This window comes from Mucilaginibacter roseus (assembly GCF_021215455.1).
Lineage (GTDB): Bacteria > Bacteroidota > Bacteroidia > Sphingobacteriales > Sphingobacteriaceae > Mucilaginibacter > Mucilaginibacter roseus.
In genome coordinates this window covers 288,358-403,700 of sequence record NZ_JAJPWV010000003.1, presented here as the reverse complement: position 1 = coordinate 403,700, position 115,343 = coordinate 288,358, and the positions used below count along the sequence as shown (strand labels likewise).

At 44.9% G+C, this 115,343-nt stretch carries 98 protein-coding genes, 2 tRNA genes and 1 riboswitch (2 of these 101 only partly in view); of the genes, 39 read left to right on the top strand and 61 right to left on the bottom strand.

From position 1 onward, the window contains the following. Positions 1-738: the 5' portion of a DUF4407 domain-containing protein gene (locus LT679_RS10860; RefSeq protein WP_232177613.1), read on the bottom strand. Its footprint begins 381 nt before the window's first position; the window shows 738 of its 1,119 coding nt (coding positions 1-738); its start codon is at positions 736-738; its stop codon lies beyond the left edge, outside the window. Between the two features lie 250 nt (positions 739-988). Between LT679_RS10860 and LT679_RS10855 the strand changes: the two genes are divergently transcribed. Together LT679_RS10855 and LT679_RS10850 are read left to right on the top strand one after the other, a co-directional pair. Beyond that, on the top strand, positions 989-1,303 hold the full coding sequence (locus tag LT679_RS10855; protein ID WP_232177612.1) for a rhodanese-like domain-containing protein: 315 nt from the start codon (positions 989-991) through the stop codon (positions 1,301-1,303). Between the two features lie 2 nt (positions 1,304-1,305). Then, on the top strand, positions 1,306-1,494 hold the full coding sequence (locus LT679_RS10850) for a DUF6358 family protein (protein WP_232177611.1): 189 nt from the start codon (positions 1,306-1,308) through the stop codon (positions 1,492-1,494). On the opposite strand, the gene LT679_RS10845 is transcribed toward LT679_RS10850, so the two are convergent. After that, complete coding sequence (locus LT679_RS10845) at positions 1,491-2,504, bottom strand: dipeptide epimerase (protein ID WP_232177610.1); 1,014 nt, start codon at positions 2,502-2,504, stop codon at positions 1,491-1,493. The two genes, LT679_RS10850 and LT679_RS10845, sit on opposite strands and share 4 nt — an antisense overlap. A 55-nt stretch (positions 2,505-2,559) precedes the next feature. On the opposite strand from LT679_RS10845, the gene LT679_RS10840 reads away from it, so the two are divergent. After that, positions 2,560-3,549, top strand: coding sequence for a hypothetical protein (locus LT679_RS10840; protein ID WP_232177609.1), 990 nt, complete (start codon positions 2,560-2,562; stop codon positions 3,547-3,549). Here the strand turns inward: LT679_RS10840 and LT679_RS10835 are convergent. Next, on the bottom strand, positions 3,546-4,163 hold the full coding sequence (locus tag LT679_RS10835; protein WP_232177608.1) for a rhomboid family intramembrane serine protease: 618 nt from the start codon (positions 4,161-4,163) through the stop codon (positions 3,546-3,548). The two genes, LT679_RS10840 and LT679_RS10835, sit on opposite strands and share 4 nt — an antisense overlap. A 74-nt stretch (positions 4,164-4,237) precedes the next feature. Between LT679_RS10835 and crtD the strand changes: the two genes are divergently transcribed. Beyond that, positions 4,238-5,719 carry a 1-hydroxycarotenoid 3,4-desaturase CrtD gene (crtD, locus tag LT679_RS10830; protein ID WP_232177607.1) on the top strand — a complete coding sequence of 494 codons (1,482 nt, stop codon included), beginning with the start codon at positions 4,238-4,240 and terminating at the stop codon, positions 5,717-5,719. 126 nt (positions 5,720-5,845) lie between these two features. Beyond that, positions 5,846-6,286, top strand: coding sequence for a carboxymuconolactone decarboxylase family protein (locus LT679_RS10825; RefSeq protein ID WP_232177606.1), 441 nt, complete (start codon positions 5,846-5,848; stop codon positions 6,284-6,286). A 61-nt stretch (positions 6,287-6,347) separates the two neighbouring features. Here the strand turns inward: LT679_RS10825 and LT679_RS10820 are convergent, their stop codons facing one another. The 4 genes from LT679_RS10820 to pth all read right to left on the bottom strand — a co-directional run bounded on the left by LT679_RS10820 (position 6,348) and on the right by pth (position 11,925). Continuing rightward, on the bottom strand, positions 6,348-8,315 hold the full coding sequence (locus tag LT679_RS10820; protein ID WP_232177605.1) for a M1 family metallopeptidase: 1,968 nt from the start codon (positions 8,313-8,315) through the stop codon (positions 6,348-6,350). Positions 8,316-8,443: 128 nt separating this feature from the next. Further along, entirely contained in the window at positions 8,444-8,791 is a 348-nt protein-coding gene (locus LT679_RS10815) for a Spx/MgsR family RNA polymerase-binding regulatory protein (RefSeq protein ID WP_232177604.1), read from the bottom strand. 9 nt (positions 8,792-8,800) lie between these two features. Continuing rightward, positions 8,801-11,245, bottom strand: a complete 2,445-nt coding sequence (locus LT679_RS10810) for an outer membrane beta-barrel family protein (RefSeq protein ID WP_232177603.1) — start codon at positions 11,243-11,245, stop codon at positions 8,801-8,803. A 119-nt stretch (positions 11,246-11,364) separates the two neighbouring features. After that, a complete protein-coding gene (gene pth, locus LT679_RS10805; RefSeq protein WP_232177602.1) occupies positions 11,365-11,925 on the bottom strand; it encodes an aminoacyl-tRNA hydrolase in 561 nt (186 codons plus the stop codon). Positions 11,926-12,153: 228 nt separating this feature from the next. Between pth and LT679_RS10800 the strand changes: the two genes are divergently transcribed. Further along, positions 12,154-14,874, top strand: coding sequence for an outer membrane beta-barrel protein (locus LT679_RS10800; RefSeq protein ID WP_232177601.1), 2,721 nt, complete (start codon positions 12,154-12,156; stop codon positions 14,872-14,874). 79 nt (positions 14,875-14,953) lie between these two features. Here LT679_RS10800 and LT679_RS10795 read toward each other — a convergent pair whose 3' ends face one another. The 3 genes from LT679_RS10795 to LT679_RS10785 form a co-directional block, all read right to left on the bottom strand. Continuing rightward, positions 14,954-15,535 (bottom strand): 50S ribosomal protein L25/general stress protein Ctc, encoded by a 582-nt coding sequence (locus tag LT679_RS10795; protein ID WP_232177600.1) that lies wholly within the window; start codon positions 15,533-15,535, stop codon positions 14,954-14,956. 99 nt (positions 15,536-15,634) lie between these two features. Next, positions 15,635-16,579 (bottom strand): ribose-phosphate pyrophosphokinase, encoded by a 945-nt coding sequence (locus LT679_RS10790; RefSeq protein ID WP_232177599.1) that lies wholly within the window; start codon positions 16,577-16,579, stop codon positions 15,635-15,637. A gap of 143 nt (positions 16,580-16,722) precedes the next feature. Further along, a tRNA-Gln gene (locus LT679_RS10785) sits at positions 16,723-16,793 on the bottom strand. 215 nt (positions 16,794-17,008) lie between these two features. On the opposite strand from LT679_RS10785, the gene LT679_RS10780 reads away from it, so the two are divergent. After that, complete coding sequence (locus LT679_RS10780) at positions 17,009-20,140, top strand: glycosyltransferase family 117 protein (RefSeq protein ID WP_232177598.1); 3,132 nt, start codon at positions 17,009-17,011, stop codon at positions 20,138-20,140. 67 nt (positions 20,141-20,207) lie between these two features. Here the strand turns inward: LT679_RS10780 and LT679_RS10775 are convergent, their stop codons facing one another. The 9 genes from LT679_RS10775 to LT679_RS10735 form a co-directional block, all read right to left on the bottom strand. Continuing rightward, a complete protein-coding gene (locus tag LT679_RS10775) occupies positions 20,208-21,203 on the bottom strand; it encodes an acetyl-CoA carboxylase carboxyltransferase subunit alpha (protein WP_232177597.1) in 996 nt (331 codons plus the stop codon). A gap of 50 nt (positions 21,204-21,253) precedes the next feature. After that, a complete protein-coding gene (locus LT679_RS10770; protein ID WP_232177596.1) occupies positions 21,254-21,754 on the bottom strand; it encodes a hypothetical protein in 501 nt (166 codons plus the stop codon). Between the two features lie 45 nt (positions 21,755-21,799). After that, on the bottom strand, positions 21,800-22,501 hold the full coding sequence (locus tag LT679_RS10765; RefSeq protein ID WP_232177595.1) for a fatty acid desaturase: 702 nt from the start codon (positions 22,499-22,501) through the stop codon (positions 21,800-21,802). A 53-nt stretch (positions 22,502-22,554) separates the two neighbouring features. Beyond that, positions 22,555-23,331, bottom strand: a complete 777-nt coding sequence (locus tag LT679_RS10760; RefSeq protein WP_232177594.1) for a M90 family metallopeptidase — start codon at positions 23,329-23,331, stop codon at positions 22,555-22,557. 17 nt (positions 23,332-23,348) lie between these two features. Beyond that, complete coding sequence (locus LT679_RS10755; RefSeq protein ID WP_232177593.1) at positions 23,349-24,074, bottom strand: hypothetical protein; 726 nt, start codon at positions 24,072-24,074, stop codon at positions 23,349-23,351. 103 nt (positions 24,075-24,177) lie between these two features. Beyond that, entirely contained in the window at positions 24,178-25,836 is a 1,659-nt protein-coding gene (locus tag LT679_RS10750) for a pyruvate dehydrogenase complex dihydrolipoamide acetyltransferase (RefSeq protein WP_232177592.1), read from the bottom strand. Positions 25,837-25,858: 22 nt separating this feature from the next. Continuing rightward, positions 25,859-26,854: a pyruvate dehydrogenase (acetyl-transferring) E1 component subunit alpha gene (pdhA, locus tag LT679_RS10745; protein ID WP_232177591.1), complete on the bottom strand. Its 996-nt coding sequence runs from the start codon at positions 26,852-26,854 to the stop codon at positions 25,859-25,861. Between the two features lie 220 nt (positions 26,855-27,074). After that, complete coding sequence (ettA, locus tag LT679_RS10740) at positions 27,075-28,754, bottom strand: energy-dependent translational throttle protein EttA (protein ID WP_232177590.1); 1,680 nt, start codon at positions 28,752-28,754, stop codon at positions 27,075-27,077. 69 nt (positions 28,755-28,823) lie between these two features. Beyond that, positions 28,824-29,345, bottom strand: coding sequence for a hypothetical protein (locus LT679_RS10735; protein ID WP_232177589.1), 522 nt, complete (start codon positions 29,343-29,345; stop codon positions 28,824-28,826). 397 nt (positions 29,346-29,742) lie between these two features. Between LT679_RS10735 and LT679_RS10730 the strand changes: the two genes are divergently transcribed. Continuing rightward, a complete protein-coding gene (locus tag LT679_RS10730; RefSeq protein ID WP_232177588.1) occupies positions 29,743-32,274 on the top strand; it encodes an ATP-dependent Clp protease ATP-binding subunit in 2,532 nt (843 codons plus the stop codon). Between the two features lie 68 nt (positions 32,275-32,342). Here LT679_RS10730 and LT679_RS10725 read toward each other — a convergent pair whose 3' ends face one another. From LT679_RS10725 to LT679_RS10670, 12 genes are all read right to left on the bottom strand, one after another. Beyond that, on the bottom strand, positions 32,343-32,729 hold the full coding sequence (locus tag LT679_RS10725; protein WP_232177587.1) for a DoxX family protein: 387 nt from the start codon (positions 32,727-32,729) through the stop codon (positions 32,343-32,345). Beyond that, positions 32,726-33,616 carry an SRPBCC family protein gene (locus LT679_RS10720; RefSeq protein ID WP_232177586.1) on the bottom strand — a complete coding sequence of 297 codons (891 nt, stop codon included), beginning with the start codon at positions 33,614-33,616 and terminating at the stop codon, positions 32,726-32,728. The genes LT679_RS10725 and LT679_RS10720 overlap by 4 nt, the downstream gene beginning before the upstream one ends. A 3-nt stretch (positions 33,617-33,619) precedes the next feature. Continuing rightward, positions 33,620-34,117 (bottom strand): SRPBCC family protein, encoded by a 498-nt coding sequence (locus LT679_RS10715; protein ID WP_232177585.1) that lies wholly within the window; start codon positions 34,115-34,117, stop codon positions 33,620-33,622. Next, positions 34,114-34,446 carry an ArsR/SmtB family transcription factor gene (locus LT679_RS10710; RefSeq protein WP_228954465.1) on the bottom strand — a complete coding sequence of 111 codons (333 nt, stop codon included), beginning with the start codon at positions 34,444-34,446 and terminating at the stop codon, positions 34,114-34,116. The genes LT679_RS10715 and LT679_RS10710 overlap by 4 nt, the downstream gene beginning before the upstream one ends. 144 nt (positions 34,447-34,590) lie before the next feature. Next, positions 34,591-35,514, bottom strand: coding sequence for an RraA family protein (locus LT679_RS10705; RefSeq protein WP_232177584.1), 924 nt, complete (start codon positions 35,512-35,514; stop codon positions 34,591-34,593). Positions 35,515-35,537: 23 nt separating this feature from the next. Beyond that, a complete protein-coding gene (locus LT679_RS10700) occupies positions 35,538-36,776 on the bottom strand; it encodes an amidohydrolase/deacetylase family metallohydrolase (protein ID WP_232177583.1) in 1,239 nt (412 codons plus the stop codon). 41 nt (positions 36,777-36,817) lie between these two features. After that, positions 36,818-38,029 carry an aminotransferase class V-fold PLP-dependent enzyme gene (locus LT679_RS10695; RefSeq protein ID WP_232177582.1) on the bottom strand — a complete coding sequence of 404 codons (1,212 nt, stop codon included), beginning with the start codon at positions 38,027-38,029 and terminating at the stop codon, positions 36,818-36,820. 29 nt (positions 38,030-38,058) lie between these two features. After that, entirely contained in the window at positions 38,059-38,517 is a 459-nt protein-coding gene (locus LT679_RS10690; protein WP_228954458.1) for a RidA family protein, read from the bottom strand. 123 nt (positions 38,518-38,640) lie between these two features. Further along, the gene (locus LT679_RS10685) at positions 38,641-40,170 is read right to left on the bottom strand and encodes a SusD/RagB family nutrient-binding outer membrane lipoprotein (RefSeq protein ID WP_232177581.1); all 1,530 of its coding nucleotides are present in this window, start codon (positions 40,168-40,170) and stop codon (positions 38,641-38,643) included. A 41-nt stretch (positions 40,171-40,211) separates the two neighbouring features. Next, positions 40,212-43,586: a SusC/RagA family TonB-linked outer membrane protein gene (locus LT679_RS10680; RefSeq protein WP_232177580.1), complete on the bottom strand. Its 3,375-nt coding sequence runs from the start codon at positions 43,584-43,586 to the stop codon at positions 40,212-40,214. A gap of 214 nt (positions 43,587-43,800) precedes the next feature. Then, a complete protein-coding gene (locus LT679_RS10675; protein WP_232177579.1) occupies positions 43,801-44,781 on the bottom strand; it encodes a FecR family protein in 981 nt (326 codons plus the stop codon). A 96-nt stretch (positions 44,782-44,877) separates the two neighbouring features. Beyond that, complete coding sequence (locus tag LT679_RS10670; protein WP_232177578.1) at positions 44,878-45,444, bottom strand: RNA polymerase sigma factor; 567 nt, start codon at positions 45,442-45,444, stop codon at positions 44,878-44,880. A 250-nt stretch (positions 45,445-45,694) separates the two neighbouring features. Continuing rightward, positions 45,695-45,879: riboswitch (cobalamin riboswitch) on the top strand. A gap of 178 nt (positions 45,880-46,057) precedes the next feature. On the opposite strand from LT679_RS10670, the gene metE reads away from it, so the two are divergent. From metE to LT679_RS10640, 6 genes are all read left to right on the top strand, one after another. Continuing rightward, the gene (gene metE, locus LT679_RS10665) at positions 46,058-48,349 is read left to right on the top strand and encodes a 5-methyltetrahydropteroyltriglutamate--homocysteine S-methyltransferase (RefSeq protein ID WP_232177577.1); all 2,292 of its coding nucleotides are present in this window, start codon (positions 46,058-46,060) and stop codon (positions 48,347-48,349) included. A gap of 392 nt (positions 48,350-48,741) precedes the next feature. Next, positions 48,742-50,052 carry an acetylxylan esterase gene (locus LT679_RS10660; RefSeq protein WP_232177575.1) on the top strand — a complete coding sequence of 437 codons (1,311 nt, stop codon included), beginning with the start codon at positions 48,742-48,744 and terminating at the stop codon, positions 50,050-50,052. Positions 50,053-50,066: 14 nt separating this feature from the next. Then, complete coding sequence (locus LT679_RS10655) at positions 50,067-50,918, top strand: hypothetical protein (RefSeq protein WP_232177573.1); 852 nt, start codon at positions 50,067-50,069, stop codon at positions 50,916-50,918. Between the two features lie 12 nt (positions 50,919-50,930). Next, positions 50,931-51,752 carry a hypothetical protein gene (locus tag LT679_RS10650; protein WP_232177571.1) on the top strand — a complete coding sequence of 274 codons (822 nt, stop codon included), beginning with the start codon at positions 50,931-50,933 and terminating at the stop codon, positions 51,750-51,752. Between the two features lie 68 nt (positions 51,753-51,820). After that, a complete protein-coding gene (locus tag LT679_RS10645) occupies positions 51,821-53,098 on the top strand; it encodes an acetylxylan esterase (RefSeq protein ID WP_232177569.1) in 1,278 nt (425 codons plus the stop codon). Positions 53,099-53,134: 36 nt separating this feature from the next. After that, positions 53,135-55,468 (top strand): tetratricopeptide repeat protein, encoded by a 2,334-nt coding sequence (locus LT679_RS10640; RefSeq protein ID WP_232177567.1) that lies wholly within the window; start codon positions 53,135-53,137, stop codon positions 55,466-55,468. Positions 55,469-55,500: 32 nt separating this feature from the next. Here LT679_RS10640 and LT679_RS10635 read toward each other — a convergent pair whose 3' ends face one another. Beyond that, positions 55,501-55,719 carry a hypothetical protein gene (locus LT679_RS10635; RefSeq protein WP_232177565.1) on the bottom strand — a complete coding sequence of 73 codons (219 nt, stop codon included), beginning with the start codon at positions 55,717-55,719 and terminating at the stop codon, positions 55,501-55,503. Positions 55,720-55,802: 83 nt separating this feature from the next. Then, positions 55,803-56,897 carry a carboxypeptidase-like regulatory domain-containing protein gene (locus LT679_RS10630; RefSeq protein ID WP_232177563.1) on the bottom strand — a complete coding sequence of 365 codons (1,095 nt, stop codon included), beginning with the start codon at positions 56,895-56,897 and terminating at the stop codon, positions 55,803-55,805. Positions 56,898-57,014: 117 nt separating this feature from the next. On the opposite strand from LT679_RS10630, the gene LT679_RS10625 reads away from it, so the two are divergent. Beyond that, positions 57,015-57,431 (top strand): hypothetical protein, encoded by a 417-nt coding sequence (locus LT679_RS10625; RefSeq protein WP_232177561.1) that lies wholly within the window; start codon positions 57,015-57,017, stop codon positions 57,429-57,431. A gap of 47 nt (positions 57,432-57,478) precedes the next feature. Here LT679_RS10625 and LT679_RS10620 read toward each other — a convergent pair whose 3' ends face one another. After that, entirely contained in the window at positions 57,479-58,531 is a 1,053-nt protein-coding gene (locus LT679_RS10620; RefSeq protein ID WP_232177558.1) for a TerC/Alx family metal homeostasis membrane protein, read from the bottom strand. After that, positions 58,531-59,502, bottom strand: a complete 972-nt coding sequence (locus LT679_RS10615) for a polyprenyl synthetase family protein (RefSeq protein ID WP_232177556.1) — start codon at positions 59,500-59,502, stop codon at positions 58,531-58,533. The genes LT679_RS10620 and LT679_RS10615 overlap by 1 nt, the downstream gene beginning before the upstream one ends. Before the next feature lie 283 nt (positions 59,503-59,785). Between LT679_RS10615 and LT679_RS10610 the strand changes: the two genes are divergently transcribed. Beyond that, positions 59,786-59,873 (top strand) — tRNA-Ser (locus LT679_RS10610). A gap of 208 nt (positions 59,874-60,081) precedes the next feature. On the opposite strand, the gene LT679_RS10605 is transcribed toward LT679_RS10610, so the two are convergent. Both LT679_RS10605 and LT679_RS10600 read right to left on the bottom strand, forming a co-directional pair. Beyond that, positions 60,082-60,711 (bottom strand): response regulator, encoded by a 630-nt coding sequence (locus LT679_RS10605; RefSeq protein WP_232177553.1) that lies wholly within the window; start codon positions 60,709-60,711, stop codon positions 60,082-60,084. Next, entirely contained in the window at positions 60,704-62,701 is a 1,998-nt protein-coding gene (locus LT679_RS10600; RefSeq protein ID WP_232177551.1) for a sensor histidine kinase, read from the bottom strand. The genes LT679_RS10605 and LT679_RS10600 overlap by 8 nt, the downstream gene beginning before the upstream one ends. 195 nt (positions 62,702-62,896) lie before the next feature. Between LT679_RS10600 and LT679_RS10595 the strand changes: the two genes are divergently transcribed. From LT679_RS10595 to LT679_RS10570, 6 genes are all read left to right on the top strand, one after another. Then, complete coding sequence (locus tag LT679_RS10595) at positions 62,897-63,376, top strand: hypothetical protein (RefSeq protein WP_232177548.1); 480 nt, start codon at positions 62,897-62,899, stop codon at positions 63,374-63,376. A 62-nt stretch (positions 63,377-63,438) separates the two neighbouring features. Then, a complete protein-coding gene (locus LT679_RS10590; protein WP_232177545.1) occupies positions 63,439-63,885 on the top strand; it encodes a hypothetical protein in 447 nt (148 codons plus the stop codon). A 71-nt stretch (positions 63,886-63,956) separates the two neighbouring features. After that, a complete protein-coding gene (locus LT679_RS10585) occupies positions 63,957-64,496 on the top strand; it encodes a hypothetical protein (protein ID WP_232177543.1) in 540 nt (179 codons plus the stop codon). Positions 64,497-64,525: 29 nt separating this feature from the next. Continuing rightward, complete coding sequence (locus tag LT679_RS10580; RefSeq protein ID WP_232177541.1) at positions 64,526-65,185, top strand: hypothetical protein; 660 nt, start codon at positions 64,526-64,528, stop codon at positions 65,183-65,185. Positions 65,186-65,235: 50 nt separating this feature from the next. Continuing rightward, on the top strand, positions 65,236-65,898 hold the full coding sequence (locus tag LT679_RS10575; protein WP_232177539.1) for a DUF6624 domain-containing protein: 663 nt from the start codon (positions 65,236-65,238) through the stop codon (positions 65,896-65,898). A gap of 21 nt (positions 65,899-65,919) precedes the next feature. Further along, positions 65,920-66,405, top strand: a complete 486-nt coding sequence (locus LT679_RS10570) for a RidA family protein (protein WP_232177536.1) — start codon at positions 65,920-65,922, stop codon at positions 66,403-66,405. Positions 66,406-66,645: 240 nt separating this feature from the next. On the opposite strand, the gene LT679_RS10565 is transcribed toward LT679_RS10570, so the two are convergent. The 8 genes from LT679_RS10565 to LT679_RS10530 form a co-directional block, all read right to left on the bottom strand. Continuing rightward, positions 66,646-67,452, bottom strand: a complete 807-nt coding sequence (locus LT679_RS10565; RefSeq protein ID WP_232177533.1) for a helix-turn-helix domain-containing protein — start codon at positions 67,450-67,452, stop codon at positions 66,646-66,648. 33 nt (positions 67,453-67,485) lie between these two features. After that, on the bottom strand, positions 67,486-68,457 hold the full coding sequence (locus LT679_RS10560; protein WP_232177530.1) for an aldo/keto reductase: 972 nt from the start codon (positions 68,455-68,457) through the stop codon (positions 67,486-67,488). Positions 68,458-68,589: 132 nt separating this feature from the next. Next, on the bottom strand, positions 68,590-69,084 hold the full coding sequence (locus LT679_RS10555; protein WP_232177529.1) for a hypothetical protein: 495 nt from the start codon (positions 69,082-69,084) through the stop codon (positions 68,590-68,592). A gap of 19 nt (positions 69,085-69,103) precedes the next feature. Next, complete coding sequence (locus LT679_RS10550; protein WP_232177527.1) at positions 69,104-70,024, bottom strand: transporter; 921 nt, start codon at positions 70,022-70,024, stop codon at positions 69,104-69,106. 10 nt (positions 70,025-70,034) lie between these two features. Beyond that, entirely contained in the window at positions 70,035-71,087 is a 1,053-nt protein-coding gene (locus LT679_RS10545; RefSeq protein WP_232177525.1) for a cytochrome-c peroxidase, read from the bottom strand. An 11-nt stretch (positions 71,088-71,098) separates the two neighbouring features. After that, a complete protein-coding gene (locus LT679_RS10540) occupies positions 71,099-71,929 on the bottom strand; it encodes an MbnP family protein (RefSeq protein ID WP_232177523.1) in 831 nt (276 codons plus the stop codon). A gap of 159 nt (positions 71,930-72,088) precedes the next feature. Continuing rightward, positions 72,089-72,463, bottom strand: coding sequence for a hypothetical protein (locus tag LT679_RS10535; protein ID WP_232177521.1), 375 nt, complete (start codon positions 72,461-72,463; stop codon positions 72,089-72,091). 102 nt (positions 72,464-72,565) lie between these two features. After that, the gene (locus LT679_RS10530; protein ID WP_232177519.1) at positions 72,566-73,912 is read right to left on the bottom strand and encodes a carbohydrate porin; all 1,347 of its coding nucleotides are present in this window, start codon (positions 73,910-73,912) and stop codon (positions 72,566-72,568) included. Between the two features lie 185 nt (positions 73,913-74,097). Here LT679_RS10530 and LT679_RS10525 point away from each other — a divergent pair, with 185 nt between their 5' ends. Further along, positions 74,098-75,387 (top strand): tetratricopeptide repeat-containing sensor histidine kinase, encoded by a 1,290-nt coding sequence (locus tag LT679_RS10525; RefSeq protein WP_232177517.1) that lies wholly within the window; start codon positions 74,098-74,100, stop codon positions 75,385-75,387. Here LT679_RS10525 and LT679_RS10520 read toward each other — a convergent pair. Beyond that, the gene (locus tag LT679_RS10520) at positions 75,360-76,898 is read right to left on the bottom strand and encodes a hypothetical protein (protein ID WP_232177516.1); all 1,539 of its coding nucleotides are present in this window, start codon (positions 76,896-76,898) and stop codon (positions 75,360-75,362) included. The two genes, LT679_RS10525 and LT679_RS10520, sit on opposite strands and share 28 nt — an antisense overlap. 122 nt (positions 76,899-77,020) lie before the next feature. Here LT679_RS10520 and yiaA point away from each other — a divergent pair, with 122 nt between their 5' ends. Then, complete coding sequence (yiaA, locus tag LT679_RS10515) at positions 77,021-77,488, top strand: inner membrane protein YiaA (protein WP_232177514.1); 468 nt, start codon at positions 77,021-77,023, stop codon at positions 77,486-77,488. 162 nt (positions 77,489-77,650) lie between these two features. Here the strand turns inward: yiaA and LT679_RS10510 are convergent, their stop codons facing one another. The 6 genes from LT679_RS10510 to LT679_RS10485 form a co-directional block, all read right to left on the bottom strand. Beyond that, complete coding sequence (locus tag LT679_RS10510) at positions 77,651-78,745, bottom strand: RICIN domain-containing protein (protein WP_232177512.1); 1,095 nt, start codon at positions 78,743-78,745, stop codon at positions 77,651-77,653. Positions 78,746-78,801: 56 nt separating this feature from the next. Next, positions 78,802-80,046, bottom strand: a complete 1,245-nt coding sequence (locus tag LT679_RS10505) for a hypothetical protein (protein ID WP_232177511.1) — start codon at positions 80,044-80,046, stop codon at positions 78,802-78,804. A gap of 102 nt (positions 80,047-80,148) precedes the next feature. Beyond that, on the bottom strand, positions 80,149-81,354 hold the full coding sequence (locus LT679_RS10500) for a DUF4998 domain-containing protein (RefSeq protein ID WP_232177510.1): 1,206 nt from the start codon (positions 81,352-81,354) through the stop codon (positions 80,149-80,151). A 25-nt stretch (positions 81,355-81,379) separates the two neighbouring features. Further along, the gene (locus LT679_RS10495; RefSeq protein ID WP_232177509.1) at positions 81,380-82,579 is read right to left on the bottom strand and encodes a DUF5000 domain-containing lipoprotein; all 1,200 of its coding nucleotides are present in this window, start codon (positions 82,577-82,579) and stop codon (positions 81,380-81,382) included. A gap of 19 nt (positions 82,580-82,598) precedes the next feature. After that, positions 82,599-84,569 carry a RagB/SusD family nutrient uptake outer membrane protein gene (locus LT679_RS10490; protein ID WP_232177508.1) on the bottom strand — a complete coding sequence of 657 codons (1,971 nt, stop codon included), beginning with the start codon at positions 84,567-84,569 and terminating at the stop codon, positions 82,599-82,601. A 19-nt stretch (positions 84,570-84,588) separates the two neighbouring features. Beyond that, positions 84,589-87,828 carry a SusC/RagA family TonB-linked outer membrane protein gene (locus tag LT679_RS10485; protein WP_232177506.1) on the bottom strand — a complete coding sequence of 1,080 codons (3,240 nt, stop codon included), beginning with the start codon at positions 87,826-87,828 and terminating at the stop codon, positions 84,589-84,591. Positions 87,829-88,594: 766 nt separating this feature from the next. Between LT679_RS10485 and LT679_RS10480 the strand changes: the two genes are divergently transcribed. The 5 genes from LT679_RS10480 to LT679_RS10460 all read left to right on the top strand — a co-directional run bounded on the left by LT679_RS10480 (position 88,595) and on the right by LT679_RS10460 (position 95,943). After that, complete coding sequence (locus LT679_RS10480) at positions 88,595-89,149, top strand: RNA polymerase sigma-70 factor (protein ID WP_232177503.1); 555 nt, start codon at positions 88,595-88,597, stop codon at positions 89,147-89,149. 40 nt (positions 89,150-89,189) lie between these two features. Next, on the top strand, positions 89,190-90,251 hold the full coding sequence (locus LT679_RS10475) for a FecR family protein (protein ID WP_232177501.1): 1,062 nt from the start codon (positions 89,190-89,192) through the stop codon (positions 90,249-90,251). 26 nt (positions 90,252-90,277) lie between these two features. Further along, positions 90,278-93,289 carry a SusC/RagA family TonB-linked outer membrane protein gene (locus LT679_RS10470; protein WP_232177500.1) on the top strand — a complete coding sequence of 1,004 codons (3,012 nt, stop codon included), beginning with the start codon at positions 90,278-90,280 and terminating at the stop codon, positions 93,287-93,289. Positions 93,290-93,300: 11 nt separating this feature from the next. Further along, entirely contained in the window at positions 93,301-94,896 is a 1,596-nt protein-coding gene (locus LT679_RS10465) for a RagB/SusD family nutrient uptake outer membrane protein (protein ID WP_232177499.1), read from the top strand. Between the two features lie 66 nt (positions 94,897-94,962). Continuing rightward, positions 94,963-95,943, top strand: a complete 981-nt coding sequence (locus LT679_RS10460; RefSeq protein WP_232177498.1) for a metallophosphoesterase — start codon at positions 94,963-94,965, stop codon at positions 95,941-95,943. 92 nt (positions 95,944-96,035) lie between these two features. Here the strand turns inward: LT679_RS10460 and LT679_RS10455 are convergent, their stop codons facing one another. From LT679_RS10455 to LT679_RS10445, 3 genes are all read right to left on the bottom strand, one after another. Beyond that, positions 96,036-96,575: a lipocalin family protein gene (locus tag LT679_RS10455; RefSeq protein WP_232177496.1), complete on the bottom strand. Its 540-nt coding sequence runs from the start codon at positions 96,573-96,575 to the stop codon at positions 96,036-96,038. Positions 96,576-96,666: 91 nt separating this feature from the next. Further along, complete coding sequence (locus tag LT679_RS10450; protein ID WP_232177494.1) at positions 96,667-98,013, bottom strand: putative sensor domain DACNV-containing protein; 1,347 nt, start codon at positions 98,011-98,013, stop codon at positions 96,667-96,669. 66 nt (positions 98,014-98,079) lie between these two features. Next, positions 98,080-99,324, bottom strand: coding sequence for a cation:proton antiporter (locus LT679_RS10445; protein ID WP_232177492.1), 1,245 nt, complete (start codon positions 99,322-99,324; stop codon positions 98,080-98,082). Positions 99,325-99,562: 238 nt separating this feature from the next. Between LT679_RS10445 and LT679_RS10440 the strand changes: the two genes are divergently transcribed. The 4 genes from LT679_RS10440 to LT679_RS10425 all read left to right on the top strand — a co-directional run bounded on the left by LT679_RS10440 (position 99,563) and on the right by LT679_RS10425 (position 103,719). Further along, positions 99,563-100,486, top strand: coding sequence for an AraC family transcriptional regulator (locus LT679_RS10440; protein ID WP_232177489.1), 924 nt, complete (start codon positions 99,563-99,565; stop codon positions 100,484-100,486). Continuing rightward, positions 100,476-101,699 carry an FAD-dependent monooxygenase gene (locus LT679_RS10435; RefSeq protein ID WP_232177487.1) on the top strand — a complete coding sequence of 408 codons (1,224 nt, stop codon included), beginning with the start codon at positions 100,476-100,478 and terminating at the stop codon, positions 101,697-101,699. Before LT679_RS10440 ends, LT679_RS10435 begins: the two co-directional genes overlap by 11 nt. A 105-nt stretch (positions 101,700-101,804) precedes the next feature. Further along, positions 101,805-103,340: a PAS domain-containing sensor histidine kinase gene (locus LT679_RS10430; protein WP_232177486.1), complete on the top strand. Its 1,536-nt coding sequence runs from the start codon at positions 101,805-101,807 to the stop codon at positions 103,338-103,340. Between the two features lie 7 nt (positions 103,341-103,347). Then, positions 103,348-103,719 (top strand): response regulator, encoded by a 372-nt coding sequence (locus tag LT679_RS10425; RefSeq protein ID WP_232177484.1) that lies wholly within the window; start codon positions 103,348-103,350, stop codon positions 103,717-103,719. A gap of 3 nt (positions 103,720-103,722) precedes the next feature. On the opposite strand, the gene LT679_RS10420 is transcribed toward LT679_RS10425, so the two are convergent. From LT679_RS10420 to LT679_RS10410, 3 genes are read right to left on the bottom strand one after another with little or no spacing between them, the layout of a single operon-like run. Then, complete coding sequence (locus LT679_RS10420; protein ID WP_232177481.1) at positions 103,723-104,970, bottom strand: arsenic transporter; 1,248 nt, start codon at positions 104,968-104,970, stop codon at positions 103,723-103,725. Positions 104,971-104,973: 3 nt separating this feature from the next. Beyond that, positions 104,974-106,218, bottom strand: coding sequence for an MFS transporter (locus tag LT679_RS10415; protein WP_232177479.1), 1,245 nt, complete (start codon positions 106,216-106,218; stop codon positions 104,974-104,976). Between the two features lie 57 nt (positions 106,219-106,275). After that, entirely contained in the window at positions 106,276-106,923 is a 648-nt protein-coding gene (locus tag LT679_RS10410; protein WP_232177477.1) for a flavin reductase family protein, read from the bottom strand. Between the two features lie 168 nt (positions 106,924-107,091). On the opposite strand from LT679_RS10410, the gene LT679_RS10405 reads away from it, so the two are divergent. Beyond that, positions 107,092-108,165 (top strand): GNAT family N-acetyltransferase, encoded by a 1,074-nt coding sequence (locus LT679_RS10405; protein ID WP_232177476.1) that lies wholly within the window; start codon positions 107,092-107,094, stop codon positions 108,163-108,165. Positions 108,166-108,211: 46 nt separating this feature from the next. Continuing rightward, the gene (locus tag LT679_RS10400) at positions 108,212-108,928 is read left to right on the top strand and encodes a hypothetical protein (protein ID WP_232177475.1); all 717 of its coding nucleotides are present in this window, start codon (positions 108,212-108,214) and stop codon (positions 108,926-108,928) included. 15 nt (positions 108,929-108,943) lie between these two features. Here the strand turns inward: LT679_RS10400 and LT679_RS10395 are convergent, their stop codons facing one another. From LT679_RS10395 to LT679_RS10385, 3 genes are all read right to left on the bottom strand, one after another. Continuing rightward, positions 108,944-109,555 (bottom strand): DinB family protein, encoded by a 612-nt coding sequence (locus LT679_RS10395; protein ID WP_232177474.1) that lies wholly within the window; start codon positions 109,553-109,555, stop codon positions 108,944-108,946. A 98-nt stretch (positions 109,556-109,653) separates the two neighbouring features. Beyond that, positions 109,654-110,568 carry a helix-turn-helix domain-containing protein gene (locus tag LT679_RS10390; protein WP_232177472.1) on the bottom strand — a complete coding sequence of 305 codons (915 nt, stop codon included), beginning with the start codon at positions 110,566-110,568 and terminating at the stop codon, positions 109,654-109,656. Positions 110,569-110,630: 62 nt separating this feature from the next. Beyond that, positions 110,631-111,632 (bottom strand): aldo/keto reductase, encoded by a 1,002-nt coding sequence (locus LT679_RS10385; RefSeq protein ID WP_232177470.1) that lies wholly within the window; start codon positions 111,630-111,632, stop codon positions 110,631-110,633. A 200-nt stretch (positions 111,633-111,832) separates the two neighbouring features. Between LT679_RS10385 and LT679_RS10380 the strand changes: the two genes are divergently transcribed. The 4 genes from LT679_RS10380 to LT679_RS10365 form a co-directional block, all read left to right on the top strand. After that, entirely contained in the window at positions 111,833-112,855 is a 1,023-nt protein-coding gene (locus LT679_RS10380; RefSeq protein ID WP_232177468.1) for a sensor histidine kinase, read from the top strand. Continuing rightward, positions 112,852-113,613 (top strand): LytR/AlgR family response regulator transcription factor, encoded by a 762-nt coding sequence (locus tag LT679_RS10375; protein WP_232177467.1) that lies wholly within the window; start codon positions 112,852-112,854, stop codon positions 113,611-113,613. Before LT679_RS10380 ends, LT679_RS10375 begins: the two co-directional genes overlap by 4 nt. Positions 113,614-113,808: 195 nt before the next feature. Then, entirely contained in the window at positions 113,809-115,146 is a 1,338-nt protein-coding gene (locus LT679_RS10370; RefSeq protein ID WP_232177465.1) for a TolC family protein, read from the top strand. Between the two features lie 5 nt (positions 115,147-115,151). Beyond that, positions 115,152-115,343, top strand: partial view of an efflux RND transporter periplasmic adaptor subunit gene (locus LT679_RS10365; protein ID WP_232177463.1) — the start only. 867 nt of this gene lie beyond the right edge of the window; only the first 192 of its 1,059 coding nucleotides appear in the window; the start codon lies at positions 115,152-115,154; the stop codon falls past the right edge of the window.

Sequence of the window (115,343 nt, the reverse complement as noted above, 5' to 3'; positions counted from 1 at the left end):
TAGCTTGGTGCTGTTAAGCCCTTCGTAGTTCTTCCGGGCACTCAGGTACAGCTCCATATTGGCCATGTCGTTGGTAACTGTTTTTAGCCTGTCCTGCTTTTCCTTCAGTACAGCTTCCTTTTGCTTGGCATAGGTGCCATAGCCTACCACGCCTGATGTTTGGTTGGTTTTATCGCCAAAAACTTCCTGGTTAAGTTGAAAGCGAGAGCGGTTAATGTCGCGCTCTAACGAATCTTTTTCCTTTTTCAACTCTGCATTTTTACCAAGTTCCATGGCGTATTTGCCCTGATAGGTTTTTTGCAGCGTATCAATTTTACGTTGCTGGCCTTTAAGGTATGAGGTTTTGAGCTTGCCGCGGATTTCCTTATCAAAAATCTTTAGTTCCAGCGGGCGCGAGATAACGATGCCTATCATAATCGCCAGTAAAATACGTGGCGATGCCTGCAATATCTGCTGGTTGGTGGTGCCTTCTTTATTAATGCTTGATACAATGTAACGGTCCATATTAAAAATGGCCGTGCCCCACAGCAAACCAAACAAAATAGCGAAGCCAACGGCAAATGCGCTGCCGCTAAATACAAAGTACATGGCATAACCACCGGACAAGGCGGCAAATAAAGCGGTAAAAAATATGGTTGCCCCTATGCCCACATATTTGTTATGCTCGATAGGGTATTTTTTAAGCGTTTCTATATGCGCTCCTGAGCAGAACCAAAAGAAGCGGGTAATTTTTTTCATCAATCCGTTGTCTACGTAAACTTTATATAAAACGCTCGCGCTTAGCTATTGTTACAGTTAGCGGTTAAACATTTTTTTGTTTGAGGATAATCTGTTGCGGCGTTTATTTTTCAGATGCTTTTAAGCATCAATGGTTTAGCTAAGTTAAGACGAATAATGACAGCATAATGTAAAGAATTGCAGGCGCATCAGTGGCCTAAAGATCGCCGTTTACTAAAAAATCATACATTTGAAAATATATTTAAATACCATGAACGAGATAACCGTACAGGAGCTAAAAGAGAAACTTGACCGCGGCGAGGATTTTCAACTGATTGACGTTAGAGAAGATTTTGAGTACCAAACTTCTAACATCGGCGGTCAGCACATTCCGCTGGGCGGCATTTTGATAGAAACGGATAAGCTTTATAAAGATAAACCGGTTGTTGTAATGTGCCGCAGTGGTAAACGCAGTGCCGCCGCTATTATGCAACTGGAGCAGCAGGGTTTTACCAACCTGTACAACCTTAAAGGCGGTATACTGGCATGGCAGGCTGAAATTGACCCAAGCATACAGGTATATTAATTATGGGCAAAAAGGTAGCGCTTAATGTGCTGTACAACGTGGGCATTATTGTATGCCTGTTTATAGCCTACGAAGGTTTTCTACAAAAACACTGGAGCTGGTTATTAGGGGCGGCATTTGTAGCCGTAATGCTTATTATTTTAAAGGTACGCCTGATAAAAGAGGTGCGCCAGCTCACCAAAAAATGTTAACGCTGAATAAGTCCTAACCCCGGTTGGCTGCTTAATTGCCAGCGGCCGTTTGCAAAGCCAGGCATTGTGTAAGGGTTATTGGTGGTCAACAATGGCCCATCCAGATCTGCCCAGTCACATTGCGGGGCAAGGGCGGCAGCCGCCAGCGTGGCACAGCTTGTTTCGCTCATACTGCCTATCAAAACTTTTAGCCCGAGCGATCGGGCTTTTTTTATGATCTGTAAACCTTCATACATCCCCGCCGATTTCATCAGTTTGATATTGATGCCATGATAAACACCAGCGGCCTTTTCCACATCAGGCAGGCGTTGCACCGCTTCATCGCCAATAACGGGGATCGGACTATGCGCTGTAAGCCAGGTGTTGCCGTCGACATCCAACTTGTTCATGGGTTGCTCAATCAGTTGCACGCGTTTTTCGTGCAGCCAGTTTATCATGTCTAATGCGTGCTGCTTGTCCGTCCAACCCTGGTTAGCATCAGCGTACAATGGCAAATCGGTTACCGAGCGGATGGTTTCTATCAATTGCTTATCGTTCTCTCGCCCCAGCTTAACCTTTAACACTTTTACTTCAGGCGCGGTAAGTACTTTTTGGCGCACCATTTCCGGCGTGTCAATACCAATGGTATAGCTGGTTGGTGGCATCAACGCCGGATCACTGCTAAGCAACTGCCAGCATGGCGTTTTGCGCAGTTTACCGTCCAGGTCGTGCAGGGCAATGTCAATAGCTGATTTAATAGCCGGGTTACCGGGTGCAAGTTCATCAAGGTAATTGATAACCGATTCGTAATCGAACGGATAACTGAAGCGGCTTACCTCAACCTTATTTAAAAAAGCCGCGGCTGTTTCGTGGCTTTCGCCCATGTAAGGCACCATGGATGCCTCGCCATACCCCACATATCCCTCATGCGCAATTTCAACCAGCATAATGGGTGTGGCCGTGCGGGTAAATTTGGCAATAGTGAACGGGTGTTGGAGTTGCAGTTGGTATGGGCGGTAAGTCAGTTGCATGTTATAAAATCAAAGCTAAAGTTTTGCAATCAAAAACGTGCTTATCTTTGCCGGTATGCCGCAACAACTTTATAATCCGTTCAGCAATTTCAATTTTAGCAACCGTAACTGCTTTTTAACCGGCGAGGCATTAAGCACATCCGAAGAGAAGATACAGGTATTCCCCCAATGGCTGATGAGCACCTACGGCCTGGAAGATAAGCCCTTTAAGCTGCTCGATGAAAGTATGGCTACTTACAAAGACCTGAAATTGCCCTGCTCGGCTGCCGTGAACGAGCAATACCTCGAGCCGTTGGAGCGTGAAATAGCCGCGGCCTTTGAACAAGGTTACGAAGGTGTTAGCCGTTTGGATGATATAAAGCTTTTTCAGTGGGCGGGCAAGCTGTTGTACGGTATAATTTTTAATGAGATACAAGCCGGCATCAGGCAGCAGCACGCGCAGGGCGAGGAGTTCAGCATGTCGCAGGCTATTATACATAAGTTTACGCATTTGCACCTGATGTTGCAAAGCATCAACCTGTCTTTAGAGTTTGATGAGTTTAAGCCTTTTAGTTTGGTGTTGTTCCGTGTTAACAATGCCGATGATGTGTTTGGCTACCGCGATGAGATCAATACCCTTACTTTTTCGTTGCGGATAAAAGATTTTGGTATCATCATCTGCCTGCAGGATAACGGTACCAATGCCAACTACCATAAGGAAAAGCTGGATAAAATAATAGGACAGCCGCTGCATCCTATACAGTTTGAGGAGTTGAACGCTAAATTCTTTTACTCAGCCTACCTGTTTAACCGCTTGCCCGAGTACAATATATTGCCGGTTAACGATACCATTTACCTGGAAGCCATGCCCCTGCGCGGCATGAGCAGCAAGCCGTTATTTGATCACTGGGTAACCAAAACTTACGGACAAGTACTGGAGAACTTCTGGAAAAACTGGGGTTTCCTGCTGTTCGAGATCATCAAGAACCCGGAGGAACCGATGAGCTTTTTGTTTGACGCCGATGGTAATTTTATACCGGCAGATACAATACAGTTGCCGGTTTAAATAATAATTCCAAAAGCGTTAAAAAATATCTTAATAACCTGCGGAAACACCATTATGGTGAGGATAATTCCACTTAGCGCACCATAAAAGTGCGCATCGTGGTTAATGCCATCTTGCGCGTATCGCGAGGAGTAAGTGCAGTATATCAGGTAAAGAAAACCAAAAATGTACGCAGGTATATATATAGGGATAAGTAATAAGCCCATTCCGGCCTTTGGATAAAACAGTATAAAGGCAAACACCACCGCGCTGATTGCACCTGAGGCGCCCAAACTATAATACCATTGGTTATGGCGATGCTTGGCTACCGTTGGCAAATCACTTAATACAAGACTTACCAGGTAAATCAAACCAAATTGCCAATGGCCTACAGTCCTCTCTAACGTAAAAGCAAAAAAGTAAAACGATAGCATGTTGAAAAACAGGTGCCCCCAATCCTTGTGGATCAATCCGCTGGTGATGAGGGTATACAGGTATTGCCCCCTCGAAATGCTGTAGGGATGTAGCGTGAACTTGCGGTAAACGGTCTCATTTGAGAACGCGTAAAGCGAGGTTACAATCGTAATTAAAAATATCATACAGGCCACCGGGGCCGTCTCAATATATTCTATCATTTAAAACAAATATTAAACGGGGCAGTTAACCTGCACAACAACGAAGATATGTTTTTAATAGTACTTTTGCCCACATGCCCCAGCCAAAAGCCATTATTGTAGGAGCCGGTATTGCCGGTATAGCAACGGCTATCCGTTTGGCGGTAAAAGGCTATGCCGTGGAGGTGTATGAAGCGAATGCTTATCCGGGTGGCAAGCTATCGGAGTTTGAACAGCAGGGCTATCGCTTTGACGCGGGGCCAAGCCTGTTCACCATGCCGCAATATGTTGACGAGCTTTTTGTATTGGCAGGTAAAAACCCGCGCCGGTATTTCAATTATCAGCAACTCGATACCGTTTGCAATTATTTTTATGAGGATGGCACACGTTTATCCGCTTATGCCAACAGTGATGAATTGGTACAAGAACTATCGGCGAAAACTCAGGAAGCGCCTGAGAACTTACGTAGATATGCTGATAACAGCCGCCGGATATATGATATTACCAACCATGTTTTCTTAGAGCGATCGTTACACCGGTTAAGTACTTACTTACGCTGGCCTACCATAAAATCTATTTTGCGCTTGCCGGGTATTGATGCCATGCGGAGTATGCACAAGGCAAATAACTCTTTTTTTAAAGACAAACGACTGGTGCAGTTTTATGACAGGTATGCTACCTACAACGGTTCAAACCCCTACAAGGCACCCGCAACGCTGAATGTTATCCCGTATTTTGAGCAACATTTCGGCGCATATTTTCCGGATGGTGGTATGTACAGCATTACATCATCCCTGGTTAAACTGGCGGAGGAGTTGGGCGTAAGTTTTTATTATAACAGTCCGGTTGAGCAGATTTTGGTTGAGGATAACAAAGCTATAGGTATAAAAGTGAATAACCAGATCAAAACGGCGGATATCATCATATCCAACATGGATGTATGGTTCACCTATAAAAAGCTACTTAGCCATCTGCCCGGCATCCACCCCAAAAAAATATTACAGCAGGAGCGGAGCAGCTCGGCATTAATATTTTACTGGGGAATCAGCAAGCAGTTTAAACAGCTTGATCTGCACAATATTTTCTTTAGCGCCGATTATGAGGCGGAGTTCAATAGCATCTGGAATGATGGAACAATCGGAGCTGACCCTACAGTCTACCTCAACATCAGCTCGAAACTAAAACCTGACGATGCGCCTGAAGGCAACGAAAACTGGTTTGTGATGATAAACGTGCCGGCTAACAAAGGGCAAGACTGGGACGCGCTGATTGATCTTGCCCGTACCAACATCATCAATAAGCTAAGCCGTTTATTGGGCGAAGACATATCCTCACTTATCCAAAGTGAAAGTGTACTCGACCCGCGCAGTATTGAAAGCCGCACTTCATCATACCAGGGCTCGCTGTACGGCACCAGTTCCAACAACCAGTTCGCGGCGTTTTTAAGGCACGCCAACCGTTCGTCTAAAATAAAGAACCTGTACTTCTGTGGCGGCAGCGTACACCCGGGAGGTGGTATACCCTTGTGCCTGTTATCGGCAAAAATTGTGGGCGATCTTATCCCGACTACCTCTTAAATAAAAGATTTCTTACATCCTGCATTTCTTAATCGAGATTAAGATTTTGCTGCCCGTTGCGATGCACCTTTGTATTGTAAACGCCGGCAAAAACATTTAATCACATTTTAAAAATTAAGAAATATCATGGAAACCAGGATCAAAATACACGAGATATTACCGGACGCTTTTAAAGCCATGTATGGCCTTGAAGCTTATGTGCAAAAAAGCGGTTTAGATAAAAAGCTTCATGAACTGATAAAAATCCGCGCCTCGCAAATAAATGGTTGTGCCTACTGTTTGGATATGCACACCAAAGATGCTCGCAAGGCCGGTGAAAGCGAACAACGCATTTATGTGCTGCCCGGTTGGCGTGACACCGACTTTTTTACAGCCGAAGAGCAAGCAGTGCTGGCTTTAACTGAGGAGATCACCAACATACAAGGGCATGTTAAGGAAGCTACTTACCAGCAAGCAGTAAGTGTATTAGGTGAAGAGAAAACCGGACAAGTGATTGTGGCTGCCGTAACTATCAATGCATGGAACAGGATAGCCATTACTACCCACCTGATGCCTGAAAAGGCATAATGGCCGGTATGTATAAAAGCGAAACGGCCTCCAATTTGGAGGCCGTTTCGCTTTTATAAGACTATTTTTTCCAAACGTTATTGTCCGGATTAAAGTCAGGCATTGTTTTTTCAGGGTCGTAAGTTACCTGAACCACTTCTTCGGTTGATGGGTGTTTGTAAACGAATGATACGTTACGCTCCCAAATTTCAACCGGCAGCCTTACCATTTCGGTTTTACCGCTTTTGTATTTAATTTCTAACGGAACCGGCATGGCCATTTTTTCCATATTGGTAAGAGTAATGTATACTCCTTTAGATGGATCAACATCAACATTCTTTACGCTGTTAACCGCAACATCAAGTCGCCAGTTGTTAACAAACCAACCGCGCCAAAACCATTGCAGGCTCTCGCCACCAACGTTTTCCATCGTGCGGAAGAAGTCATCAGGCGTAGGGTGTTTAAATGCCCAACGCTCAATGTAGGTGCGGAAAGCCAGGTCAAAACGCTCTTTGCCCAAAACCTGCTCGCGCAGCATGGTAAGGCCAAAACCCGGTTTAAAGTAAAGCAGCATACCAATGTTCTTTTCCTTCATGTTGGCAGGTGCGCTCAATACGGTTTCCAGGTCAGGTTTAGTTGCAAACTCGCCAACGCGCTGCATGTCCATCGGGCGTTTATTAGCGTATTCGCCATTGTTGAAGTCTTCAGTAGTCAGGGTATTGATAAAGGTATTGAAGCCTTCATCCATCCAACCGTAAACGCGCTCGTTTGAGCCAACAATCATCGGGAACCAGGTATGGCCGAATTCGTGATCGTTAACACCCCAAAGGCTGCCTTTTTTAGCTTTGTATCCGCAGAAAACGATGCCTGGATATTCCATACCACCTACAATACCGGCAACAGCGGTTGCGGCAGGGTAAGGGTACTCATACCATTTCTTCGAGTTATACTCTACTGATTTTTTAACGTATTCGGTTGAGCGGCCCCAGGCATCATTGCCGTCACTTTCTTCAGGGTAAGCTGATATAGCGATAGATTTTTTTCCGCTTGGAAGGTTCATTTTGGCGGCATCAATGATGAATGATGCTGATGAAGCCCATGATGCGTCGCGGGCATTCTTAATGCGGAACTTCCATGTCAGCTCGGTTTTACCTGCCGGGCGTGATGCCGGGCTGGTAACTTCTTTAGCCGAACGGATAATTACCGTTTGATCGCTTTGCGCTGCTTGCGCCCAGCGTTTTTGCTGCTCGGCAGTATAAACCTCAGCAGGGTTAAGCAACTCGCCTGATGCTACCACAATGTGGTTTGCCGGAGCTGTAATGCTCAGGTCAAAATCACCATATTCCAGGTAGAACTCAGCCGGACCGGTGTAAGGCAGAACATTCCAACCCATTACTTCATCAAACACGCAAACGCGCGGATACCATTGTGCAACTGTAAACACTTTGCCGTTTTTGGTATTCAGAATGCCGGTACGGTCAGATCCGTAGTCAGGGCTGATGTATGAAAATTCAATGCGTAGTTTAATTTGTCCACCTTCGGCAGCTACATCTTTAGGCAAAAATACCTGCATGCGGGTATCATTGATGATGTATTTCAGTTCGGTATCGTTACCAACCAGTTTAACTGATTTAATTTTATGGCCGGCATCAAATACCTGTCCGCGGCCACCGTTACGGCTGCCGGTTGGCGGTACAATGGCTGACCCACGCGAATCCTGCTTAAACAGGTTCTGGTCAAGGTGCATCCATATAAAACCTAATTTTTGCGGACTATTGTTGGTATAAGTAAGTACTTCGGTACCCGTAATTTCGTTGGTTTTGTCGTTCAGCCTGGCGGTTAGCTGGTAGTCGGCACGGTTTTGCCAGTATTTAGGGCCTGGCTCGCCGGTTGCGGCACGGTATTCATTGCCGTTTTTGGTGTAAAAGTTAGGGCCGAAAGCATCATGATAATCATACTTTGATCCGGATGCGTCCTGAGCCTGGGCTATGCCGGTGTGTGCAATAGCCATTAAAGCCAGCATAGCGCCGGCTACGTACTTAAAGGTCATGTTAATCAGTTTTATAATATTTATAGCAAGTATACCATAAATACCTGTAATTGAAGAAAGAGGTAAAGCTATTGTTACCGTGATAAGTTCCGTGTAAACAAAAAAGGCAGCCGTCAGGCTGCCTTAAGTTATTTATTAAAATGCGCTTTATAAATATCCTCGTTAAAACCGAAGTACAAATAATCGCCATCCTCTATAACGGGGCGCTTTATCATGCTGGTTTTCTCCTGTAAAAGTTTCAGCGCGTCAGTATTGGTTTTCACGCTTTCTTTAACCGCCGGATCAAGCTGTTTCCAGGTGAGGCCCTGTTTGTTTAAAAACTTTTCGTAACCGGCTTTTTGGTCCCACTCGCCAAGTTTTTCATTGCTGACGCCCAGTTTCTTGAAATCGTGAAACTCGTAATCAACTTTGTTTTCTTTCAGCCAGTCGAGGGCTTTTTTTACCGTGTTGCAGTTAGTTATTCCATACACTTTCATGATGTAAAATTAACCATTTCCGCCGCCACTTTTACCACCGCTCTTGTCATCGTTATTGATGCCGCGCTGGTTCTTTTTGATCTCGCCGCTTAGCTTGCCAAATTTATAGCTTACGCGTATGGCAAAGTGGCGGTATATCTGGTTGTAAGTGGAGTTCTGTATAAAATCAGGCGTAATGGTGGTTGAGGTATTTTTCCAGAAACGGCCGTAAGGGTTATTTGCCACTAAAGATATACTGGCGTTCTTATCCCAAAACTCCTTGCTTACTACATATGAGTTATACATAAAGAACCTTGATTTGCCCTGTAAGGTTACCGAGCCGCTAAAGTAACCCGCGTTAAGGCCAACGCGGTAACCTTTATCAAACTTGTAACCAATGTTAGCAAAGGCATTGCCTATATATCCGGCGTTGTTGTATAGCTTACCGTTGTAAGTGCCCTCCAGCCAAATGCGTGATACCTGGCCATTCAGGCTTAACGATAGTTTTTTGGTGATATCGTAATTGGTATTCACATTCAGCCCCAGCGTTCTGTTGCTGCCAATGTTCTCAAAATTGGTTGTAGTAATCTTTTGGTTTTGACTGTTGATCACCGTATCCCTGAAGCTGGTAACACTTTGTATGGAGTTATTTGAAAACGCGTAGCTTAAACCAATATTGACAGACCCTTTTGAGAAGTTGCTGTAGGTAAGTTCAAAAGTGTTATTAAGCTCAGGTTTCAGGTTCGGGTTACCCGAGCTGATAAAGAGCGGATTAGAGCGATCAACAAAGGGGTTAAGCTGGTAAATGCCTGGCCTGCGTATGCGTTGGGTAAAGCCCAGGTTAACGCTGCTGCTTTTTAGCTTACGCTGGATAGATATGGATGGGATCAGGTTATTGTAGTTGGTGTTCAACTCCGGCTGACCGGCAGCGAATGTGGCATTGATGGTGGTGTACTCCAATCGTAAACCCGCTTTGGCCGACCATTTTTCGCCCTTCAACTGGTATGAGTTGTAAGCGCTGTAAACATTCTGCTGGTAATCAAATATGTTAGATTGCGAGTCGTTGCGGTTATAAATTCCCGGACTAATCAATGTGTCGGTAGCGAAATCACTATAGTTATTACGTAATATGCCTTTGGCACCGGCCTCAATATTTATCTTTTTTAGCGGATGCACGTAGTCCAGCTGTACGGTATGTTCCTTTATACCCTGATCGTTACGTTGCAAAAAGTCGGCCTGACGGTAATTCAACGTTTCGCTAAAGGTGTTTTCAGTAGTTTGGTCGTTAGGCGAGGAACTGTATTTGTAGGATAAGGTAAGTAATTGTTCCTTGCTCTTTTTAAAGCCTAACTGATAGTTCAAAGCTGCATCAACCCCGGTGTAGTGGCTTAAGCTATTGCTTAATTGCCTGTAACGCTGGGTAACCACATCAGTGCCATCAAATAATTGGGAGAACTGGTTATTTGATTGATTGTTCTTTTCCTTATACATCTCGAATGAACCGGTAAGCAGGTTCAGCGTATCTATCTCAAAGCTCAATTCGCCATTGGCATACATGTAATTGCCGTCAAACCGGTTAACGCCATTTTGCAGCAGCAGGGAGTTGTCGGCAATGCGGCGCTGGCTATTGTCGGATGTGTTTTCATTCTCCGGTTGGCGGCCTGCGCCCACGTAGCCCGCAAAACCAAATTTGCCTTTTTTAACGGTGCCATTCAGGTTAATACCTTGTCCCCACACCGTATTATGACGCGCGTTAATGCCGATATTATAACCTTCGTCGGCATTGGTTTTAGTGATGATGTTTATTATACCTGCCAACCCTTCTGCATCATACTTGGCAGGTGGTGTAGTAATTACCTCAATTTTGAGGATATTAGTTGCAGGCATGGCCTTCAATACATCCGAAGGATTTTTTGCCATCAACGCTGATTCTTTGCCATTGACCAATATTTTGTAAGCGCCGCTGCCTTTCAGCTTGATGGCGTCAGATGCATCTACACTCAATAACGGAACCTTACGCATCATATCCAAAGCGGTATAAGCCTTACTTTCCGGATCGGCCTGCACATCATAGCTCAGGCGGTCAACTTCCTGTTTCATTACCGGTTTAACGGCACTGATCTGCACCTCGCCCAGTTGCTTTGATGATGCCGAAAATATAATGCGTCCCAAATCAATAGCCGGTTTATTTTCGAGCGTTATTACTTTATTGTTGTAACCAACAAAGGCCAATACAAGCTGGTATTGCTTGCCGGCTGGTGCGCTAAGGGTAAAGCTGCCGTCGCCTTTTGATAGCGCGCTTTTTACGGGTAATTTGGTACCTGCATCCTGCAAAGCAACAGTCACAAAGTCAAGCGGTTTATTGGTGGTGGAGTCAATAACAACTCCTTTTACGGAAATGTTACCGGCCGGTGCCTGTGCAAAAAGGCATACGGATAGTATACAGCATAAAACTGTGAGTAAAGTGGCTTTCATTTTTTAGGTTTCTGTGTGTGGTGTGCAAGTGTAAGTTGGGCGCAAGTTACCCAGGCCATGTTACATCAAGCGGCTGTTTAACAATATTTAACGGGCTATTACAAAAAATTTAACATTTGCTACTTATTGTACCGGGTCATGGTAAGTTCGGTACCAATGGTGGCAAAACTTTTAATCATGTCAATCGAGCGATCAACAAGGGTGGGTAGTTCCGGAATTTCGTCCGCATCAAAACTGCTCAGCACATAATCAACCTGCTGCCCTTTCGGAAAATTGTCACTTATCCCGAAGCGTAACCGTGCGTAATTATTGTGGCCGAGCGTGGCTTCAATGTGGCGCAATCCGTTATGGCCCGCCGCGCTGCCTTTTGGTTTTAAACGTAAAGTACCCAGGGGCAAGGCAAGGTCATCAACAATAACCAATACGTTTTCCAATGGTATTTTAAGTTCATTCATCCAATAGCTAAGCGCTTTCCCGCTCAAATTCATATAGGTAGTGGGTTTTATTAAATGCAACTTGCGGCCTTTAAAAGAGGTTTCGGCATGGTAAGCATGGCGTCCCATACTAAACCTAACCCCATCCTGGCGTGCAAGCTCGTCAAGTACCATAAAACCAATGTTATGTCGTGTATCGGCATACTCAGGGCCTATGTTACCCAACCCAACTATCAAATACTTCATTTACAGGAAAAGACGGTTAATTTTTGTGAACGTTACAGTAAGCTGTATTTTTTAATGAAACAACTTCGTGACAAAGATAGGGTTTTGCCGAGCATCACTCATAAATCCGGGCAGGTAATATTTATGATGCAAAATGTTAAAATGTGTTAATGACAATTAAATATTTGAAATAAAAGCATTTACTTGCCGTTAAAATCGCAACTTTAAACGCACGCTTGTCACAATTTAATGAAACCAACCCTTTTATCACTTTTGTGCTGCCTGTTATTTTTTACGGCATCGGCGCAAAACAAAGCTTCTTTAAAAGGTACTGTAATTGATTCGGCCAGTAACCAGCCGCTCGAACATGCCACCGTTACCGTAATTGATGTTAAGGATTCATCAATGGTTGCCTATACCCTGAGCCGCGCAAACGGCGGGTTTGAGTTGTCGGGGCTGCCGCTTAATCATGATATTAAGTTGCTCGTCACCTTTGTTACTTATAAATCGTACCGTAAAAACTTCAATTTTAAAACTGCTGACGTTACCGATGTGGGTAAAATTACTATGGCAGGCAGTATGATGGATGAGGTGGTGATTAAAGGAGAACGCGTACCCATTGTAATGAAAAAGGATACCATTGAATTTAATGCGGAAGCCTTTAAAACACGCCCCAATGCCATGCTCGAGGAACTATTGAAAAAGATACCTGGTATGCAGGTTAATAAGGATGGCTCGTTCACCGTAAATGGTAAAACTGTAAGTAAGCTGCTGATTGATGGGAAGGAATTTTTCGGTAACGACCCCAAAATTGCTACCAAAAACCTCGACGCATCTATTGTAGACAAAGTGCAGGTGTATGACGATAGGGAGAACGACCCCGACCATTTAATCAGCGCGGTGAATGTAAACAAGATTGTGAACATTAAGTTGAAGCGTGCCATCAAGCGCAGCATATTCGGCAAGGTTTATGGCGGTGGCGGTAGTCGGGACAGGTATGAAACCGGTGGTTTGTTCAACATGTTCAGAGATACACTGCAACTCAGTGTAATTGCCATTAGCAATAACCTGAACAAAACGGGTTTTAGCAGCCAGGACCTATACAGCAATGGCGGGTTTGACCGTAGCGGGAGCGACGCCTTATGGAACGGTTCGGTGCAGCTTGGCGGCCGTGGCTGGGGCGGTATCGAAAAAGTAACATCAAGTGGCTTTAACCTGAATACTGATTACGGAAAAAAGCTAAAACTGAACCTGATGTATTTTTATAATGAAACCCGCAACATTAATGAAAGCAGCAGTTCGGTAAAACAGTTTTTAAGGGATACTACGTTGTTTAACCGTAATGCCGACAAGTCAGGCAGTAACAGTTTTGCACATAGCATAAGTGGTTTGGTTAGTTGGAATCCAGACAGCTTAAACAGCCTCACATACCGGCCTAATGTCTCGTTTAACAATAATAACAGTAACAGCAGATCAACCGGTAACAGTTTCAATGATTTTGACGCACGTGTTAGCGATAGCGAGGGTAATAGTACCAATGATAATCGTTCATCAACCTTTGGGCATAACCTGGTTTATAACAAGCGGGGTAAAAAGCGCCGGGAGGAATCATTCACGCTTATGCATAACCTGAGCTTTAACCCCAGCAATGCAGAGGGCTTTACTAAAAACCGTACGGTGAGTTACTCAACGGCATTACCATCATACATGTTAGACAGATATAATACGAGCGATAATAAAAACAGCTCGGGCAGCCTGTCGCTGAGTTACCGTTATCCCTTTTCAAAAAAGCTGGTGGTTGATATAGTTACGTCAGTTGATTACAACAACTTCGATCAAAATCAATTTGTGTACGATCGGGATACCAACACCAACCGTTATAGCATATTGTTACCTGACCAAAGCGCTGATCTTAACCGGCGAAACTGGACTAAAAATGTTAAGCCGGGTATTACCTGGCGTCCCTTCAAAAAGGTTTCCATAATTGCGGGGCTAACCAGCCAGTGGCAAAACCTTACCGATGTGTTTGATGTAGGAACGGTAAAAAGAGCATACAACTTTTTACTGCCTACGCTAAGACTGGAGTTATTTGATGGTATTTCTATTTCAATGGACAGAAGTTATAATTTGCCCTCCATTTCTGACTTGAGGCCGGTTACCATTGTATATAGTCCACAGGCATCGTTTATCGGTAATCCTGATCTTAAGCCTTCGCCCAGTACGCGTTTTAATCTCAATTACTACAATTACAATTTTGAAAAGGGCATAAATATGTACGCATATTTTAGTTACACTATCACACAAAATACCGTAATACATAAAAGCACAATAACCGGCGAAGGTATACAAACCAGTATGCCTGTAAACGCCGGCCAAAGCGCTGATTTGTACGGCTCGTATTCATTTGGTAAGGAGTTTAAAAAAAGTAAAATATGGCGATTCGGGTTGCGCAGCAGCCTGGGGCCGTACTACCGCGAACGGATAAATTTAATAAACGGCGATGCCGGTAAAGAGCGTAACTGGACAGCAACGTTTACGCAGGCCGGAGAGGTGTCATGGAATGATAAGATAGAGCTTAATACCAGTTTCACCTATTTCCGTAACTGGACAAGATATGACTACGCCAGCGGCCAAAACCAAAACCTGAAGGGTTTTACCATGCAAAATAACATCAATGTACGCTGGCCGCAAAAAGTAGTTTGGGAGGGTAAGCAGGAGTTTGTATACAACTCACAAATTGCCGATGGTTTCCGTAAAAGCAACAATATCCTGAGTGCATCGGTGGCATTGCAGATGTTTAAAAAGGAGCAGGGTGAGATTAAGCTGGCCGTATATGATATCCTCGACCAAAACATCAATATCTACAGGTTTACTACCACCAACGCACTTATTGACGGGCAAAACAATACGCTTAAACGATACTTTCTGCTCACGTATACTTATAAATTCAATGTGCTGAAAACCAAATAAAAAAAATCAGGTCACAAAAAAAAGCGGTAAGGATTATCCTTACCGCTTTTTTATTAATTGCAGATATCGCTATCTGAGATTATTTGCCTTTGGCAGCTTCCTGCTCAGCCTGACGTAACGCACGTGAAGTAGTTACTGATACAATCGTATCTTCCTGAGCGTTGGTGATAACCAGGTTATCTAATTTAATATCGCGAACGCGAACTGATTTACCAACTTCAAGTTCCTCGATGCTAACTTCAATGTTATCCAGGTGATCTTTAGGTAACCCTTTAACACGCAGTTTACGCAGTTTTTGAACCAGTTTACCACCTACTTTTACACCCGGAGATGTACCGGTTAATTTTACAGGGATTTCGATAGCAATTGGTTTGTTCTCGTCAAGCTGTAAAAAGTCAACGTGTAAAAGTTGTTCAGTTAACGGGTGAAACTGAATATCTTTAATAATAGCCTGTGTTTTAGTACCGGCAATGTCAAGGTCGATGAAGTGAACAACCGGTGTGTAAACAACGGCTTTCAAATCAGCTGCGGATACTGAGAAGTGAGTTTGAGTTTCACCTCCGTACAGAACTGCAGGCACCTGGCTTTGGTAGCGCAGCTCTTTAGCATCTCTTTTCCCTACGTTCTCTCTCGGAGAACCGCTAATAGCAAATGATTTCATTTTTATTTATTGTTATTTATTTAATTCATGGCGTCCTATCGCCATAAGCTCTTTATCTGTTCATGTCGATTATTATCAGCATGAACTATATTTTTTCTTTTAATCTACTTTAAACAGCTGGCTTATTGAGCCATGCTCGTTAACGTTAGCTATTGCCTTGGCAAACAGCTCCGCGGTTGATAAAACCCTGATCTTGTCACTTTCGTGCTTAAGCGGTATGGTATCAGTCACAATCAGCTCAGTTAAAGCCGAGTTCTCGATAGTTTCATACGCCTTGCCCGATAATACCGGATGAGTACACACAGCCCTTACACTACGCGCGCCGCGCTCCATGATCAGTCCTGCCGCTTTAGACAGGGTGCCGGCCGTATCGCAAATATCATCTATCAAAACAATGTCCTGGTCAACCACGTCGCCTATCACCGTCATTGATTCGATCTCGTTTGCGCGTTTGCGGCGTTTATCGCAAATAACCACCTCGGCGTTAAAAAACTTGGCAAAGCTGCGTGCGCGGTATGAGCCGCCCATGTCCGGCGATGCAATGGTCAGGTTTTCAAGCCCAAGGCTTTTAATATAAGGCACAAATATTACCGAGGCGTCCAGGTGATCAACCGGAACATCAAAAAAGCCCTGTATCTGCGCTGCGTGCAAATCCATGGTCATGATGCGGTTAATGCCCGCTGCAACCAGCAAATTGGCAACCAGCTTGGCACCAATGGCTACACGCGGTTTGTCCTTACGGTCTTGCCTGGCTAATCCAAAATAAGGTATAACCGCCGTTACATAATGTGCCGAAGCGCGGCGTGCCGCATCAATCAGCATCAGCAACTCCATCAGGTTATCAGTAGGCTGGTTGGTTGATTGTATTAAAAATACATCGCAACCGCGTACCGACTCATTAAAGTGGGGCTGAAATTCGCCATCGCTAAAGCGTGAAAGGACAACTTCACCAAGTTCACGGCCATAGCTTGCCGATATATCAATGGCCAGCTGCCTCGAACCTATTCCGGAGAATAATTTAACAGGGTTGAACTGTAACGGCATTTTATTTAGATTTCAAACTTAGGCAACCACCGTTTTAAGCAGCTACGTTTGTTTGTATAAAACCTTAAAAACACAATTCGGATTTCAAATTCTCTATCGGTTTAAGCCGAAACTGAAAATTCAAAATCCGAATCTTTTTGTTGTTGCCCGACCTGGATTCGAACCAAGACAAACGGTACCAAAAACCGTCGTACTACCATTATACTATCAGGCAATCTCCGTTAGATAATTGCTTTTCTGAACGGAATGCAAATGTAAGACGTTTTTTGAAATGCTAAAAATTTTTTTGAAAAAAAATCATAAGCCATTTTGTTGCACCCGGTTACAGCGTTAAATTATGTTAACAGCTAAGTTTTTAATAGTAACATTAAGGATAGTTTGTTATTTTCGGCAGCTTGTAAAGCCGTATAGTACTTATATCATTTGACGATGAATTACAACAAGATAAACAATCTTTTTGGTTGGCTGGCCTTTTTAATAGCCACCGTTACCTACGTTTTAACGCTCGAGCCATCAACCAGTTTTTGGGATTGCGGCGAGTTTATTGCCTGTATCTACCGGTTGCAGGTGGCCCACCAGCCCGGCGCGCCGCTGTTTACCATGATCGGTAAGGTTTTCTCCCTGCTTTCCATGGGCGATAACGCCAAGGTTGCCTATTTTACCAACATGGCATCAGCCCTGTCGAGCAGCGCTACCATATTGTTCCTGTTCTGGACGATAACCGCGCTTGCAAAAAAACTGCTGGTAAAACCGGGCGTTCAAATTACTACAGCTAACATCATCCTTATAATAGGTGCGGGCCTGGTAGGTTCACTGGCTTATACTTTCTCTGATACGTTCTGGTTCTCGGCCGTTGAGTCGGAAGTTTATGCCGAATCGTCATTATGTACAGCTATCGTTTTCTGGGCCATCCTGAAATGGGAAGCCCATGCCGATGAACCGCACGCTAATCGCTGGATAGTTTTCATTGCCTACATCATGGGCTTATCTATCGGTATACACTTACTTAACTTACTGGTTATACCGGCTATCGCGTTGGTTATCTACTTCCGCAAGGCCGATAAAGCTACCTCAAAAGGTGCGTTACTTTGGTTTTTTGGTGGTATTGTAGCCGTGGCGTTTGTGCTGTGGGGCGTTATCCAGTTCACCGTTAAAGGTGCCGCATTCTCTGACCTGTTGTTTGTAAATACGCTTGGCTTAGGCTTTGGCTCAGGTGCCATAACCTTTTTTGTGTTGCTGATAGCCTTGCTGGTAACAGGTATATATTATACCATTAACCCGGTTAAGCCTGCCATAATAGCCGCAGCCGTATGTTTTGTATTGCTTGCAGGCATCAGCAGCGGTATTGTGGGCGTTGTTGTGGCTGTTGCAGTACTGGCGTTTTTAGAGTATGTGGTTAAAATTCGCGAAAAGCGTTTCGCTTTAAATAGCTTTCTGGTTTGTTTAGCCTTTATCCTGTTTGGCTACAGTTCATTTGTGATGATCGTAATACGTGCTAAAGCGGGTACCAATCTGAACAATAGCGATCCGCAGGATGCATTCGCCCTGAACGGTTACCTGAACCGCGACCAGTATGGCGATACCCCGCTGCTTTACGGCCAGTTCTTTGATTCAAAACTAACCGACCAGAAAGAGGGTGCTAAAATTTATCGTCGCGGTAAAGAGAAATACGAGGTTGCCGGCACAAAAATCAAAAATATTTACGACCGTAATACGTTCTTCCCGCGCATGTTCAGCGATAAGCCGAACCATGCGCAATTCTACCGCCAGTGGACAGGCCTCGGTGCAGAAGAAAGTCCGAATATGGTGACCAACTTTAAATTTTTCTGGACGTGGCAGGTTACTCAAATGTATACCCGCTACTTTTTATGGAACTTTGTTGGCCGTACCAATGAGCAGGACGGACAGGTTGATGCCGGCGGTATTGATGGTAACTGGGTAACCGGCTATCGTGCCAACCAGCCCTTACCATATTCAGTAACCAAAAGCAAATCGTACAATCGTTTATATGCGCTTCCGCTGATCATTGGTTTGATGGGTGCGGTATACCACTTCCGCCGTAACCAAAAGGATGCAGGTATTGTGGGCGTGTTATTCTTTTTTACGGGTTTGGCTATTGTGCTTTACCTTAACCAGGATCCGCTGCAGCCACGTGAACGTGATTATGCTTACGCAGGCTCGTTCTACGCCTTTGCCATATGGATCGGCCTGGGCGTATTATTTATTGCCGAAATATTGAGCAGATTGAATGCTAAAACAGCTGCGGTAATATCAACTGCGGTTTGTTTGCTTGCAGCGCCGGCATTAATGGCCAGTCAGGAGTGGGACGATCATGACCGCTCTACCAAGCTCACCCCGCATGATATGGCTTATAACTACCTTAACTCATGCGCGCCAAATGCTATATTGTTTGTTTACGGTGATAATGACACCTATCCGCTTTGGTACATACAGGAAGTTGAAGGTGTAAGGCCTGACGTGCGCATTGTTAACCTGAGCTTGCTGGGTACCGATTGGTACATCCGCCAGATGAAGGAAAAAATGAATGAGTCGGCACCGTTGCCAATATCGATGCCTAACGAGAAGTTCCAGGCCGGCGTGCGCGATGTAATTTATTACAGCGATGGCAATGTGCCGGGTTCTACGGATATTAAGGAGTTGTTTGACTTTATTACGTCTGACGATCCGCGGGCTATGGCTGAATTGCAAAGCGGCGAAAAAACTAACTACCTGCCAACTAAAAAGTTCAAACTTGCGGTTGATGCCAACGAAGCCATCAAATCAGGCGCTATCCCGACTGATAAGGCGGCACAAGCCGAAACTGCTATTGAATGGACTTACCCCGGCAATTACATCACCAAGGATAACCTTGCCCTGATGGATATACTGGCACATAACGATTGGAAGCGCCCGATTTACTTTGCCGTAACCGTGGGCAGCGACAACATGATAGGCCTTGACCGTTATTTGTATAACGAAGGTTTTGCATACCACCTGATGCCGATTAAACCGGATACCACCGTTGCGCCGTTAGAGGCCACCAACAGCCAAAAGATGTATGACAACATGGTAAACAAGTTTAAATACGGCAACTTTAAAACGGCCAAATACCTGGATCATGAGTCGCTGACGATGTTCTATCCGCTTATTTCGCGTATGTACATGAACCTGGCTGATAACCTGATTAAAGAAGGTAAGAACGATCAGGTTAAAAAACTTTTAGCTAAATACGATGCCGAAATGCCGACGGACATACCGGTACAGGAAGTTGCCGTGCGCAAGTATTACCTGCTCGAAAGCGCTTACCGCGTAGGCGAATTTAAGATAGGCAATAAGCTGGCCGAGCAAATTGATGATTACCTGGTAAACATGTTGGATTATAGGTATGCTACTATGCAAAACGGCGATTCATCAGGTTCAGATAGAGATATGCAGTTCACCATGTCATTACTTAATGGCCTGGTTGGTTTAACCAAAGATTTCCATCAAACTACATTAAACAAAAAGTACGCTGATCAGCTAAAAAGCTTCAGTAGCAAGTTTGGTGTACCTCAGCAATAATTGCCGGGGTATATAAACAAGAAAAGCGGCTTATGGCCGCTTTTCTTGTTTATATTGTTTAAATATTTTATTCCGGTTGTTTAGCCGCTGGCTCGGCAACTTCAGGCTCATCCTCAATAACAACACCCATTGAACCGAATTTGTCGATACGCTCCGAAACCAGTTGATTAACGTCTTTTTGTTTAAGCTCTTTAAGTTCCTTAATCAATTGCTTTTTCAGGATAGTAGCCATAGCCACCGGATCCTGATGGGCACCGCCAAGAGGCTCCTTAACCACGCCGTCAATCAGCTTGTTCTTTAGCATCTCGGTGGAGGTTAATTTTAATACTTCTGCCGCGCGCTCCTTGTTTTCCCAGGTTTTCCAAAGAATGGTCGAGCAGTTCTCCGGAGAGATAACTGAATACCAAGAGTTATCCAGCATCAGTACTCTATCGCCAATGCCAATACCCAATGCACCGCCCGATGCACCCTCGCCAATGATAACGCAGATAACCGGAACTTTAAGTACCGACATTTCCAGCAGGTTGCGGGCAATGGCTTCGCCTTGTCCGCGTTCCTCGGCTTCCAGGCCGGGATAGGCTCCGGGGGTATCGATTAACGTAATAACAGGCTTGTTAAATTTCTCGGCCAGTTTCATCAGTCGCAAAGCTTTGCGGTAGCCCTCGGGGTTGGCCATACCAAAGTTGCGGAACTGGCGCTCTTTGGTATTACGTCCCTTTTGATGGCCGATGATCATTACCGTTTGGCCGCCAAGGGTAGCAAAACCACCTACAATGGCTTTATCATCACCCACGGTACGGTCGCCGTGCAGCTCAATAAAATCATCACACATCAGCTCTATATACTGTAAAGTATAAGGGCGCTCCGGATGACGGGATATCTGCACCTTTTGCCAACCGGTAAGGTTGCCATAAATATCTTTTTGTGCTTGTTCAAGCTTGGTTTGCAGCTCAGCAATAGTGGCCGACATATCCAGCTTGTTTTTATCTTCTATTTGTACAACCTTGTCAATCTGCTGTTGCAGTTCGGCTAACGGTTTCTCAAAATCAAATGAAATTTTCATACAACTCTATCAATCACGCGCCAAAGTTAAATAAAAGCAACGGCAAATCGTTATTTGTTCTCCTGTAAACGCTCAAACTTATTTATTTGCTTTACTGTAAGCAGTTTCTGTGTCTTGAGGCATGCCTGCAAAATAGCATTTCGCAGTTCACCCTGGTATATGCCGTAGCGGTTAGTGTAATAGATCAGGTTGCCGTCGTTAATCTTTTTTATCCGGAAAAGGCTGTCAATTGCCCGCTCATTACGGATGATGAATACGCCCATCTCTTTTTTCTTACGGATCAGCTCGGTATTGATGGCGGTTATTTTGCTTACCTGCGCATCGTCCAGCTTTAACTTATCCTTTACGGCAAGTACTTTATCCGGCGCAGGGTAATGGTTCAGCTCCGCTGCCCAGCTCATGTTATACAGGTCGTCGCCCTTTTGCAGGGCATCATATTGTTTAAGGCTGAGTGTTTTTACTTCTGATGGCTTAGTGGCGCTATCTGTTTGAGCGATTGCACCTGCCGAAAGGATGGTAATAAAAGATAATGTTATTACTGTTTTAAGCATAAGTGATTGTTTAACCTAAAACGACTTACCGCGGTGGGTAGTATATCAATGTTTGCCGTTTGCCTGCGATTGAGGCGGGAGAGGCGCTTTCCACAATTGCCACCAAGGTGTTGCCGGCGACTCGTGATGCTCGTAATGATAGCCAAAAAAATAACAGCTTATAAATGCCCAAACATGGTTACGGCGCTGGCTGCGGGCTTGGTGATGGTTATCGTGTTCGCCTTTATGGGGCAGATACGTGCCGAAGTAAAATAATTGAAGAGTGCTCAATAAAGACGGCACCACCCAGAAGAGGATTAGGTTTGGCTCAGGTATCCATAGTTTAAGAATATTGAATGCAGCCGCCATAATAACGATCTGCCAAATGGATAGATAGTTGCGTATAAAACGCGCATACCAGCTTAAAAAACTACCGTGATGATAATCCGGATCGTCATCGGTATGCACATGCCGGTGGTGCATATGGTGCTTTTTATGTAGATGCGGGTACCAGAACGAGGCATATAGAAATGTACTGATGAAGCCAATGGCATTATTCAGGCCTTTGTTAGATGATACCGTGCCGTGCATGGCATCATGGGCTGTAATGAAAAGGCCGGTGTACAGGTGCACTTGCAATAGGATGAACAGGTAAAGCAGCGGATTAGCAAAATCGACCGTCCATTGCATTAACATCACGATGGACGTTGCCCAGCAGCCAATCACAATAAGCGCGACTATAATACCCGTGTTCGATCTGTTTTGCATATTACCGGCAGTTACGCAGCAAATTTCTGTCCAAGATAGTTAAATCTCTGTAATCAGTTTTCGGCCGGGTCTTGTCCGAAAGCTTTGCTTAGCAGCTCGTACAGTTCCGGGTGGCGGGCCTGCAGTTTATCGGGCTTCTCAAAAAAGTATTCAGAAACTACAGCAAAGAACTCCGCCTCGTTGGTAGCGGCGTAAGGGTTAATGTCCGATTTTCCTTCCTCTATACGCCGTATCTCTTTATGCATCATGCGCACCCAGGGCTTGATGTATTCGTTTGGCAGCAATTGCTCGGGGATGCCATCGGTAGCGCCGTCAACCTTATCCAGCAGGTGCACAAACTCGTGTATACCGGTGTTTTCGGCACCTGAGTTTTTAGAAAATCCTTTTTCAAGCGCTTTGCGCGAGAGGATCATCTGTCCGTTCATATAGCCGCTGCCTACCATGCCCATAATACTGCGGCCGCTTTCGCCCTCAAACTGGTATTCCTCATCAAACGTGTCGGGGTAAAGCAGCACGTTGGTCACGTTACGGTAACTCCAATCCTTAAAAGCGAAAATGGGTATCACCGCGCTTGATGCAACCATCAACCGGTCAGCATCATTTACTTCAAGGCCTACGCCCTCAATATGCACCGCATCCAGAAACTGCTCTATCTTGTCCTCAAAGTAAAGCTTGTCGGTATCATTCAAAGTATTATAAAAGTCGATACGCTGCGCAAGCAATTTCTTCTGCGCATCATTAAGTATAACCTGCGTAAGCGCCCGTTTATGCTTGCGTTGAAATAAGGTGTAGGAGATGATGATTGCGGCGATGACGGCGATGTAGAGCATGAGGTAAATTTATAATATTAACACCCCATTGGTGTTTCTATAACAATCAATTTCACGATTTTTTTTCCTGAAGTCTTTAGTTTGCCTGTTAATCTTAAAAAGAAATGGCTTATGCCAACATTGCTTGGGGCATCTGTAACTTTATTAACATTTCTTATAAGGGTATCCCATCTTTGTCCGCAATGCTTTTTTACGGCAGATCTAAATTCTCTGATGCTTACGCTCGGAAATTTTTGCGAATCTTTTTCGCTGTAGTCTAAACAAATAAAATCCCCATCTTTATTTCTGTGTAATCGCTTCCATTCTGAGTTATAATGTTTCCATTCAAGCATATCACAATGAGGCCCTTCATCAGCAATTGATACGCTGGTTTTATACCGTTGTTCCAATTTAACATCGGTTAAGCCGTCAGAATTAAGTGATATTAACTGTCCCTCGATTGTTTCACCTAAATCAACAAGGAGTTTAACCGTATCCGCTTGGGTTGCCATAGTGGTTGTACTGTCATCAAATAAGATAAGCTGTTTTATTTTGAGTGATAGTTCTGGGTAGATAATTGTGATAGTGCTGTCAGATAACGTTTTATCACTTATTCTTACAGTGTCAACAGATCTATTTGATTTATTGACAATAGGAGAAAAAGTACTGTCAACTTTAGGTGTATGTTTCTTGCTATTGGAAGTGTTATCACAAGCAGAAAATACAGTTAAACTAGCTATGAAAAAGAAAAATAGCTGTTTCATTTTGTAACAAGGTTTTCTAAAAATTTATAAAAAAAGCGATGAGCCTAAACCCATCGCTTTTTTCTTCCGGACTTTCCGTCTTTACCGGCTTCCGGACTTAAAATTATATCAGTAACCTAACCGGTTCTTCTAATAGTGCTTTCAGGGTTTGCAGGAAGGCCGCTGCTGATGCACCGTCAACTGTACGGTGGTCAGAGCTTAAGGTAACCTTCATTACATTGCCCGGTACTACCGCGCCGTTTTTAACAACCGGAACCGCCTGTATACCGCTAACCGCTAATATACATGAGTTTGGTGTGTTAATGATTGCGGTAAACTCGTCAACGCCAAACATACCCAGGTTGGAGATGGTAAAGGTTGAGCCTTCCATTTCATTTGGCTGAAGTTTTTTGTCCTTAGCTTTTTTAGCGAATTCTTTTACCTCAACTGAAAGGTGGCTTAATGATTTGCCATCAGCGAATTTAATAACCGGTACCAGCAGGCCTTCATCAACCGCTACGGCTACACCGATGTGTACGTGCTCGTTAAAGCGTATCTTATCGCCTAACCAGGCTGAGTTAATAACCGGGTGCTGTTTCAATGCAACGGCACAGGCTTTAAGCACCAGGTCGTTAAATGAAATTTTAACCGGTGCAATGTCGTTCATTTTAACACGGGCTGCCATAGCTGCATCCATATCGATTGACATGGTTACAAAGAAATGCGGCGCTGTGAATAAACTTTCAGACAAACGGCGACCGATAGCCTTACGCATTTGCGTAACCGGTTTCTCGGTAAATCTCTCTTCGCCGGTATAAGTTGGTAAAGAGATCGCTTTTTCAGTTTTAACTGGAGCAGCGGCTTCCTTAGTAGCGGCTTCCTGAACTTCTTTAGTTGATGGGGTAAAGCCCTCAATATCTTTCTTCACGATACGGCCACCATCAGCGCTGCCTTTTACCTCATTAAGGTTAATGCCTTTATCCTTAGCAATTTTACGTGCTAACGGAGAGGCTTTAACGCGGCTGTCGTCATCTGAAGTAGCAGCTTGCTCTTTAGTAGCAGTTGCAGAAGCAGTTGCAGTTTCAGCAGATTTTTCTTCACTGCTACCGCCGGTGCTGCTGCTACCGGTATCAGCGCCACCATCCAACAATGGCTGTATATCTGTACCTTCTTTACCTACAATGGCAATGATATCATTAACCTTGGCGGCTTCACCTTCTTTTACACCAATGTAAAGCAGGGTGCCTTCTTCGTAACCAACAACCTCCATAGTGGCTTTGTCGGTTTCAACATCGGCCAGTGAGTCGTCAGATTTTACCTTGTCGCCTACCTTAAAGTTCCATTTGTTGATAACGCCCTCGGTCATGGTATCGCTTAATAAAGGCATACGTATAACCGCGGCAGGTATGCTTGAAAGGTCAACCTTTGGTTTGCTTTCACCCGCAGGTTTGCTTTCTTCTTTTTTATCTTCGGCTGGTTTTTCCTCTTTCTTATCGGCCGCAGCACTACCGCCTTCGGCTTCAAGAGCAGCTTTGTAGTCTTCGCCCTCTTTACCTAATACGGCAATAACAGCGTCAACCGGTACGGCGGCACCTTCTTCAACACCAATGTAAAGCAGGGTACCATCCTGAAATGATTCAAAATCCATCGTGGCTTTATCGGTTTCAACCTCGGCCAATACATCGCCTGATTTTACCTGATCGCCAACTTTTTTATGCCATTTAGCCAATACCCCTTCAGTCATGGTATCGCTCATTTTTGGCATTTTAACTACTTCAGCCATATTATATTTGTGTGTATAATGGTTAGTCTAAAATGTAAGGATAATCTTGTTGCACATAAACGTCAGTATATAGTTCTGACGGATCAGGCCATGGCGACTCTTCAGCGAATTTTACCGCGTCATCAACAGTGGCTTTTATCTTGGCATCAATCTCCTCAAACCATTTCTCATCGGCATAACCTTCTTTTACGATGGTTTGTTTCACTATCTCGATAGGATCTTTCGCTTTGTAGCTTTCAAGCTCCTCTTTGGTACGATACTTTTGAGGGTCAGACATGGAGTGGCCTTTGTAACGGTAGGTACGCATCTCCAAAAAGGTCGGGCCTTCACCGGCACGGGCTCGTTGTACAGCCTCGTCCATAGCGTTGTGTACCGCAACCGGATCCATACCATCAACAGGTGATGAAGGGATGCCGTAAGGTATACCTAATTTGTAAATATCGGGCTCAATAGTAGTACGCGCAACTGATGTACCCATGGCGTAACCGTTGTTTTCGCAGATGAAGATAACAGGCAGCTTCCAAAGGGCAGCCATGTTAAAGGTTTCGTTTAAGGCACCCTGACGTACGGCACCGTCGCCCATGTAGCAAACGTTTACGTTATCAGTACCTTTATATTTCTCGGCGAAAGCGATACCTGCACCCAGTGGAATCTGGCCGCCTACGATACCGTGACCGCCGTAGAAATGGTTCTCTTTGTCGAACATGTGCATCGAGCCACCTTTACCTTTTGAGCAACCGGTAATTTTACCATACATTTCGGCCATTACAGCTCTTGGCGATGTGCCTTTTGCCAGGGCGTGGGCGTGATCACGGTAAGCCGTAATCAGGCTGTCCTCATGGCGTATTACCGACATAGCACCGGCAAGCACCGCTTCCTGACCTATGTACAAGTGGCAAAAGCCCCTGATTTTTTGCTGACCATAAAGTTGTCCGGTTTTTTCCTCGAACTTGCGCATCAACTGCATCGACTCGTACCACATCAGGTAGGTGTCTTTATTTATTTCGATTGAACTCATGTTTATTAAAGAACCTTTTTTTAAGATGCGCAAATCTAATTATTGATTTTATAAAATGGAAATCCATTGCGATTGTTACCTTAATTATACCCTTTTTTTACAAAGAGATACACATGGCAGACAATTGCCTAACCGCAATTGTTAAAAAGGCATTAAAGATTTGGAGATAACGTGCTGATTGCAAATAAAAAATGCCGACGTGTGCCGGCATTTTTTATGGTTAACCCAGTTTTTTGTATTTAATACGCTTTGGACCTGTATCGCCAAGGCGTTTTTTGCGGTTTTCCTCATACTCAGTATAGTTACCCTCAAAGAAGTAAACCTGCGAGTCGCCCTCAAAGGCGAGTATATGGGTACAGATACGGTCAAGAAACCAACGGTCGTGACTGATGATCACGGCGCAACCGCCAAAGTTCTCCAGCGCTTCTTCAAGCGAACGAAGTGTGTTAACGTCGATATCGTTTGTAGGCTCATCCAGCAGTAAAACGTTACTGCCTTTTTTAAGCGTGATGGACAGATGTACACGGTTACGCTCACCACCTGAAAGTACGCCTACCTTTTTCTGCTGATCGGCACCGTTAAAGTTAAAGCGCGATACGTAAGCTCGTGAGTTGATGGTACGGTTGCCCACCACAATGTTATCAGTGCCGCCGGTTACGTTTTCCCAAACAGATTTATTGGGTTCAAGGTCGTCGTGCATCTGGTCAACATATCCTAAGGCAACGGTTTCGCCCACACGGAAGCTACCCGCATCCGGTGTTTCCTGTCCGGTGATAAGGCGGAACAAGGTAGTTTTACCGGCGCCGTTAGGGCCGATGATGCCTACTATGCCCGCAGGCGGCAGCGAGAAGCTCAGGTTTTCAAACAATACTTTATCGCCATAGGCCTTGGTAACATTGGTTGCCTCAATAACCACGTTGCCCAAACGGGGGCCCGGCGGAATGAATAGCTCCAGCTTTTCTTCTCTGTCCTTAGTTTCCTCTGATGCCAGTTTCTCGTAGTTTGATAAGCGGGCCTTACCTTTTGCCTGGCGGGCTTTTGGCGCCATGCGCACCCATTCCAGCTCGCGCTCCAGGGTTTTTTGGCGCTTGCTTTCGGTTTTTTCTTCCTGTGCCAGGCGTTTGGCTTTTTGGTCAAGCCATGAGGAGTAATTTCCCTTCCAAGGGATGCCCTCGCCACGGTCAAGTTCCAGTATCCAACCGGCCACATTATCCAAAAAGTAACGGTCGTGCGTAACGGCAATTACAGTGCCTTTATATTGTTGCAGGTGCTGCTCCAGCCAGTCTATTGATTCAGCATCCAGGTGGTTGGTCGGCTCGTCCAGTAATAATACATCCGGCTCCTGTAACAACAAGCGGCACAAAGCCACACGGCGGCGCTCACCACCCGATAGCACGGCTATCTTGGTGTCAGGCTCCGGGCAGCGCAATGCATCCATAGCACGTTCCAGTTTGGTATCCAGTTCCCAGGCGTTCACGGCATCTATCTTATCCTGCAATTCGCCCTGGCGCGCCATCAGCTTATCCATTTTATCGGCATCGCTGTAGTATTCTTCCAGTCCGAATTTTTCGTTAATGTCTTCGTATTCTTTTAAAATAGAGGTTATCTCGGCTACACCTTCCTCAACCACTTCGCGTACGGTTTTTTCAGGATCAAGCTCCGGCTCCTGGCTTAACATGCCAACGGTATAGCCCGGCGAAAACACCACTTCGCCCTGGTAGCTTTTATCAACCCCGGCAATAATTTTTAGTAGCGATGATTTACCCGAGCCATTTAAACCGATAACGCCGATTTTAGCACCGTAAAAGAAAGAGAGGTATATGTTTTTAAGAACCTGTTTTTGTGGCGGGAATATTTTATTCACCCCGGCCATCGAGAATATTATTTTTTCGTCTGCCATTATTTGCTTGTTAGAAGGGGCAAATATCTGCTAATGAATATTAATAAGCCAAAAAAAAGCGATAAAGGTTTAACGGCTTGCTTCGCCGCCCCTTATCATTATCTTTCCATCCTTAACGCTCGTGAAAATTGTTACTACCGATGTGTTGGGCAAGGCGGTTTTAAAATACGGCATATTTGCAGCCGGTGTAAGCTTTACCGATCTCAGATAGCTTTCTGGCACACGTACGTTTGCGGTATCGGTTAACAGCTTGTCATCCCACACATATATTACAGGTTGTTTGTTTTTTACCGCTATACCTTTTATTCGTAAAATATCTTTAATAGATAACAATTTGTCGGCAAGAATTCTTTTCAAAAAGGCTGGGTTGTTAAGGGTGATGTAAACGGCGCCGTTAGGGTGCTCATCATCAGTTTTGATCACATGTATTTCCTTGATGCTATCCGGCTTAATAAAATCGAAGTAAGCACGGTTAACTATAGTACCGTCAACATAGTAAACAGGTGCTTTGTGGGTATTATGATTTTGCGCTAAGGTTGCGTTTGCCGAAATAAGCAGGCATACTACTGCTAATAAAATGATTCTTTTCATAACTGGTTTGGTTTGAGTAATAAAGGTAGTAACTAACAGGATAATAATTAAGTAACTGACATAAAAAATATATGTCGTTATGTCATCCGTGCTGACGAATTTGCCGTAAGTGTTAATAAAGGGCTTCAGTAAGTTTTACCAATTAAACTTTTTGACTGCCCGGTGTGTCAAAATATTGGATTTCAACGTATTTGTAAAAATAAAAAGAAAAACGCTGCTTTTGTTGTTATAAAATTGTTGGGATTAGTTAAAATTTATAGATTGCATTATCATCGCAATGTCTGTTTTAGGTAGCCCCCGATTATTGGCAGTGTTGTTGATAAAAATAGGAAAATCACGTCTTTAACAATTAATGCGAATTGAAAGGTAGGGACGTTCACACATAAGAAAGGTATATATGGAAGCTAAATTTTCGCCACGCGTTAAGGATGTGATACAATATAGCAGGGAAGAGGCCATCCGCCTCGGGCATGATTATATCGGTACCGAACATCTTTTGTTAGGTTTAATTCGCGATGGTGACGGTGTAGCAATAAAATTGCTCAAGGGTTTCAGCGTTGATACCGCTAAACTGCGCCGTGCTGTTGAAGATGCCGTAAAAGGAACAACCGGAACTAACGTAAACATTGGCAGCATACCGCTGACCAAACAAGCTGAAAAGGTATTAAAGATAACTTACCTTGAAGCAAAAATATTTAAAAGCGATGTGATAGGTACGGAGCACCTGCTGTTGTCTATCCTGCGCGACGAGGATAATATAGCCTCGCAGATACTATCACAGTTCAACGTGAACTACGAGGTATTTAAAGCGGCTGTTGAATCGCACAAAAACGACATTACCGACGAGATGCCGGGTTCGTCAACCGGCGGCGATGATGACTTTAAGGAAGAAGAATCATTCAGCCAGCCGAAAAAGGTGTCAGACATCAAATCAAAAACACCTGTGCTTGACAATTTTGGCCGTGATTTGACCAAGGCTGCCGAAGAAGGTCGTTTGGACCCAATCGTTGGCCGTGAAAAAGAAATCGAACGTGTATCGCAGATATTGTCTCGCCGTAAAAAGAACAACCCCATTTTAATAGGTGAACCGGGCGTGGGTAAGTCAGCCATTGCCGAGGGTTTGGCGCTACGTATAGTGCAGCGTAAAGTATCGCGTGTATTGTTCAACAAACGCGTAGTTACGCTTGACCTGGCATCGCTGGTGGCAGGTACCAAATACCGCGGCCAGTTTGAAGAACGTATGAAAGCCGTGATGAACGAACTGGAAAAATCTCCGGATGTGATTTTGTTCATTGATGAGATCCACACCATTGTGGGTGCCGGCGGCGCTTCAGGCTCGCTGGATGCATCGAACATGTTTAAACCGGCTTTAGCCAGGGGAGAAATACAATGCATTGGCGCGACTACTTTAGACGAATATCGCCAGTACATTGAAAAGGATGGCGCTTTGGATCGCCGTTTCCAAAAGGTAATGGTTGAGCCTGCTACTCCTGATGAAACCGTTGAGATATTGAACCGCATTAAGGAGAAATATGAGGAGCACCACGGTGTTACTTATACTCCTGAAGCTATTGAAGCTTGCGTTAACCTGACTACCCGCTATATTACCGACAGGTTTTTACCTGACAAGGCGATAGACGCGCTTGACGAAGCAGGTTCACGTGTGCACTTAACCAATATCCACGTACCGCAAAATATACTGGATATTGAGCAAAAGATAGAGCAGATCAAGATCGAGAAAAACAAAGTAGTACGCAGCCAGAAGTATGAAGAAGCAGCTAAGCTTCGCGATACCGAAAAGCACCTGCTTGAAGAGCTTGACCAGGCAAAATCAGTTTGGGAAGCCGAGACAAAATCAAAACGTTATACCGTAAGCGAAGATAACGTTGCCGAGGTGGTAGCCATGATGACCGGCATACCGGTACAGAAGGTTGGCCAGGCTGACAGCGCTAAGCTGCTTGCCATGACCAATACCATATCAGGCAAGATCATTGGACAGGACGACGCTATCAAAAAGCTTACACGAGCCATACAACGTACCCGTGCCGGTTTGAAAGATCCGAAAAAACCGATTGGTTCTTTCATCTTCCTTGGCCCAACAGGTGTTGGTAAAACGGAATTAGCCAAAGAGCTTGCCCGCTTTATGTTTGATACCGAGGACGCGCTGATACAAATTGATATGAGCGAGTACATGGAAAAATTCGCGGTATCACGTTTAGTAGGAGCGCCTCCGGGATACGTAGGTTACGAAGAAGGCGGACAGTTAACCGAGAAGGTACGCCGTAAACCATATGCGGTGGTATTGCTTGACGAGATCGAGAAGGCGCACCCAGACGTATTTAACATCCTGTTACAGGTGTTAGACGAAGGTCAGCTAACCGACTCATTAGGCCGTAAGGTTGACTTCAGGAATACCATCATCATCATGACCTCTAACATAGGTGCACGCCAGTTGAAGGATTTCGGTCAGGGTGTAGGTTTCACTACCGCTGCCAAAACATCGCAAGCTGAAGCTCATTCAAGAGGCGTGATTGAAAATGCGCTGAAACGTGCTTTCGCGCCGGAGTTTCTGAACCGTATTGATGATGTGATCGTGTTTAACGCATTGGGCAAAGAGGAAATATTCAAGATCATCGATATAGAACTTGCTCACTTGTTTGGACGTGTTAACAGCTTAGGTTACAAAATTGAGCTTACAGACGGTGCCAAGGAGTTTATAGCTGAGAAAGGTTACGACTCGCAATTCGGTGCCCGTCCGCTTAAACGCGCTATTCAGAAATATCTTGAAGATCCGATTGCTGAAGAAATTCTGAAAGGTGAATTGAATGATGGCGATGTGATGCAGGTTGATTACGATAAGGAAGCCGATCAGATCAAGATCATCGACAAAAAAAGCGAAGGTAAAACTACCGAAGAAGAATCTAAATAAGGTTCAACGCACATAATACAAAGCCCGCTGATTTTGTCAGCGGGCTTTGTGTTTTATAATAATATTTGCTACCTGAGTGATTGGGTGGCTTTCAGCTTTAGCTTTTTATGCCAGTAGATGTATGACATAACAATGAATACAAAGCCTAATAGGATAGGTGCCCACATCATTGGCGGGTCGCCGGCTGCAATAAAAGAATAAACTGCGCCTATCAGATCGAACGTAAAACCGGCGTAGGCCCATTCTTTCACGCGCTGAAAACCGGGTACCAACAATGCTATGCAACCTAAAACCTTGAGTACACTCAGCAGTGGCAAAACGTGCGGACCAAAGCCAATATGTTTCATCATGGCGTTTGCCTCGGGCGTGGGCTTAAAGCCGCCAATAGCCGAGAACAGCATGGATGTTACCAGCAGGATGGTAAATATCCAGTAAATAATGTTCACTGTTTTCATGATATAAGTTGATTTATGTAATTGGTTAATTTGTTCAATGTTTGGTTACCACCATCAGCAGCGCCAAATTCACGTACCACATATTCAAGCTCTTCTGCACTGTGGAACAGCAGGCGCATGGTAAGGCGGGTTTGGTTAATGCCTGCCTCCTCTAAAGTTACGGATCCCTCAAACTGGCCGTTATCTCCCTCATGCTCACCATGAAGGTAGCGGATTTTTTCGGGCTTTACTACTTCAATATATTTTATAAAGTTAGGATAGTCTCGCCCGTCGGGCCCGTGCATCATGTATTTCCAGCTACCGCCTTCACGGGCATCCATATAGTCAATGGTATTGGTAAAGCCATTTGGCCCCCACCAGTTAATGATGTGTTCTGGTTTTGTCCAAACGTCAAAAACCAGTTCACGTGGAGCATTCAGCAATCGGCTAAAAATCAGCTCGCGGTTGGCAGGCATGGTGCTTAACACCTTTTCCAGCCGGTCAAAATTCTGCTCGTTGGCGGGTTTAACAAAATCTTTTACCTTGTTGTATTCTTCATCGCTTTCAAAAGCCATTGTAAATACAACTTTGGTTTTACCTGATGAATATCCGAACGTCAGCGAACCTGTAAATACGTGTACCGGGTCAAGGTGCTTATACACGATAAGCTCAGGCGCTATTACTTGCTCAAACTTGCTCACGTTATAAAAGTCCTGTCCATCGGGGCTGTGCATGGTCAGCGTCCAGTCGCCGCCTGTTTTAAGGTTAAATGTGTGGATGGTATTGGTAAAGCCATCAGGTCCCCACCATTGCGCCAGGTATTCCGGATGGGCGAAGGCATTGTATACCTGCTCGCGTTGATAATTAAATTCGCGGATGCTGGTAATGGTGTTCTTCTCGTTTTGCATGATCTATTGTTTTGAGAGATAATTTTCCAACTGAACAAATGAGCCCGCGTAACCTTGCTGCATAGATGGATGCAAATCAGTAAATACTTTCGTTTCATCATCAGTAGCGTTAATGGGCTCAGCGGTTAGGGTAAGTAAGGTTTTGCCGTCCGATTCTTCAAGCGTGAGTATATTCAGTATCTCCAACGGCCAGTTTGGGAAGAATGGGCCGCGGGTAAGGTTGCCATCCTCGTCAGAAAATGAGCTTACAAACACCAGCTTGCCCGGTTCATCTATCTCACTGAATTTGAACAATCCCCACATCTCGCCATGCTGCGAATTTAAATGGTAATGGAACAAGCCTCCCGGTGTAAGGTTAAATTCCTTAACCGTTACGGTTGAGCCTTGCGGCCCCCACCATTGGGCGAGTGCTTCCCGGTCTGTCCAGGCTTTGAATACCAGCTGGATAGGCGCGTTGAGCGTACGCCTTAATACAAGTGACTGATTTGTAGTTTGTGTCATGGTTTATCGGTTTTAGTTTGTATTTGGTTAAGATATTGTTCGAGCGAATCAAGCCTGCTATTCCAAAATTTGCGGTATTGTTCTATCCATTCGGCCACTTCGCTTAGCTTATCAAACCGGCCTTCGCAGTAACGTTCGCGTCCCTGTTGCCTGATGGTAAGCAAGCCGCATTCGTGCAGTATTTTAACATGTAATGATACCGCTTGTCTGCTCACGTCAAACTTTTCGGCAAGGGCATTTACATTTTGGGGTTGATTAGCCACCATGCCTAAAATGGCACGGCGGGTAGGGTCGGCAATAGCCTGGAAAACATCACGTCTGGCATCCATAATAATATGCAAGTATTTGCTTGCAAATATATGCGCAATTAAATGCTTGCGCAAATTTTTTTATTTTTTTCAGATCCGTTTTAAACAACAAAGCCCCGTTGCTTAACAACGGGGCTAACGGGGCTTTGATAATTTCTTTTCAAATTACCAAGTACGCTTCTCCATAAATTGGTCTAACTGTGCGCGGGTCATTTTCATTTCTTCGGGATGTTTATCGAGCCATTTAATGAAGGCGTCTTTTATTTGTGGTGTCCATTGGCTATCGATTTCGCCGGTGGTATAGGTGCCGGCTTTCAGCATCTCCTGTCCAAACTTATCGCGCAAGCCGATAAATTCAGCGGTAATGATCACCTTTTCGGCCAGATGAGCCGGGATGAACAATACCCCTTCCCTTTCTGAGATCACCAGGTCGCCGGGCAACACAATGGCCTGCCCAATGCGGATAGGCGTGTTCAACCCCATCAAAACCGACTCGGCCAGATAAGAGGGATCAAAATCGCGCACAAAAGCGTTAAAACCATCTATTTTGGCAAGACCTTGCAAATCACGGGCACCACCATCAAAAATAACCCCGTTACTCGATTTTTTAAAGATGGAGTTGCCCAGGTTATCGCCAATCAGGGTGCCGTCTTTCACTTTGCCAAAGCCATCGGCCACGTACACATCGCCGGTGGTAAGTACGTCAATTGGCCAGGCGTTGGTGTTGCCCTTTCGGCCTTGCTTATTGCCGCGTTCTTTGATGTTCTTTTCAATATCAGGGCGCGTTGGCATAAACATGGCGGTTACCGCACGGCCAACAACCGGTTTGTCGTTCACGGTTTTCCAGCCACGCTCAAACTGGTTGTTGTAACCCTCGTTACGTAAGACTGTCCAGGCTTCTTCAATACCTATGTTTTTGGCACGTTCTACCAGCGCGTCAGGTATCTTGGGGCGACCATCTTTAAAGCGTTCGCCTTCCCATTCCGAGGTGTAAAATATTAGTTCATCGCGGGTAATGGTTTGGGCATTGGCATCAGCAAACCATCCTAATAATACACTTAAGCCAATAGTGATCTTTTTAAATCTCATATAAATAAACTTCAGCTAACAAATTAACGGATAGTGACGGGATTGGCAATGCCATTCAGATCATACACTATTTTACCAGCACGTACAGTCAGTTCACATTCCAGTTTTTTATCCGTTTCAATCTTGCGGCCGGTGTAATCAAACAGGCCAAATTTTCCCTTGCGTATGTTTAACACCGCTACATCAGCATCCGCGCCTACGCTTAGGTTACCCAATTCTTCATGCTTAATTTCCATTGCCGGGTTCGAGGTTGAAGCTTTGATCACGCTTTTCAGATCCATACCCAAAGCCAGAAATTTCGACATGGTGGTAAGCATATCCTTCATAGCATTGTTCATGCTGCCGGTGTGTATATCGGTACTGATGGAATTCGGGAAAAATCCTTCTTTTGCTGCTGGTATGGCCTGCGAAAAAGCGAAGCTAATGCCGCCATAACCTACATCAAAAAAGATTCCGCGCTTGCGGGCGTCCCACACAAAGGGTTTAACTTTTTGCGTTTGCTGATCCACAATATATTCCCGGCCGTTTATCTGTGCAAAGCAATGGGTAAAAATATCGCCCGGGCGCAGGTGCTGCATAAACAATTCTTCAATAGGCAATGGTGGCTGGCTTCCGCCAAAATCAATCATCACCGGAATATCGCCCGCCTCTTTGCCCGCGGCAACGGCACGGTCAACCGGTGCCCACTCGTGCCCCTCGTAATGCGCCACTTTAAACCCTACAATGTAGTTTTTAAACCGTTTAGCCATCAATGCCGACATACGGGTGTCCATATCGTTCAGGTTCTGCTCATACCCACCGCGCATACCCTCACCAACAATATTTAAAAACGCCAGCACCCGGGTTTGCGATTGATCAATGGTTTGTTCCTTAAACGTAGTAAAAGTACGCCAGCCCGAGCTGCCTGCATCAACCACGGTAGTTACCCCGTTGCGAAAAGTAAAGCCATCCGGGGGCAGGGCGAGGTTGCCGTTCTCATACTGATGATCGGGCGCGGTGCCAAAAAAATTATGAGAGTGAATATCGATCAGTCCGGGTGTAACGTAAAGGCCTTTGGCATCAACCGTTTGTTTGGCCGTGCCGCTGATGTTTTTAGCCACCTTAGCTATTTTACCTTCGGAAATGGCTACATCCATCACCTCATCAATATTATTCTTTGGGTCGATTACGTGGCCGCCCTTTATCAATATGCTGTAGGTTTGCGCCGATGCAGCATTGCCCAAACATAGTGCCGCCAGTATTAAAACGAGTATCTTTTTCATGGTATAATGTATCAAATATGCAACTCCGCAAAATGCCCGCTTTAGGCTGATGCAGCCTTTTGTAAAATAGCTTTAACCCTGTTAGCCACCACATCAATCTGATCCGTACGCAGCAGTACTACACCCACAATCAGCGAGTCGTCCCGCTCATTGGCAACAATGCTTGGTGTGCCGCTTTTTAATGTCGCGACCACCTGTTTGGGGGTGGTTTTTATTTTAGCCTGATCCCAGTTCACAAACAAGCTCGGGAAGGCATTCGCTGGTCCCGGATCAACCACCATGCGGGTTTTAACCGTTGGTACGGTTTCCAGTTTAGCGCCGATGGTTTTGGTACGCTGTTCCCAGTCGGCCCATTCCTTTTTATGGTCGCGCTCTAAATAGGCCTTCAGCGCGGCATACATGCCAAACATTTCTTCTTTATTAACCTTCATTGGCCTGCCAATCGGCGCCTCATGCGGACTATGGTTCAGCCGCGCCGCGGCTATCAGATCCTTGCGGCCAAACAACAGCCCGGCGCTTTGCGGCCCGCGGATCATTTTACCGCCCGAGAAGGTTACCAGGTCAAAGCCCATCTTCTGGAATTTGAACAGATTTTCAACCGGCGGCACATCGGCTGCGGCATCCAAAAAGGTAGGGATGTTTTTAGCCTTGGCCACCTTTAAAAATTCTTCATGCGTAATGCTGCTTTTACCCGCAGCATTGAAGAACAAGGCCATAACCGTATTGCTGTTGATAGCGGCAGCCATGGCGGCAGCACCCTCAACTTCGATAATCTTTGCGCCGGTGGTAAGCACCGCCTGGTCAAACAAATACCTGTGCGATTTTTGCATGATTACTTCGGGGCGTTGGCCTGGCAGGTTAGGCAGCATTTTTATCTTTTGCTCATCGGTACCTGTGATGCAGGCCGCCGTACCCAAAACCATAGCACATGCCGCGCCTGAGGTTACCATGGCCGCTTCGCAGTGTAGCATCTCGGCAATTTTGGCACCTACCTTATCCTGCAATTCATACAGGTTGGCAAAATCATGCGAGGTGGAATTGATGGCCTCCAGTACCTCCGGCAGCATCAGCGAGCCGGAAAGAAAGGTCATGGTAACCGATGCGTTGATCACCGGGGTAACGCCAAGTTCCTTAAAAAAATCGCGTTTAGGCGCAGGCGCCGCTTCGGGTGTAACCGCGCTCGCTGCCTTTGCTGTCAGCGCCCCCGCAAAGGGGAGCATTGACAGGCTTTTTATAACGTTTCTACGTTTCATTATCAAAGTTTAATGGTGGTTTTATCCGATCAGATGTAGGCAATGCAATCCATCTCAACCAGCGAATCGCCGGGTACGCCGCCTTTGGCAACAGCTACCGTGGTACGCACCGGAGGTTTTTTACCAAAGCGGCCTTTGTACACCTCGTTCATGCCTTTATAGTCGGCAATATCGTTCAGGTAAACATTCACCTTCAGTACCTTTTCCATTGATGAACCTGCCTTTTTAAGCTCCTGCTCAAGCTCTTTCAGCACGATCTCGGTATGGGCCTTAATTTCAAACGGTGCAGTGTGCGCACCTTTGCCTGCTATAAAGATCATGTTGCCCAATTTGGTCGAGCCTGAAAACAGCGGCACATCATCCTGCATGGTAACGTTGTTCACTTCCTTTTCCTCGGCTGCCTGTGCAGGAGCAGCCTTAGCCAGGCCAAAAACAGATAACCCGGCTACTGATGCCAACATTTTTTTTACGATCGATCTTCTTTCCATTGTAGTAATTTTTGTTTTTCCTTTATGTTGAATATGACTAAGTTAAAGAATGAATAGTCCGCCGGCAAATCATTAAACCGGCGGGGCTATTCGCCACTTAACTAACCAAATTCTTTTTCTTCTTTATGGGCGATCCCACCACATACGGGTCAGAAACTCATCCGGGCCCTGACGGGCTATCGCCGCACGGTAGTTTTCGCCGTTTAAGTTCTGCTCCGTTGCCGGGTATAAAAATCGCCTGAATATTTTACCGCCCGTTGCATTGCCCACATAGTTATTAGGGGTAAGCTTAGGGTAGCCGGTACGCCTGTAAGTATTCCATGTTTCGGTAGCGTTAGGATATACGCCCACCCAAAACTGGGTGTAGATCTGCTCTAACTGCGCTTCGATGCCCGCACCGGTATTTAGCTCGTGGTTGCTGATATAGGTGTTTATCTGCTCTGTTGATATAACACCGCCGCCCGTGCCAAATTGTGCCCATTGCCTCATGGCCGCGCTTATACCATCCTCATAGGTATCACTGGCCGATGCGCCGGTATACCAGCCGCGCAAGGCGGCTTCAGCTAATAAAAAATTCGTTTCGGCATTGGTAAGTAATAAATAAGGTGTATTGCGTTGCAGTATAGTTGCCGGATTAGGCTCCGAGTATGTTACAAAATCAGCAGGCTTGGTGCCCAGCATGGCCGACATCCCTTTTTGTATTGCAACGCTACTATTCGGCTTGCCATCCACCCAAACTACGGATAGTACAGGCAAACGCGGATCGTTATTCGTTTTCAAAAAATTGATAAAAACATCCTGGAACTTGCCGCCCTCCGGGTTACTGTTGCCATTTGCGGCGATGTAGTCGGAGTTATACAAATTCAACGCGAACGGATTTTTATTGATATCCTGCCCGGTTGATACATAGCCGTTCACTTTGGCTACGTCCACATCCTCAATGATGATACCTCCTGCAATGGCTTTTTTAGCCCATGTTTCGGCAGCGGCAACGTCAACCTTGGTCATGCGCATGGCCAGGCGTAACATCAGCGAATAAGAGAATTTTTTCCATCTGGCCATATCACCGTTGTAAATCAGGTCGGCAGCGCCAAAGGTGGTCCCGGTAGTAGTTATCGCTGTGGCGGCTTCGTCTAATTCCTTCAGCATGTCGGCATAAATGTCCTGCTGCCTGTCGTACTTAGGTTTAAATATGCCATCGGTAAAAGCCTTGCCTGCCTCGCTGTAAGGCACATCGCCATATAGGTCGGTTATCCGGCTAAAGCAATATACCCGCCAAATGCGTGCGCACTGTAGCTGGTTTGATAGCGTCGCGTCATTCTTTACTTCACCTATAACCTGCAAGATCTCGTTTATTTCACGAGGATAGGCATTGTTGAACACCGGCCACGATTGCTGGCTTTGGCTCAACACATACTTGGCGCCAAAACCGGCCACATCATTATAGCTGGTGGTATATTGCATAGTGCCTTGCAGCAGGTTGAGCACATCGCCGGTACCATCCAATAACGATTTTGTAAAGATGAACGCCGGGGTTGGGTTTGGCGATGTGTTTGGGTTGGTATTCATCTCCTCAAAATTCTTATCGCATGCCTGTAAACCCATTGAACAGGCTATGATCAGTATAATATATTTTCTTAAGTCTTTTTTCATCTCAAATTGTCCTTTTAATAATTACTGGATCAATGCTTTACTTAAAACTTAACCATCAGGTTTAAACCAAAACTGCGTGTACGTGGTAAACCAAACGACTCAAAACCCTGGCTTGAGCCGTTGGTAAAGCTGGCCTCCGGATCAAAATTGTCGGTTTGGCTGTATATGGTAAGCAGGTTGCGCGCAACAAAGGCAATACTTGCTCCCTGCAGCCTGGCAAACTTCAGCTTATCAACAGGTATGTTGTAGCTCAATATCACCTGGCGCAGTTTTACAAAGCTGGCATCGTGCAAAAAGAGTTCGGAATACGATTTATTGTTATCGTAATAAGTGCGCAGATCAGCCACCGGTACGGTGCGCGAATACGGATTGCCAGCCTGGTCAACACCACTTAACTGCAAGCCTCCATCGCGGCCAGGTAAGGTGCTCTTCATCAGGCCTAAACGCGTGCCATAAATTTCCATCAGCGAGAGTATTTTGTTGCCGAACTTCCCGTCAACCAATACATTCAGGCTAAAGCGTTTGTATCTGAAATCATTGGTGAGGCCCATAGTGAGTGGTGCCACGCCATTACCTAAGGTTTGCAGGGGAGTAGCTACAGGCAGGCCGGTAGTTGAGTTATAAACAATGTTGCCTGCGGCGTCGCGCTGCATGCGTGTACCTACAATGCTGCCGTAGGGTTGGCCAACAATATTGTTGATGTAACCCCAGCCGTTTACGGATGATGCCATTTGTATCTGATCCAGCCCATCGGCCAGTCTTACCACCTCATTTTTATTGTAGGCAACGTTATAGCTTGCGCTCCAGGTAAAATCCTTTTTCTTAACAGGGGTACCATTAACCAAGGCCTCAATACCCTTGTTGCTCAGTTCGCCAACGTTAAGTATGCGGTTGTTGTAACCTGATGTGCCCGAAATGGCTACCGATACAATGTCATTAGCTGTCTTTCGGTTATACAAAGTCAGATCAAAGCCGAAACGGTTATCAAAAAAGCGAGCCTCAATGCCTGCCTCCGTTGTGGTTGAGGTATAAGGGCGCAAATTTGTATTGGTCATGGTAGTGCTGGCCACATTTTGCAATGGCTGCCCTGAGCTTGGTACCAGCATAAATGCCTGGTTGATCTGGTATGGATCAGGCGCGCCGCCGCCTACTTGTGCCCATGATGCACGCACTTTGGCATAAGTGATTGATTGCGGCATTTTAAACGCTTCGGACAATACAAAGCTACCGCCTACTGACGGGTAGAAGATGTTATTGTTTTGCGGACTAAGCGTTGAAAACCAGTCCTGACGGCCGGTAAAGGTCAGGTAGGCGAAGTTTTTATAACTCAAATCAGCCGAGCCCATTAAGGAGTTAATGGCGGTTTTGTTATTAGTTGGTGTGGTAGATATTGTCGATAAATTGGTGGAGCTATAGAAATATGGAATGATATAGTTAGCGCCTACAATGTTTGATTGATTGTAAACCGAGCGCTGTTGGTTAGCACCCACAAAAGCTGATATCCCAAAATCTTTCACCTGCGTATTGTAGTTCAGGGTTACCAACGCGTTGGTTTCTGATGCATCAGCCTTTAACTCATTGTACTGGCCGTTAAGTACATATAATGTACCTGTCGGGATGATGTAATTGTAGTTGTAGTTATAAAAATCGCGGCTTACCACACCCTTGATAGACAGGCTTTTCAGGAACTGGTAAGTTACCCCAGCCTGACCAATAAAGCGGTTCTTGGTATCTTTTTGTTGATATTTATTTACAACGAAGTAACTGTTTGAGGCTATGGATGCATCGTTCCAGGGAATTTCATTGCCGTTGGCATCATAACCGGGTTCCAGCCACCTGATATCGGCTGTATTGGCGATCATGTACGGCGTCCAGTTAGGGTTACCCAAGGCATCGCCTGCGCTGGGGCGGTTTTTTGCATTTTCAATGTTGTATTGCGCCAGGGCTTCAAAGCTCAATTTTGTACCGAGCTTACCGCTAACATTTAAGTTACCTGTTTTACGGTTATAACCGCTGTTAGGCAAAATGCTCTTGCTATCCAGGTCAGACATGGAGAAGCGGTACGTAACCGCCTCGGTACCGCCGGTAAAGGCTACCGTGTTGGTAAAGTTGGTACCTGTGCGGTAAAAGTTTTTAATGTTGTCCTTTTGGGCGGTGTATGGGTGTTCCAGGCCATCAAAACCAACATAAGTAGAGCCATCAATACGTGCGCCGAACGAGCGGCGGCCGGTTTGTATGGCGGCTGCTTGTGTCATTGGTTTTACACCGCCATCACCCTGGCCATACTCGTACTGCCAATCCGGAAACACTGAAGGTGATTCGGCAGTAAAGGTGGAGTTATATTCCACGCCGATACCTTTACCGGCACGGCCTTTTTTGGTGGTGATCAATATAACGCCATTGGCTGCCCGTGCGCCATAAAGTGCGGCGGCGGTGCCGCCTTTCAATACGCTCATGGATTCAATATCATCCGGGTTAATGCCCGCTATACCATCGCCGCGGTCGACGTTGCCGCCACCTGCATTAGTGGCCGCGCTGCCCCCGGGCACCGAGTTATCAATGGGCATACCGTTTACTACGTACAAAGGCTGGTTGCTGCCCGATAATGAACCATTACCGCGGATCAGTACCCGGCTTGATCCGCCAGGGCCGGTTGAGAGACCGGTAGCGTTAACACCGGCAACTTTACCGGTTAAGGCATTGGCTACGTTGTTTTCGCGTGCCTGGGTAAATTCATCGCCTTTTACTTCGGTAACGGCATAGGCCAAAGCCTTTTTTTGCTTAGAGATACCAAGGGCGGTTACCACCACCTCGTTAAGTTCCTTTTTATTTTCAGATAATTGCACGTCAATAGTGCTGCGGCCGTTTACAGGTATTTCCTGGGTTACAAAACCCATGTACGAGAATACCAAAATGCTGTTATCATCCGGTGCGGTAATTGTGTAACGGCCATCGGCATTGGTTACCGTGCCGTTGTTGCTGCCTTTTATCATTACACTTACGCCTATCAGGGGTTGTTTGGCATCGTCAACCACTTTGCCGCTAACCTTTACCGGCGCGGGTACAGCGTTGGTTTCCACCGAAACGGGTTCATTGGCAACAGGTGCTTTTTTATCAATTAAAACCACATTGCCCGATATGGAATAGTCCATACCGATAGGCGTTAACATTCTTTTTAAAACGGTGCCCAACTGCTCGTTACGGGCATCAATACTAACCTGTTGTGTGGTTACGATAGCATTACTGAAGGCAAAGCTGATTTTAGTTTCTTTATTTATCTGCCGAAGCACATCCTTTACCGGCATATTGGTTACATGCAGCGAGATACGGGTGTTCAGATCCTGCGCGGAAAGTTTTTTGGCTGACGCGTATGTAAAGCAAACTGAAATGATGGTACAAATTAGAGTTAGCCGCATAAATGCTTTGCATATCAAATGAGAGGACAATGATTTATTTGTCATATATTTGATCAAAATTTATAGTGATGAAATTCCCTTTACAGGGTTTGGCTATGAATTTTGGGCAACATGCCCAACGGGTTGGATGTGCTGGTACCACATTCAACCTTTTTTTATGTCGTAGTTTTTCTCTATAGTTTTTCTCCTTCTTTCATTAGTTAAGTATGTTGTTTTAGTTGGTGCTTATTGTATAGGTGCTATTATTAGCATTGGTATAATTGGTATGCGTTATTTTGGTAACGGCTTTTAAGATGCTTTGCAGGCCTTGACCCTGAAAAATGGCGGTTATGCGCTGGTTTGCCAGCTGTTTATCTTTTATAATAATATTAACGCCAAACTTGTTGCTCAAAACTGTTGCAACCTGTTTTAGGTCAGCATTTTCAAAAATCAGTTTATCATCAATCCAGGCAATGGCATCTTCGGGGTTTTTAAGTTTGGTTAATTCAAACTGTGTTTTGCCCTGATTCATCGTTGCTGATTGCCCGCGTGTGAGCACCGCGAGGGCGTTTGCCTGCTGATGCTTTACCGCCACCTTGCCGGTTAGTACGGTAACGTTTAACGGTGATGCCAACTGCGGATAAGCGCTTACCGTAAAGGTGGTACCCAAAACGTGCGTAAGCAGCTTGCCGGAGTGAATTACAAACGGCTTGTTTTCATCATGAAATACTTCGAAGTAGGCTTCACCTGTCAGGTACACTTCGCGTTTATCGGCGTTAAAATCGTCCGGATAGCGCAAGGTGCTGTTGGCGTTAAGCGTAACGCGGGTACCATCGGCCAGCAGCACTACTTTGGTTTTTGCGGCTGTAGTTCGTGCTGTTTGGTATACCGGCGCTTCGGGCTTTTGGTATCGGTTAAATAAAAACAGCGCTGAACTGCATATTAGTAAGATAGCAATAAAATATTTTATGCGTACACGCCCCCTGCGCATGCTCCACAAGCGCATCACCACGTTTTGCTGGATATCATCCCAATTTGCTGGTTTCGGCGTAGCCGTATTTGGTGCATCGTCCCAATGGCTTTTAAAAGCAGAGTCGAAATCATCAAAATTGTCTGATTGCTTTAGCAAATCAAACAACTCGTCAAACTCCTGGCGGGTACATGAATTGTTCATGTACTTTTCAAGAAGTTCTGATTTACGCTGACTTTGATCCATTTAATAGCTGATTGATACACTAAAGACACAGCATATCAGCTATCAGACTAATGAAAAGTAAAATAAAATTTGTTTTAGGCTGATTTGCAAGGCTTGTTAACTATAAACGCAGCAAAACAACAGCACCATAGCCGAGTGGACACCGTTTTTAGTAAGATAAGTATTTATAAAGCTAAGTGCAGCCATCAGGTGATTTTTAACCGTATGTTTTGAGAGGTTGAGCTGTGCGGCTATTTCATCGTACGTCATGCCGTCCTCTTTACATAGCTTATAAACCAATTGCCGTTGAGGCGATAGCTGGCTTACCGCGCGCGATATCAATTGCCGGCATTCCGCAGCAGCCAGCCGGGCTTCGGTATTATTATCATTAACTACGGCCACGCGCATCAATTCGTTAACCAGCCGGGTATCGCTTGCGGCTTTGCGCAGATAATTAAGGGAGTAGTTGCGGGTAATGGTGTAAATATAACCGCCCAGGTTTTTTACATCTTTCAAGGCTTCGGCATTGGTCCAAAGCTTAATAAATATTTCCTGCGTTATTTCTTCAGCAGCGTACTCAGATTTTGCTATAGCATAAACCTGGTTATAAACCTGCAGCTTATAATGCTCAAATACTTCCTCAAAGGTTAAATTTTGGTGGCGATTTAATTTAAACCCTCTCATCACAGTTAAATGGTTATTACATGATTTCGGACTTCCTAATATAATTAAAAAGCTTCCATAACAAAATTTAATTTGTTCAAATGTTATTTATCCGTTAAATAAATATAAAAAGCCCATTAAATGCATTGTTTAATGCGGCAATACTAATCATCGTCAATTAGCTGCCTACCTGCCTTTAAACGAAAAGCTACAGGCAAACCCTCATAATTTAATTTTACCTATTTTAGCGCCTGCAAGTTCTTTACTTATTCTTCATCAAACCGGTGCGGGTTTTACAAATGCTAAATTAATAGGGAACCGTGTGCAAATCACGGGCTGTCGCGCAACTGTAAGTAACGCAAAAGGTTTCTGCCAATAAATGCTCACTGTTTAATAAATGGGAAGAGCGGCAGAAATGTTACAAGCCAGGAGACCTGCCTGCCACCGAATTGACAATGCTTTCGCGGTATAAAGCAAATTGATCAGGTATGATGTACATTTCGAGCCATCTTTCTATTTTGAAGAAATGGCTGTGTACTGTTGTGCCCATTCTTTTTACTCTATCCTAAAACGCATTGCGAAGCTTGGGCTAAAGCGCTTTTAACAGATTTATTTATTTAATTTTTTAAAAGACATGCTAACGCAAAACTTAGGCTATCCGCGCATTGGTAGCCGCCGTCAACTCAAAAAAGCCTGCGAAAACTATTGGGCAGGCAAAATCGACCTGAAAGAACTTAACCAGGTTGCAAAAACAATTAAGGAAGATAACTGGCAAACGCAACTCGACGCGGGTATTGACCTGATCCCATGTAACGATTTTAGTTTTTACGACCAGATGCTGGATATGAGCCTGCTGTTAGGTGTAATACCCGAGCGCTTTGCCCATGTGCTTACCGAAGTGAAAACTAATACCGAAACCGACCTGTACTTTGCCATGGCCCGCGGCTACCAGCAAAACGGGCTGGATATTACCGCGCTGGAAATGACCAAGTGGTTTGATACCAATTACCATTACCTGGTGCCCGAGTTTACCCAGGCGCAGGAGTTCAGAATATTTTCAGAAAAAATATTTGCCGAGTACCAGCAAGCCCGCCAGTATCTAGGTAGCAAGGCCAAGCCTGTACTGATAGGCCCGGTAACTTACCTGTTGTTGGGCAAAGAAAAAGGCAGCCGTTTTGAACGTATCGACCTAATCAAAAAACTGGTGCCTGTTTATGTTGACATCATTAATCGCCTTAAACAGCAGGGTGCCGAATGGGTGCAAATTGATGAACCCGTTTTAGCCCTCGATCTTTCAGACGCAGAAAAAGAAGCCGTAGACTACGCCTATAAATGGATAAGCAATCGCGTTAGCGGGGTAAATATTTTGGTGGCAACCTATTTTGATGCGTTGCTTGATAACACCTCGCTTGCCGTAAATTTGCCTGTAGCCGCATTGCATATTGATTTGGTTCGCGCGCCGCAACAGCTGGATGCCGTGTTGGCGCAAATGCCTGAACGCTTAAAGCTTTCGCTGGGTGTGGTTGATGGAAGGAATATCTGGAAAAATGATTACCAGTCATCATTGGAATTGATTGCGAAAGCTAAAGCTGCTATCGGTGCCGAACGTGTACTTATTGCGCCGTCGTGCTCGCTGCTGCACACTCCGGTTGACTTGGATTTGGAAACAGAACTCGATTACGGTCTTAAAAACTGGATGAGTTTTGCCAGGCAAAAACTAAACGAGGTGAAGGAACTTAGTGCTATAACCGATGGTAACGACGATCAGCGCTTTCTGCAGGCCAATCAACAATCCATAGAGGCGAGGCGGTTGTCAACCCGGGTACATAAAGTTGCCGTTAAACAGCGTATCGCCGGGCTCACAGCTACCGACGATAAGCGCGTAAGTAGCTTTGCCGTCAGGCAGCAAATACAGCAGCAGCGTTTTAAATTACCGGCTTTCCCTACAACTACCATTGGCTCGTTCCCGCAAACTGAAGACATTCGTCAGCTGCGGGCTAAATTTAAAAAGCGGGAGCTAAGCGCCGCTGATTATGAGAAAGCTATTGAGCAGGCCACCATTGATGCCATACGCTGGCAGGAAGAAATAGGTATTGACGTACTGGTGCACGGCGAGTTTGAGCGTAACGATATGGTAGAGTACTTTGGTGAACAACTGGATGGCTTTGCCTTTACTAAAAACGGCTGGGTGCAAAGTTATGGCAGCCGCTGCGTTAAGCCGCCGGTAATTTATGGCGATGTTAACCGCCCGGCAGACATGACGGTTAAGTGGAGCAGCTTTGCCGCCGCCCAAACTGATAAGGTGATGAAGGGTATGCTTACCGGGCCGGTAACCATACTGCAATGGTCGTTTGTTCGGGATGATCAGCCGCGCGAGGTTACCGCCAACCAAATTGCCTTGGCTATAAGGGATGAAGTAGTTGCTCTGGAACAGAATGGTATCGGCATAATACAAATTGATGAGCCCGCCATTCGCGAGGGTTTGCCGCTGCGCAAAGCTAACCGTGCCGCTTACCTTGATTGGGCAGTTAAAGCATTCCGCATATCAGCCAGCGGTGTTACTGATAAAACCCAGATACACACGCATATGTGCTACAGCGAGTTTAATGACATTATTGAGCACATAGCTGCCATGGATGCTGATGTGATCACCATTGAAACCTCGCGCTCGCAAATGGAATTGCTGGAAGCATTCGCCAACTTTAAATACCCTAATGAGATTGGTCCGGGCGTTTATGATATCCACTCACCGCGGGTACCTACCACTGCCGAGATGGTGGCCCTGCTTGAAAAAGCCGCGGAGTTGCTGCCCGTACGTAATTTATGGGTAAACCCTGATTGTGGCCTTAAAACCCGCAAATGGCCCGAAACCAAACTGGCGCTGCAAAACATGGTAGCTGCAGCACAGCAGGCAAGGCAAACATAACCGCCGAAGCGGCAATTTAACTATCAAACGGGCAGGTACTTCCTGCCCGTTTTTGCTTGATCGTGTTCCTCAAAGCATTACAATCTCTTCGCACATTGTGTGCAAGGCTAAGTTGGTATTGAATTTGCCTTTTTACATTCATTGCAAACATCAGTTAATTAATACTTAATATTTAAAGCGGTTCAGTAGGCTGTGGCTAAGTTGTTTTACAGGCAACTATACAAATCACTACGCTTGCGCTATGCTCTACAATATGGGGTGTTGGGTAATTTTTTCCCTATTGTGGGTAAAATTATGCTTAGCTGACATTGCTACCCTAAAGTTTAAGTTGCCAACTATTGATTTTTCAGGCCCGGATGAATAAAATTTTAACTTTTATTTTCGCTATATGCATGAGCGTAGCTCTGCCTGTAGCCGCTTACAGCCAAACCGCTGAACACGAAGAGGGCGGTGAAGAAGAGGGCGAAGTGTTTCTGGATATCAAGCCAAAGATTAAGAATGCCATATTTAACGACCCGGCAGAAATTGCTTACGATATTAAAGTTAAAAGCACTTACAAAGAAGTGCAAGAGGGCAAGGTAAGCTATGAACTTAAAACCGACTATGGTAAGCATGTATTTACCGATTCGGTAAAAGTGAAAATAGCTCCGGGTGGCAGCAAAAAGCTCAGTTTTAAAATTCCTGCAAAAACACCGGGCTTTTACGAGCTGAGCTTTCGTTTCAATCTTTCATTATATGATGATACCGTGCGCCGGGTTTTTGGCGTAAAGCCTGATCAGATAGTAGCGGAGAATAACCGCCCGGCTGATTTTATATCCTTCTGGCAAAAAACACGCGACTCGTTAAGCAAGGTACCGCCTAAATACCGGGTGCTGGAGCGTAAGGACCTATCGACACCGAAGATCACCGTTTACCTGGTAGAGATGCGTTCATGGAACAATGCCCTGATACGCGGTTGGCTTACCATGCCTAAAAATCGGCCTAAAAAGCTGCCTGTACGCTACCGTGTGCCCGGATATTTGGTGACAATGGAGCCAAGCATGATGGAGGATGACTTTGCTGTATTCTCCATAAACGTACGTGGCAACGGCAACAGTAAGGATGCCATTAATACTAAAGGCATACAATACAACCTGTATAATATTGGCGACCGCAATTCTTATGTATACCGTGCGGTATATATGGACTGTCTGCGTGGGGTTGATTTTATTGCATCTCACCCGGATATGGGGCTGGATACTTCGCGTATATCTATTGACGGCGGCAGCCAGGGTGGTGCTTTGGCCATAATTACAGCTGCGCTGGATAAACGTATTAAACTGGTAACCACTGAGGTGCCGCTATACAGCGATATACACAACGCGGTGCGCATTTCAAAAGCCATGCACCCTAATGTACAAACCCCGGTTTGGTACATGAATAACTATGTAAGCCAAAAAACCGGCTTTACCGAACAGCGCCTGTTTAAAACCTGGGACTATTTTGACCCGCTGAACTTTGCAGGCATGGTGCGCTGCCCCGTGCTAATGGGTATTGGTTTGCTGGATGAACTTTGTCCGCCAAGCTGCAGTATAGCCATGTACAACAGGCTGGCCACACAAAAAAAGGAATTATGGATAACGCCCGATAAAGGCCACGAGGTTGATGGTAATTACTATCGCTTTCAGTACCAGTGGCTGCGCGAATATTTTTTACTGCCTTAATAACCTGAACCGGAATGAAAATTAATATACAGATACTTTTAAGCGCATCGTTTGCCGTGCTGATGCAAGCCGCCCCTGCAAGGGCAGGCTGGCCGGTAGGCAAAAGGCATTATGTAATATCAACCACCATATCGTTCTACAAGGCTGATAAGGGATGGAACAATGCAGGCAAGCTCGAAAATATTGACGGTAGTTTCCAGGCGCAATCATTAGGGGTGTATGCTGCTTATGGGCTTAGCCGTGGCCTTGACCTGATAGCTACCCTGCCTGCATCATATCAAACTACTACCAACCAATACGGTACCTTTCACCAAAGTGGCGCTGGCGATCTGCAACTGGGTTTGAGCGGAGTTTTAAAGCATTTTAATTATGCCAACTACATTACGCTATATGTTGGTGGTGTTGCTCCGTTGTATAAGAACAGCGATACCAAGGTATTTGGCTTGGGTAATACAGGCATGGTAGCGCGGCTATCAAACTCCGGTCCGTTGGGTAAAAAAACATATTACAATGTTGATTTAGGTGGCGGCCAATATTTCGGCAACAATGCGCCACGGCAACTAACCTGGGATGGGCTACTGGGTTTTAAATTGGATGATGCTAATCAGCTTAACTTCGGCTACGGCGGCATTTATTCGCAAAGCGATGATAAGGGACTTACGCTTAACGCTTTCGCTGCGCGCAATTATGCCTATCAGCGTGCCACGGCGGGGTTCGGGCACACCTTCTCCAAACGCTTCACCATGAATTTGAGCGGCTTTTACATTTTTACAGGCCGTAACACCGGCCAGGGTTATGGTGCTTCGTTGTCAGCATCAATGAAGTTGCCTTATTATGGCAAACATCATGCTAATTATTTAAGATAATACTCCATCAATATGAAAATATTTTACAAAACAGCCATTGCCTTTATAATTGCAGCATTACCCGCTACGGTACTGGCGGGCGGCTGGCCGGTAAAAAAAGGCAACTACCTGGTATCGGTTACGGCAAGCTACTTCAGGGCATCGCAACTGTGGGATAAGGGCGGCAGGCTGGGCAGTTATGAGCAGGGCGGATATTTCGAATCGCGCTCGTTATCGCTTTATGGCGAGTATGGTATTACCCGCAGGCTTACAGGGGTGGTATCATTACCTTACATCATTAACGAGTTTAAGCGTCAGGATATGCCTGCTGCAACATCTCAGGGTTTGGGCGATATGGAGTTTGGCGTAAGGTATTACCTCACCAACATCAACTTTAAATATTATTTTGCCATACAGGGTATGGCCATAGCACCGCTCTACAGCGATACCAGCCTCGGCTTTTCATCAGGCGGTGCCGAGGTGAGGGCAATTGGTTCGGGCAGCGGCAAGATCGGCTCAAAAAATTATTACATGAACCTTGAAGTGGGCGGCCGCCAGTATTTTCAGAATGCCGGGCCATTCCAGGTGCGGTACACGGGTGCCTTTGGTTTGAATTTTGACAAGCATAACCAGCTGGCATTGGGTGTATCAGGCAACTACTCAACCAGTATAAATAAAATACTGGATGAAAACCTGGTGCTGAATAAGGATTTTTCTTACACGCAAGGCTCATTTAGCTATGCTTATATCGTTAATCCTAAGCTGTCGTTTTTCGCGGGAGTTAACCAGTTTTTGGTAGGGCGGTCAACCGGTAAGGGTACTACGTTTTCGTTATCAGTAATAACAAAGTTCTAATAATGTATAAAGTCAGGATACTATTTACGGCTGTATTGATGCTTGTGGCAACACAGGCTTTTTGCACCGTGAGCAGTTTTTTGCAGCAACAGGATGAGGAGCACGGCAGCGGTGCCGAGCAGGAGGGCGAATTTACGTTTGAAGCATCGCCCAAAAAGAAAGAAGGCATTTTTCAGCCGGGCGAGAAAGTGGAGTATGAGCTGAAGATACATAACTCATACAACTTAGTGCAGGAAGGCACGCTAAGCTACCTGGTAACTGACTTGAAGAATAAGGAATTGGGATCCAAATCAATGCCAATAAAGCTGGGAAAACATGCCAACGGCAAATACGCTTTTACCCTCCCGCAGCAAAAAGACCCGGGTTTTTATAAGGTAGCTTTCATGATAAACGTTACCGAGTATGATGATACTCTACGCCGCGTTTATGGCTTTAACACCAAACAAATAAAATCTACCGCCGCCCGGCCGGTTGACTTTGATGATTTTTGGTCGGATGCCCGCGCGGAGCTCAACGCCGTGAAGCCCAACTTCAAGGTAATCGAGCAGCCAGATATGGCGCAGGGGGGTACGAGTGTTTATTTGGTAGAGGCGCAATCATTAGGTAACCTGAAGGTGCGCGGCTGGCTTACCATACCCAAAAACCTTAAACCCGGTAAAAAGCTGCCGGTATGGCTGGTGCTGCCGGGATATGGCGGTATCGGTGTTAAGCCGATATTTGGCAACTCGGAACTTGCTATCTTGTCTTTTAACGTTCGCGGGCAGGGCAACAGCCGGGATATTGTGCATCCTACAAAAGATGGTTACCTGACTACCGATATCGAGAATAAAAAGAAATATATTTACCGGGGCGCCATAATGGATTGCATACGTGCGGTCGATTTTATCTGCTCCCGCCCGGAGTTGGATTCAACCAACATCATTTGCTCAGGCGGTAGTATGGGGGGCTATTTAAGTATTGTTACCTGTAGTTTGGATAAGCGCGTTAAATTATGCTCGGCCAACAACCCGGTATTTTGCGATTTCAGGGCGCTGCAGGGCAACCCCGACTGGCCAATGAGCGCCATAGTTAAATACAGTAAAGACAAATACCTCCCGCTTAACAAGCTGCTGGATAACCTGGATTATTATGATCTGAAAAATTTTTCGGGGAATTTAAATTGCAAGGCGCTTATTGGGGTGAGTTTGCTGGATAACCTGGCGCCGCCATACAACGAGTACACCATGCTCAACAATATTAAATCGACCCCCAAGGTGTTTGTTTACCCGGAGCTGGCGCATGAGGTACCGCCGTCATTGTTTACTTATTTAAGTAACTGGATGATGGATGAATTCGGAATTTTTTAAGACTATTGTATCACCTAAGCAGGTTTTGCATCATATATGAGATATTGTTTATTGTTGCTGTTATTTGTGTATGCCCCTTTCGCGTTTGCGCAAACGAGTGATGCCTACGTGCAACGTGGTAATGCCAAGGCCAATGCCGGTAATCAGCAGGGAGCCGTTGAGGAGTTTACTAAGGCTATCGAGGTAAATCCCAAGAACATCAATGCCTACTTTTACCGGGCCAATGCCAATGGCAACATGCAAAACTTTAAAGCAGCGGTAGATGATTTTACATCTGTTATTGAGCTCAAGGACAATTATCCGAACGCTTATTTTTATCGCGCCAATGCCAAAAGCAACCTCAAGCAGTTTAAAGAAGCCATCATTGATTTTGACAAGGCCGCCCTGCAAAACAGTCGTAATGCCGACATATTCCATTATCGCGCCAATGCCAAACTAAATATTGGCGACAATGCAGGCGCCATTACTGATTTTACCCGCGCCATCGGCATTAACCCTAAAAAATACGAGCTGTTTGAATACCGCGGCGTAGCCCGTGCCAACATTCATGATTATACTGGTGCCGTGGCCGACTATACGCAATCTATCAAGCTTAATCCGCGTAACGCCGATGTGTATTACTATCGCGCAAACGCAAAAAGCAACCTGGCGGATTTCAGGGGGGCGATAGCTGATTTTGACAAGGCGCTGCAGCTTAACCCGCGCAATGCCGAAGCATTTTACTATCGTGGCAACGCCAGGAGCAATATTAACGACAATAAGGGCGCTATTGATGATTATAACATGGCCATTAAGCTAAACCCAAAGTTAACCGACCTGTATCATTACCTGGGTAACGCCCGCAGCAATAGCGCCGATAACAAAGGTGCCGTTGCCGATTATACAAAGGCAATTGAACTTAATCCGGTTAATGCTGAGCTGTATTTGTACAGGGGTATCGCGTATAAAAATTTAAGCCAGGCTGATTCGGCCATGGAGGATGTTAACCGTGCTATCCGCCTTAATCCTAAATATGCAGATGCTTATTTGAACCGCGCTTATCTGCATATTGACAGTCAGCGTTTTGAAGCCGCAGTAATGGATGCAGACACCACTTTATTGTATAGTCCTAAAAACGATAATGCTTTTGCAGTACGCGGAAAGGCTAAATACTATATGAAGGATACCACTGCCGCGCTGGAAGATATTAATAAGGCGCTTGAGCTGAACCCGCAAAGCGAAACCGCCTACAATACCCGCGCCGACCTAAAGGTGGATATGGGTCAGTATGCCGAAGCGATAAAGGACTACGACAAGATATTGGCCATTAACCCCGGCCGTACTGATATTTACACCAAACGCGGCGATGCCAAAGCGGGTGCCGGTAATAACAAGGCCGCCATGCTTGATTATGAAAAGGCATTAGAGCTCAACCCTAAAAATGAACAGGCCATACTTAACCTGGGCATAGCAAAAGATAAATTGAGCGATTATAACGGCGCACTCAAACTCTATAACGCCGGGATTACCATCAACCCCAAGAATAAGTTTTTTTACCTGCAACGGGGTATAACACGTAGCCATTTGGATGGCTCGCGGGTAGCCTTGCTTGATTTTGACCGGGCTATAGCTATTGACAGTAACTTTGCCGAAGCCTATGGCAACCGAGGCTTGGAAAAACTGCGCGACCGTGACGGCGAAGGTGGATGGATTGACCTTAACCACGCCATACAGCTTAACCCCGCGCCCGAAAATTACCTGTTGCTTGGCGGTGCTAAAATGGAGCAGAAAGAATACCAGGGCGCATTGGATTATTACAGCTTAGCTATTGAGAAAGCTCCCCGCAATATTAAGGCCTACATGATGCGTGGCATAACGAAAAGCCTGCTGGCTGATACCGCCGGTTGTTTTGATGATTTTAATACGGCCTTTAAGATTGAACCGCAGAATGAAAATATTTATATTGAGAGATCAAAAGCGCGCTTGAACCTGCGCGACTCTATTGCCGCGGTAAAGGATTGCAATACGGCTATTGACCTCAACGCGCAAAATGCTTCAGCTTTTTTGCAAAGAGGCGTTGCCAAATTCGCGCTAAAGGATTCGCGCGGGGCTATACAAGATTATACTGAAGCGCTGCGTTTGCAGGATAACCTGAAGCAAGCCTATATCCGCAGGGGAGAGGCTAAGGCCCGTTTACGTAATTATGTGGATGCCATTACCGATTACAATACTGCGCTAACCTACAATGATCGCGACAAGCAAGCGTATTACCTGCGCGGCCTGGCGCGTATAGCGCAAAAGGAAAAGGACAGCGGTTGCCTTGACCTAAGTAAATCGGGCGAGTTGGGGCTTAAAGAAGCATACGATGCCATACGTAAGTATTGCAACTAAGCTATCAATAGTTAAAAAAACAGAAATTTTAATTAAAACTCCTGGCGCGTGCGCTCTATCATGCGCTTGCGGTCGGTTACGTTTTTGTAGGGGAAAAGGTTATCAGCAATTAACGAATACAGCAACACATTTACTGCCGGTATATAAAATACTGCCTGCACGTCCGGGTGATCCCGATAGAAAACCACGCACAGCAATATGCTTAAAAAAGCTACCGCCAGAAAGAAAAGATATTTTGCAAATCGCTTCATTAATTAAGAGGCTGTAAAGATAAGTAAAGGCGCTGATAATCAGAAAACAAATTGCTGAAATTATAAATATTAAAAGTATTTATTTAATCAATCGGCGGCTCATAATTTACAGGTAAAAGTTCGGCAACCCGTTGCGTGGCCCATATGCCTTCGTTTACCACGCTATGCGGATCGGTTAGTACGCCATTAAGGTCAAAAGCGGCAAAATTTCCCTTAATGGTCATGATAGAGGCCTCGTGTTTTGGCGCTTCCTTCAGGTTCATGGCAAAAGCGTTAGCCTCGGTGTTGCGGCGTTTTTTGTACATTACATACAGGCAATCCTTAAACTGCAGTGCAAACAGGGTACGTTGGTCGGTATGCTTTACATAATCAGTTACCGATAGCGGTTGTTTTATCAGGTATTGAACACGATCAAACATGCCTTTGCCTTTAGAACTATCGCGCACCAGCCGGAGTACTTCAAAATACTCATCGGCCAAACGGTTGCCAACTGCCGACCGAAGAAAGTGTACTTGTGAACCCAGGTAAGCCTTCAGCCGGTTCTTTTTCCATTTCTTTTTTTGCGATGATGTACCTTTCATTTCCTCAAACAAGGTGGAGCCGCCATAAAAAAGCATTCTCCGGCTTTTATCAAAGTCGAACTCCTGTAGCAGGTATTTAATCCGATAACCTAACTCGTTGTTTTCGATGATCAAAAAATCATCAGTAGTAGCCTTTAATACCTGTTTGTTCTTGCTGTATTCCAGGTTAAGTAGCTCGGGGTTAAGTATTTTGCATTTGGATGCCAGTTTGGACGATCCTAAGAACTCCCGTTTAAAAATATCGTATTTAGCAAACCAGTCAGCATCCGGGCGTACGTTCACCTCAGATAATACGATGGATTTGGGTAGCAGCTTTATGGTTTTCAGGTCGATATTATCGGTCTCCATAAATACGCTGCCCATATAGGTTTCGTAGCCAACCGAAGAAATAATTAACTCATACTTGCCACCTTTAACATTTTGTAAGGTAAAAGCGCCATCGTTGCTGCTTGCAGTACCTATGGTAGTGTTATTGAGTAATATGCTTGCGTTATTAATGGGCTTGTTATCTATAGCGTTAAGTACCCTGCCGCTGATTTTGTATTGGGCAATGCCGCTTAGCGGAAAGAGTAACAGGAGAAGTAACCAAACGCGCATTTAACTAATATTTTAGTTTAAATATAGACAACTATTATACATCTGCAAATAAAAATACGCTGAAGGGTTAAACCTTTTTTGTGCCGATTGTTCTTACCCATATAAACACATTACAATATGAAAAGAATTTTGACCCTCGCACTGTTGTTCGGCATAGCACTATTTGCCTCTTCATGCAAAAAAGAAGTTACCGAAGTTATACAGCCTAACCAAACGGTTTTTAGAGAAGTAAGAGCCAGTGACTGGGTATTAAAAACTGACCAGCAAACAGGCGCCAAAACATGGTCTGCAACATTGGGCATTAATCAGCTTGACGAATACATTCATGACAATGGAGGTGTGCTGGTTTATGCCAGTTTTGACAATGGAGTTTACGAACAAATACCGCAGGTTTATAATGGCATAGCATACAGCATGTCTTATGTTCCCCGAGCTATTCAGTTAGATGCTCAATTATCAGATTACACAAATGATGACATTTCACAACCTGGCGATGTATCTATCAAGATTGTATTGATTGATTCAGTGCCGTAAGTAAAAGATAGTTTGAAATGAAAATGCCTCGCGAAAGTGGGGCATTTTTATTTATCGGCCACCTGCTTTTTAGGAAACATCAGCGAGGCTACTATACTTAAAACCAATATTCCTACTATAACAAATAATGAGTGTACGGTATCAAAACCCCATTGCTCAAAATAATGCCCGGCAAGCATTTTAATACCTATAAAAACCAGCAGCGCAGCCAAACCTACTTTTAGGTAATGGAACTTATCAATGATGTTCACGAGTAAAAAGAACATGGAGCGCAAACCCAGTATGGCAAATATGTTGGAAAAGAATACGATGTACGGATCTTTAGTTACTGAAAATATAGCCGGGATGGAGTCGACCGCGAATATTACATCCGTAAATTCAATAATCAGTAATACCAGGAATAGGGGGGTAAGCAGCCTTTTACCATCACTTTTTACAAAAAAGCGGCCGCCCTCAAACTGAGGATGTATACCAAAAAACCTCGACGCGAACTTTACTACCTTATGGTTCTTCGGGTCTATTTTTTCTTCCTGATTGCGGTTGATGAACATCGTAATACCCGTATAAATCAGGAACGCGCCGAAAATATATAATATCCAATGGAAGTTCTCTATCAGCGTAGCGCCCAAAAATATAAACGCGAAACGCATTGCCACTGCACCCAAAATGCCCCACAGCAACACTTTGTGGTAGTAACGCTCTTCTACACCAAACGCCGAGAATATCAGCACCATTACAAAAATATTATCTACAGATAGGGCGTACTCCACTACATAACCCGTAATAAATTCGAGGCCCAGGTTTTTACGGTACAGTGCAAGGCTGGCATCAAAGTCAGCAGGGTTAAGTTTGAGCTTGTGCGCGTTTTCAAGGTTCTTTTTTTGTAGCTCGGCAAAATTGTCAATGCCATGCAGCAGGTGCCCATATTGCGTAATAAGCCAGTAAAAGCCTAACGCCAGTATTATCCAAACACCACTCATAATGGCAGCTTCGCGTGCGCTTACCGGCTTGTTCTTTTTTGCGAACAGGCCGAGGTCAATAGCAAGCATCAACCCTATAAAAACTATAAAGCCTACTATAAAGATAAGTTCGTTTGCCATTATTTGGTTCTTTCGGTGGTGTAGCGCACTAATTGTTCCAAACCGGTGCGGGCGTCACCTTCCGGAAAGGTACGGAGAATATCAAAAGCGCGCTCCTGGTATATTTTCATTTGCGATTCCGCATAATCCAGTCCGCCGGCTTGTTTTACAAAGCTGATGATCTGCATGATTTTTTCCGGCTCGTCATTATGATTTTTCACCAGGCTCATCATGCGCTTCTTTTGTGATGGCTCGGCATTTTTAAGTGCGTAAATGAGGGGCAGAGTCACTTTTTTCTCTTTAATGTCGATACCAAGGGGTTTGCCCACATCATCGGTACCAAAATCAAACATATCGTCCTTTATCTGGAAGGCAATGCCGATGTTCTCGCCAAAGTCATGCATTTTTTTAACCACCTCGTCACTCGCTCCGGCAGATGCAGCGCCACAGGCACAGCAGGCGGCAATAAGCGAAGCCGTTTTTTGGCGGATCACCTCGTAGTACACCGGCTCATCCACATCCATGCGGCGTACTTTTTCAACCTGCAACAGCTCGCCCTCGCTCATTTGCTTAACCGCTTCTGATACAATTTTGAGCAACTTAAAATCGTCGTTATCAATAGAAAGTAGCAAGCCTTTTGATAGCAAGTAATCGCCCACCAAAACGGCAATCTTGTTTTTCCATAAAGCGTTGATGGAGAAAAAACCACGGCGCTGGTAGGAGTTATCAACCACATCATCATGCACCAGCGTTGCGGTATGCAAAAGTTCAACAAGTGCCGCCCCTCGGTGCGTACTCTCATTAATTCCGCCGCAAATGCTCGCCGAAAAAAAAACGAACATAGGCCGTATCTGTTTGCCTTTGCGTTTCACGATGTAATGGGTTATACGGTCGAGCAAGGGCACCGAGCTTTGCATAGAGGCTTTGAACTTGGCCTCGAACGCGTCAATATCGGCAGCAATAGGTTTTTTTATTTCGTTAATGCCGGGCATTCAAACTTTTGTACAGATGTATAATTAAATGATAGCAACAGCCTATCAGCAGGCAAACATAAGCTAAAAATAAGCGATATGCACGAGGCGAAAAAAATTTTTAGATACCGATTAAACTTTTTTGCCAAACTACGCTCAAACAAAGCGAACGTGGATACGGAGGGTTTGAATTAGTTTACTTTTATGTTTATAGAGCGGAGCGGAATCGGTAAATGGTCGGTTTCGCTTTTTTATTTAAACATGGTTATAATATATTACCTTTGCTGCCCTGCAAGTTTAAAACGGAGAGGTGTCTGAGTGGTCGAAAGAGCACGCCTGGAAAGTGTGTATACGTCAAAAGCGTATCGAGGGTTCGAATCCCTCCCTCTCCGCTGATTTTCATACTGAAGTGACTTAAAAGCCCGTTTTTCGCATGGAAACGGGCTTTTTCAATTTTTCGTTGAGCTGTTTTATACGCCAATTCGTAAGCTTTTGGTGCTAATTCAATACCCTTTACAAAGCGATATTTTGGTGAGTTGATTAGTTTAATAACTGTTTATGTATTTATAAATGATAGCATGTTTATTTAATACATGCTACCTATAATTGCTGTTGACGGCTTGCTTCCATAATTAACTCAGCCACGTTTTTTACACCAAATTTTTGTATCAGGTTTTTTCGGTGCGTATCAACCGTTAGCGGACTAAGGAATAATTCCTGGGCAATCATCTGGCTGGTTTTGCCCGCTGCAATCAGCACAAGTATTTCCTTCTCCCGGCGGGTGAGCCTTGGTACCCCCTGCAACTCATTTTTTGATGGGCGGCTGATGATTTCCATTACCTCTTTGCTGTAGCAGATGTTGCCTTTTACAGCCTCGCTTATACAATGCCGCAATTCATCTATCGAGCTGTTTTTCAATAGATAACCGCTGGCGCCATTTTGAATGGCCTGCATAATAATGCTTCGTTCAGTATGGTTACTCAAGATCAGGATGCTGGTTGATAACGATAGCTGTTTGATTCTCTGGCATAATTCAATTCCGTTGATATCCGGCAGCGTGATATCTAAGAGCACCAGGTCAAGCTTGTTGTTTTCGATATATGATAATAACTCTTCACCTTTACAAAAACCGCTAACAATCCGGAGGTTTTCTTCATTTGCCAGTAGCGTTTTCAATCCTTCTATCACTATCGGATGATCGTCAACTATAGCGGTAAGTAATTCAGGCATCAGCGTTTGTGTTAAGTTCGATATTAATGGAGGTTCCATCGTTGATCACGGAGCGTAGTTCAAATTTACCCTTGAGATAGCTGATGCGGTTTTTTAGGTTCTCCAAACCCATCCCTTTGCGGTTTTCGAGGATTGCCGTGTCAAACCCGATGCCGTCATCTTCAAGTGTGATAAAAAACACAGAATCGTTCTGTGAACATTGCAACAATATATTCTTCGCCTGCGCGTGTTTAACAGCATTGGAAAGCAACTCCTGAACAATACGATAAATATTAAGCTGCACTGAAAGGGCGATGTCCTTAGTGATGCTAAATGTCTGGAAATCGATGTGCAACCCGTCGCGCATGTAAAATTCACTTAAGTCTTTCAAAGCTACCTCTAATCCGAATTTTAACAGGGTTTCGGGCAATAAGTTGCGAGCAATGCGCCTTAACTCCGTTACTGATGAATCCAACTGGCCGATAATGCGGTAGAGGTCTTTATCCTTCGCATAGTCACCTTTGGTTTCGGTAAGTCCGGACAGGCCAATTTTTACCCCAGCCAGCATACCGCCCAAGCCATCATGCAAGTCGCGGGCAACGCGTTCCCTCTCATGCTCTTCGCCATCAAGCATAGCCTTGGTTATTTTAAGCTGTTGCTTTTGCTCCAATTCATGTAACTGTTGCTGGTGGTTAATCTCCCTTTGTGCTACCAGTTTGCGTTGGTTTCTGGCGCTTATCGCCACCAGCCCTAATATGGCAAGCAGTAATAAACAACCCATACCCAGCAACCAGTTAAAGAGACGCTCGTTTTTAGCTTTTAACTGCGCTTGTTTGTTTTGCGCCTGTAAGTAAGCAATCCGTTTCTGGTTCTCGGCCGTTCGGTATTTTGTTTCTAATTCATTAATCTTAAGCTCGGTTTCGCTTTTATGAACACTGTCCGTTAGCTGCTGATGCTTGCTTTGCCAGAGGTATGCCTGTTTATAGTCGCCCAACAGGTTACTGGTCTTCGCCAGTTCTCCGTAAATCATTGCCCTATCATTTACGCTGGTAAGCAACGTGCCCTCTTTAACAATGCCAAGCAATATACGCTGTGCCTGTGCATAGTTTTTTTGTTGTACGTAAGCATCATATTTTCTAAACAAAAACTGCTGATACATTTGCGTTTGGTTATACCGTTTGGCTAACACAATACCTTTGTCTGCACTTTTTAGCGCTTCATCAAATTGTGCTGTTGTAGTATAATACAAGGCTTCATTATAGTAATAAAGCGTATTATTAAGTGAGGTTGGAAAAGGCGCGAGCATAGCCTTTGCCTTTTCCAAAAAGGCCTTTGCCGCTGCCGATTTTTTGTCGTAACAATTAATGCTTACGCCGCTGAGGTACGCAAAAAGCAGGTTGATTGATTTTGGAGTAGTTTTCTCTAATAACGCTATCGCCTTGTTATTATAATCATCTGCCTTTGCAAACTGGTAATTATTCATCAGTATGGTAGAAAGCTGGGTATAAAAAAAGGCAAGCCTGGTATGATCACCTGACTTTTCGGCGTAAGGAAGTACTTTATTTATGGTAATATTGGTAATAAAATTATAGCCTTTACTCTGGTTCATCAAAGCATAATTAAACCATGCCGCCGCCAGTTTACCATAAGCATCAGGCGTACGGAATGCAGAAAGTGCTTTCTGTGCCTTGGCAAATGCAGCAGACGCTTTACCTGTGTTCCAGGTATAATAGTATTGTCCTTCGTAAAAATAAGACAGTGCCCGTAGATAGGCAGATTTGCCGACAAATTGTTTTCCCTGTAAAAGATATCTCTTGCTTTTGGTGGTGTCTTTAAACTTCCAATACTCTACCAGCATAAAACTGGCCATGGCTTTGGCGCTGTCCTGTTTGGCTGATCGTAGTACATTTTCAAGGCTGTCTACGTGCCGTTTCTCATCAAGCGGAATCTGCTGCTGTGCCCGGGCAAGCAAAGTAGAAAACATAAACAGGCAGATCAGGTACTTTTTCATCAGATAAATTTTGCTCCGGTTAATATTCCGAAACACTCAAATATCAGCCTAATAAATAATATCGCGAATAGCACCGCTTGCAAAACCAATTAAAATACCTAAAAATCAGTATAGAAAAACACACCTTTTAAGGGATTTCAGGAGCGTTGTGTTTGAAATAATTTTGTGGCCTATCTATAATTTATTATACTAACTATGAAAAATTCAATTTCAAGAAAATTATTTGCGGCTATTGCTATCGTCGTTTTTATTGCCGGCTTAACCTCATGCGGAAAGAAAGACAGCGATGACAACGCGCCTGAATCCGGTAGCCGCACAGCAAAATTTACCATTACGGTTACCGGCGCTCCAGAATCTGCTTACATATCGTTTGTGATGGTTGGCTTAACCAACAACACTTCTGAAGCCACCGTATGGAAGGTGAACGGGGCTGTGCAAAACAACCAAAGCGCAGTAAGCCTCGGTAAAAACGATTTCAGCGGAAATACTAAAACTTACGTTATCGAATCAACCAAACCGCTAAATGCTATAAGCGCAGGCATACAATGCCTTAGCCCTGGTAACGAGGCTTACAAAGTTAGTTACAAGGCAGAAATTAACGGCGAAGTAAAGGAAAATTTAAAGGACTTTACGGTAACCAAAACGGCGGATCTTACCCGCGATTACACCTACTAAATAGGCGCTTTACAAGTTAAAAATCATTCTCATTTAAATTAATTACCAGTAATCAATTAACTATGAAAAAGATCATGATCATTTGTGTTGGCCTGATGTTACTCGGGTCATCAATTACTAAAGCTCAGGCTATTTTAGATAAAGTGGACAGGGCGACTGATAAAGCCGACCGTGCGGGCCGCACTGCCGATCGTACTAAAAGTACCGGCGATAAATTATTAGGCTTTTTTGGCAAAAAGAAGGACAGCGCTTTAACAGAAAAAACAACTGTAAAGCTGTCAGGAATTGATTTTTCTACACTAAAATCTATCAACGATAAATTACGGGGCGCAAAAGGCATCGAAAGCACCAAAATGAAATATAGCTCATCGGGTTCATCTATAGTTTTGGAGCATGCCGGTTCAACCTCAGATATTTTAAAAACCCTGCAAAAGGCCGCGCCTGATGTTTTTGCCGAGAAGAATATTGATGGTATGGATGATGGTGAGATATCCATCAAACTGAAGTAAACTATAACGATAAACTATTCCACCTGCCCGCGAAATAACGCAACCGGCAGGTGGATTTTAAGTATAACCCTATGAAAAAAATAGTTACAATGCGCATTGCTTTCATGGCAGCGGTTGCATTGATCTTAATAAATTTCACCTCGTGTAGCAAAAATAGTGGTGAGGCAGAAGGCACTGGAGAAAAATACCTGACCTGCAAAATAAACGGTGAGCAACGTGAATTCAACTACTTTGTTAACGCCAACGATAAACCAGCTACCGATACAGTACATTTTGTAGTTATTGGCGGGTGGGAAAAACAGGATATGGTAACCGGGTTTAGCATAAACATGCAAGTTGCTGAAGGGGCAAAAGAAGCTACTTATACAGTAAATGACGATAGTGACCTGCTACTTGCCGGGAAGTACTATATACAAACTATGAAAGATGGGAAAATTGTGGGCACCACCATTTTTAACGGCGGTGATGTTGACGGTAGCAACTTTACTTTAACCATAACCAGTTTAACTAAATGGGGCGTTAAGGGCACCTTTTCAGGCAAGCTAAGACGGCTTGGCGGCGAAGATTTTGTTACCGTAACCGATGGCAAATTTTCAGCGCCATATAATTGATTTATTCTGAACCAAATAAAACATCTGTCATGAAAAAACATATTTTAATTGCCGGGCTGCTTACTTTCCTGAGCAGCCTTTATGTTTTAAAAGCTACTGCGCAAAACGTTATTTTCAGTGAAGACTTTTCCGGGTACCAAACGGGCGCTTCGCCGGGCAGTATTAAAACAAACGCAGCTGCCATTATTGCGCACCCAACCGGGCAGGAGGGTAAGTGGCTAATGGTAAAAGACAAGGCGACCTATAAACTTAATAAGAACGTTCCGCTTCCTGCTAAGTTTACCTTGGAGTTTGACGTGCTTGCAGTGGCCGAGCAAATTAAGGATATAGCGCCGGTTTGCTTTGGTTTCGCAAAAGATAACGCAGCCAGAGAACATATAAGCAATGGGGGCGCGTTTGTACAATTGCATTACCGCGACGCGGATGCAATTAATATAGGCAACTATGAATTTGAAAATAAAGAAGCCAATACTACTTTTGATCTGTCGGCTACTGCAAATAGGCCATTGCACGTTAAACTGGTAGTAAACGGGCAACAGATGGCGGTTTATCTGGATGGCGATAAATTGGCTGATACGGTATTGTTCCCGGCTAAGGCTGCCAAATATTTTTACTTTAGCGGGCCATGGGAATTTGATAGTGGCGCTAAATTGTATATCAGCAACATTAAGTTATCGGCCGGAACGTGATTCATTCTACCAGATTTCTGGACTAACAACTTTAATAAGCATTACTTAAAATGATAAACAAAAAACTCGCCTTACTGGCTCTGATTACATTGGGTGCACGGATGGTTTTCGCTCAAGCTGACCCATGTGCCGATACCCTGCAGATAAACACTAAACTGAAAGCCATACGGGATATTGATCAGAACAGTCGCGCCGAGTTTATTAAGGTAATGGCCACAAACGATCCGCAAAAAACAAAAGAACTGGCCTTGCAAATGAGAGCGGCGGATAAGGAAAATCAACAATATGTTAGCGCGTTGCTTGATAAGTGCGGCTGGCCTACAGGGCTTTCGGCTGAAAATAATCATACCATGTTTCTGGTCATTGATCATGCCGACGTAGCTTACATGGATAAATATTTTGCGCTGCTCAAGCAGCAGGCCGAGTTAGGCGTGGTACCTAAAAGTGATCTGGCGACCCTGCAAGACCGTATCTTACTGAGGAAAGGTGAAAGGCAATTATATGGAACGCAGACTTTTAAAACCGGGCCTATAGTTAACGTTTGGCCTATTGAAAATGTGGATAGACTGGCCGAAAAACGTAAGGCGATGGGATTAGAGCCGATGGACGAATACATCGAATCGGTAAAAAAAGCTTACCATGCCGAAGTGGTTTGGGATAAGAATTTAACTGTACAGGAAGCGCAGCAGAAGTTAGGAAAGAAGCTTCAATAAATCATATTTTAACCTTTGTTTATGGATAAAATCCACTTATTCCCGTTGTTTTGTTTTATCCTAATCTCCCTGCCGGGTTGCGGGGCCGGCGATCGTGCCAAAAACAATGTTAAGCGCTTAAACGACAGATCCGAATTTAAGCAAAAGTGGCATTGGAAGAGTCTGAGTAAACAAAATGAGGATGCCGGTTATGCGCAGGTTGTCAAAGCGGGTAACACTATTTATATTTCGGGAATACCAACGGCCGATCTTAGCTCTAAAGGAATTGCCGGGGTATATGCTGATTTGAGTAAGTCACTTAGCGCCTTTGGTGCAAAGCCAAAGGATATAGTTAAGGAAACGCTGTATACCACCGATATTGAAACCATGAAAAAGTACAACGAGGCGAGAAAGGCATTTTATCAAGGTGATTATCCTGCCGCAACATGGGTTCAGGTAAGCCGATTATATGAGCCGGATGCTAAACTGGAAATTGAATTAATAGCTCAACTGCCAAACGAAGAATAACTTCACGCTGATCAGTGCATGAATAACTTTTTGATTATTACCTGCGCCAGCATTATACTTAGTTACATTAACATGGATGTCGTCGTCAAAATTTAAAGTAGCTTGTAAATAGGAGTGAAGTTCATGCACATAAAACAATAAAATAGGCAGCACCAAGCCCGGCAAGCTATAGAGTATCCGTTTGCAATTAAGCCGGTGCTGGCATATTGCTCAGCTAAGCGTACGCCACCGTCTTTTGTTTTATACGCCAGTTGGCGTACGGCCAAACCGTTTTTTAAACGAGTGCGAGAAGTGCGAGAGGCTCTCGAAACCGAGATCGAGGTAAATGGCAGAGGCCTTTTTTCGTTTATTCTCAATCAGGTTCAGCGCCGTTGTGAGGCGCATTTCCTGCAGCCATTGCCTTGGCGATGTGCCAAATATCTTTTGAAAATCACGCTTAAAGCCTGCGAGGCTCCTGCCGGTTAATGCTGCAAATTTCTCTACCGGTATGTTATAGTGAAAATTGTTGAGCATGAACTTTTCCAAGTCAATTTTATACGGTTCCGAAAAGTCAAACAACAAAGTCCGTAGCTCCGGCATGGTATGTAACAACAACAGCACCGCCTCCTTTACCTTAAGCATACCAACGGCATTAGTTATCTTTTCGTCGGAGTGGTGTACATAGGGTAATATCGACTGGAAAAAGGCCTGCAAAAACTCGTTGGGCGGGATGAGGATATTGGGTTTGCCTGTATACCTTTCGTTATTTTCAATTTCCTCTTCCAGTGCGATCTGCCTGAGCAGGTTTTCATTCAGGCAGATGATTACCGTTTGATAGCTTTCGCCATTAAGAGGGGTTTTGGTTAGCTCAGCCAGCTGATTTTTACGGATCAACAGCATCTCGCCTTTTTCCATTGATATGCTTTGGCCGGTAGTTGCCATAGTAAACCGCCCGGCTATCTGCATTACAAGCGTAGTGTGCTCCAAAAAGCACACCTTATCCTTGCGCACATCAGCATAGTACGAAAAGAAGATCACGCCCGGAATAAGTACCGTTGGGTTTAACATAGCTGTGTTGATTATCTCCTCAAACTTACGTAATTATCGCTGCAGGTAGGTACCGCCCAATATTGCACCGGGTGCGAATTCAGTATTCAGTAAATCCATTTCATCGGCCGTAAGTTCAACTTGCATTGCTTCCATATTTTCGGGCAGGCGAGAGCGGCGACTCATGCTAACCAACGGCATAATATTTTCGCCTTGCGCATTTACCCAGGCTATCGCCAATTGCGTAGGTGTAATTCCCTTTTGGGCGGCAATTTGTTTAAATACCTCAACCTTTGCCAGATTTTTTTGCAGGTTATCACCCTGAAAGCGTGAAAAATGGTTACGATAATCATTTTCAGCAAGCGGCGCTTTTAAATCGCCTGTTAGCAAGCCTTCGGCAGTATTGGCAAACGCTACTATGGTTATGCCTAATTCGGCAGCGGCAGGCAGCAGGTCGGCCTCGATCTGGCGGTCGGCAAGTGAATAACCTATTTCAAGCGCACTTACCGGGTATACGCTGTTTGCTTTACGCAACTGCTCGGCATTGATTTCAGAAACACCCAGGTAACGTACTTTGCCTTCTTTAATCAAGTCGGCAACAGTACCTATAATATCCTCAACCGGTACGCTGTTATCCATCCGGCTGGGCTGATATAAATCAATGGTCTCAATCCCAAGCCTGGTTAGCGAGTAGTTAATAAAATTTTTGATTGAATTAGGACGCAGATCCAAACCCAACCATTGCCCGTTATGAAAAATGGCTCCAAACTTAACGCTGATAAAGGCCTCGTCGCGGCGGTCTTTTAAAGCTTTGCCAATCAATAATTCGTTATGGCCGGCACCATAAAAATCACCGGTATTTAAAAAGTTAATACCGTGATCAAGCGCCGCGTGTATAGTAGCGATGCTTTCGCTCTCATCATTTGTTGGGCCGCCCCATACTGATGACATGCGCATACAGCCCAAACCAAGCTTTGATACCTGTGGGCCGTTGTTTCCAAGTGTTATTTTTTCGATGTTTTTCATTGTCATGTTTTTTTACATAACAAAATTGCTTGTTTTTGGTGCGGGAGCATTTTCGTGCATGGCTCAATTTACTTGCGTGTACGGCTCACATTAAATAAAAAAGCGGCGATTATTAAACCGCCGCTCTTTATATTACATTTTCATGTGATGATGCTCTCCCGTGTGCTCATCCGTTTTAAAATTGTATTGTTTCAGATAAGCTCCTGATTGCTTCAGCAATGCCTGGTATAGGCTGTCCAACATGATAACCTTCTTCTTTTCGCCTTCAAAATAAGCTACTGCTTCAGCGTTTGATTTGCCGCTTTGCTCGGGTTCAAATTTCTGCATCCACTCGCTCATGCGGGTACCGGCCGAATCTAACTCGAGGCGTAAACTATCCGCTTCTCGGCGAAGTAAGGCAGTATCGGTTTCAGGTTTTTCTGTTTTAACCTTTAGCAGATACGCCGGTGATGCCAGGGTATCAAGCTTCATTTTATTGTTCATTACCTTTTCATCATCGGCCATCAGCTTATCATGCGCGGTGATGACCTCATCGCGCACTTGTTTGTAGCTCGTTTCCTGCTGGCACGATTGAAACAGCGTTAAGCCCGTTGCAAATACGATGATTGTATATTTTAAACTCTTCATTTTAAATTATGATTAAATGTTAAAAAGCCACCGATAAGTGCACCATTAACCTGTTGCCTGCACTTACCCGGTTGTTGGCCAGTTGTTGCGAAGCCACATCCTGGTAGTTAGCCCCGGCAGAAAAACGGCCATAATTAGCTTCGAGCCCCCCTACCAGCGATAGTACATGCCCGCCGGACACATCAACGGTGTATTTTTTATCTTCTACATCCTGCTGCGATGTTTCATACAACACACCCGCGTTTGGCGCTACTGTAAGTTTTTTAAAGAAACGAAACTTATAGTACAGCAAAGCGTTGGTGGTTAGCTTATTGCCATAACGATAATTGTACTTATTAGCGGTATTGATCTTGTAATTGGCGTTCACGTTCAGTCCCAAGTCCATCAAGCGAACATCATAAGCGGCGTTCAATGTAAAATCGGTACTCGCGGTGCCTAACTGAAAATTATTAGGCGATTCGCTGCTTAACTTGCGTTCCGCGGGTTCGTACTTACCGGTTGGCGCTTTTATACCTGCACCTACCCATAACGAGTGCACAATTAGCTGCTCACCAACCATACCGCGTTTGCTTAGCAGGTTGTAGTAACCCATCACGGCAACATCACCTAAACCATCCTTATAACCATCTCCGGTTTGTGCCGTGCGCTCGTTAAAATTGTAGGGTACAAATGCCAGCACACGGAATTTTTTACCGATGTTCCAACCACCCCAAAGCTCCATGGTTTGGTATGTTTCGTCAGACGTTAGCGGCGTACGCTCGCCGAAAGGCCCGAGGTGTGTTACCAGCGTTTTGTGCTGGTAACGCATGCCTATAAAGCGCTTATTATATTCGGGCAATATGCCTAAATAGTAACTACCCACGCCACAGCCGCATATATCGCAAGCCATAGTCGGGTAGCTTAGAACCGCTAACAGTAATATAATTAAGTATTTCTTCATAATGATTTTTTTATTGCTCAGCCAGTTCCTTACGGGTTATAAAATCCGGATCATCAAGCGTTTTCAGGAAAGATGTAAGTTTGCTACGATCATCTGCCGACAGGACTATGCCTTTTGTGCCGCTGCTTTGCTGCAACAACGGATCAAGGTTTGGGGTTGCCTGTACATCGCTGTTGTAATGCTCAAATACGGCATTCAGCGACAGGAAACGCCCATCATGCATATAGGGCGCTGTGTAGCTCACGTTACGCAGGCTCGGCACTTTAAACTTATATCTATCTGTAGCTTGCAGAGTAGCAGTGTACAAACCCTGGTCATCAATCGGGCTAGGGCCGAGGCCATTGTTGCGAAATGCCCCATCGGTAAATAAAGGCTCAGTATGACAGGCTGCACATTTAGCCTTAAAGAGTTCGTACCCTGCTTGTTCGTCGGCGGTAAAACTTGCACCGGCCTCTTTACGCATAACCTTATCATACTTTGAATCCGCGCTTACGCACATCAGCATAAATTGCGATAAAGCTTTCATAAACCTTGCTGTGGTGATCTCATCGCTGCCGAATGCCGCTTTAAACATACTGGGGTACTTGCTTACCTGCCTTAGCTTCACCATAACATTTTCCACGCTTTCGTCCATTTCCTCATGCGCGGTAATGGGCGCTATGGGCTGCAGGTCCAGATCGAATATACCACCGCCCCACATAAAGGCTTTGTTCCAGGCCAGGTTCATGATAGGCGGCGAATTGCGGGTGCCTAACCTATCCTCTATACCATGGCTTACATCGTGCCCGTGCTGGGTAAATGCTGATGATTGAATATGGCACGATCCGCAGGAAATAGTATTATTACGAGACAACCTTGGCTCATAAAACAAACTGCGGCCCAGCAAAAAGCCGGCTTCAGTAACCGGGTTATTAGCCAGTTTATACTGCGGCTCAGGGAAATTCCCCGGCTTTTTAAAGCCGGAGAATGTACTTACCTCATCTTGTTTTTCACTTTCCTTTTTACAGGCATAAAGCATCACCCCGAAACACAGCAGCACTATCCATAATGCTCTTTTTTTCATGGCGATGTTTATTAATTTTCGGTATGATCATGGCGGAACATTCCGGCAAAGTTACCGGCTATCTTACTGCTGAAATCGCCAAACATTACGCTTGGATGAGCCGCTATGCTAAAGCTGTTTGTACCATTAAACACTTTAAGCAGATCAACAAACATGTGGATGTTACTTTCGCGGCCTTTACGTACGCGGGCAATACCGGCAGTTGTCAGGTCAACGGTAACAGTTTTTATGTTGTTAATGGTAGGCGCGGAATATCCACCAAAACCACCTATATGATATTTGAACTGCTTTTTACCGGTTGGGTCGCCACTGGCGTCGTTTGACACCACGTCAGAATTACCTTCCATTTTAAAGAAGATATAACCTGAATTCCAGCTCCAGTACATGCCATCCTCCATACTGCCCGACGGATCAAGCACGCCGGTACGTTTGCTTACATCCATGGTACTGCGCAAACTGTCGACACCTACAATAAAGCTGATTTTAGTGTAATCGCCCTCGGGTACCTTCACTTCGGCAAAACGGGTATCCTTGTCAGCTGCGTTTATTAAGAAATAGCTGCTGTCCTGGTTTACGGTATAAGTGGTGCCATCAGCCTTGCTTACTTTAATATTGCTGATGAAGTACTGTACTTTTGAAAGGGTAAACTTTTCGCCGGCGGCATTGGTATAGGGACTTGCGGTGCTGTTAAGCGTAAGGGTGCGGTCGCCTACAATATTATCAAACTCTACAGAAAGCGTAGCCAGATTTGATTCGTTAAAGTCGGGTTCAACATTATCATTGTTCTTGCTGCAAGACGTTAACAGGGCCACACCGGCCAACAGGAATAAAATTTTTTTCATGAGTATTTAAATAGCCCTTGAGATAACTATTGTTATAAGGGGATGTATGATCGATTAATTAAATAGAATGAGCGACAACAGGCATAGCAATGCCATAGTCAGCTACATAAGGGATGCCACATGCTTTAACCGCAACGGCGCCAATTAAAGGGTAAACGATCAGGCTATTTTAGGTGGCTGGAAGATAGGCACGGCACGGTCAATAACACCGGGTGCAGGCAACTGCGGAAATAATTTTCGCGGCATTACCCTGTCCAGTAACGAAAAGAAAGCGATAGTAGCGGGCAAGGCTTCCTGGTATTGGTTGCGCTTGTCTTCACGCTCCTGCTTTTTTTCTTTTTCTTCGGCCTGCTTCAGCTTTTTCATCAGGTAGCAGCGGCCGTTACAGTTCATCCAGGGGCGGGCCTTGTTTTCGCACAGGGTTGACGCGATGAACTTTTGATTGACCTCAAAACCGGCGTACACAAAAAACCTGGAGAAATTAGAACCTACCAGGGCAAAAAGTAATACTATGGCTAAACACCGGTTAAACATTGGCGCAAAAGTAAGGATAAAGCATTGGCGCTGCAAAATATCCTTTTAAAAAACTGATGCGGGCGTTGCCATTTAAGCAACGCCCACATCAATTATACGTTTTTAGAACTCGGCGTGTGCCCTAATAGCGAATACATTTACCGGTCCCCTATCTTTATTGTAAGCAGGGTTCATCACAAACTGATAATCGGGACTTATATAAAATTTATGCTGATAGGCGTTCACTTTATAGTAAAGCTCCGCAATCAGTTCGGTACCATAATTTAGTTTTCCATCGCCGATGATGAAACCATAGCCTCCAGCGGCCAGGTAGTCCCGGTGATCGCCCGAGATGCCGTTATCAACCAACGCAAGGCCTATCTCGTCATCATCACGCTGCCATGAGTTGCCTTTTAACACGCCGCCAATGCTTACTGATCGGTCAATTTCAGTAAACGCCCAGGTTTCGGTGCGCCCATCATTCCAGCTCGCCCTTGCAAATACACCAAAGTCATCCATAAAGAATTGCTCTGCATTTATACCAAAGCCATATTTGTGGTGGCCATAGGCCTGCACCGTATCAATCACCGGCGGGTTGCTGAACGCCAGAGCATCGCGGTACCGGCCCATTTTGCCCTTGTTACGAAAGCCAAGCAAGCGCAACGCGCCTTTTTGCCCGTTTAGCGTATATCGCTTTTCGTATTCAAGCGTTTGTGTGTTGGCCTTACTAATGCGCCCATCCCATACAGAACCATTGGCGGTTGTAGTGGTAGTAGTAAACGCAAACCGCAGGCTCCAGTCGGGCATACCCAACTCGGTATATAAGCCCAGCACATAACCGCGGGTGTTTGCCGGATAATCCCATGCGCCGTTACTCATCAGCGACCAGTTCATGAACTGCGTGCGCGGGTCATGACTGAACGTATTACCATCAAAAAAATCGGCCATGCCGAATTTACCTGCCGTGATAGAAAAATAACGCTTGCTCTTCAATCCGGCTAACTGGTTCGCGTCATCCGTAAGTGTATCCTGATCATTGCCCCATTCAAAGTTTTGGGTGAGATAAAGCCGCGCTAAATAGATTTTAGGTTCGGCGCTGCCTACACGAAAGGTTTCGCCATTGGGAAAACCGGCCACACCAAGCGTTTTGCTAAAGCCTGACCCGCCTGATAGCTCAGGATTAAAATACGCCTCTGCCCCCTTCCACAACCGTGCCCCCGCAAACAGGGTTGAGGTTATGGATGTTGCCGTTTCGCGGTTGGGCGATAAACTATTTAAACCCGAGTACGGTGCACTAAAACCTGGTTTTGTTTGCGTGATAACCGTTTGCTGGAAATGGAAGTTAACGCGTTGACTGATACCTTTTTCCTTAGAAGTATCGCGACCCGCAATAGGTGATACTGATTGGGCGTTAGTTATAAAAGCTAAAAATATAAAGACGCTTGTGAGGGTTGTTGATAGCAACTTCATAATGATATAGAAAAAATTGATAAAAAAAGCGACAGGTAAATAATAGCGCTTTTTTAGGGAACTGAGATATTTATTATTATGTATAACTCCTGGCTTGAGCTGAATTAATAAGCGAAAATAATATATTTATCATTGTAAGCGATTGAAAAATACAACTAAGCTTTACAACTATTCGTAATAAACCTATGCGTTTTATTTTGCTCTTGTTTTTACTGACAGTTGCCGTATTGAGCAGTTGCAAAGGCCAGTCTGCCGCCGACTCAACTGACACCACCCATGTTACCACCTATCATAGCATTACCGATTCTGCAAAAGCCTTCGCTTCTCAGCTCGATACTGAAAAAGCGCTGCATTACCATAAACGGGCGCTGACTCACGCCCGCCGCCACGACCTGCACGAACATCAGGCACACGCGTTGGTAAATATCGCCTTGTTACTTAAAGATCAAAATGCTGATCAAAGCCTGATATACCTTGATAGCGCTTTAAAAATCGCTGAAGATCTGGACAAAAAGGATTTGCGCGCGCATATACTGATGGCTATAAGCAGCGTACATAAAGAGCAGCAAAACTATAAAGAATCGCTGGCAGCACTTGAGGCACACCAAAAGCTACTAAGGGCCGTATTTGAGGAAAACAAGCGCCGCGACGCCGCCCGCGTTCACGCGCAGGAAACGGATGACCGTAAACTCGCCGTCTTAATTACCATATTGATTGCCGTTGGATTGATTGCCATTGTTTTTGCCTTCTACATACACCGCATTAAGCGGCTTAATAAAGCATTACACAAATCAAACCATATAAAAGATACCTTATTTTCCATCATAGGGCATGATTTGCGCGGCCCTGCGGGCGGCATTATGCAAGCGCTTGAATTGGTTGATGCCGGTGTATTGACCGAGAAGGAAGAAAAAGAAATTATCAGCTTACTTAAACAGCAAAGCCGATCTTTTAATGAAACCTTAAACACACTGCTTAACTGGGCATCGGCACAACTTAAGGGCGCCGAGCCAAAACTTGCATCCGTTGATGCCATGACGGCCATCCAAAAATCCCTTGATCTTTTACGGGCACAGGCAATTGCCAAAAACATCGAGATCAACGCGCCGCACAACAACGGCCTTCCGGTACTTGCGGACAGCGACCAGCTTGATTTTATTATGCGTAATCTAATTAGTAACGCCATTAAATTCTCTTACCCCGGTGGAAAAATAGCCATTACAACGGAAACAAAAACCGATACGGCTGTTATCGCCGTGCATGACGATGGGAAAGGCATTCCGGCAGACAAACAGGCCGAGCTGTTTACTGAAGGACGGCTGGACAGTACATACGGCACCAGCGGTGAAAAAGGCACCGGCCTTGGCTTAATGCTGTCATGGGATTTTATTAAAGCAAACCGTGGCCGCATGTGGTGCGATAGCAAAGAGGGGGCGGGCACTACGTTTTATGTAAGCTTTCCATTGCCCGGGTAACGTATTTTAAATTGATTTGCATCGGCGTTTCGCATCAATTTTAACACGAGCTCGTGCGGTGTGTTTTTCTCCCAGCGTGCTATAAGCCACGCAATAAAGCTTAGCGTGAATATATCATTACTCTCGGGCTCGTTAAGCAAGCTTAACACCTTTGCCCTGTATTTAAAGTCAAATATTAAGTCGGGTTTTAGCAAGTGTTGCTCAACTAATTTTAAAAATAGCAGCACCTTATCTTCCCGGGTCTTTAGCAGATACTTTTTATACCTCCGCCTAAAGCTGCTTATCCTTGCCATAGCCAGCTCAATGTTTGAGAATTGCGCCTGTATCAAAATCTCCATTAGTGTTTTGCGAATAGTCCATAACATGCCCAATTGCTTTTCATGCCAGGCATCAGTGCGGGCAAGCAGCATTAATTGTTTTACGCTTTCACGCTTATTACACATAGCTAATACCATGGCCAGGCAAATACGTAAATCCTCAACATCTTCAGGCTTAGCCGCTTGCTTTTTAATAGCCAATGCACCCTGCAAAACGGTTATAGCCCCTGCGGCATCTCCTGCAAAAAAACAGTTAAGCGCAACAAGCAACTGCTGACGATGGTAATACTGTGCCTGATGCCGTTCGTCCATTTTCATCAATGCCGCCATTTTATCGAGGCCGGCGGTACTTTTTACAAAATCGCCTGTGCGCAGATAAAAGTTAGCCATGAAATACAGTATGCCAATATGATAAAACAGATAGGAATGCTTTGCGAGCGATTGCTTTTGAATAAACTCATCTGTTCGCGCGATGTAACGCGCTATTAACCGGTAATTTTGTTGTATGGCGGCATACTCATTTGCGATAAACAGTATTTGATAAATAGATTTAAAGGTGAGCAGATCCTGCCGTGAAATTTTGTATTTACGGACTACGGATATCATCAACGATGATAAATTAACCACCTTGCCTTTCAGGTGTATCTGCTGCAGCTCCTGCCGTAAAAATGCATAGGCCATATTCAATTTCGCCTCACGCTGCATAGCCGACTGATTTTGCATAAACCTGGCGGTCAAAACATCCAGATGCTCGGCACCCGGCACATGTGCATACTGCATTTTAAGCAAAAGCAACTCATTCAGCATATTAAATTGCTCCAGGCTTTCAGCCAGCCGTTCGGCCTTCGCCAAATTTTTAAAAGCTATCAAAGGCAGATCATTTTCCAGTAAATAGCGGCCCACAACAAGCAGGCGCAACGCTTCGTAAGCGCCGGACTGGTTACGCTCAAATGTTTTTTGCGATAAAAAAACCAGCAGGTTATCCTGTAGCCTTTTCCTTAAAGCATGATAAGCGTCTTTATTTTTTGAAGATTTATAAAGCTTATTTATACCATTTATATCGTCAGTTTCAATCAAATTTAATAATCGCAGATTTTTTACGTCGTACCGTTTGTTTTTCTGCTGTAAAAAATTCCGGAAAAGCTTTTTGTCAGTGTTATCCAACAAGTCAACCAGTGCTGAAAGTGAATCCATGTGCGTGATATCAATAGCTCAAATATATACTTATATCGTCAGTTTTGATGCAATTATAACTTTACCGGATGAATTTTGAGGCGCACATTTGCTTCCATATTAATCATTAAAACAAAATAAAAATGGAACCGCTACAACACAAAACAGAAGAGTTTTCACCACTTATAAAACAGGGCGAAAAAGTTAGAAACCCATTTAAACCAACCGGTGCATTTATAGGCGCATCGTGGTTTGCATTGTTAACCGGCATACTCGCCTTTATAATAGGACTGTGGAATGCTGATATGCAGTTGAACGAAAAAGGCTACTACTTTACCATACTGCTGTTCGGCCTGTTCGCCGTAATATCGGTACAAAAAAGCGTGCGTGACAGGGCTGAAGGGCTCACGGTATCTGAGCTTTATTACGGCCTGAGCTGGTTTGCTACTATAGCTGCGATGGTATTGCTCACTATCGGTCTGTGGAATGCAGATATGCTGCTAAGTGAAAAAGGTTTTTACGCTATGGCATTTTGCCTGAGCATGTTCTCGGCCATTGCCGTACAAAAAAATACCCGCGACGCTAAAATGTTTGACGATAAAGAGATGTAACGTAGCGGTTGCGGCCCCGCAGCGCATTGCACGGCAAGCCTGCGGGGTATTTAAAACCGAATGAAGCAAGCTTTATAGCTGAGAATACTTCACCTCAATCCTTACGCAAAACAAAAAGCGCTCCGGAGAGCGCTTTTTGTTTTTTTATTCTTGAATATTCATTTACATACCATCAGCACGCATCGCGTTCACAATTTTTACATGCCTGAAGGCATTCGCGTCCGACCATTCGTTGTCGTAATTAAGTCCGTAAGGCCAAATATGGCCACCGCCGGTATTAATTACCCCATTAGCACCATCAAAAATTTTAATTACCGCAACCGTGTTTGCGCCTGTGAACTGCCCTGATGACGCAATGTTGGAATAAAAGCCACCGGTTTGGCCAATGCCCCAAATATGCCCGAGCTCATGCATGGCAGTACAGGTATTTTGATAGCTTTCACTCGGGCCGAAGCGAATGTTGTTGCTTGATGAATTGGCATCAGCGGTTTGTACACCGGTGTTGTACTCAACCGAAACCGTGCGTGCCGGCCAGGCGGCGCCGGCGTTATACCGGGAGCAAGCATCGTTCATAGCCGCGGTAATCCTGCTCAGGGCGTCAGCGGGTATATTGGCCGTTGAGCTGAACTGCCATCCCAGTTGTCCGCCTGCATTTGTGGTCAGCAGTGCCCATTGCTGGTTTTCGCCACCCCAATAGCCCCATTGTTTAATCTCCGCAGCATCATCTATTGATTGGTTATAAACGTCCAGGTCTTTACCGCTATTCCGGTTCACTATACGGTAATAGCCATTACCAATTGAAATGAACTGCCACTGCTGGTGTAGCGCACCGGTATAAGTGCCAATGCTCAGGTCGCCGCCATCAGCTGTACTGGCCTGGTCAATTTGCAATCCCTTGCCGCTATGCACACCAATAACGGAGTAATAGCCACCGGTGAGTTGCGTGAGCGTAAACCGTTGATTGGTAGCGCCGGTACCGCCGTATTGAATTACGTTCGATCCGTCGGCCGTAGCAAAGCCCGATACATCAAGTGCTTTGCCGCTTTTGCGGTTTACAATGTAAAATGTGCCATTGCCCGCTGTTTGCAATGTTTCTGTTGAAGGTACCGCACTTAGCCTGCTCTTTACTTCAATACCCTTTGGCGTACCGGTGTTGGTGTTACCGGGGGATACCGCGTTTTTTTTGCAGCCCGTTGTTAAAAAAGCAAATCCAAGCACAGCAGCTAAAAAGCTTCTCGAAAAAATTTGAGTTTTCATAATTTATAGATTGGTTAATAATTTCAAAAGAATAAAGCAAACAGCAATCAATATTATTAAGGCTGATACGGGCCGCTGAATTCGGTTAACCCGTCCTTACGCATAGCTTCAATAATGATGGCGTTGTATACATAATCCCAGCTCGAGCTAACCTCACTGTTCTGGTTAAGCCCGTAAGGCCACCAGTGCATGTCGTCGCAATTCAGCATAACGGTATTGTCTTTATCTATAAGGCGCAGTATGGCGGTTACGCTTGGTGCTTGTAATTTGCCATTCTCCTTATGTGACCACCACCAGTTCGATGTTCCAGTGCCGAGTGTGTGATTAAGCTCATGCAGCATGGTACGTATGTTTTGAAAGCCAGGGTTAGTGCCAAAGCGCATCCAGCCCTGGTTATTAGCGTCGGCTGTAGGCGTTCCATCTACCAAATTGAGGTAAACGTGCTTGGTTGCAGATGTATAATTATTAAGGTACCATGTGGCACTATCTATCGCTATCTGTAAACGGCCGTAAGCTTCTAATTCTTCGGCAGTTGGATTGGCCGATTTATTGAAGGTATAAGTTACATTACCTTTGGCGATGGTTTTGAAGGTAACCTCAGCGCTATAGCTAACACCTTTGGCGTTAATTGCGTAAGCACGGGCATAGTAATTGGTTTTTTCGCTCAAGCCCGAAAGTGTAGCCCGGAATTTGCCTGTACCGGTACCTCTGTCCTTTACTTTGCTGCCGTTTACTGTTGGTTTTGTTGAGGTGCCCCAGCAAATACCACGCTCGCTTATAGCGTTGCCGCCATCAGTAGTCACCTCAACATCTGCCGCTGCAACCGTTGAGCCAACCATATAAAGTGGTTCAAAATTAAAGGTTGCGTCAGCTATGTCGGCGCTGGTGAATTCAACCTGATCGCCATAGGCTATGCCGGCTTTGTTAACGGCAAAGGCCCTTACATAATATTTTGTTGATGCGGTAAGCCCGCTGATCTGGCTGGTAAAATCACCCGATCCGCTTACTTTGTATACCCCGGCTTTTTTATCATTGATGGTTGGGTTTGGTTTAGTAGCCCAGCATACACCCTGTTCGGTAACGTTTGAGCTGCCCTTGCTGCTGAGCTTTCCGCCGCCAACTGCGTTGGTTGTGGTAATATCAATTACCTGGCTTGTGGTAAGGGTAGCAGTTTTTTCAGGTACTTTCACAGGTTCGGGATCAGTTTTAGTGCTACCCGACTGCTTTTTACAGCTTGAAAACGAAAGTATGGTTAGTAACAGTGCAAGCACTGTTGCATACAGGTGTGAATTTCGACTCATAATTCTGGTTTTAATGGTGATGAAAAGCCCCGCATTATTTGTTAGGCTTTTAAAAAGTAAATCCGGCGATTTTTGTAAATCGCCGGATGCTTTATGATAAGGTTATTGGTAAGATTGCTTATAAAGCCTTACGCTTTTAATTTTAATATATTGGCCCGACGCGTCAATAGTAACCCCAAAGCCTAACGAGACTGTTTTTTGCTCGGTTAGGGTAAAATTGAGCTCCTTTGCCGAAATGTTGGCAAAGGCGATAGATGATGAGGTGATGTCGCTAACATTTGGCAGTGTATTGCCTTCAGCAACTGCTATGAATCTGCTACCGCCGGAATTTTGATCAACATCATTTAATACAAATTTGTAAATACCTGCAGGCAGGGTAATGGTTTGGTAGATAAGTCCGTTGTTCAACGCCGGTAAACCCCATCCTGCTTCAAAAGATAGCACGCCTACTCCGCCACGATATTCGTAACCGCCGTAGCCGCCGCTGATATTCTTGGCTCCGGCATTTGATGTCCAGTCGGCTACGGTACCCCATCTGCGGCCATCATACGCGCCTACATTGAATGGGGATCCTGTGTTTTTAAGGTAAATGCTTGTAACGTCCTGATTAATAAATTGAGGTACGTAGCGGGTTACAAATTCGGTACGGAAGGTATCGATAGATATGGTGTCCGGTAAAAACAAGGTACGGTAACGTATGTCTGAGCTTGTTTTAAAATTGGGTAATATAGTTTTTGTTGAGTCTATCGGGGTACGTACCGTAACCGTTTGATTACTGGTATTAGTATATTCTACTTCGGTAGCAAAAACGCCGGTCAGCCTGTCCATACCCAGCCAGTCAATCCGCGTAACACCGTCAGAGCCGGTAAGCGCTGAGGAGATCGGCCTGTTTGATAGTGATGTTATATACCGGTCGCCGTATACCCGCCCGGTTTTATATACCGGTACTGACCGGTTGCCATCATTATCAAAAGTATACATTACAAAGTTTTGTACGCCTTCGGTTAAATTCTCAACAAAGTATGATAAGGTATCAACTGTTTGGGTACGTGTAACCGGCACAGTTACCGAATCTTTATAGTTATTCCAGTAAATTTTAAGTGACGTTACTTTCGGATCAGCTAAAAATAATCCGTTAATAAGTACGCGGTTATGTCCGGAGAGTATTTTTACCGAGTCAATCTTTCCCGTGTATGATATCTCGCCACCTTCTACAAACTTTTTATAGTCGTCCTGCTTTTTGCAGGCTGCCAGCATTGCCAGCAAAAGCAGGCAGGCTGATAGTTTTGTAAGCAAATATTTTTTCATGTTTATAATCATTTAGGCTTGTCTGTTATCGTGGATCACCGTATACCTGTACCTCAGATACGCTCATGAACGAAGTTCCCTGCCAGTTTTTATTTGATTTGATACGCAGATAGCGTACTTTTTTAGAGCCAACCGGAAAGTTGTAGCTAATACCCGCGTTAGCGTAAGCATAATCCTCATTAGTTTGTACGCCGTAAGCGCTTCCGGATGGTTTTTTAGACGTGAATTTGCCCAGCAGTACCCAATTATCAAAGCTGCCATTAGCCGGAGGATTGTCAGATCCCCATATTTCAAAATCCTTAAGGTTGCCGCCGTAAAAGTATGTACGGCCCTGGTTCAGATATTCCGGATAATCCCAGATTGTGATGCGGCTGAGTGTGGTAGGTACGCCAATATCAAAAGTAACCCATTGCGGTAATGTTGTAGCGGTGCTGGTAAGGCATACGCTTGGCCAGTCGATAATATTACCATCCCACATTTTGCTAATGCCGGTGCCACCGTATTGCTGTGGCGAATCGCCGGGTAGTATCACCTCTTTATATGTGCTTTTTGATATGGCTGTCTCAAACAAAGGCGTGAGGCTTACCGTGAGTGTATCGGTATAATTCAGCCAGCGGTCGCGAATGGTTATCGCAAAATTCTGTTTCAGCGTATCAAACCCGCGGATAGACTGGTTTACTTCAGCAGCAGAGGTATATATGTTTTTTGCCGTGGGCTCAAGTTTGCCATTCTTTTCTACAAAAACTTCGATAGATAGATTAGCCTTATCCGGGTTATTGGCTTTGAAGTTGATCCCGCCAAAATCAGGCAAAATTTCAAGGCTGCGGTAAACGCCCCATATTGGGTTTTCAAGCGGCTTAACAGTAACTATTGTAGGTGCCGATGTTACTTCGCTGCGGTTAACAGCATATAATTTTACCTCATGCTGCGAGGTGTCTCCAAAGCCTTCTACTACCAGCTTGCTGCCATAGTATGATGATTTTACTTCCATTACCTGCCCATTGGCTAATGAGTAGATAGCCTTAACATAAAGCAAGTCTTTATCCTTCGGTAAAATATAGGAAATGGTTGCATTGCCCGGGCCATTGGTTACCGATACGTTTGATATCTGTCCGGGCGCATTGGTGTTTTTTTCAAGCGGGCCTATTACATCCTGCTTGCAGCTGTATAATAAAGCTCCGGCCGTAAATACGGCAAAAAGCACTGCTATTATATTTTTTTTCATGATCATAATAATTAAAGGGTTACCATCCCGGGTTTTGTACTAAGTTCGGGTTGATTGTGATGTCATAAGTTCGTATCGGCCACAGGTAATCGCGCGGGGCAACAAAGTTTTGCGAAAAAATGGTACGTACACGATAGTAATCGGCAGTAGTGCTTTGGTAAACGCTCCATCCGGTAATAGGCTGATTCATTAACTCGCTGGCTCTTTTCCATCTTAATATGTCCCAATAGCGGCTGCCTTCAAAAGCAAGTTCAATCATGCGTTCACGCTGGATGATTTCGCGCATGCCATCCTTGCTTAAATACTTGGTTGGGTTGGTTGAAAAATTGGTCCATGAATCCTGAACCGATGGCAGTCCGGCGCGTGTACGTATACGGTTAACATAATTAAATACATCCGCGTTCGGCGCTGCTAAAGTTTCATTCAGCGCTTCTGCATACATCAAATAAATATCAGCCAGTCTGATCTCCGGCCATGGGTACTCGCGGTAAGTGGCACCGTTTTTACCGTTGATCATATTCCAGTCAACTACTTTTTTGATGAAATATCCAGTCTCGTTATACCAGCCGAAGTTGTTGGCACCGGCAATATCTGTTGATTTAGCTTCGAGCACGAAAGTGCCTTCATCAGAGTTGGTCGGGCTATCGTATTTATACCATATGCCACCATCAAAGCCAAGGTCAGCATAAAAGCGTGGCTCGCGGTCAAAGTTTATACGTGCAGTGGTAAAGCCTTCTTTAATGTAGAAACGCTCACTTTTTGTCGCGGTACGTAGGCTGTACCTATTTGTAAAGTCAAGCGTTTTGTCCTCAGTGATGGGTACACCATTGCGTGAGTAAAACATTTCGGCTATTTTAATAGGCGGCGCCAATTGCTGGCGCGCGCTGCCCACAACCACATCAGCCGTTAAACGCGGCATGGCAAAGCGCTGCAACTCAAACGTACGGCTGTTTGGGTTAGCCCATACATGTTCAAGGTTTAACCCGAAACGCTCGGTAACAGCACCTTTAATTGTTAGCTGGCGCAAGGTGGTATCAGATAGTTTAAAAGTAGTACCCGGAAACTGGTAAAGCTTAAAACCGGCAGCTTCTGACGCGTCAATAGCGGCTTTAGCAGCATCAGCGGCTTTTTGCCATTTGCTCTGATCATAAGCCGGGTTAAACAGGTTAACGCCATCTTTATCTTTAAAGTCAGCATAATCAGGGTTGCCATTAAATAACGGACTGGCAGCCATCAGCAGTAACTTGGCTTTTACCGCAAGTGCGATGGGCTTTGTAATACGGCCCAGCTCAGTTGTACGATCAGTAATTATGGTTGGTAAATTAGGTAACGCTTCGTCGATCAAATTAACTGCGTAATCTACACAATTATCAAACGGTTGCCTTTTAATACGTACCTCACCTTCGGGCGCGCTTATCTCCAGGTTTTTATCAACAATAGGTATAGGCCCATACATGCGCATCAGGTAAAAATTGTAATACGCTTTTAAAAATTTCACTTCGGCCAACCAGCGCTGGCGCTCGTCTATAGTCAAATCAGGTACCTTCGATAAATCCTGCACGTTTTCAATAAAAATGTTGCAGTTACGTATGGCTTTATATAAGCCATAGTTGTCGCCGGGGCCTCCACCTGAATACCGGCCATTCCAGGCATCCATGTAAGGTTCTGCTGCATTTTGGCCACCACGTGCCGCGCGCCAGCCATACGCTATAAATTCGCGTTCTTCTAACGAGGTCCATACCTCGTCACCAGTCATGTAGCCGGCATTGTATAACGGATTGCCGTCCTTTGGTAAGTATGAGTAGCAGGTAAATAAAAACTTCTCTGCCTCGTTGCGCAGGGTAAAAGCGTTGTCAATCGTCGCAACATTATCCGGTACTATATCCAGGTATTTTTTGCACGAACCGGATAGCAGCGCAACTATGCACAGTACGGTTAAGTTGATGCCAGCCGCTTTAAATCTGTAGGTTTTGTTTTTAATCGTTTTCATGTTATCAGCTTAGCAATTATTATAATGATACGTTAAGACCAAAGTTGTAAACCGTTTGTACCGGGTAGCCTAAGCCATTACCGCCCATCTCAGGGTCCCAGAGCTTAAAGCTGCTGAAGGCATTGAGGTTGGTGGCGTTTACATAGATACGGCAGGCGCCGATGCCCAGGCGTTTGGTAAGATTTGCTTTTAAGTTATAACCTAACTCAACACTTTTTAAGCGTAAGAAAGCCCCGTTACGCATCCACCAGGTGGAGGTTTGGTTGTTGTTATTTACAAATGTTGATGACAGGCGTGGCCAAAATGCATAACTGTCGCGATTTTGTTCAGACCAATGGCTGTCGGCAATTACTTTTAATAAGCCGTTCTGCGCTACGTTAGGGTTGCCTTCCTCTGTACCAAATGCAAACGGGGTAATGTTTTGCGGATTGATAAAGAATGATGAGCGTGCCGAACCTTGAAAGAAAGCTGATACGTCAAAGCCTTTGAAGCCAACAGTTCCACCAAAGCCATAAATTATCTCAGGTACGGTAGGCAGGCCAATAGGTACCTGGTCCGCATCGCTGATTATACCATCCTTATTTACGTCACGGTATTTGATATCACCACCGCCGTAATCTTCTCCCGGCCTGCCATTTAGTTGCTGAGGTGAGTTTCTTGCCTCATTGTCATCCACAAACAAGCGTTCTGCAATGTATCCAAAAGTTTGCGTGGTTGACTGGCCTACACGGTATCTATAGCTTTCGTTACCAGCGTAGGTTGGCTCATCATAAATCAAAATTTTGTTGGTGGCATAGGTAAAGTTACCACGGGTTTGTATAGTAAGGGTGTTACCTAATGCGCGGTTATAATTCACTGAAAAATCAATACCTCGGCTTTCGGCCTTGTTGGTGTTGGCTTGAATAGCAGCTTGTAAGCCCATGGTACTTGGTATGTAAGTACGTGGCGTAAGTATGTTTGAGCGTTGCTGTTTGTAAACATCAAAGGTCATGCTCAAATCGTTCAGCAAAGTAATATCTAAGCCCAGGTTTATTTGCTTTGAGCGTTCCCAGGTAATTTGCTGGTTGGGGTAACGTGAGATGGAAACACCATTGCGGTAATAAGTCCAATCATCGCCAAAGGTTGCACCATAGGTGCCGTTGTTCATATTTACTTCTGACAGGTAGAAGAAACGGTCGGCAGAGTTACCAATCTGATCATTACCGGCCAAACCGTAGGTGGCACGGAATTTCATGGCCGTTACTACTTCGGTCAAAGGCTCAAAGAATTTTTCGTTTGAAATGAGATAACCCAAGCCAAAAGAAGGGAAGAAGCCAAAACGGCTGTTTTGAGCGAATCGCTCAGAGCCGTTATAACCGAAGTTGAACTCAGCAAGATACCGGTTATCATACCCGTAAGTTGCACGGCCTGATACACCCTGGTTGCGTGATGGTAATGAAAGTTGTAAACTACCTGCATTGCCAGCTAAAAAGCTGCGCATAGTGGTAATCACCATTGCACCAACGGCATGTTTTTTAGCGAAGGTACGATTGTAGTTAGCCGCAAATTCAGCGTAAAAAATAGAGTTCAGCGTTTTGGTGCCTTCGGCGTAATTAAGGTATTCAGTACCCACCGGGCCAGTTGAAAGCGCCCCGCCACCGTTAAGCAGTGTTAAGGTTGTTGAACCGTCAGGCTGCTCATTTGCTGTATAGTAGAACGGGTTGTAAGCACGTGAAATATCAAAGTACGAATAACGGCGTGCATAGCTCATCAGGCGCAGGTCAAGGCCCGGAGTAATACCTTTCAAATCCTGCTTCACTTCAATTTGCGTTTGCAGGGTAGAGGCATTGCCATCCTGGTAACCTTTAACCATATCAGCAAAAGGGTTTATATACAATGCTCCGGTAGGTGAGATAGCATTACCAAACAACGGGTGCTTGCTATATGGCGAAAGGCCGGCCGGGTAAACCGCCGGAAACATAACCGGGTTTGACCATATTGCCCTGTTAAATGTTTTGGTACCGCCGCCAATTGGCCCTTTATAATCGTCAAACTGGCCATAAACGCGTAGTGCAGCGGTAGTGGTGCTGGTAAGCACTAAATCAATGTTAGAGCGTACCGAGTAATTTTTTAACTTGATGTTGCTGTTAAAATTGTTAAGCTCAGCCACTTTTAAAACACCATTGTCGATGTTATAAGTACCGGCAATGTAGTAACGGGCTTTAGGGCTGCCACCGTTAATATTCATATTAAAACGCTGATTCATGGTGTAATCCTTTATCAATTGTTTTATCCAGTTATTATTTGGATAAAGCAATTCATTTTCACCAGCGGCAGTGGCGTCAATTTTAGTTTGCTGGTATGGTAAAACAGCAAGTGGATTACGCGTTAAGGCTGCTTCGTTAGCCAGCCTCATGTAGGTTACATTATCAGCAAACTGAAAATTACGGGTGTTTGACGACAGTGAATTCTCCGCTCTGACAAAGAATTTGGTATTGCCTGCCTGGCCGGTTTTAGTAATAATAAGTACAACGCCGTTTGCGCCACGCGCACCGTAAACCGCGGTGGCGGTAGCATCTTTTAATACGTTGAATGATGAAATATCGTCGGGCTGCAGGCGAGCCATATCATTTTGCGTCGACTCGATACCGTCAATCAAGATCAGCGGATCCTGCTTACCGGTACCAAAAGTGCCTAAACCACGAATAAAGAACTGGGCGTTATCGGCACCCGGCTCGCCACTGCGCTGATAGGCGATCATACCCGCCACCCGGCCGGCAAGCATAGTGGTAAGGTTACTTGTAGGCCCCTTAAGCTCCTTTGGGCTGATAGAAGTGATAGAGCTGATTACGCTTGTTTTCTTTTGCGTACCAAAGCCTACTACGGCAACTTCAGTAAGGGCATTGTCGGCTTTTTTCATCGCAATGTTGATGATCACCACGCCGTCAGCCCCTGTTTTGTAATCGGCTATATTTACGGTGCGGTTGGCATAACCAACCATTGAGTAGGTGAGGCTGGCACCTGGTGCCGCCTTGATCTGGTAACGGCCCTGATCGTCGGTAGATACCGCTGTGCTGGCTTTCTCCACCTTAACGGTTAAGCCTGGCAGGCCGCCAATAGTGTCTTTAACCACACCCTTAACCGTTACCAGGCTCTGGGCTTGTGTGGTAGTGATTGATAACACGGCAAAGGCGAGCAACGCAAACGCAAAATGTATAATGTTGCTACTGAAAATACCTTTAAACCTGTTACGATTTTTTTCAGGTAAAATTTGTTTCATAAATTAATTAGAGAGATGATAAGGGTAAATGCTAAAACAATTTATTTTTATTTAGCAAATGTTTTAATTACACTTAATTGTTTTGATAATAGCGGGCAAAACAGTTGCACGCCCGTGCTAACCGGACAAATTGGGCTTATTTGACATTTTTAAGAAGATTGTTTTTTAAGTAAATAGTGCTGTAAAGCAGATATTTATAATTGAACGCTCAAAAATACCTTATTCCTGTTTTGTGGTATACTTAGATTTTAGCCCATGTTTAGCAAATTTTAGCAGATGGCTTTGATTGTATTTGTGACAATAAATTACATTGGCAGTTGCTATCAGGTGATTTTTTAGTGATTAAAACTATTGGTAAATAATAGGAGTTACCGTTTTGAAGATCATTTTCATCAGTTTGCAATTGCGTTATTTCTGAAAAAATCAGGTGTGGCTGATAGCCTGCCTCCTGCAAATCTTAGTTGCTAGAGGTGCTGGTCCGCATTGTTATTATAGCAGGTAGCATAGCGGTAAATAATTATCATGCACTTTTAGTTATCATGCAGGCTGAATAGGCCACCTTATTAATCTGCCAATTCACATATAGGTAGATCATTGTAGTGTTGGTGGCAGCTTTATTAGGTTCTAAATTGTGGATAATCTTGTTTAACAGCTATTTATAAGCCTGATTATATTTGTTTAATAAACCAATTATAAAAGCGTGAATTAATGATAACCTAACAAACAGGTATCACGCAGGTAATAACTATCTCAAAATTTTGCACGGATGGAAAATGTGCACGCAATTAAGCTGGGTTGTATCACCACTTTTAAGATGATATACTATCAGTATCATCAAAAAATCTATGCTTACATAGCCCATAGAACATCGTCAACGTACCTTGCTGAAGAGGTTACACAGCTCACTTTTATTAAGTTTTGGGAAAAGCGTCACCTGATTTCAGAAGAGCATGACCTTAATGTGCAATTGTTCCGCATTGCGCGTACGGCCATGATTGATGAGTTGCGTAAAGACGCTGTACGCAATAATATCGTCAATGAACTGGAGCGTGGTTTCAATCAGCCGGTTGATGATAAACTATCCGATAAAGAAACGCTCAGGCAGGTGCATAATGCCATTGAACTTTTACCACCCGCCCGTAAAATGGTATTTAAACTAAGCCGTTTCAATCATTTTACCAATGCCGAGATCGCGGAGATGCTTTCCATATCTACCAAAACAGTTGAAAACCATATTACCCTTGCTATAAAGCAGCTTCGCAAATCGGCCATGAGCACCGCCGTAATTATTTTGTTAGATGCATTGTTAAATAATTGTTAAGTGTTAGGGGTTGAGTGCCCGGCTCCCGTATTGGGAGTGTATGCATTCAACGGACGAACTTATACGCAAGTATTTTAACAGGCAGTGCACCGCTGAAGAAGCCGAGCTGGTTTACCGGCATCTACAGCAGCATCCTGAAATTGTTGAGCGGCTGCTCAGCGAGCAGGATTGGAAGCAGTTTGACGGCGGTAAGCATCCAAATCCGCACAAATCAGCTCAAATGCTGGATGCCATACTTTCACAAATCGACCATCAGCCCGTTACCGAAAAAAGACCGCTCCGGCTGTGGCGTTATGCAGGCGTTGCAGCAAGTTTAATACTCATAACAGGGCTGGCTATATTTCAGTTAACCCGACCGGAGCAGGTAAGTAAGCAATATGTATGGGTTCCGGCGCGTATAGTAAACTGGCAAAACACCACAAATCATGGTAACGGTATACAGCATATTTTGCTTGATGATGGATCGGACGTTGCCCTTTACCCGGGTTCATCGGTAAAGTACAAGCTGCCTTTTAAAGATAGTACACGTGATATTTACCTCACCGGTTTAGCCAGGTTTAAGGTAGCTAAAGACAAAAAACGACCATTCACTGTATTTTCAGGCGAGGTTGCTACAACGGCGCTCGGTACTGTTTTTACCATAACCGCGTGGCCGGCCGATCAAACCACCAAGGTAAAGCTGCATTCAGGTAAGGTTAGGGTTATTAACACGCATAATAAATTTAAACCGCAGTATTTGCTGCCGGGTAAGCAATTGGTGTTCAATAAATATACCGGCAGCATCAGCTTAAAACGCTTTGATGAAAAACCGGTTATAAGTAAACCTTCCGAAGTAAAAGGTGCAGTGAAAATAAGCGGCGATACGCTGCGGTTTATGAACCAGCCTTTGCCCAGCGTTTTTAATAAGCTGCAGGAGCTATACGGCACCGCTATTACCATTGAAGGTGATTTGAAAAAATACCGCTTTACCGGCGATTTCAACATGGCTTCAGACTCATTGCCATCGGTACTCAGCACAATAGGTACACTCAACCAACTCAGTATAAGCAAAGCAGACAGTGCTTACATCATAACTCCTCTTAATCGAAAAAAGAAAAAGTAATTATTCAACACGTAAACCAACTTACTATGCTCAAAAACTACAAATCGTGCTTTAAGACCAGCCTGAAAACAGCTATGCTGCTTTTGGCATGCCTGGTAAGCTTTGCAACCGCGCGTGCGCAAACTGCACCGTCGGCAACCGGCATCGTTAAAGATTCAACCGGATTAGCGTTACCCGGCGTAACGGTTAACGCTCAAAACACCTCATCAGGCAAAACCATTAGCGCCGTTACTGATAAGGATGGTATTTTTAACATCAATAACCTCGAAAACGGGGGTAATTACAGCTTCACTTTTACATATGTAGGTTATCTCAGCAAAACATTAACCGGCTACGCAGCTACGGCAGGTAACAAAATTTCGCTGGCGGTGGTGCTTAAAGAAGGAGCCACGGCACTCTCGCAGGTGGTGGTTACAGGTTACGGCCGCTCAAGCAAGGCTGAGGTTACAGGTGCCATTACTTCGGTACAGGCTGAAGACTTTAACCGTGGCGTGATCAGCTCGCCGGCGCAATTGCTTCAGGGTAAAGTACCGGGCCTTAACGTTACCCGTAGCGGTAATCCTAACGAAACGGGCGCTATTATTCTGCGCGGACCCTCAACATTACGCAGCGGCGCGCAGGAGCCTTTTTATGTAATTGACGGTGTGCCCGGTGCCTCAATTGCCTTACTCGCACCTGAGGATATTATGACCATGGACATATTGAAGGATGCATCATCAACAGCTATTTACGGCTCGCGTGCTGCAAACGGCGTTATCATGGTAACAACGCGTAAAGCTAAACCCGGCGAGCCGCGTTTAAGTTATAGTGCTTATGCCGGTTTTGAAAAAGTATCAAACCAGATTGAGGTTTTAACCGGTGATGAATTGCGTAAATACCTGGCCGATAATAACCGAAGCTTAAACCCGGTTGATAACAACGAGGGCGCCAACACCAACTGGCAAAAAGAGCTTACCCGCAGCGCGTTTTCGCACAACCATAACCTGTCATTAAGCGGCAATACCGGTAAAACAGCTTACAATGTGAGCATGAACTACCTTAAAAATCAGGGTATTATTAAAGATTCGGAGTTAGAGCGCTTTATTCTTCGCGCTAATATCGATCAAAAATATTTTAATGACCGCCTGCGCCTGAATGTATCAGCAGTGAACAGCATTACCTCAACCAGCGATATACCTGACGAGGTTTACCAAAATATGCTTACTTACCTGCCGACCGTTAACGTGAAGCAGCCCGATGGCAGTTATACCGAAAACTTTACCCGTACACGTGGTTACCTGAACCCGGTATCATTGGTTGATAATTCAGTACTTGATGGCAAGGTGAAAACCTTTTTGGGTAATGCCATGGCCGAGGCTAAGTTGTTTGATGGCCTAAGGTATACGTTAAGTGTATCCTATCAGGATGAGCAGAACAATAACAATGCTTATTACAAACGCGCATCAGGCCTGGCACAAGGTTATAACGGTTATGCTTTGCGTAACAGTTACACCAACAACAAAAAGGTGTTAGAGTCTTTCTTTAACTATGATAAGACTTTCGGCGATCATGACGTAAAACTATTGGCCGGTTACTCATGGCAGGAGGACAGGAACAACGACGGGTTCAGTACCTCAAACCGTAACTTTATTACCGATGCGTTAACCTATAATAACTTAAGTCTGGGTAACGCACCTGCGGGTTCAACCATAGCTTATGACCAGGTAGCGCCTATATCTACACTTCGTTTAATCTCGTTTTATGGTAGGGCGCAATATAATTACAAGTACAAATATATGTTGCAGGCATCGCTTCGCCGCGATGGTTCATCGGCCTTTGGCGTTAACAATCGCTGGGGTTACTTCCCTGCCGTGTCAGCTGGTTGGAACATGAGCAAAGAGAGCTTTATGGAGAACGTGAAGTTCGTAAATGATTTAAAGCTAAGGGCCGGTTACGGTAGCTCGGGCAATAGCTTAGGCTTTGACGCGTTCACACGCCTGCTGCTTTATCAAACATCAACAACATCGCGCTTTTACTACAACGGCAACTTTATAAATGCTGTGGGCCCGGTGCAAAACCCCAACCCTGATTTAAAATGGGAACGTACCGACATGACCAACATTGGTATTGATTTCGGATTATTCAACAACATCCTGACAGGTTCAGTTGACATATACGAAAAGCGCACGTCTGACCTGATCTGGAATTACAACGTATCTACCACGCAATATTTTGTAAATACGCTTACAGCTAATGCCGGTAAAATAAGCAACAAAGGTATCGAGGTTATGCTATCGGCCAAGCCTTTTAATGGTAAAGATTTTAAATGGACAACCACGCTTAACTTCTCGCACAACCGTAATGAGGTGGTATCGCTATCAAACGATGTGTTTACGCTGCCTTATTTGCAAACCGCTTACCTTGGCGGTAAGGGGCAATCAGCCAACCCATCGCAAATTGTGCAGGAGGGTTACCCGATAGGTACTTTCTTATTGGCCCGTTATGCCGGTAAGGATGCTAACGGTGTATCGCAGTTTTTTAAAGCCGACGGCAGCATAAGCAACCAGCCGCCGGTAGTAGCCGATTTTTCTATCGTGGGTAATGCACAGCCTAAATTGCTGTATGGCTGGAATAACAGCTTTTCATACAAAAGCTTCGACTTTAGCTTCTTTTTACGTGGTGTTTACGGCAACAAAGTGCTGAATGCAACATTGGCTAATCTCAACAGCCCATCGGACGCTTCAAATGTTAACATACCTCGTTTTACATTGGGAGAATCTCCTAATGATAACAATGCTTACATCTTGTCAGATCGTTATTTGGAAAGCGGCTCGTACCTGCGCTTGGATAACGCCACCCTGGGTTATACTTTTAAATTAAAAACCAGGTCGATCAACAGTCTACGCTTTTATGCTACCGGTAACAATTTGTTTATCATTACTGATTATCGTGGTATTGACCCGGAAAGCAACATGGGCGGACTTAACCCCGGAGTTGATAACAATAACTTTTATCCTAAAACCAGATCGTTCCTTTTAGGCATGACCGTGAACTTTTAATCAGCAATAACATGAAAAAGATATATTTATTTACCTTATTGTTAGCCGGCGCTGTAACCGGTTGTACAAAGCTTGATACCAACGTTGAATCGCAGCTTACGCCCGGTAACTTTCCAACCAATCCCGAAAGTTTTATAGCCGCAACCGGGCCGGTTTATACTCAGTTGCGTTCTATTTACGCAGTAGATTACTGGCGCATGCAGGAATTATCGACCGATGAGGCCATTATACCCGCTCGTGATGGTAACTATGATGATGGCGGGCAGTACCGCTTTCTGCACCTGCACACCTGGGGGCCTGATCACCCGAATGTTCGCTCAAACTGGGAGTGGGGCTTTGGCGGTATAAATACCTGTAACCGTATTATCAGCTTGTTTGAAGCCACGCCCGATACTGATGATAAAAAACGTGCGATTGCCGAAATGCGTGCTATGCGTGCGTTGTTTTACTACTTTATGATGGATTTGTATGGTAACATTCCGCTGGTTACCAGCTTCCCGGTAACATCGCCGCCTAAAACCGCACCTCGAGCCGAAATATTTGATTTTATTGAGAAGGAACTAAAAGAAGTTGCCCCTAATCTTAATCCTAACGCGGGTACGTTTACTTACGGCCGCCCCACCAAATGGATGGCGTTTGCCTTGTTAGAGAAATTATATTTGAACGCGCAGTACTACACTGGCCAACCGAAGTTTACCGAAACCGTGGCGATGGCCGATAGTGTATTGAACGGTGCGAAAAGTATTTACTCTTTAGATGCTGATTATATGACCTTGTTTGCGCCGAACAATGGTCCGCAAATAAAGGAGACTATCTTTGCCATTCCGTATGATCCGAACGTGGCCGAAGGTAATCACTTTACCCGTTTTGGCTTACATACCGCATTGCAGGCCAAATACAACATTCCTTTCCGCCCGAGTATCGCGTTGAGCACCATTAAGGATTTTTATGAGAAATTTAATCTTACCGGTGATGTGCGTAACACTACCTGGCTGGCTGGTAAGCAATATGAAAACAATGGTTCGCCGGTGATCATAAAATCAACCAAAAAAGGTGTTGATGCCAGTTACACCGGCGCTGATGGTTCGGCCGCGGTTGATTACCACCTGGATTTTACGCCCGAAATGCCGTTGGTGCGACCAGCTACCATGGATGTGGGTAATGATGAATTAGGCAAAGCACGTGGTGTGCGCTCTATTAAATTTTATCCGGACCCGAACGCTAACTCAAGCACCCGTTACCAGGGCAATGATATGCCTGTACTAAGGCTGGCCGATGTGATGATGATGAAAGCCGAAGCCATACTAAGGGGCGCTACTGCCACCACCGTAAATGGCGAGCTGCAAACTGCCGATGTTCTGGTTAATAAAATACGTGCCCGTGCTAAGGCGCCGTTGGTAACCGGCATTACGCTTAACCAGTTGCTTGATGAACGTGCCCGTGAATTTGCCTGGGAAGGCTGGCGCCGTAACGATTTAATTCGTTTTGGTAAGTTTGAAGATGCCTGGGGCTTTAAAACCAATACCGATGTAAACAAACGTATTTATCCGGTACCAACCAGCGAAAAGGCACTTAACCCTAATCTGGTACAAAACCCAGGTTATTAATTAAATAAAAGTAATTAAATTATAGCCCTGCTGCATTGTAGCGGGGCTATAGTATTTTAAAAAGTTATGAAGATAGTATTATGCGTTGCGCTGCTGGCTTTGGCTGGTCAGGCTTTTTGCCAAACTAAAGATTATAAGGCCGAATATGTAAAAGGTTACCGCGGGGGCTATATTAAAGGGCAGGAGAGCGTGGACGGCGCGTTGGAATTTGCAGCTGTTGGCGATTTTGGCCGCGGAGGCGAGTATTTTCAAAAAGATATGGCTTCTAACCTGGCCAAAGCAGTAACCGGTGTAAATGCTGAATTTATTGTAGCCACAGGCGATAATATTTACCCGGACGGTGTAAAAAGCGTGCACGACCCGCTATGGAACCTGTCGTTTGAAAATGTGTTTTACCAGTATCCGCTGCATCGCCCCTGGTATGCCGTGCTGGGTAACCATGATTATCATCAAAACCCGCAGGCCGAGGTAGATTACTCGCAGGTAAGCGGGCGCTGGAACATGCCCGCGCGGTATTACTCGTTTAAGCGTCGTGTAGGTAAAAATGCCGAGGCTTTGTTCGTGTTTATTGACACCAACCCGCTTGAGCCATCGTCATACAATAGCTCCTACCGCGATGAACTGATAAAGCAGGACAGCACCAAGCAAAAACAATGGCTCGAAAAAGTATTGGCCGATACCAGTTCAACCATCAAGTGGAAAATAGTAATCGGGCATCACCCGTTGTACACGGCCGGTAACCGGGCGCTTAACAAGCCGGAGATGCGCTACTCACTCGAAGGTTTGTTTGAAAAATACAAGGTAAACATTTATCTGTCAGGCCATGAACATCATTTGCAATATTATCATCCGCCACAAAAGTTTACGCATCACTTTATTTCAGGCGCGGGGAGTGAAGCCAACGAAGAGCTAATACCACGCGGGCCGGTGGATTTTTTCGCTCCAATTCAAGGGTTTATGATTTTTTCCCTTACGGATAAAACATTACTCATGCAGGCTATTGACAGAAAAGGTAAAGTTTTGAAAAAGATAACTATCAACAATTAAGATTACCTTAATGAAGACGTCCGGCTTGGAAAAGCATTGGTATGCTCTTTAAGCCGGACGTTTTTAAAATCAATATCTTCTTAAATTAAGTTTTATTGTTTTGTCCAAACCAGTTTATTGGTATCGTAGCCCAGCGCCCGCGCTTTTTCCAGGTAATTTTGTTTAACTGCTTCAGGCATTGTTTTCTCGCGGGATAGCAGCCAAAGGTATTTGAGGTTGTTGCCGGCAATCAAAGCATATTGATAGTCGGGGTCAATAGCTATTACGTTGTAACCGGCATAAAACGGGCCGAAGAAAGATACCTTTAATCTGCCCTCGTTTGGCTCGCCAGCCGGCTTAGCTTTACCTATGCTTTGTTTCCACTCGCCGTCCTTGGTTTTGTAACCTTTATTGTCAACACGGATAGTTTTATCATCAAGTAAGGAATAGGTGGCCGTAACCTGCTCCAAACCTTTTTCAAATCTAAAATCCATACGCGCGATCTCGTACCACGTGCCCAGATATTTGTTTTTGTTGAAAGGTGTAACCGCCCTTGCACCTTTAGGGATTGAAACGCATGACGACAGGCTGAGCGCAATTGCAGCTGCTGCAGCGCCCGCAAGGCCAAGCATAATATAATGTTTGTTTTTCATAGATCAATTTGTAACATGATCTATATAAAACCTTAGTGTTTCAATTATGTGTTAAGGCCAAGTAAATAATTGATGCCAGCATCAAATAACCCTACTTATTGGTAGCGGAGCGTTTAAGTTTGCGGCTTTTTATAAACTGTTGTGTTTTGATGTTCTCCCACATAATAAGCTTTTCCTCTATCCGGTAAAACGCGCGTATATCGCCATCCTGAGAAATTACCAGGCCCAGGCTGCCCGGGTGGTTCCAGCAATAGGCGATCATGGAGCGGTGCCGTGTACCGAAATGATTAGGGTCGGCTGCTACGAGTGATTTAGGCGTTGCCGTAGCTGTTGGCGATACATATATTTTTTTGGGTGTTCTGCGTGCCTTCAATACGCCGCCGAAACCGTTTGATACCATGTCCGGCGCGAAAAGCAGCACGCCGTCTACACAGGTATGCGAGGCCAGAAAGGATATGCAGCCCTTGATCTCGTCAGCAATGCCTTGCTTGGCCAGCAACGAGCGCGACTCCTCGATATACCAATCTTTCGACATCATTTTTTTACCCGAGGCGATATGATCGTCAATCAAAGTTTCGGCTACATAGTTGTTGATGGTTTCTTCAGCATACTTACTAATAGCATTTTTTAATCTATCATAAGTAACCCGGTATTTAATGTCAACATCCACATCCACATCCGTGTGTGTTATCAGCAATGCTCCGCCGTGGTGGTAGTTTTGAATGCGCAGCAGCAACCGCGACAGGGTTTGAATCCACAAGCCATCTAAAAAGGTCTCCCAGTCTTCAAAGTCTTCATCCGGATGTTTATCAGCGAGGAAAGCGCGGATATCCGTTTTTAAGTTGACCGCGTTTGCCTTCAGTATTTTTGATACGGGGCCGATAGTGAATACATCAAGGTAACGCGGAACCAGTACATTTTGCTTCAACGTAGCCAGTAGCTCATAATCAAACAACACATCCAGCGTTCCAATGTCGCTTACTGATACCTGGAACAGGCCGGGCTGCTCTGAACCCGATTCCGACTCATAATTTAAAAAACTTTGGTAATGCAGCGCCTGGTCTATCATGCCCCATATAAAAAGCTTGCCATGCTCATCGTAATATACGGCCAGCGAGGTGCTCGATGGGTCCGACGCTTTTGAAAGCTTAACCAGCGCTTTGATGGTTAATTCCATCAGCACGTCGAACTTAATGATGCTCCAGCGCTCAGGCACTAATTTGCGGGGCGGTTTAGGGTCTGGGTTAGCCGGATCTATTAAGGTCACGGTAACTTTCACAAGGTCGCTTTCCTCGGTACGCATACTGGCGAAAAACACACATTCAAACAAACACTCCAGCACTACCAGGGGCGGCAATGGCAACGCCAGGTTGCTATGCTCGAGCTTTTCGAGCACATGCAGCGCAAGATCCTTGGGTTTAGCGTTGGTTAGTGCCATTGTTGTTTGTTTGATGTTGATATATACGGAACACCATCTGTTATAGGATTGCTTGGCTATTAATGTTTACGCCGGTTTTTTTACCAGTATATTGATAAACTTATTAAGCGTTAACCCCTGCGCAACTATGGAGAACACCACAATTACAAATCCTGCCGTAAGTATCAGTGGCTTGTATGGCGAATCGGGCAGAGACAGGGCAAGCGCGACAGATATGCCGCCCCGTAACCCGCCCCAGGTAAGTATGGCTACACTGCTATATTCAAGCGCAAGCGTTCGCCGTAAAAAAGCTACCGGTAAAACAATACTTAGCATTCGTGCTACTAACAGGATCACAATAGCCGCCACGCCGATGAGCAGATAATCAGGCCGTACCGCTATGGCTACCAGTTGCAGGCCAATCAAAACAAAAAGTACGGTATTAAGCAGCTCATCAGCCAGAGACCAGATGCGCTCCAGGTCTTCACTCTGGCTTATTGATTCGTGCCGGTTAAAACTATGGCTGCCTATGAGCAGGCCGGCGGCTACTACCGCCAAAGGTGCCGATACATGGAATATGCCGGCTATAGCCGCGATACTAAGCACCAGCGTAACCGATATCATCACGATGGTTTGGAAATCTGTAATTACCCGCATCATGCGGTAAGCAGCTAAGCCCAGTACGCCTCCTAAAAGTAAGCCGCCAAAAACCTCCTGCCCGAAAAGTTTTGCTGCCTCTGTAAACGAGAAATTCTTTTCGGGTATGCTGGCCACTTCCGAAAAGCTTACAAACAGAACGATGCCTATACCATCGTTGAACAGTGATTCGCCGGAGATAATAGTCTTCAGCCTTTCGGGCATTTTTGATTTGGAAAGCAAGGCGGCAACGGCAACGGCGTCAGTTGGCGATATCAGTGCGCCAAATACCAAACAGTAAATAAAGGGTATCTGCATACCGCATAAATGCAGCAGCTCATAAAACAACCCGGCAAATATTAAGGTTGAAAGTATAACGCCAACGGTGCTGATCAGCAGTACGCCGCGCAGGTTTTCGCGCAGCTTGTTAACGTCAAAGTGCAACGCGCTGGCAAAAAGTAGAAAGCCCAACATTACATCCAGCAGCGTTTTTGAGAAATCAATGGAGTTGGTAAGTTCCAGTATAAATTTAGTGAAACCCGGCAAGGCCGATCCGGCTACTACGGTGATAAAAGCGGCTGCAATGGCTAAAACCATCACCCCGATAACGCCGGGCAGTTTTATCCAGCGGGCATTTATAAAACTAAAAATTGTGCTGATTGCTAACAGAGCGGTAATAATAATTATTAAATCCATAGGCATTTATTTAGGGAAAAATCAGTTTACGATAGCCGCAAACGGTATTTTATAAGCGTATTAAGCGCTGTTTTGTTTAGAGTTTAAAAATACTGTGCGTACAACCTTAATGAAAGAGGTGACACTGTTGCGCTATTATTAATGTTTAACTATATGCTTTTCGTCCACATAATGCCGTGTTTTGTAGCACAACAACGCTAAACCCTTGTGTTATTCAGATGTTATTAGTTGATAATAAATGAAAAAGGAGCGCATCAACTTAATAGAACTTTCTGCAACCCCGCTTGGTGTGTTAATAGCGCCCATGTGCGCATCGTTTATGCAAACGGATGCTGCATCGGAAATTTTTAATGCACACCGGCACGATTACTATTCGTTGTTTTTACTGGATAGAGGAAGCATCACCTACGAAGTGGACGTTCAGTATGTTAAAATGGCGACGGGTTCGTTGCTTATCATCAGGCCCGGGCAAGTACACAGGTTGCTAAGCTTGTCTGATATTTCGGGCTGGGTGATGAGTTTTGACAGCAAACTGATTGACCAGCTGGCTGCAGCCGCTTTGGAGCGGGAGTCTCCCTCCATAAGCTTGATAACATTAAAGGATGAGGATATTAGCTTTGTTAAAGATTTGCTTAATTCTCTGTGGAAGGTAACTCAGCAAACACCGCAGGTAGATTTTCAGCCGCAGCTATTGCAGGCTTTGCTAAATGCCGTATGTTATCATGTAGTCAATCTGTGCCGCCAATCGCTTTTGGTTACCGAGCCGAGCAATTCAAGGCAAGCGCAAATAGCCGCGCAATTCAGCGCGCTTGTAAAAAGCCATAACATAAAAAATAAAAGGCCTGCTGGTTACGCCGCAATGATGAACCTGTCAGTAAGTTACCTTAATGATGTGGTTAAAGCCGCTACCGGATACTCTGCAACTTATATCATCCAACAGCAGGTGATGGGCGAAGCGCAGCGGCTGTTGCGATACAGTACAAAAAGTGTAAAAGAAATTGCTTTCGTCCTGGGTTATCAGGATCACCGATACTTTATCAGGCTATTTGGCAAGGTATGCGGCATGTCTCCGGTAGCGTATCGGAAAACAGATCATAAAAGCGATTATGCTAACAGAGGGACTCAATTTAATGCCGATCAATTAATCATACATGAAAAATAAGAAGATACTGATTACCGGCGCCAGCATTGCCGGCCCTGCACTTGCCTACTGGCTTAATTATTACGGTTTTGAAGTAACAGTTGTAGAACGTGCCGATGAATTAAGGCTTGGTGGACAAAATATTGATGTAAAAGGCCCTGCCCGCGAGGTAATCGGTAAAATGGGGCTTGAAGATGCCGTGCGAAAAGCCAACACTACAGAAATAGGTATTCAGTTTGTGAATACGGAGAACGAAGTGCTGGCTGAATTTCCGAAGGAAAGTTCAATGAGCATGACCCAAGATCTGGAAATTTTACGTGGCGATCTGGTCAATATATTATATGAGCACACCCGCAATAATGTACACTACCGCTTTGGCGATTATGTTACCGCCGTTGCACAGGCAGAAGATGAGATGAAGGTGACGTTTAAAAGCGGCAAAACCGAAATCTTTGATATGTTGATAGTAGCCGAAGGCATAGGTTCAGGTACGCGCAAGCTGATATTTGGGGATGAAACCCGGTTCAAATATCTTGGCCTTTATACAGCTTACTTAACCGTTAAAAAGCAGCCGACTGATTCGCGCTGGGCGCGGTGGTGTAATGCGCCACGTGGAATAGTCTATATTTTACGGCCCGATAATTACGGCACTACCCGCGCGTCAATAACCATGCTGGCCGAAGAGAACGAGTATAGGGGAATGAACCTATCCCAGCTAAAGCAAGCGCTGATAGCGCGTATAAAAGGCAGTGGTTGGGAGTCTGAAAGATTGATCAGCGAAATCGAAGCTACTGACGACCTTTATTTAGACCGGGTTAGCCAAGTAAAAGCATCTGAATGGAGCAAGGGCCGTGTAGTTTTAGTAGGCGATGCAGCCTACTGCGCCACGCCGATAGCCGGTAAAGGCACTGATTTGGCGATAGCAGGTGCATATATACTGGCGGGGGAACTGGCAACGGCCCTTACGCATCAGGCGGCATTTGCCAACTATGAAAAACTTATGCGCCCATATGCCGAAAAATGTCAGAAACTGCCGCCCGGTATTCCCGGTTTGGTTTATCCAACTTCAAAGTTTGGGGTATCTGTACTCAATGGATTTTACCGGATTTTTGGCAGCAGGCCGGTGAAGTGGCTCAGCAGTTTGGGTAGTAACAATAAGCAGCAGCCCAAGCAGGAAATAGAGCTGCCGGATTACAACCAGGCTGACGATGCGCTTAAAGTGAACTCAATGTAACAGGATAGTTATATACTGGAACGTTTTTTGATAATACTGCATAAACCAGCAGTTGGGCAAACACTTATTCCTTAACTCGCATCTGGGAATATTATTTGTCAAAGTATGGAAAATACGTTTAAAGCCGATCAGTTACCCCGTGATTCAGATAATTCAATAAGCCTTACGCTTATTAAGGCGGCTTTAGATTCCAGTGTATCCGGTATAATTATTACAGATAATCAGCTTCCTGATAACCCGATTATCTATTGTAACAGCTCGTTTGAGAAAATGACCGGTTATAAACGGAATGATATTATTGGACACAATTGTCGGTTTTTGCAGGCAGATGACCGGCAGCAGCCCGAACGCGATAAAATAAGGGAAGCCGTAAAAAAAGGTCAAAACATATCAGTAGAGATAAGAAACTACCGCAAGGATGGCGAGCTGTTCTGGAACGAACTATATGTATCGCCTATCAAATCTCCGGATGGGAATATAACCCATTTCGTAGGCGTACAGCATGATGTTACCCGCCGAAAAAAGGCCGAGGAAGATTTAAAGCACGAAAAGCAACTGCGGGAACAAAAGATAACCGAGCGCACCAACGAATTAAATGCGAGCAGAGAGTATCTGGAAAGTATTGTACAAACGGTAAGGGAAAGCTTGCTGGTGCTTGACCCCGGCCTGAAAGTGATCAGCGCGAATCAGCATTTTTTGAACACATTTAAGGTAAGCCTGTCAGAAACAGAAGATAAAAGCCTGTATGATCTGGGTAACGGCCAATGGAATATTCCTAAACTTAAAGAGCTGTTAGAAAAAATATTACCAACAAATAACCCAGTACTTGACTTTGAGGTGGAGCATAATTTTCCGCACATCGGCAGAAAGCTGATGCTGTTAAACGCGCACCGCATAGAGCTGGAAGGCGAGTATAAGGACCGTATACTATTGGCTATTGAAGATATAACCGAGCGCCGGGCAATTGAACAGCGTAAGGACGATTTCCTGTCTGTTGCCAGCCACGAGCTTAAAACACCTTTAACTACTATTAAAGGATATATTCAGATTATGGAGCGTTTGCTGCCGCCGGAGTCGAGCGAGAAGTTGAAGGACATTATCAAGAAGACCGCGAGGCATGCCGACAAACTCAATAACCTGATACAGGAGTTACTGGAAGTATCACGCATACAAACCGGTAACATTACCCTGGTTAAAGAGCAGTTTGATTTGGATGAAATGGTGACTGAAATGGTTGACAGCCTGCAGGCGGCATCATCCAACCACCGCATTCACTTAAGCGGCCGAACAGGTATAAAATACCGGGGCGATGAGTCACAACTAAGCCAGGTGGTGAGCAACCTGCTATCAAACGCCATAAAATACTCTCCGGATTCGACGGATATTGATGTGCATCTGGCCGTAGTGGGCGATTATGTAAAGCTATCGGTAAAGGATTACGGGCTTGGCATAAGTCCGGCAGATCAGAAAAAAATATTTGAGCGCTTTTACCGTTCGTCGGAAACGCAAAAGCACTTTCCGGGCATGGGTATAGGTCTTTATATCTGCGAGCAGATCATCAAAAACCACGGCGGCAGCCTTTGGGTTGATAGTGAATACGGCAAAGGATCGACCTTTAACTTTACGCTTCCCCTTAATTAATTGAACTATGAAAAGAAAGATACTTATTTGTGACGATGACGAAGGCATTCTCGAAATGCTGGAGATGGTGCTCGATGCGGAAGATTACGATGTAACTACTGAACAAAACAGTTTAAAAATGTTTGACAGGATGGCGCAAGTGCAGCCCGATATGCTGATACTTGACTTGTGGATGCCCGTACTGTCAGGTGATCAGATCACAGCTAAGGTGCGTTCAACGCCTGCATATCAACATTTGCCCATCCTCATTATATCGGCAAGCAGGGATGGCGCTGAAATTGCCAAAAATGCCGGGGCGAGCGCTTACCTGGCCAAACCTTTTGATATAGGTGATTTTATGGACGCGGTAGAAAAGCTGGACACCCAATCAGCCGCGTAATTATTAAATATAAGGTAGTAGTAATAGCACGACCAGCATGGGTATCAACATCACCGCCAGCCCTATCTTTAAAAACTGAACGGCGCTTACGGTAATACCTTCGCGGCGCAGTGCTTGCAGCCACAGTATGGTGGCGAGTGAGCCGGTTACTGACAGGTTTGGCCCCAGGTCGATACCGATCAGCATAGCTTTTCTTACCACGTCTGGTATTACGGCCGTTTGTGCAATTTCGCCTACTATTAACCCGGCTGGTAAGTTGTTCATTAAGTTACAGGCAATGCCGATTATCCCGCCGGTGGCAATTGCAGTGTTGTTAACGTTTTGCTTAGCGGCGTTTGCAAGCATTGTGGCGAGGTGATGCGTAATGCCGGTCTGCGTAAGCCCCTCAACTATTATAAACAGTCCGGCCACTAATATTAACACGCTCCAGGATACGTGGCCGAACGCTTTCAGGATTGATTTTTTAGCGATCAGGCTGATAATTGCTGTACATAAAAAGCCAGTAATAAAGGTAGGCCAGCCAAGCGGAACCGAATAAGCCGAGCAGATAAGCAAAACAAATACCGTAAATATAATGCTGTACAAAGCCAGTTTGCCCGTTGTGCTCAAGGTAACTACCGGGATATCGGTGCTAAATTTCTCAGACAATGCCTTGCGTTGAGATATCTTCAGGATAAAATAGGTCAGAACTATAACTATAGCTGCCGGCAACAAAAATTGCGCGAACCAGTTGCCCAACGACGGTAACTGGGTTTGATATATGACCAGGTTTGCCGGGTTGGATATAGGTAATACAAATGATGCCGCGTTGGCAATAAAAGCACAAATCAACAGGTAAGGCAAATTATTTTTTACGCCTGCCGCGCGTGTTGCGGCTATCACGGCAGGGGTTAAAACCACCGCGGTGGCATCATTTGATAATAATGCGGTTACTATTATACCCGACAAAAAGATCAATAAAAATAAATGGTGTGCCGAACCTCGCGAGGCTTTTACCGCATGGCCTGCAATCCAGTCAAATAACTTCTCTTCACGGGCTGCTTCTGAGAGCAACATCATTCCGGCTAAAAACAAGTAAACATCGGTGCCTTTTTCAACTCCGGCTGCAGCTGTTTCAAAGCTGATAAACCCGAAACCTAACAGCAGCAAAGCGCCGCCTATAGCCCAAACAGCTTCAGGTAATTTAAACGGCCTGATGATTACCCCGGCGATAGCCAATAATGAAATAAGCCAGATAAAGTAGTTGTTCATGCTTTATTGCAGATGATCCTGATCGCAAACATAGCCCAGTGTTTTGTGATAATAAAGCCAAATGATGATGGATACAGTTGCAAAGCTGCCCAACACCATGAATGCCGGTTGAAAGCCCATGCCCTGTGCCAGCCAGCCGCCTATAGCCGGGCTTAATGCCGCGCCAATGCCCTGCACCGTCATCACCGCTCCCTGGCCTACATTTATACGTCCGGTTCCGTTAAGTATTTGAGCCACCAGGCCCGGTACGGCAACGCTTTGTAAGCCTGCGCCAATACCATCCAACGCCTGAACGGGGTAAATACCAATGTGATAGTTTAGGTACGCGGCTACCACACCCCGTATTGGCAGGGCAATGAATGATAACAGCAACACCAGCCAATAGCCATTTTTATCGGCCATGCGCATGGCTATTATTGATGCGCCTATCATTACCAGTTGGGCAATAACAATGGTCATGGCAACAAACATGGAGGCATTGCCGTGCCCCTGGCTGGCTGCGCCAATGCCGTATAGCGGCAGCATAGCGCCGTTACCCAGGTGAAAGCAAGCCAGAGCCGCCGCCAGCAATAATAGCGGCCTGCATTCAATCAGCGTTTTAAAGCTGTTGGCGCCGGTTTGGGTATCGCCCTCTTTCATTCCACGGGCGGCACGGTCATCTATAGCTGACGCAGGTATCAGGCTTACAGATATGATAGAGATAAGTCCGAAAAATGCCGATAGATAAAATATGGCAGGCATACCATACATCATACCCAAATAGCCTGAAAGGCCGGCCCCAACCATATTGCCCGCATGGTTCCATGCCTGGTTGCGCCCGTTTTGCCGGTTAAACCCTTTTTGATGGACCAGCCCAAGGGTAATGGCCATTACCGCGGGTACTATGGCCGCCCCGGCAATAGCGGTAGCTACCTGCGATAGGCCTACCACCCAAAAGTTTTGCGATAGTAATATTACAGACGAAGCTAATACCGTGCAGATACCCGGTATAATTACGAACAGTTTTTTATGCCGGGTTTGATCAATAAGCGCGCCCGCGGGTATGGTTACTAATACCCCGGCTACCCCGCCTAAGGTCATTACCGTACCGATGGGGCCGCTTTTCCATTGATGCGCCAATAGAAATATGCCAAGAAACGGGCCGATGCCTGCCTGCATATCCGCCATAAAAAAATTCAGGGCCTCTAATGAAGCCCTGAAACTCATAACCTTTGATTTTGATGAGTGCGGAACGGCTAAATCTGACATCGGACGTATCTAAAAACAGAATAACCCATTTGTATCAAAAATGTTGCAACTTGTGGGTTATTTCTCATCAAAATTTAATGTTTGCGGAGTAGTGCCGGGCTTGGCATAGGTAAGCCTTTCTAAAAGTTGAGGTAGCAGGTAGCTGTCGAGCCCGGAGCCCGCAACCGTTTTGGCGGTGACATGGTCAATGCTGCCGTCAGGTTGGATTACATTATCGTCAACCAAAATATTTGTTATTCTACCGATTACAATAGTTGTTCCGTTAAGTGTTATATCTATTATTTCTGCGCGCTCCAAGGCAATCTTTATGGCCGATTCAGCTACAAAAGGCGGTTTAATGCCTTCATGATAATGAGTAGTGAACCCACATTCATTAAATTCAGAAATACCTGACGGATAACTCGCGCTGGTTTGGTGTGCATTGCGATAGCTATCAGCCTGTACGTTGCTTAAAGTGTATTGGCCAACAGCTTTAATATTACTCAAACTATCATTATGTGGCCGTTGCGGACGGATAACCATACCCAGAAGCGGCGGGTTTGAACCCATATGGAATACCGAACTTACAATGCATAAATTAGGCTTGCCCTCGCTGCTGATGGTTCCTAAAAGGTTAAGCGGTTTGTAGCCGCTAATGCTGTTCATCAGCGCGGTGCGGTAGGGTTTGTCCATATCCGCTATTTGTTGGGCATCGATTATCTTCATGTTTTACACTTTATTTCATCTGGCTGTTCAATTACTTCGCTGATGATATTTAAAGGCTGAACAACTTCGCGACTGGCAATGTTTGTTCAGTATATGGCTATAGGTGATGATAATAAAAGGTTGCATGCGTTAAATTTGTAAGCATATAAGCAATCAGCAGATTATATAATGGATAACATAACGATTACCAGGGCAACCCCGGATGATATACGTACTTTACAGCAAATAGGCCGGCAAACGTTCGAAGAAACTTTTACTGATAGTAACAGCAAAGAAGTCATTGCCAGATACCTTGATAAGAGCTTTGCCATAGATAAGCTTATGCTGGAAATCAGCAATTCAGATTCTCAATTTTATTTTGCCATGCATGGCGGTGAGGTAATTGGGTATCTGAAACTAAACACCGGTAAAGCACAAACCGAACTTCAGGATGTTACCGCCCTGGAGATTGAGCGAATTTATGTTTTGGCGACTTATCATGGTAAAAAAGTAGGGCAACTGTTGTATAACAAAGCCATGCAGGTGGCTCATGACCTCAAATGCAATTACGTGTGGCTTGGCGTTTGGGAGCAAAACCCGCGAGCCATCCGCTTTTACGAAAAGACCGGCTTTGTGCCTTTTGATAAGCATATTTTCAGGTTAGGTGGCGAGGAGCAAACGGATATCATGATGAAGAAAGTTTTAAAAACGGATATCGGCCTGCAACCACTTCTTGAAAACGATAGGGTGATACTTTATCCTTTGAAAGAGGATGACTTTCAAACACTCTATCATGTAGCGGCAGACCCCGCAATATGGGCGCAGCATCCCAATAAAGACAGGTGGAAGGAAGATGTGTTCCGCAACTTTTTTGAAGGCGCTTTGCAAAGCGGTGGCGCATTTCGTATAGTTGATAAAGCTACCGGCGAAACTATAGGCAGTACCCGCTTTTATGATTATAGCGTAGAAGAGAGAAGCATATTTATTGGTTATACCTTTTACGCCACAGCTTATTGGGGCAAAGGGATAAACCTGCAGGTAAAGGCGCTGATGCTGGATTATGCATTTCAGTTTGCCGATAGCGTATTCTTTCACATCGGTGCACAAAACCTGCGTTCTCAAATAGCCATTGGCCGCCTCGGCGCTGTTAAAACCGGAGAGCAGGAAGTATGTTACTTTGGTGAAGCGCCAAAACAAAACTTTGTTTATTGCATTACCAAGACAGAGTGGTTTGCTAAAAAAGGGGGAGCTCAACGCGCATAGCTGCTCGTTATCAGAAAGGCCAAATGGTATTGTTAGAATGATGAAAATGTTAAAACTTGTTACCGTATGTTCATTGCTTATGTGCGCTGTTGCCTGCAAGCAAAAAACTGATAAAAAGACAAGCAGTGCCGCCGACACCATAACCAAACAAGATTCGACACCCAAAGAGACGGTAAACCAGCAGCCAAAATACATTAACGCCAGGTTTCTGAACTATAATGACGACGGAGATTACTTTATCCTATTAGCACAACATGCCGATAGTTCGATCTCTTTTATTAATGATGATGGAGACCGGAGCCTGAACCGCGGCGACTCCATTGAAGTTTTGTGGAAAGATGATAACATTACGATGGCTGGCGACGATGAAATCCCCGTTCCGGCCAAACGGATCATTTCGATCCGGAAAATTGCTGACGGCCCTGTAACCCTTTTCAAAAAAAGTTATGGCCGGCAAATAAAATATACCTGGGCGCCCGAGGAAAGCTTTTCTGAATACTACCTCGACAAAATTTATAAGTTGGTAGAGTATTACCTGGCTACCACTAAAACGGAGCTATTGCTTCGCTCTATAAAAGCGAAAGAGGCTATAAACTATTCCCTCGAATCGCAGGAACGAGAAGGTAGGCAATACACCATGATTGGCATTGCCGTACCTGGCACCAACGGCAGCAACATAGTGCAATGGCTTTACGTTGATGACGAAACCAGTCAGCTGTTTGAATATGATCTCGGCAACGATAAACTCATTCCGGTGAAATAGCGCTTTAACCTCTTTTTATTTCTTGGGAAAAGCCTGGTTTGCTATCACTTCTTTAATTTGTGAAGTATGGCGTTTGCTATGCGCAGCTATCAATAATATTAGCTGTTGCGCATCAAAAGTGCCTAAAGGCAGAGTTGATACGTGATTGCGTAAATTATCCGCGGAAGCACTTTGTATAAAGGTTATCAGCTTCTCTCGGTTCTCTTTAAAGGCAGCCAGCGCCTCCGGTACTGTTTTGTACGGCGAGTTAGCGGGCTCGAGCGCGGCAAATGTTTTTGCTTTGTGAGAACGGTCTTCCACCGCTTTAACCAGCGCCGAGTCTGTTCCTTTTATCTTTGCTCTTAACTCCGGGTTGGCAGGTGCTTTCAATGCCCCATCCACCATCGCCCACAGCTCTTTCTCTGAAGCGGCAATATGCTTTATGCATTCTTCAATACTCCAGGTGCTGCTGTCGGGTTTAAAGCTAAGTTGGGCTTTGCTTAAGCCTTTAACAGAGTTGAGTACATCTGCTTCGGTTTGTTTTAAATAATTAACTGCAAAAGTTTTGTCTTTTGATGCGTTGGGTTGCGCCAGGCATGCAAACGTGCATAACCATAAGAGCGACAGGAAGGTGATGGTGCTTTTCATATATCAAACATACACCATATTAACAACCGGCGTGAGGTGTTAACAGGACGAGTTGCAGGGTGAATTGTGACAGGCGCGGTCATGTTAACAACACGAATTTAGTTAAGCGACTGGCGGTAAACCAGCGGTGTTTTATCTGTTTTGCGCCTGAAGAGTTTGTTGAATGATTGCGGATAGTCAAAGCCCAGCATATAGGCTATCTCTGCAACGGTGAGGTCGCTGCTGCTAAGTAAGGTTTTGGCCTTTTCAAGCAAATGATCCTGGATGTATTGCTGCGCGCTGCGGCCCGAAACGCTTCTGAGCAGGTCGCTCAGGTATTTAGGGGAGCGGTTAAGCCTTTCGGCCAGGTAGGCAACGGTTGGTACACCCTGCGCAACAAGCAGGTCGTCATCATTAAAATAGGCGTTTAATAAATTCTCAACTTCGCTAACCAGATGATGGTGTGCTGTTTTGCGTGTTTGAAATTGCCGTAGATAAAAACGCTGGCTATAGTGAAGCAGCAATTCCAGTTGCGAAATGAGTACTTCATTAGTCAGCCCATCAATAGCTGTTTGCAGTTCCTGCCGGATGTTATTGGCTATGCCATTCATCAGCGTTTCTTCCTTTTCCGAAAGAAAAAGCGCCTCATTAATGGCATACGAGAAAAAGGTGTAGCTCTCAATTTTTCGAGCAAGCGGATGGCCTTTCAAAAAATCGGGATGAAAAGCAACGCACCAGCCTTCAAGCCGGTGATTTTCAGGTACAGAGGCCACTATTTGCCCCGGTGCAAAAAAGGACATCAGTCCTTCATCATAATCATAATAGCCCTGGCCGTATTTCACCTTGCCCTGCACCTTTTTTTTAAGTGAAATACAGTAAACATTCAGCATTAATGTGCGGAAACGTTTGTCGGGATTGTGCCTGACATCTTCCATCCGGAAAACGTCAATCAGCGGATGTGCGGGTGCGGGTAATGAGAGTACGCGGCGGTGATCGGTAATGGAATTAACCTCGTATGGCTTATGATGATCCATGTACTGTAAATTTAGATAATAAACCGCAGGATGTTCATAAATACATCCTGCGGAAAAAATAATTATTTATCGATGTTGTTCATTGAGTTGGCATCATAACGGTCGCCGGTGCTTGTACCTAATGGTACAATTGATTCCAATCGGTCAATCTCCTGACTGCTTAAAACGATTTCGGCAGCGGCAATGTTTTGCTCAATGTATTTAACGCGCTTGGTGCCGGGTATGGGTACGTGTCCCTTTGCCAGTACCCAGGCAATGGCCAGTTGCGATGGCGTTACATTCTTCTCGCTTGCCATCTCATTAATGGCATTTACCAGCTCCAGGTTTTTGTAGAATTGATCGCCCTGGAAACGCGGTATGTTTCTGCGGAAATCATCAGCAGCGAAATCATCCGGGCTTTTCAGGTCGCCGGTTAAAAAGCCCCTGCCAAGTGGTGAATAGGCGACCAGGCTGATGCCCAGCTCGGCTAAGGTATTCGTAATGCCGGCTTCCTCAACATCACGCTCAAATAATGAATATTCTGTTTGTACCGCTGTTAGTGGGTGCACCGCGTGTGCCTTGCGTATAGTGGCTGATGACACTTCGGATAGGCCGATGTATTTTACTTTTCCCTCTTTAACCAACTCAGCCATGGCTTCAACTGTTTCCTCAATAGGTGTGTTCGGATCAAGGCGGTGCAGGTAATACAGGTCAATGTAATCCGTATTCAGATTTTTAAGTGAACGTTCAGCCGCTTTTTTAACGTAAGCCTTTGATCCGTTATAATTCCAGGTTAATTGGCTGTTGTCATCAATCTCAAATCCAAATTTAGTGGCAATTATATATTTGTCCCGCTCGCCGTTAATAGCTTTGGCAATCAGCCTTTCGTTTAGTTCAGGTCCGTACAGATCGGCTGTATCTAAAAAGTTTCCGCCCAATTCAAAGGAGCGGTGTATAGTCGCAATGGCTTCGGCCTCGTCGGCTTTTCCGTAAATATCCCAGCCATTCATCGAGGTCATGCCCATGCAACCCAAGCCTATTTGTGGTACTACCAGTCCCTGGCTGCCCAAATTAACTGTTTTCATATTTGTATTTGTTTAGGTTACAAAGTTCCGTCATCGTTCAGGCTTCAGCGTGTCCATAAAGCGGAATGTAGTGTCCAACACGACGGAAAACGAAGGGGGGTAAAGTATCATCATTGCAATCGCTGTCCATTTCATTACCTTATTTGTCCATAATAAGCCGGGTAATGGCTGTAGGTTTGGAATTATAATATCTTTACCCGATGTTCAAAAGCTACTTTTTCAAATGGTACTTTATCCTCACCGGAGTGCTGACCAGTGCAACCTTGCTGGCACTGCTGCTTCGTAATGAGCGACTGTACGAGGTGCGCTGGTGGGAATATCTGCTGTATGTGTGTCAGCTTGGCTTAACGCTTTTGGTTTGTTGGCTTATACAAGGTTACTTTTTGCTTAATGAGCACAACTGGCTTAATACACGGTTTAAGCATGTTGTAGGTATATTTTTGGCTTCGTTAGTTACGGTCGTTTTCGCATATATCTATTACCTGATTTTTCCTTTAAACAGACTTAATGATACCCAGGTTGGTTATGATAACGTATCTGATTTTGCTATACATTACATAGGGGCTTTTCTGGCCAGCCTGATATCATACGTAGTATTTTACAGCGTATACACCAACAGCGCGCTGCAAAATACACGCCTTCAAAACGAAATATTGGAGCAGGCGCATTTGCGTGCGCAGCTACTATCGCTGCAACAGCAAATCAGTCCGCACTTTCTTTTCAACTCCCTCAGCACGCTTAAAACCTTAACAAGCGAACAACCAACCAAGGATTATATTATACAGCTATCGGCAGTTTACCGGTATGTGCTTAATTACAATCGCCACTACTTAACACCGCTTAAAGAGGAGCTGAGTTTTATACGTTCATACCTTTACATCATGACAACCCGGTACGAAGAATCGTTACAGGTAAGTATAAACGTTCCGGATGAGTTTTTGGAAATGATGATACCACCACTGTCTGTACAGTTGTTGATTGAGAACGCCATCAAGCATAACTCAGTATCACCTGAGCGCCCCCTGCAAATTAATATACAGGCAAATAATACGCCCGCACTCATTATCACCAATAACCTGCAGCTCAAAAAAGTGCCTGAAGAGGGTACCGGTACCGGCATTAATAATATAAGCGAACGCTATAAACTGCTGATGCAAAAAACTGTTGAGGTTAGTAAGGATAGCGAACAATTTAGCGTGACTTTACCGCTGATGAGAGCATGAAAGTAATTATAATTGAAGATGAGATAAAAACAGCCCGTGAGCTGGAGCGTATGCTGCAAAATCTGGATGATGCCATACAGGTAGAAGCTACGCTTACTTCGGTTGCGGCGGCTATTGCCTGGTTAAAGGGCAATCCGGCGCCTGAGCTTATTTTTTCGGACATTCAGTTGGGTGATGGTTTGAGCTTCGAGATATTCAGGGAAGTGAAAACCGAGGCGCCGGTGATTTTTTGCACCGCTTTTGATGAGTATGCCATCCGTGCCTTTGAATCAAACAGTATTGACTACCTGTTAAAACCGGTTGAAGAGGAAACACTGGCCCGCAGCCTCGAAAAATATAATCGTTTTAAAGAGCATTTAATTGCCAGCGCAGCATACACGCAAAACCTGAACCGGGTGCTTAATCAAATGGATCCGGCGTACAAGCAGAACCTGTTAGTACATTACCGCGATCAGATTATTCCCATAAAGGTCTCGGATATCCATTTCATCTATGCTTCCGGCAGATCGGTACAGATTTATGTAGGTAATGATAAAAGCTACCCGGTGCAATATACTATTGAACAGCTTGAGCTAATGCTTAACCCGGCACAATTTTTCAGGGCCAACCGGCAGTTTATCATCAACCGTAATACGGTGCAAAATATTGAGCATTACTTTAACCGTAAGTTGTACGTGGTGTCGCAAATTACCCCGCCCGAAAAGATTATCATCGGCAAAGTAAAGGCGCAGTCATTCCTGAAATGGATTGAACAATAGGGTATTGTAAGCGTCCTATGCTAAAAAAGAACAAAACTGAAAGCGCCCCGGCATTGTAGTAATTCATGGTGTCCATTTCATTTACGTTTTTGTCCATTTCATTCGCCCAAAAGCAGTTCTACAAAAAAAGGCGATAGTTTTGCAGCAAAATGTTAAAGAATGCCCGCACAGGCAGGCACTTGTAATTGACGCAGCATGACGAAAAAAAATATTTTACTCGCTTTAATCTGCCTTTTGCCATTACAGCTGCTTGCGCAGCAGTTATGGAGTTTAAAAGAATGCCTTGATTATGGTTTGAAAAACAACCGGAGTAACACCGTTTACGAAAACGAAAAAAGGGCCGCCGATGCACAGGCCAAAGAAGCACTGGCCGACTACCTCCCCAAGGTAAGTGTTACAGGTACCCTGGATGATAACCTGAAGGTGCAGCAATCCATCATCCCGGCAGGCATATTTGGCCCGGAGCCACTGCGTGTAGCTTTCACACAAAAGTATAATGCCAATGGTGTTGCGCAGCTCGATCAAACTATTTACGATCAATCACTGCTTACGGGCTTAAAGGCTAATAAATTTAACCGGCAGCAAGCCGAGCTAAACCTGCAGCAAAATCAGGAAGTGATCATTTTCAATATCAGCAACGCCTACTATCAGATATTTGTATATCGCGAGCAGTTGCGTTTGCTGCGGGAGAATTTGCAAACTTACCGTAAACAGATGGATATTACCGGCTTGCAAGTTCAAAAAGGCGTCACCTTGAAAAAAGATCTTGATAAGGTAACGGTTAATTACAACAATGCAGTTTCGCAGATACGGGTAGCTGAGAGCAGCCTGACCTTGTCTGAAAATCAGCTGAAGTATAATATGGGTTATCCAATTAATAGCCAGCTTTTAATTGATTCTACTAACCGCGCGGATATTGCTGTTCCGTCAAATATAAATGCAAACAGTCAGCAATTCGCCGCTACTAATCGTACGGATTATCGCCTCTCGGAGATCAACGCCAAATTGCTTGATATTGATCAGCAGCGTATAAAGGCCGGCGCATTGCCTAAGCTTACCGGTTATGCCCGTTATGGTGCCGTGGGCTTCGGTAGTTCGCTCGGCCCTGCTTTAACCGATCTTAATCCTTATTCGGCAATCGGTTTGAAGTTGACTATCCCGCTGTTTGATTTTTTTAAACGCAACGCGCAGGTATCGCAGGCAAAATATAAAAGCCTGAACGCGGCCGAAAACTTGAAATTGGATGAAGGTAAATACCAGTTAGAATATGAAAATGCCCGAACTAAGTTGGTTAAAGCGCAAAGTAACCTGGAAAGCGACAAACGTAATATTGAACTGGCGCAATCGGTGTTTCGCACAACCGACCTGCAATTTCAAAAAGGAGTTACCGACCTTACCGATTGGCTGAATGCGCAAAACTCCATAAAAGAAGCACAAAACAACTACCTCAATTCGCTATACAGCTTTTACCAGGCGCGCCTGGACATGGAGAAAGCCGGCGGCACTTTAAAAACCTTTTACAACGGACTATAACCTATATGAAACGTAAATATATCATCGGCCTTATTGTAATTATCCTGTTAGCACTAATTGTTTTCAGGCTGGCATCAAATAAAAAGGCACTTAACGAGAAAAACAAACCTGTTCAGGATAGCGTGGTGCGCATACCGGTAAAAGTAGCGCAGGCTAAAGAACAGTTGCAAGCAATAAATCTGGTTAAGACAGGTTCG

Excerpts from the sequence above, each read along its gene's own strand:
- LT679_RS10855 (WP_232177612.1), top strand. The coding sequence starts at position 989 with ATGAACGAGATAACCGTACAGGAGCTAAAAGAGAAACTTGACCGCGGC.
- LT679_RS10850 (WP_232177611.1), top strand. The coding sequence starts at position 1,306 with ATGGGCAAAAAGGTAGCGCTTAATGTGCTGTACAACGTGGGCATTATT.
- LT679_RS10845 (WP_232177610.1), bottom strand. The coding sequence starts at position 2,504 with ATGCAACTGACTTACCGCCCATACCAACTGCAACTCCAACACCCGTTC.
- LT679_RS10840 (WP_232177609.1), top strand. The coding sequence starts at position 2,560 with ATGCCGCAACAACTTTATAATCCGTTCAGCAATTTCAATTTTAGCAAC.
- LT679_RS10835 (WP_232177608.1), bottom strand. The coding sequence starts at position 4,163 with ATGATAGAATATATTGAGACGGCCCCGGTGGCCTGTATGATATTTTTA.
- crtD (WP_232177607.1), top strand. The coding sequence starts at position 4,238 with ATGCCCCAGCCAAAAGCCATTATTGTAGGAGCCGGTATTGCCGGTATA.
- LT679_RS10825 (WP_232177606.1), top strand. The coding sequence starts at position 5,846 with ATGGAAACCAGGATCAAAATACACGAGATATTACCGGACGCTTTTAAA.
- LT679_RS10820 (WP_232177605.1), bottom strand. The coding sequence starts at position 8,315 with ATGACCTTTAAGTACGTAGCCGGCGCTATGCTGGCTTTAATGGCTATT.
- LT679_RS10815 (WP_232177604.1), bottom strand. The coding sequence starts at position 8,791 with ATGAAAGTGTATGGAATAACTAACTGCAACACGGTAAAAAAAGCCCTC.
- LT679_RS10810 (WP_232177603.1), bottom strand. The coding sequence starts at position 11,245 with ATGAAAGCCACTTTACTCACAGTTTTATGCTGTATACTATCCGTATGC.
- pth (WP_232177602.1), bottom strand. The coding sequence starts at position 11,925 with ATGAAGTATTTGATAGTTGGGTTGGGTAACATAGGCCCTGAGTATGCC.
- LT679_RS10800 (WP_232177601.1), top strand. The coding sequence starts at position 12,154 with ATGAAACCAACCCTTTTATCACTTTTGTGCTGCCTGTTATTTTTTACG.
- LT679_RS10795 (WP_232177600.1), bottom strand. The coding sequence starts at position 15,535 with ATGAAATCATTTGCTATTAGCGGTTCTCCGAGAGAGAACGTAGGGAAA.
- LT679_RS10790 (WP_232177599.1), bottom strand. The coding sequence starts at position 16,579 with ATGCCGTTACAGTTCAACCCTGTTAAATTATTCTCCGGAATAGGTTCG.
- LT679_RS10780 (WP_232177598.1), top strand. The coding sequence starts at position 17,009 with ATGAATTACAACAAGATAAACAATCTTTTTGGTTGGCTGGCCTTTTTA.
- LT679_RS10775 (WP_232177597.1), bottom strand. The coding sequence starts at position 21,203 with ATGAAAATTTCATTTGATTTTGAGAAACCGTTAGCCGAACTGCAACAG.
- LT679_RS10770 (WP_232177596.1), bottom strand. The coding sequence starts at position 21,754 with ATGCTTAAAACAGTAATAACATTATCTTTTATTACCATCCTTTCGGCA.
- LT679_RS10765 (WP_232177595.1), bottom strand. The coding sequence starts at position 22,501 with ATGCAAAACAGATCGAACACGGGTATTATAGTCGCGCTTATTGTGATT.
- LT679_RS10760 (WP_232177594.1), bottom strand. The coding sequence starts at position 23,331 with ATGCTCTACATCGCCGTCATCGCCGCAATCATCATCTCCTACACCTTA.
- LT679_RS10755 (WP_232177593.1), bottom strand. The coding sequence starts at position 24,074 with ATGAAACAGCTATTTTTCTTTTTCATAGCTAGTTTAACTGTATTTTCT.
- LT679_RS10750 (WP_232177592.1), bottom strand. The coding sequence starts at position 25,836 with ATGGCTGAAGTAGTTAAAATGCCAAAAATGAGCGATACCATGACTGAA.
- pdhA (WP_232177591.1), bottom strand. The coding sequence starts at position 26,854 with ATGAGTTCAATCGAAATAAATAAAGACACCTACCTGATGTGGTACGAG.
- ettA (WP_232177590.1), bottom strand. The coding sequence starts at position 28,754 with ATGGCAGACGAAAAAATAATATTCTCGATGGCCGGGGTGAATAAAATA.
- LT679_RS10735 (WP_232177589.1), bottom strand. The coding sequence starts at position 29,345 with ATGAAAAGAATCATTTTATTAGCAGTAGTATGCCTGCTTATTTCGGCA.
- LT679_RS10730 (WP_232177588.1), top strand. The coding sequence starts at position 29,743 with ATGGAAGCTAAATTTTCGCCACGCGTTAAGGATGTGATACAATATAGC.
- LT679_RS10725 (WP_232177587.1), bottom strand. The coding sequence starts at position 32,729 with ATGAAAACAGTGAACATTATTTACTGGATATTTACCATCCTGCTGGTA.
- LT679_RS10720 (WP_232177586.1), bottom strand. The coding sequence starts at position 33,616 with ATGCAAAACGAGAAGAACACCATTACCAGCATCCGCGAATTTAATTAT.
- LT679_RS10715 (WP_232177585.1), bottom strand. The coding sequence starts at position 34,117 with ATGACACAAACTACAAATCAGTCACTTGTATTAAGGCGTACGCTCAAC.
- LT679_RS10710 (WP_228954465.1), bottom strand. The coding sequence starts at position 34,446 with ATGGATGCCAGACGTGATGTTTTCCAGGCTATTGCCGACCCTACCCGC.
- LT679_RS10705 (WP_232177584.1), bottom strand. The coding sequence starts at position 35,514 with ATGAGATTTAAAAAGATCACTATTGGCTTAAGTGTATTATTAGGATGG.
- LT679_RS10700 (WP_232177583.1), bottom strand. The coding sequence starts at position 36,776 with ATGAAAAAGATACTCGTTTTAATACTGGCGGCACTATGTTTGGGCAAT.
- LT679_RS10695 (WP_232177582.1), bottom strand. The coding sequence starts at position 38,029 with ATGAAACGTAGAAACGTTATAAAAAGCCTGTCAATGCTCCCCTTTGCG.
- LT679_RS10690 (WP_228954458.1), bottom strand. The coding sequence starts at position 38,517 with ATGGAAAGAAGATCGATCGTAAAAAAAATGTTGGCATCAGTAGCCGGG.
- LT679_RS10685 (WP_232177581.1), bottom strand. The coding sequence starts at position 40,170 with ATGAAAAAAGACTTAAGAAAATATATTATACTGATCATAGCCTGTTCA.
- LT679_RS10680 (WP_232177580.1), bottom strand. The coding sequence starts at position 43,586 with ATGCGGCTAACTCTAATTTGTACCATCATTTCAGTTTGCTTTACATAC.
- LT679_RS10675 (WP_232177579.1), bottom strand. The coding sequence starts at position 44,781 with ATGGATCAAAGTCAGCGTAAATCAGAACTTCTTGAAAAGTACATGAAC.
- LT679_RS10670 (WP_232177578.1), bottom strand. The coding sequence starts at position 45,444 with ATGAGAGGGTTTAAATTAAATCGCCACCAAAATTTAACCTTTGAGGAA.
- metE (WP_232177577.1), top strand. The coding sequence starts at position 46,058 with ATGCTAACGCAAAACTTAGGCTATCCGCGCATTGGTAGCCGCCGTCAA.
- LT679_RS10660 (WP_232177575.1), top strand. The coding sequence starts at position 48,742 with ATGAGCGTAGCTCTGCCTGTAGCCGCTTACAGCCAAACCGCTGAACAC.
- LT679_RS10655 (WP_232177573.1), top strand. The coding sequence starts at position 50,067 with ATGAAAATTAATATACAGATACTTTTAAGCGCATCGTTTGCCGTGCTG.
- LT679_RS10650 (WP_232177571.1), top strand. The coding sequence starts at position 50,931 with ATGAAAATATTTTACAAAACAGCCATTGCCTTTATAATTGCAGCATTA.
- LT679_RS10640 (WP_232177567.1), top strand. The coding sequence starts at position 53,135 with ATGAGATATTGTTTATTGTTGCTGTTATTTGTGTATGCCCCTTTCGCG.
- LT679_RS10635 (WP_232177565.1), bottom strand. The coding sequence starts at position 55,719 with ATGAAGCGATTTGCAAAATATCTTTTCTTTCTGGCGGTAGCTTTTTTA.
- LT679_RS10630 (WP_232177563.1), bottom strand. The coding sequence starts at position 56,897 with ATGCGCGTTTGGTTACTTCTCCTGTTACTCTTTCCGCTAAGCGGCATT.
- LT679_RS10625 (WP_232177561.1), top strand. The coding sequence starts at position 57,015 with ATGAAAAGAATTTTGACCCTCGCACTGTTGTTCGGCATAGCACTATTT.
- LT679_RS10620 (WP_232177558.1), bottom strand. The coding sequence starts at position 58,531 with ATGGCAAACGAACTTATCTTTATAGTAGGCTTTATAGTTTTTATAGGG.
- LT679_RS10615 (WP_232177556.1), bottom strand. The coding sequence starts at position 59,502 with ATGCCCGGCATTAACGAAATAAAAAAACCTATTGCTGCCGATATTGAC.
- LT679_RS10605 (WP_232177553.1), bottom strand. The coding sequence starts at position 60,711 with ATGCCTGAATTACTTACCGCTATAGTTGACGATCATCCGATAGTGATA.
- LT679_RS10600 (WP_232177551.1), bottom strand. The coding sequence starts at position 62,701 with ATGAAAAAGTACCTGATCTGCCTGTTTATGTTTTCTACTTTGCTTGCC.
- LT679_RS10595 (WP_232177548.1), top strand. The coding sequence starts at position 62,897 with ATGAAAAATTCAATTTCAAGAAAATTATTTGCGGCTATTGCTATCGTC.
- LT679_RS10590 (WP_232177545.1), top strand. The coding sequence starts at position 63,439 with ATGAAAAAGATCATGATCATTTGTGTTGGCCTGATGTTACTCGGGTCA.
- LT679_RS10585 (WP_232177543.1), top strand. The coding sequence starts at position 63,957 with ATGAAAAAAATAGTTACAATGCGCATTGCTTTCATGGCAGCGGTTGCA.
- LT679_RS10580 (WP_232177541.1), top strand. The coding sequence starts at position 64,526 with ATGAAAAAACATATTTTAATTGCCGGGCTGCTTACTTTCCTGAGCAGC.
- LT679_RS10575 (WP_232177539.1), top strand. The coding sequence starts at position 65,236 with ATGATAAACAAAAAACTCGCCTTACTGGCTCTGATTACATTGGGTGCA.
- LT679_RS10570 (WP_232177536.1), top strand. The coding sequence starts at position 65,920 with ATGGATAAAATCCACTTATTCCCGTTGTTTTGTTTTATCCTAATCTCC.
- LT679_RS10565 (WP_232177533.1), bottom strand. The coding sequence starts at position 67,452 with ATGTTAAACCCAACGGTACTTATTCCGGGCGTGATCTTCTTTTCGTAC.
- LT679_RS10560 (WP_232177530.1), bottom strand. The coding sequence starts at position 68,457 with ATGAAAAACATCGAAAAAATAACACTTGGAAACAACGGCCCACAGGTA.
- LT679_RS10555 (WP_232177529.1), bottom strand. The coding sequence starts at position 69,084 with ATGAAGAGTTTAAAATATACAATCATCGTATTTGCAACGGGCTTAACG.
- LT679_RS10550 (WP_232177527.1), bottom strand. The coding sequence starts at position 70,024 with ATGAAGAAATACTTAATTATATTACTGTTAGCGGTTCTAAGCTACCCG.
- LT679_RS10545 (WP_232177525.1), bottom strand. The coding sequence starts at position 71,087 with ATGAAAAAAAGAGCATTATGGATAGTGCTGCTGTGTTTCGGGGTGATG.
- LT679_RS10540 (WP_232177523.1), bottom strand. The coding sequence starts at position 71,929 with ATGAAAAAAATTTTATTCCTGTTGGCCGGTGTGGCCCTGTTAACGTCT.
- LT679_RS10535 (WP_232177521.1), bottom strand. The coding sequence starts at position 72,463 with ATGTTTAACCGGTGTTTAGCCATAGTATTACTTTTTGCCCTGGTAGGT.
- LT679_RS10530 (WP_232177519.1), bottom strand. The coding sequence starts at position 73,912 with ATGAAGTTGCTATCAACAACCCTCACAAGCGTCTTTATATTTTTAGCT.
- LT679_RS10525 (WP_232177517.1), top strand. The coding sequence starts at position 74,098 with ATGCGTTTTATTTTGCTCTTGTTTTTACTGACAGTTGCCGTATTGAGC.
- LT679_RS10520 (WP_232177516.1), bottom strand. The coding sequence starts at position 76,898 with ATGGATTCACTTTCAGCACTGGTTGACTTGTTGGATAACACTGACAAA.
- yiaA (WP_232177514.1), top strand. The coding sequence starts at position 77,021 with ATGGAACCGCTACAACACAAAACAGAAGAGTTTTCACCACTTATAAAA.
- LT679_RS10510 (WP_232177512.1), bottom strand. The coding sequence starts at position 78,745 with ATGAAAACTCAAATTTTTTCGAGAAGCTTTTTAGCTGCTGTGCTTGGA.
- LT679_RS10505 (WP_232177511.1), bottom strand. The coding sequence starts at position 80,046 with ATGAGTCGAAATTCACACCTGTATGCAACAGTGCTTGCACTGTTACTA.
- LT679_RS10500 (WP_232177510.1), bottom strand. The coding sequence starts at position 81,354 with ATGAAAAAATATTTGCTTACAAAACTATCAGCCTGCCTGCTTTTGCTG.
- LT679_RS10495 (WP_232177509.1), bottom strand. The coding sequence starts at position 82,579 with ATGAAAAAAAATATAATAGCAGTGCTTTTTGCCGTATTTACGGCCGGA.
- LT679_RS10490 (WP_232177508.1), bottom strand. The coding sequence starts at position 84,569 with ATGAAAACGATTAAAAACAAAACCTACAGATTTAAAGCGGCTGGCATC.
- LT679_RS10485 (WP_232177506.1), bottom strand. The coding sequence starts at position 87,828 with ATGAAACAAATTTTACCTGAAAAAAATCGTAACAGGTTTAAAGGTATT.
- LT679_RS10480 (WP_232177503.1), top strand. The coding sequence starts at position 88,595 with ATGGAAAATGTGCACGCAATTAAGCTGGGTTGTATCACCACTTTTAAG.
- LT679_RS10475 (WP_232177501.1), top strand. The coding sequence starts at position 89,190 with ATGCATTCAACGGACGAACTTATACGCAAGTATTTTAACAGGCAGTGC.
- LT679_RS10470 (WP_232177500.1), top strand. The coding sequence starts at position 90,278 with ATGCTCAAAAACTACAAATCGTGCTTTAAGACCAGCCTGAAAACAGCT.
- LT679_RS10465 (WP_232177499.1), top strand. The coding sequence starts at position 93,301 with ATGAAAAAGATATATTTATTTACCTTATTGTTAGCCGGCGCTGTAACC.
- LT679_RS10460 (WP_232177498.1), top strand. The coding sequence starts at position 94,963 with ATGAAGATAGTATTATGCGTTGCGCTGCTGGCTTTGGCTGGTCAGGCT.
- LT679_RS10455 (WP_232177496.1), bottom strand. The coding sequence starts at position 96,575 with ATGAAAAACAAACATTATATTATGCTTGGCCTTGCGGGCGCTGCAGCA.
- LT679_RS10450 (WP_232177494.1), bottom strand. The coding sequence starts at position 98,013 with ATGGCACTAACCAACGCTAAACCCAAGGATCTTGCGCTGCATGTGCTC.
- LT679_RS10445 (WP_232177492.1), bottom strand. The coding sequence starts at position 99,324 with ATGGATTTAATAATTATTATTACCGCTCTGTTAGCAATCAGCACAATT.
- LT679_RS10440 (WP_232177489.1), top strand. The coding sequence starts at position 99,563 with ATGAAAAAGGAGCGCATCAACTTAATAGAACTTTCTGCAACCCCGCTT.
- LT679_RS10435 (WP_232177487.1), top strand. The coding sequence starts at position 100,476 with ATGAAAAATAAGAAGATACTGATTACCGGCGCCAGCATTGCCGGCCCT.
- LT679_RS10430 (WP_232177486.1), top strand. The coding sequence starts at position 101,805 with ATGGAAAATACGTTTAAAGCCGATCAGTTACCCCGTGATTCAGATAAT.
- LT679_RS10425 (WP_232177484.1), top strand. The coding sequence starts at position 103,348 with ATGAAAAGAAAGATACTTATTTGTGACGATGACGAAGGCATTCTCGAA.
- LT679_RS10420 (WP_232177481.1), bottom strand. The coding sequence starts at position 104,970 with ATGAACAACTACTTTATCTGGCTTATTTCATTATTGGCTATCGCCGGG.
- LT679_RS10415 (WP_232177479.1), bottom strand. The coding sequence starts at position 106,218 with ATGTCAGATTTAGCCGTTCCGCACTCATCAAAATCAAAGGTTATGAGT.
- LT679_RS10410 (WP_232177477.1), bottom strand. The coding sequence starts at position 106,923 with ATGAAGATAATCGATGCCCAACAAATAGCGGATATGGACAAACCCTAC.
- LT679_RS10405 (WP_232177476.1), top strand. The coding sequence starts at position 107,092 with ATGGATAACATAACGATTACCAGGGCAACCCCGGATGATATACGTACT.
- LT679_RS10400 (WP_232177475.1), top strand. The coding sequence starts at position 108,212 with ATGTTAAAACTTGTTACCGTATGTTCATTGCTTATGTGCGCTGTTGCC.
- LT679_RS10395 (WP_232177474.1), bottom strand. The coding sequence starts at position 109,555 with ATGAAAAGCACCATCACCTTCCTGTCGCTCTTATGGTTATGCACGTTT.
- LT679_RS10390 (WP_232177472.1), bottom strand. The coding sequence starts at position 110,568 with ATGGATCATCATAAGCCATACGAGGTTAATTCCATTACCGATCACCGC.
- LT679_RS10385 (WP_232177470.1), bottom strand. The coding sequence starts at position 111,632 with ATGAAAACAGTTAATTTGGGCAGCCAGGGACTGGTAGTACCACAAATA.
- LT679_RS10380 (WP_232177468.1), top strand. The coding sequence starts at position 111,833 with ATGTTCAAAAGCTACTTTTTCAAATGGTACTTTATCCTCACCGGAGTG.
- LT679_RS10375 (WP_232177467.1), top strand. The coding sequence starts at position 112,852 with ATGAAAGTAATTATAATTGAAGATGAGATAAAAACAGCCCGTGAGCTG.
- LT679_RS10370 (WP_232177465.1), top strand. The coding sequence starts at position 113,809 with ATGACGAAAAAAAATATTTTACTCGCTTTAATCTGCCTTTTGCCATTA.